This window comes from Calidifontibacillus erzurumensis, assembly GCF_013303125.1.
Classification (GTDB): Bacteria; Bacillota; Bacilli; order Bacillales; family Bacillaceae_J; genus Calidifontibacillus; species Calidifontibacillus erzurumensis.
The window spans coordinates 1-96,801 of record NZ_JABTTE010000014.1 but is presented as its reverse complement, the minus strand read 5'-3'; the positions used below and the strand labels follow the sequence as shown (position 1 = coordinate 96,801).

At 36.0% G+C, this 96,801-nt stretch carries 109 protein-coding genes, 1 pseudogene and 1 riboswitch; of the genes and pseudogenes, 90 read left to right on the top strand and 20 right to left on the bottom strand.

Features of this window, described 5'->3' with window-relative positions; genetic code table 11:
* Positions 1-252 precede the first annotated feature (252 nt).
* The 8 genes from sleB (at position 253) to fni (ending at position 7,041) form a co-directional block, all read left to right on the top strand.
* Entirely contained in the window at positions 253-1,029 is a 777-nt protein-coding gene (gene sleB, locus HR057_RS11190; RefSeq protein ID WP_230474435.1) for a spore cortex-lytic enzyme, read from the top strand.
* A 17-nt stretch (positions 1,030-1,046) separates the two neighbouring features.
* Positions 1,047-2,396 (top strand): germination protein YpeB, encoded by a 1,350-nt coding sequence (gene ypeB, locus HR057_RS11185; protein ID WP_173731520.1) that lies wholly within the window; start codon positions 1,047-1,049, stop codon positions 2,394-2,396.
* A 108-nt stretch (positions 2,397-2,504) separates the two neighbouring features.
* Positions 2,505-3,167, top strand: a complete 663-nt coding sequence (locus tag HR057_RS11180; protein WP_173731519.1) for a flagellar brake protein — start codon at positions 2,505-2,507, stop codon at positions 3,165-3,167.
* 57 nt (positions 3,168-3,224) lie between these two features.
* Entirely contained in the window at positions 3,225-3,401 is a 177-nt protein-coding gene (locus tag HR057_RS11175) for a YpfB family protein (RefSeq protein WP_173731518.1), read from the top strand.
* 59 nt (positions 3,402-3,460) lie between these two features.
* Positions 3,461-4,129, top strand: coding sequence for a (d)CMP kinase (gene cmk / locus HR057_RS11170; RefSeq protein ID WP_173731517.1), 669 nt, complete (start codon positions 3,461-3,463; stop codon positions 4,127-4,129).
* A 4-nt stretch (positions 4,130-4,133) separates the two neighbouring features.
* A complete protein-coding gene (locus tag HR057_RS11165; RefSeq protein ID WP_173731516.1) occupies positions 4,134-4,718 on the top strand; it encodes a lysophospholipid acyltransferase family protein in 585 nt (194 codons plus the stop codon).
* Between the two features lie 124 nt (positions 4,719-4,842).
* Positions 4,843-5,976 carry a 30S ribosomal protein S1 gene (gene rpsA, locus HR057_RS11160; RefSeq protein WP_173731515.1) on the top strand — a complete coding sequence of 378 codons (1,134 nt, stop codon included), beginning with the start codon at positions 4,843-4,845 and terminating at the stop codon, positions 5,974-5,976.
* An 18-nt stretch (positions 5,977-5,994) separates the two neighbouring features.
* On the top strand, positions 5,995-7,041 hold the full coding sequence (fni, locus tag HR057_RS11155) for a type 2 isopentenyl-diphosphate Delta-isomerase (protein WP_173731514.1): 1,047 nt from the start codon (positions 5,995-5,997) through the stop codon (positions 7,039-7,041).
* A gap of 210 nt (positions 7,042-7,251) precedes the next feature.
* Here the strand turns inward: fni and HR057_RS11150 are convergent, their stop codons facing one another.
* Positions 7,252-7,383 (bottom strand): YpzI family protein, encoded by a 132-nt coding sequence (locus HR057_RS11150; protein WP_173731513.1) that lies wholly within the window; start codon positions 7,381-7,383, stop codon positions 7,252-7,254.
* A gap of 133 nt (positions 7,384-7,516) precedes the next feature.
* On the opposite strand from HR057_RS11150, the gene HR057_RS11145 reads away from it, so the two are divergent.
* The 37 genes from HR057_RS11145 to HR057_RS10965 all read left to right on the top strand — a co-directional run bounded on the left by HR057_RS11145 (position 7,517) and on the right by HR057_RS10965 (position 39,231).
* On the top strand, positions 7,517-8,119 hold the full coding sequence (locus HR057_RS11145; RefSeq protein WP_173731512.1) for a YphA family membrane protein: 603 nt from the start codon (positions 7,517-7,519) through the stop codon (positions 8,117-8,119).
* Positions 8,116-9,012, top strand: coding sequence for a YIEGIA family protein (locus tag HR057_RS11140; RefSeq protein WP_173731511.1), 897 nt, complete (start codon positions 8,116-8,118; stop codon positions 9,010-9,012). Before HR057_RS11145 ends, HR057_RS11140 begins: the two co-directional genes overlap by 4 nt.
* On the top strand, positions 9,009-9,194 hold the full coding sequence (locus HR057_RS11135) for a capping complex subunit for YIEGIA (protein ID WP_173731510.1): 186 nt from the start codon (positions 9,009-9,011) through the stop codon (positions 9,192-9,194). The genes HR057_RS11140 and HR057_RS11135 overlap by 4 nt, the downstream gene beginning before the upstream one ends.
* Before the next feature lie 146 nt (positions 9,195-9,340).
* Complete coding sequence (gene der / locus HR057_RS11130) at positions 9,341-10,651, top strand: ribosome biogenesis GTPase Der (protein WP_173731509.1); 1,311 nt, start codon at positions 9,341-9,343, stop codon at positions 10,649-10,651.
* A 39-nt stretch (positions 10,652-10,690) separates the two neighbouring features.
* Positions 10,691-11,731, top strand: coding sequence for an NAD(P)H-dependent glycerol-3-phosphate dehydrogenase (locus HR057_RS11125; protein WP_173731508.1), 1,041 nt, complete (start codon positions 10,691-10,693; stop codon positions 11,729-11,731).
* Between the two features lie 63 nt (positions 11,732-11,794).
* Entirely contained in the window at positions 11,795-12,070 is a 276-nt protein-coding gene (locus HR057_RS11120; RefSeq protein ID WP_329955875.1) for a stage VI sporulation protein F, read from the top strand.
* A 226-nt stretch (positions 12,071-12,296) separates the two neighbouring features.
* Entirely contained in the window at positions 12,297-12,497 is a 201-nt protein-coding gene (locus HR057_RS11115) for a DUF2768 domain-containing protein (protein WP_173731506.1), read from the top strand.
* A gap of 17 nt (positions 12,498-12,514) precedes the next feature.
* Positions 12,515-13,237, top strand: coding sequence for a hypothetical protein (locus tag HR057_RS11110; protein ID WP_173731529.1), 723 nt, complete (start codon positions 12,515-12,517; stop codon positions 13,235-13,237).
* A gap of 183 nt (positions 13,238-13,420) precedes the next feature.
* Positions 13,421-14,899 carry a stage IV sporulation protein A gene (spoIVA, locus tag HR057_RS11105; protein WP_173731505.1) on the top strand — a complete coding sequence of 493 codons (1,479 nt, stop codon included), beginning with the start codon at positions 13,421-13,423 and terminating at the stop codon, positions 14,897-14,899.
* Positions 14,900-15,295: 396 nt separating this feature from the next.
* Positions 15,296-15,568, top strand: coding sequence for an HU family DNA-binding protein (locus tag HR057_RS11100; RefSeq protein WP_173731504.1), 273 nt, complete (start codon positions 15,296-15,298; stop codon positions 15,566-15,568).
* Positions 15,569-15,730: 162 nt separating this feature from the next.
* Complete coding sequence (folE, locus tag HR057_RS11095; RefSeq protein ID WP_173731503.1) at positions 15,731-16,294, top strand: GTP cyclohydrolase I FolE; 564 nt, start codon at positions 15,731-15,733, stop codon at positions 16,292-16,294.
* An 87-nt stretch (positions 16,295-16,381) separates the two neighbouring features.
* A complete protein-coding gene (mtrB, locus tag HR057_RS11090; protein WP_173731502.1) occupies positions 16,382-16,612 on the top strand; it encodes a trp RNA-binding attenuation protein MtrB in 231 nt (76 codons plus the stop codon).
* Between the two features lie 59 nt (positions 16,613-16,671).
* Complete coding sequence (locus HR057_RS11085) at positions 16,672-17,487, top strand: heptaprenyl diphosphate synthase component 1 (RefSeq protein WP_173731501.1); 816 nt, start codon at positions 16,672-16,674, stop codon at positions 17,485-17,487.
* 3 nt (positions 17,488-17,490) lie between these two features.
* Positions 17,491-18,216 carry a demethylmenaquinone methyltransferase gene (locus tag HR057_RS11080; protein WP_173731500.1) on the top strand — a complete coding sequence of 242 codons (726 nt, stop codon included), beginning with the start codon at positions 17,491-17,493 and terminating at the stop codon, positions 18,214-18,216.
* A 10-nt stretch (positions 18,217-18,226) separates the two neighbouring features.
* Entirely contained in the window at positions 18,227-19,192 is a 966-nt protein-coding gene (hepT, locus tag HR057_RS11075) for a heptaprenyl diphosphate synthase component II (protein ID WP_173731499.1), read from the top strand.
* A gap of 83 nt (positions 19,193-19,275) precedes the next feature.
* Complete coding sequence (gene ndk, locus HR057_RS11070) at positions 19,276-19,722, top strand: nucleoside-diphosphate kinase (RefSeq protein WP_173731498.1); 447 nt, start codon at positions 19,276-19,278, stop codon at positions 19,720-19,722.
* Positions 19,723-19,833: 111 nt separating this feature from the next.
* Positions 19,834-20,607, top strand: coding sequence for a CheR family methyltransferase (locus HR057_RS11065; RefSeq protein WP_173731497.1), 774 nt, complete (start codon positions 19,834-19,836; stop codon positions 20,605-20,607).
* Between the two features lie 84 nt (positions 20,608-20,691).
* On the top strand, positions 20,692-21,864 hold the full coding sequence (gene aroC / locus HR057_RS11060) for a chorismate synthase (RefSeq protein WP_173731496.1): 1,173 nt from the start codon (positions 20,692-20,694) through the stop codon (positions 21,862-21,864).
* Positions 21,864-22,955, top strand: coding sequence for a 3-dehydroquinate synthase (aroB, locus tag HR057_RS11055; RefSeq protein ID WP_173731495.1), 1,092 nt, complete (start codon positions 21,864-21,866; stop codon positions 22,953-22,955). Before aroC ends, aroB begins: the two co-directional genes overlap by 1 nt.
* Positions 22,952-23,320: a chorismate mutase gene (aroH, locus tag HR057_RS11050; RefSeq protein ID WP_173731494.1), complete on the top strand. Its 369-nt coding sequence runs from the start codon at positions 22,952-22,954 to the stop codon at positions 23,318-23,320. The genes aroB and aroH overlap by 4 nt, the downstream gene beginning before the upstream one ends.
* A gap of 291 nt (positions 23,321-23,611) precedes the next feature.
* On the top strand, positions 23,612-25,132 hold the full coding sequence (trpE, locus tag HR057_RS11045; RefSeq protein WP_173731493.1) for an anthranilate synthase component I: 1,521 nt from the start codon (positions 23,612-23,614) through the stop codon (positions 25,130-25,132).
* Positions 25,125-26,162: an anthranilate phosphoribosyltransferase gene (trpD, locus tag HR057_RS11040; protein ID WP_173731492.1), complete on the top strand. Its 1,038-nt coding sequence runs from the start codon at positions 25,125-25,127 to the stop codon at positions 26,160-26,162. The genes trpE and trpD overlap by 8 nt, the downstream gene beginning before the upstream one ends.
* A complete protein-coding gene (trpC, locus tag HR057_RS11035; protein ID WP_173731491.1) occupies positions 26,155-26,913 on the top strand; it encodes an indole-3-glycerol phosphate synthase TrpC in 759 nt (252 codons plus the stop codon). The genes trpD and trpC overlap by 8 nt, the downstream gene beginning before the upstream one ends.
* Positions 26,910-27,608 (top strand): phosphoribosylanthranilate isomerase, encoded by a 699-nt coding sequence (locus tag HR057_RS11030; RefSeq protein ID WP_173731490.1) that lies wholly within the window; start codon positions 26,910-26,912, stop codon positions 27,606-27,608. The genes trpC and HR057_RS11030 overlap by 4 nt, the downstream gene beginning before the upstream one ends.
* A gap of 44 nt (positions 27,609-27,652) precedes the next feature.
* Positions 27,653-28,741, top strand: a complete 1,089-nt coding sequence (gene hisC / locus HR057_RS11025) for a histidinol-phosphate transaminase (protein ID WP_173731528.1) — start codon at positions 27,653-27,655, stop codon at positions 28,739-28,741.
* 12 nt (positions 28,742-28,753) lie between these two features.
* Complete coding sequence (locus tag HR057_RS11020; protein WP_173731489.1) at positions 28,754-29,854, top strand: prephenate dehydrogenase; 1,101 nt, start codon at positions 28,754-28,756, stop codon at positions 29,852-29,854.
* A 12-nt stretch (positions 29,855-29,866) separates the two neighbouring features.
* On the top strand, positions 29,867-31,156 hold the full coding sequence (gene aroA, locus HR057_RS11015) for a 3-phosphoshikimate 1-carboxyvinyltransferase (RefSeq protein WP_173731488.1): 1,290 nt from the start codon (positions 29,867-29,869) through the stop codon (positions 31,154-31,156).
* 84 nt (positions 31,157-31,240) lie between these two features.
* Entirely contained in the window at positions 31,241-32,173 is a 933-nt protein-coding gene (locus HR057_RS11010; RefSeq protein WP_173731487.1) for a hypothetical protein, read from the top strand.
* Between the two features lie 45 nt (positions 32,174-32,218).
* Positions 32,219-33,481 (top strand): tetratricopeptide repeat protein, encoded by a 1,263-nt coding sequence (locus HR057_RS11005; protein ID WP_173731486.1) that lies wholly within the window; start codon positions 32,219-32,221, stop codon positions 33,479-33,481.
* Between the two features lie 156 nt (positions 33,482-33,637).
* Positions 33,638-34,198 (top strand): ReoY family proteolytic degradation factor, encoded by a 561-nt coding sequence (locus tag HR057_RS11000; RefSeq protein WP_173731485.1) that lies wholly within the window; start codon positions 33,638-33,640, stop codon positions 34,196-34,198.
* 144 nt (positions 34,199-34,342) lie between these two features.
* Complete coding sequence (locus tag HR057_RS10995) at positions 34,343-34,807, top strand: YpiF family protein (protein ID WP_173731484.1); 465 nt, start codon at positions 34,343-34,345, stop codon at positions 34,805-34,807.
* 140 nt (positions 34,808-34,947) lie between these two features.
* On the top strand, positions 34,948-35,442 hold the full coding sequence (locus HR057_RS10990; RefSeq protein ID WP_173731483.1) for a QcrA and Rieske domain-containing protein: 495 nt from the start codon (positions 34,948-34,950) through the stop codon (positions 35,440-35,442).
* A 14-nt stretch (positions 35,443-35,456) separates the two neighbouring features.
* A complete protein-coding gene (gene qcrB / locus HR057_RS10985) occupies positions 35,457-36,131 on the top strand; it encodes a menaquinol-cytochrome c reductase cytochrome b subunit (RefSeq protein WP_173731482.1) in 675 nt (224 codons plus the stop codon).
* Between the two features lie 30 nt (positions 36,132-36,161).
* Positions 36,162-36,935, top strand: a complete 774-nt coding sequence (locus tag HR057_RS10980) for a menaquinol-cytochrome c reductase cytochrome b/c subunit (protein WP_173731481.1) — start codon at positions 36,162-36,164, stop codon at positions 36,933-36,935.
* Positions 36,936-37,039: 104 nt separating this feature from the next.
* The gene (lhaT, locus tag HR057_RS10975) at positions 37,040-37,633 is read left to right on the top strand and encodes a lipoprotein heptaprenylglyceryl N-acetyltransferase LhaT (RefSeq protein WP_173731480.1); all 594 of its coding nucleotides are present in this window, start codon (positions 37,040-37,042) and stop codon (positions 37,631-37,633) included.
* A 58-nt stretch (positions 37,634-37,691) separates the two neighbouring features.
* Positions 37,692-38,471, top strand: a complete 780-nt coding sequence (locus HR057_RS10970) for a sporulation protein YpjB (RefSeq protein WP_173731479.1) — start codon at positions 37,692-37,694, stop codon at positions 38,469-38,471.
* A gap of 82 nt (positions 38,472-38,553) precedes the next feature.
* Complete coding sequence (locus HR057_RS10965) at positions 38,554-39,231, top strand: zinc metallopeptidase (protein ID WP_173731478.1); 678 nt, start codon at positions 38,554-38,556, stop codon at positions 39,229-39,231.
* A gap of 47 nt (positions 39,232-39,278) precedes the next feature.
* Here the strand turns inward: HR057_RS10965 and HR057_RS10960 are convergent, their stop codons facing one another.
* Entirely contained in the window at positions 39,279-40,157 is an 879-nt protein-coding gene (locus HR057_RS10960) for a YitT family protein (protein WP_173731477.1), read from the bottom strand.
* 168 nt (positions 40,158-40,325) lie between these two features.
* On the opposite strand from HR057_RS10960, the gene HR057_RS10955 reads away from it, so the two are divergent.
* The 16 genes from HR057_RS10955 to HR057_RS10880 all read left to right on the top strand — a co-directional run bounded on the left by HR057_RS10955 (position 40,326) and on the right by HR057_RS10880 (position 52,956).
* Complete coding sequence (locus HR057_RS10955; protein WP_374723754.1) at positions 40,326-40,646, top strand: nucleotide pyrophosphohydrolase; 321 nt, start codon at positions 40,326-40,328, stop codon at positions 40,644-40,646.
* Between the two features lie 2 nt (positions 40,647-40,648).
* The gene (gene dapB, locus HR057_RS10950; RefSeq protein ID WP_173731475.1) at positions 40,649-41,449 is read left to right on the top strand and encodes a 4-hydroxy-tetrahydrodipicolinate reductase; all 801 of its coding nucleotides are present in this window, start codon (positions 40,649-40,651) and stop codon (positions 41,447-41,449) included.
* A 14-nt stretch (positions 41,450-41,463) separates the two neighbouring features.
* The gene (gene mgsA, locus HR057_RS10945) at positions 41,464-41,865 is read left to right on the top strand and encodes a methylglyoxal synthase (RefSeq protein ID WP_173731474.1); all 402 of its coding nucleotides are present in this window, start codon (positions 41,464-41,466) and stop codon (positions 41,863-41,865) included.
* 13 nt (positions 41,866-41,878) lie between these two features.
* Complete coding sequence (gene bshA / locus HR057_RS10940) at positions 41,879-43,018, top strand: N-acetyl-alpha-D-glucosaminyl L-malate synthase BshA (protein WP_173731473.1); 1,140 nt, start codon at positions 41,879-41,881, stop codon at positions 43,016-43,018.
* 10 nt (positions 43,019-43,028) lie between these two features.
* Complete coding sequence (locus HR057_RS10935; protein ID WP_173731472.1) at positions 43,029-44,243, top strand: CCA tRNA nucleotidyltransferase; 1,215 nt, start codon at positions 43,029-43,031, stop codon at positions 44,241-44,243.
* Positions 44,213-45,196: a biotin--[acetyl-CoA-carboxylase] ligase gene (locus HR057_RS10930; protein WP_173731471.1), complete on the top strand. Its 984-nt coding sequence runs from the start codon at positions 44,213-44,215 to the stop codon at positions 45,194-45,196. The genes HR057_RS10935 and HR057_RS10930 overlap by 31 nt, the downstream gene beginning before the upstream one ends.
* Positions 45,197-45,461: 265 nt before the next feature.
* Positions 45,462-46,295, top strand: coding sequence for a 3-methyl-2-oxobutanoate hydroxymethyltransferase (gene panB / locus HR057_RS10925; protein WP_173731470.1), 834 nt, complete (start codon positions 45,462-45,464; stop codon positions 46,293-46,295).
* 1 nt (position 46,296) lies between these two features.
* On the top strand, positions 46,297-47,142 hold the full coding sequence (gene panC / locus HR057_RS10920) for a pantoate--beta-alanine ligase (protein WP_173731469.1): 846 nt from the start codon (positions 46,297-46,299) through the stop codon (positions 47,140-47,142).
* Positions 47,143-47,154: 12 nt separating this feature from the next.
* Complete coding sequence (gene panD / locus HR057_RS10915; RefSeq protein ID WP_173731468.1) at positions 47,155-47,544, top strand: aspartate 1-decarboxylase; 390 nt, start codon at positions 47,155-47,157, stop codon at positions 47,542-47,544.
* A gap of 284 nt (positions 47,545-47,828) precedes the next feature.
* Positions 47,829-47,999 (top strand): YpmA family protein, encoded by a 171-nt coding sequence (locus HR057_RS10910; RefSeq protein ID WP_173731467.1) that lies wholly within the window; start codon positions 47,829-47,831, stop codon positions 47,997-47,999.
* A gap of 9 nt (positions 48,000-48,008) precedes the next feature.
* Positions 48,009-48,545: a cell wall elongation regulator TseB-like domain-containing protein gene (locus tag HR057_RS10905; protein ID WP_173731466.1), complete on the top strand. Its 537-nt coding sequence runs from the start codon at positions 48,009-48,011 to the stop codon at positions 48,543-48,545.
* A 1-nt stretch (position 48,546) separates the two neighbouring features.
* The gene (locus tag HR057_RS10900) at positions 48,547-49,731 is read left to right on the top strand and encodes a pyridoxal phosphate-dependent aminotransferase (protein ID WP_173731465.1); all 1,185 of its coding nucleotides are present in this window, start codon (positions 48,547-48,549) and stop codon (positions 49,729-49,731) included.
* 40 nt (positions 49,732-49,771) lie between these two features.
* Positions 49,772-51,064: an asparagine--tRNA ligase gene (gene asnS, locus HR057_RS10895; protein WP_173731464.1), complete on the top strand. Its 1,293-nt coding sequence runs from the start codon at positions 49,772-49,774 to the stop codon at positions 51,062-51,064.
* Positions 51,065-51,190: 126 nt separating this feature from the next.
* Entirely contained in the window at positions 51,191-51,892 is a 702-nt protein-coding gene (locus HR057_RS10890) for a DnaD domain-containing protein (RefSeq protein ID WP_173731463.1), read from the top strand.
* Positions 51,893-51,931: 39 nt separating this feature from the next.
* Positions 51,932-52,582: an endonuclease III gene (gene nth, locus HR057_RS10885; RefSeq protein ID WP_173731462.1), complete on the top strand. Its 651-nt coding sequence runs from the start codon at positions 51,932-51,934 to the stop codon at positions 52,580-52,582.
* On the top strand, positions 52,561-52,956 hold the full coding sequence (locus HR057_RS10880; protein ID WP_173731461.1) for a YpoC family protein: 396 nt from the start codon (positions 52,561-52,563) through the stop codon (positions 52,954-52,956). Before nth ends, HR057_RS10880 begins: the two co-directional genes overlap by 22 nt.
* Positions 52,957-52,985: 29 nt before the next feature.
* Here the strand turns inward: HR057_RS10880 and HR057_RS10875 are convergent, their stop codons facing one another.
* Both HR057_RS10875 and recU read right to left on the bottom strand, forming a co-directional pair.
* Positions 52,986-55,529 (bottom strand): transglycosylase domain-containing protein, encoded by a 2,544-nt coding sequence (locus tag HR057_RS10875; protein ID WP_173731460.1) that lies wholly within the window; start codon positions 55,527-55,529, stop codon positions 52,986-52,988.
* Positions 55,530-55,591: 62 nt separating this feature from the next.
* Positions 55,592-56,194 carry a Holliday junction resolvase RecU gene (gene recU, locus HR057_RS10870; protein ID WP_196237920.1) on the bottom strand — a complete coding sequence of 201 codons (603 nt, stop codon included), beginning with the start codon at positions 56,192-56,194 and terminating at the stop codon, positions 55,592-55,594.
* A gap of 516 nt (positions 56,195-56,710) precedes the next feature.
* Here recU and HR057_RS10865 point away from each other — a divergent pair.
* Positions 56,711-57,013: a chromosome segregation protein gene (locus HR057_RS10865; protein ID WP_173731459.1), complete on the top strand. Its 303-nt coding sequence runs from the start codon at positions 56,711-56,713 to the stop codon at positions 57,011-57,013.
* 210 nt (positions 57,014-57,223) lie between these two features.
* Here the strand turns inward: HR057_RS10865 and HR057_RS10860 are convergent, their stop codons facing one another.
* From HR057_RS10860 to HR057_RS10845, 4 genes are all read right to left on the bottom strand, one after another.
* Positions 57,224-57,388 carry a hypothetical protein gene (locus HR057_RS10860; RefSeq protein WP_173731458.1) on the bottom strand — a complete coding sequence of 55 codons (165 nt, stop codon included), beginning with the start codon at positions 57,386-57,388 and terminating at the stop codon, positions 57,224-57,226.
* A gap of 18 nt (positions 57,389-57,406) precedes the next feature.
* Entirely contained in the window at positions 57,407-57,550 is a 144-nt protein-coding gene (locus HR057_RS10855) for a hypothetical protein (RefSeq protein WP_230474430.1), read from the bottom strand.
* Positions 57,551-57,613: 63 nt separating this feature from the next.
* Positions 57,614-58,000 (bottom strand): hypothetical protein, encoded by a 387-nt coding sequence (locus HR057_RS10850; protein ID WP_173731457.1) that lies wholly within the window; start codon positions 57,998-58,000, stop codon positions 57,614-57,616.
* 105 nt (positions 58,001-58,105) lie between these two features.
* Positions 58,106-58,507, bottom strand: coding sequence for a DUF1360 domain-containing protein (locus HR057_RS10845; protein WP_173731456.1), 402 nt, complete (start codon positions 58,505-58,507; stop codon positions 58,106-58,108).
* Between the two features lie 118 nt (positions 58,508-58,625).
* Between HR057_RS10845 and HR057_RS10840 the strand changes: the two genes are divergently transcribed.
* From HR057_RS10840 to HR057_RS10830, 3 genes are all read left to right on the top strand, one after another.
* Complete coding sequence (locus tag HR057_RS10840) at positions 58,626-58,790, top strand: imidazoleglycerol-phosphate dehydratase (protein ID WP_173731455.1); 165 nt, start codon at positions 58,626-58,628, stop codon at positions 58,788-58,790.
* A 594-nt stretch (positions 58,791-59,384) separates the two neighbouring features.
* Positions 59,385-60,686, top strand: coding sequence for a uracil/xanthine transporter (locus HR057_RS10835; RefSeq protein WP_173731454.1), 1,302 nt, complete (start codon positions 59,385-59,387; stop codon positions 60,684-60,686).
* A gap of 86 nt (positions 60,687-60,772) precedes the next feature.
* On the top strand, positions 60,773-60,934 hold the full coding sequence (locus HR057_RS10830; protein ID WP_173731453.1) for a hypothetical protein: 162 nt from the start codon (positions 60,773-60,775) through the stop codon (positions 60,932-60,934).
* Between the two features lie 107 nt (positions 60,935-61,041).
* Here the strand turns inward: HR057_RS10830 and HR057_RS10825 are convergent, their stop codons facing one another.
* The gene (locus tag HR057_RS10825; protein WP_173731452.1) at positions 61,042-61,206 is read right to left on the bottom strand and encodes a hypothetical protein; all 165 of its coding nucleotides are present in this window, start codon (positions 61,204-61,206) and stop codon (positions 61,042-61,044) included.
* Positions 61,207-61,369: 163 nt separating this feature from the next.
* Between HR057_RS10825 and HR057_RS10820 the strand changes: the two genes are divergently transcribed.
* Together HR057_RS10820 and HR057_RS10815 are read left to right on the top strand one after the other, a co-directional pair.
* Entirely contained in the window at positions 61,370-62,536 is a 1,167-nt protein-coding gene (locus tag HR057_RS10820) for an AbrB family transcriptional regulator (RefSeq protein ID WP_173731451.1), read from the top strand.
* 283 nt (positions 62,537-62,819) lie between these two features.
* The gene (locus tag HR057_RS10815; protein WP_173731450.1) at positions 62,820-64,235 is read left to right on the top strand and encodes a hypothetical protein; all 1,416 of its coding nucleotides are present in this window, start codon (positions 62,820-62,822) and stop codon (positions 64,233-64,235) included.
* 90 nt (positions 64,236-64,325) lie between these two features.
* Here the strand turns inward: HR057_RS10815 and HR057_RS10810 are convergent, their stop codons facing one another.
* The gene (locus HR057_RS10810; RefSeq protein WP_173731449.1) at positions 64,326-64,526 is read right to left on the bottom strand and encodes a hypothetical protein; all 201 of its coding nucleotides are present in this window, start codon (positions 64,524-64,526) and stop codon (positions 64,326-64,328) included.
* 66 nt (positions 64,527-64,592) lie between these two features.
* A complete protein-coding gene (locus tag HR057_RS10805) occupies positions 64,593-64,844 on the bottom strand; it encodes a DNA alkylation repair protein (RefSeq protein WP_173731448.1) in 252 nt (83 codons plus the stop codon).
* A 192-nt stretch (positions 64,845-65,036) separates the two neighbouring features.
* Positions 65,037-65,146: riboswitch (SAM riboswitch) on the top strand.
* Between the two features lie 182 nt (positions 65,147-65,328).
* Between HR057_RS10805 and HR057_RS10800 the strand changes: the two genes are divergently transcribed.
* The 13 genes from HR057_RS10800 (at position 65,329) to HR057_RS10740 (ending at position 77,265) form a co-directional block, all read left to right on the top strand.
* Positions 65,329-66,036 (top strand): phosphoadenylyl-sulfate reductase, encoded by a 708-nt coding sequence (locus tag HR057_RS10800; RefSeq protein ID WP_173731526.1) that lies wholly within the window; start codon positions 65,329-65,331, stop codon positions 66,034-66,036.
* An 18-nt stretch (positions 66,037-66,054) separates the two neighbouring features.
* The gene (locus tag HR057_RS10795) at positions 66,055-67,134 is read left to right on the top strand and encodes an inorganic phosphate transporter (RefSeq protein ID WP_196237919.1); all 1,080 of its coding nucleotides are present in this window, start codon (positions 66,055-66,057) and stop codon (positions 67,132-67,134) included.
* 60 nt (positions 67,135-67,194) lie between these two features.
* Complete coding sequence (gene sat, locus HR057_RS10790; RefSeq protein ID WP_173731447.1) at positions 67,195-68,343, top strand: sulfate adenylyltransferase; 1,149 nt, start codon at positions 67,195-67,197, stop codon at positions 68,341-68,343.
* 80 nt (positions 68,344-68,423) lie between these two features.
* Positions 68,424-69,023, top strand: coding sequence for an adenylyl-sulfate kinase (gene cysC / locus HR057_RS10785; RefSeq protein WP_173731446.1), 600 nt, complete (start codon positions 68,424-68,426; stop codon positions 69,021-69,023).
* Positions 69,024-69,034: 11 nt separating this feature from the next.
* A complete protein-coding gene (locus HR057_RS10780) occupies positions 69,035-70,657 on the top strand; it encodes a nitrite/sulfite reductase (RefSeq protein WP_173731445.1) in 1,623 nt (540 codons plus the stop codon).
* 25 nt (positions 70,658-70,682) lie between these two features.
* Entirely contained in the window at positions 70,683-70,889 is a 207-nt protein-coding gene (locus HR057_RS10775; protein ID WP_173731444.1) for a DUF3906 family protein, read from the top strand.
* 25 nt (positions 70,890-70,914) lie between these two features.
* Complete coding sequence (cobA, locus tag HR057_RS10770) at positions 70,915-71,691, top strand: uroporphyrinogen-III C-methyltransferase (RefSeq protein WP_173731443.1); 777 nt, start codon at positions 70,915-70,917, stop codon at positions 71,689-71,691.
* Between the two features lie 87 nt (positions 71,692-71,778).
* Positions 71,779-71,937 carry a YezD family protein gene (locus HR057_RS10765; RefSeq protein ID WP_173731524.1) on the top strand — a complete coding sequence of 53 codons (159 nt, stop codon included), beginning with the start codon at positions 71,779-71,781 and terminating at the stop codon, positions 71,935-71,937.
* Between the two features lie 53 nt (positions 71,938-71,990).
* Positions 71,991-72,740, top strand: coding sequence for a sirohydrochlorin chelatase (locus HR057_RS10760; RefSeq protein ID WP_173731442.1), 750 nt, complete (start codon positions 71,991-71,993; stop codon positions 72,738-72,740).
* Between the two features lie 291 nt (positions 72,741-73,031).
* A complete protein-coding gene (gene ccmA / locus HR057_RS10755) occupies positions 73,032-73,745 on the top strand; it encodes a heme ABC exporter ATP-binding protein CcmA (protein WP_173731441.1) in 714 nt (237 codons plus the stop codon).
* Positions 73,729-74,412: a heme exporter protein CcmB gene (locus HR057_RS10750; RefSeq protein ID WP_173731440.1), complete on the top strand. Its 684-nt coding sequence runs from the start codon at positions 73,729-73,731 to the stop codon at positions 74,410-74,412. Before ccmA ends, HR057_RS10750 begins: the two co-directional genes overlap by 17 nt.
* A 144-nt stretch (positions 74,413-74,556) precedes the next feature.
* On the top strand, positions 74,557-75,066 hold the full coding sequence (locus HR057_RS10745; RefSeq protein ID WP_173731523.1) for a TlpA family protein disulfide reductase: 510 nt from the start codon (positions 74,557-74,559) through the stop codon (positions 75,064-75,066).
* 444 nt (positions 75,067-75,510) lie between these two features.
* On the top strand, positions 75,511-77,265 hold the full coding sequence (locus HR057_RS10740) for a cytochrome D1 domain-containing protein (protein WP_173731439.1): 1,755 nt from the start codon (positions 75,511-75,513) through the stop codon (positions 77,263-77,265).
* A gap of 160 nt (positions 77,266-77,425) precedes the next feature.
* On the opposite strand, the gene motB is transcribed toward HR057_RS10740, so the two are convergent.
* Together motB and motA are read right to left on the bottom strand one after the other, a co-directional pair.
* Positions 77,426-78,202 carry a flagellar motor protein MotB gene (gene motB, locus HR057_RS10735; protein WP_173731438.1) on the bottom strand — a complete coding sequence of 259 codons (777 nt, stop codon included), beginning with the start codon at positions 78,200-78,202 and terminating at the stop codon, positions 77,426-77,428.
* Entirely contained in the window at positions 78,192-78,986 is a 795-nt protein-coding gene (gene motA, locus HR057_RS10730) for a flagellar motor stator protein MotA (RefSeq protein WP_173731437.1), read from the bottom strand. Before motA ends, motB begins: the two co-directional genes overlap by 11 nt.
* A gap of 169 nt (positions 78,987-79,155) precedes the next feature.
* On the opposite strand from motA, the gene HR057_RS10725 reads away from it, so the two are divergent.
* Positions 79,156-79,359: a 2-hydroxymuconate tautomerase family protein gene (locus HR057_RS10725; protein WP_173731436.1), complete on the top strand. Its 204-nt coding sequence runs from the start codon at positions 79,156-79,158 to the stop codon at positions 79,357-79,359.
* Positions 79,360-79,421: 62 nt separating this feature from the next.
* Here HR057_RS10725 and fdhF read toward each other — a convergent pair whose 3' ends face one another.
* Both fdhF and HR057_RS17380 read right to left on the bottom strand, forming a co-directional pair.
* A complete protein-coding gene (gene fdhF / locus HR057_RS17385) occupies positions 79,422-81,299 on the bottom strand; it encodes a formate dehydrogenase subunit alpha (protein WP_374723753.1) in 1,878 nt (625 codons plus the stop codon).
* 24 nt (positions 81,300-81,323) lie between these two features.
* Positions 81,324-81,482, bottom strand: a pseudogene (locus HR057_RS17380) (hypothetical protein); the annotation flags it as partial.
* A 373-nt stretch (positions 81,483-81,855) separates the two neighbouring features.
* Between HR057_RS17380 and HR057_RS10715 the strand changes: the two are divergent.
* The 3 genes from HR057_RS10715 (at position 81,856) to HR057_RS10705 (ending at position 85,053) form a co-directional block, all read left to right on the top strand.
* Entirely contained in the window at positions 81,856-84,225 is a 2,370-nt protein-coding gene (locus HR057_RS10715) for a nitric-oxide reductase large subunit (RefSeq protein ID WP_173731434.1), read from the top strand.
* Positions 84,226-84,257: 32 nt separating this feature from the next.
* Positions 84,258-84,488 (top strand): DUF2249 domain-containing protein, encoded by a 231-nt coding sequence (locus tag HR057_RS10710; protein ID WP_173731433.1) that lies wholly within the window; start codon positions 84,258-84,260, stop codon positions 84,486-84,488.
* Positions 84,489-84,570: 82 nt separating this feature from the next.
* On the top strand, positions 84,571-85,053 hold the full coding sequence (locus HR057_RS10705; RefSeq protein WP_173731432.1) for a hypothetical protein: 483 nt from the start codon (positions 84,571-84,573) through the stop codon (positions 85,051-85,053).
* A 48-nt stretch (positions 85,054-85,101) separates the two neighbouring features.
* Here the strand turns inward: HR057_RS10705 and HR057_RS10700 are convergent, their stop codons facing one another.
* Positions 85,102-85,383, bottom strand: a complete 282-nt coding sequence (locus HR057_RS10700) for a hypothetical protein (RefSeq protein ID WP_173731431.1) — start codon at positions 85,381-85,383, stop codon at positions 85,102-85,104.
* A complete protein-coding gene (locus tag HR057_RS10695; RefSeq protein WP_196237918.1) occupies positions 85,368-85,637 on the bottom strand; it encodes a CGCGG family putative rSAM-modified RiPP protein in 270 nt (89 codons plus the stop codon). The genes HR057_RS10700 and HR057_RS10695 overlap by 16 nt, the downstream gene beginning before the upstream one ends.
* Positions 85,638-85,840: 203 nt before the next feature.
* Between HR057_RS10695 and HR057_RS10690 the strand changes: the two genes are divergently transcribed.
* From HR057_RS10690 to narI, 4 genes are read left to right on the top strand one after another with little or no spacing between them, the layout of a single operon-like run.
* Positions 85,841-89,524, top strand: a complete 3,684-nt coding sequence (locus HR057_RS10690) for a nitrate reductase subunit alpha (protein ID WP_173731430.1) — start codon at positions 85,841-85,843, stop codon at positions 89,522-89,524.
* Positions 89,514-91,064, top strand: a complete 1,551-nt coding sequence (gene narH, locus HR057_RS10685; protein ID WP_173731429.1) for a nitrate reductase subunit beta — start codon at positions 89,514-89,516, stop codon at positions 91,062-91,064. The genes HR057_RS10690 and narH overlap by 11 nt, the downstream gene beginning before the upstream one ends.
* Positions 91,036-91,593, top strand: a complete 558-nt coding sequence (narJ, locus tag HR057_RS10680; RefSeq protein WP_173731428.1) for a nitrate reductase molybdenum cofactor assembly chaperone — start codon at positions 91,036-91,038, stop codon at positions 91,591-91,593. Before narH ends, narJ begins: the two co-directional genes overlap by 29 nt.
* Before the next feature lie 31 nt (positions 91,594-91,624).
* Positions 91,625-92,344 carry a respiratory nitrate reductase subunit gamma gene (gene narI, locus HR057_RS10675; protein WP_173731427.1) on the top strand — a complete coding sequence of 240 codons (720 nt, stop codon included), beginning with the start codon at positions 91,625-91,627 and terminating at the stop codon, positions 92,342-92,344.
* A 68-nt stretch (positions 92,345-92,412) separates the two neighbouring features.
* Here narI and HR057_RS10670 read toward each other — a convergent pair whose 3' ends face one another.
* The 3 genes from HR057_RS10670 to HR057_RS10660 form a co-directional block, all read right to left on the bottom strand.
* Positions 92,413-92,826: a hemerythrin domain-containing protein gene (locus tag HR057_RS10670; protein ID WP_173731426.1), complete on the bottom strand. Its 414-nt coding sequence runs from the start codon at positions 92,824-92,826 to the stop codon at positions 92,413-92,415.
* A 76-nt stretch (positions 92,827-92,902) separates the two neighbouring features.
* Complete coding sequence (locus tag HR057_RS10665) at positions 92,903-94,078, bottom strand: MFS transporter (protein WP_173731425.1); 1,176 nt, start codon at positions 94,076-94,078, stop codon at positions 92,903-92,905.
* Positions 94,079-94,269: 191 nt separating this feature from the next.
* On the bottom strand, positions 94,270-94,770 hold the full coding sequence (locus HR057_RS10660; RefSeq protein WP_173731424.1) for a hypothetical protein: 501 nt from the start codon (positions 94,768-94,770) through the stop codon (positions 94,270-94,272).
* A 283-nt stretch (positions 94,771-95,053) separates the two neighbouring features.
* Between HR057_RS10660 and HR057_RS10655 the strand changes: the two genes are divergently transcribed.
* Positions 95,054-95,761, top strand: a complete 708-nt coding sequence (locus HR057_RS10655; protein ID WP_173731423.1) for a response regulator transcription factor — start codon at positions 95,054-95,056, stop codon at positions 95,759-95,761.
* Entirely contained in the window at positions 95,758-96,759 is a 1,002-nt protein-coding gene (locus HR057_RS10650; RefSeq protein ID WP_173731422.1) for a sensor histidine kinase, read from the top strand. Before HR057_RS10655 ends, HR057_RS10650 begins: the two co-directional genes overlap by 4 nt.
* Positions 96,760-96,801 lie beyond the last annotated feature (42 nt).

Sequence of the window (96,801 nt, the reverse complement as noted above, 5' to 3'; positions counted from 1 at the left end):
AATTATTGTTTTATTAAATTCTGAACACCCTTTTTCTATGTTTTCATATACATAAATGGCGACTTTCGTTTAAAAATTCATTCATACCCTATTAACAAAAACACTCCATTTTTTTTATGGACTTCCAAACCCCCTATATGGAATGCATAAAATAACATTTTCTACAGAAAATACGTATAGTAAACATTCCGTTAAGGAGGTTTGTAAAAAATGCGCGCAAAACGATTCCTTCCTTTTTTACTTATATTCATTATGGTTATCGGAATGGCTTCTTCTTCTGTAGAAAAAAATAAAGCATTTGCTTTTTCTCCACAGGTCATTCAAATCGGTGCTGTTGGCGATGATGTCATTGAACTGCAATCTCGCCTTCAATATTTAGGATTTTATAATGGTAAAATTGATGGTGTATTTGGATGGGGTACGTATTGGGCTTTAAGAAATTTCCAATATGAATTTGGCTTACCTGTTGATGGACTAGCAGGACCTGCAACAAAGCAAAAATTAGTGAAAGCCAGTCAGTATGATGAACAATTTGTAAAAAGTAATATTGCAAAAGGCAATAAGTTTACACATTACGGTGGTGTAAAAAAAGAACAGCAAGTTAAAGAAAAGCAAACTGCCCAAAAACAAGCCAGTCCTTCAAAACCTACAGCGGTTAATGTGCCAAACGGTTTTTCACAAAACGATATTCAGTTAATGGCTAATGCTGTTTATGGAGAAGCAAGAGGAGAACCATATGTTGGACAAGTTGCAGTAGCAGCAGTTATTTTAAATCGTATTGATAGTCCTGCATTCCCAAATACAGTTTCAGGAGTTATTTTTGAACCTGGTGCTTTTACTGCTGTGAGTGATGGTCAAATTTGGCTCACACCAAATGAAACTGCGAAAAAAGCAGTGCTTGATGCTATAAATGGATGGGATCCAACTGGAAATGCGCTTTATTACTTTAATCCGGAAACAGCTACATCAAAATGGATATGGTCAAGACCGCAAATTAAAAAAATTGGCAAACATATTTTCTGTTTGTAAAAGCGAGGTGATTATTTTTGCTCCGTACTTTACTCATTGTTTTTCTAGTTGTACTTGCAATTGGTACTGGCGTTTGGGGCTATCAGGAACATCAAGAGAAAAACGCTATTTTAATACATGCGGAAAATAACTATCAGCGTGCTTTCCATGATTTAACCTATCAAATTGATCTTCTCCAAGATAAAATTGGAACAACGCTAGCTATGACATCCAAATCCCAGCTTTCACCAGCATTGGCAGATGTTTGGCGGATTACTTCCGAAGCCCGTATGGATGTTGGTCAATTGCCGTTAGCTTTAATGCCATTTAACAAAACTGAAGAATTTTTATCTAATATTGGCGATTTTTCATATAAGACTGCCGTCCGTGATTTGGAAAAAGACCCATTAACAGAAAGCGAGTATAAGACATTACAGCAATTATATGAACATGCAACGGAAATTCAACAAGAATTGAGAAAAGTACAGCATCAAGTCCTATCTAATAATCTTCGTTGGATGGATGTAGAAATTGCATTAGCTTCCGGAAAGGAAAAGGTTGATAATACGATTATCGATGGATTTAAAACAGTAGAAAAAAATGTAGAAGAGTATTCAGAAAGCAATTTCGGACCTGAATTTACTCAAATGAATGCAAAAAAGGATAAAAGTTTTCAATATTTAAAAGGAAAAGAAATTACGGAAGAAGAAGCGATTCAAATTGCCCGAAGGTTTATAAAAATCGATGAACGAGCAAACATTCAAGTTTCCGAAAACGGCGATGGAGCTGAATATAGTTTTTATAGTGTTGTCATAGATTCACCGAAGCAAAAATCTGAAATTTATATGGATATTACGAAAAAAGGTGGATATCCAATATGGGTATTAAATGATCGTGATATAAAAACGCAAAAGATTAGCTTAAATGAAGCAGCAGAAAAAGCTAAAAAATATTTAGAAGCTAACCATTTTAAAGATTTGCAGTTATTTGAAAGTGCACAGTATGATTCCATTGGCGTATTTACATTTGTTGCAATGCAAGATGATATAAGGGTATATCCAGATTCAATCCGAATGAAAGTTGCTTTGGATAATGGGGAAATTATCGGATTTTCTGCAAATGATTATTTGCTTGCCCACCATAAACGAACAATTCCTAAAACAAAGCTAACGATAGAAGAGGCTTTGAAGAAAGTGAATCCTGCGGTTAAAGTGATGGAACATCGCCTCGCTATTATTAATGACGATCTAGGAGAAGAAGCGCTTTGCTATGAAATTATGGGAACAATTAATAATGACACATATCGCATTTATATTAACGCGATTGATGGTTCTGAAGAAAAAGTAGAAAAACTAAAAAATGCCGAACCAATCTATGAACAAGTTTAAACAGGAAAGGTAGGAAAAGTCTATTAATAATTCAAGGCTTTTCCTTTCTTTTGTTTCGTGAGATAATTATTGAATGAGGACGCCAATCCAAGACGGGGGAGAATTGAATTGCTTTCAATCGGGGATACGCTTTTTATTAAATTAAAAAATTCCGAAGATCAAGATCGGTATAAAAGTAAAATCGTAGACATAAAAAATCAACTCATATTCATTGATTATCCTATTAGTGAGAAAACGGGTAAACATGCCTTTTTTTTAGATGGAACAGCATTTGAAGCATCTTTTCTTTCGAAAAAGGATAATATTATTTATTCTTTTGAATCAGTAATAGTCGGACGAAAAAAAGAAAATATTCCAATGATGATCATCAATTATCCTGGAAAAGAAAAGCTATTTCGCATACAAAGAAGGGAATTCGTTCGCATCGAAACTTCGGTTGATGTTGCGGTTCATCCTTTGAATAATAATGAATTTAAACCATTTGTGACAGTTACTTCAGATATAAGCGGAGGTGGAGCAGCCTTTATCCTTCCACCTAAACATCAATTTAAGGTAAATATGGAGATACTCTGTTATTTTGTACTACCTTTATCCAATGGTGAATACTTTTATATAAATACAAAAAGCAAGATCATCCGCCTAATTTATGGAGAAATGGGGAACAGAGATAAAGCTTCTATTCAATATATTGATTTGCCTGAATCGAAAATTCAACAAATTATCAAGTTTTGTTTTGATCGGCAATTAAGTGATCGAAAAAAAGGTTATTAAATGCATAGTTCATTCATTATGTGAAATACTAACCAAAAAAATGGTTGGTGTTGTTTAATGAAGAAGGTCGAAAAATACATAATAAAATTTTTAATCCTGCATTTCATATTTTTAATTATTGGTCAATGTTTAATTTCTAATAAACAATTAGCGCCTTTTGTAAGCAAAATGATATATTATGAAGGCGTTATGAGAGATGAACATACAGAAATAATTGAAACAATGAATAGATAGTATGCAGGAATTTACCTGCTTTTTTTGTTGAAATAATTTGAACATTTGAGGTGAATGTAATGCGGAAAATAAATGTTGCTATAGACGGACCGGCTGCAGCTGGTAAGAGTACCGTTGCGCGCAAGATTGCTGAGAAATGCTCTTTTACATATATTGATACTGGTGCCATGTATCGTGCACTTACATATAAAGCTTTGCAAAAAAAAATAAATTTGGAAGATGAACAAAAGCTAACCAGTTTATTGATGGACACAAACATTCATTTAGAGCCTGCAAATCTAGGAGGAAAGGTTTTTGTTGATGGCGTTGATGTCACAAAAGACATTCGGAATAATGAAGTAACGAATGCGGTACCAACGGTTGCCAAACATCCTGGTGTCCGTCAATTAATGGTTCAAATGCAGCAAGAGCTTGCTAAAGAAGGCGGTGTCGTTATGGATGGCCGTGACATTGGTACGCATGTGTTGCCAAATGCTGAAGTAAAAATATTTATGATTGCATCAGTGGAAGAAAGGGCAAATAGAAGATTTCAAGAAAATATTCAAAAAGGAATTCAGTCAGATTTAGAGAAATTAAAAGAAGAGATTTCCCTACGTGATAAATTGGATTCGGAACGGGAAACCGCGCCGCTCTTAAAAGCGGACGATGCTATTGAAATTGATACAACTTCTTTAACGATTGATGAAGTTGTTGCAAAAATTATCGAAATCATTAAAGAAAGGAGTTGATGCTATGTGGCTGTACAAGTTCGGGAAAGCAATCTGTACGGCCTACTATAAATTCCTTTACAAAGTAGAGGTTATGGGTGCCAATCATTTCCCGAAGGAAGGCAGTGTACTGCTCGTAAGTAATCATATTTCCAATAATGATCCCCCTTTGCTTGGAATAACATGTCCCCGGGAAATCAGCTTTATGGCAAAGGAAGAACTTTTTAAAGTACCCGTTTTGAAATCAATCCTCTATAGGATCCGAGCTTTTCCAGTTAAAAGAGGGATGAGCGACCGCACCGCTTTAAAAACAGGACTTGCGTTGTTAAAGGAAGGTCAAGTCTTGGGACTATTTCCTGAAGGAACAAGAAGTAGGACAGGTGAATTAGGCACAGGCCTAGCCGGTGCTGGTTTTTTCGCCTTAAGGTCGAATGCGCAAGTTGTTCCTTGTGCAATTATTGGAAGCTATAAGCCTTTTAGCAAAATTAAAGTTATTTATGGAGAACCAATTGATTTTGAGTCAATGAGATTGGGAAAAATATCAGCACAAGAAGCGACAGATATTATGATGGAGAAAATCCGAGAATTAATTGAAAAGAATAGTAAATAAAATGCAATCTACTTGACAAAATTTATGGTTTGTAAGAAGTTATAAAAAAGATTGTTTTTACTTTTTCGAAAAAGCAAAAAATATAGGAAGCAGACTGTCGTTTGTGGATTGAGGAGGATTAATGATGACTGAAGAAATGAAACAAAATTTAGAAGTAAAATCATTTGAAGTTGGTGATGTTGTTACAGGCAAAGTTACCAAGGTCGAAGACAAACATGTATTAGTTGACATTGGTTTTAAAGTAGAAGGAATTGTACCTATTAGTGAACTATCCAGTTTACATATTGATAAAGCTGGTGATGTCGTTCAAGTAGATGATGAACTGACATTAAAAGTAATCAAAGTTGAAGAAGATGAAATTGTTCTTTCCAAACGGGCTGTTGATGCTGAAAAAGCATGGGAAGAGTTAGAGAAAAAATTTGAAATCGGCGAAGTATTTGAAGCTGAAGTAAAGGATGTTGTTAAAGGCGGTTTAGTTGTCGATATCGGTGTACGCGGTTTCATTCCTGCATCATTAGTCGAGCGCCATTTTGTTGAAGATTTTTCTGACTATAAAGGTCGAACATTACCTTTAAAAGTAGTGGAGCTTGACCGTGAAAAAAATCGTGTTATTTTATCACACCGTGCCGTGCTTGATGATGAAATTGCTAAGAAAAAACAGCAAACATTGAATTCGTTGGAAGTAGGTCAAGTATTAGAAGGAACAGTTCAGCGCATTGCTGATTTTGGGGTTTTTGTTGATATTGGCGGAATAGATGGATTAGTACATATTTCTCAATTATCTCATCAGCATGTAGAGAAGCCTTCTGATGTCGTTGAAGAAGGACAAAAAGTAAAAGTGAAAGTCATTGGATTAGACAAAGAAAATGAAAGAATTTCGTTGTCTATTAAAGAAACATTGCCTGGTCCATGGGATTTGATTGACTTTAAGCCAGGTGATATTGTGGAAGGAACGGTGAAACGGTTAGTTAATTTCGGTGCATTTGTAGAAGTTGCACCTAAAGTGGAAGGTCTTGTTCACATTTCTCAAATTTCAAATCGCCATATTGCTACCCCTCATGAAGTATTAAAAGAAGGGGAAAAAGTTAAAGCGAAAATTTTGGACATTAATAAAGAAAATCAACGAATCTCACTCAGCATTAAAGAATTGCTAGATGAAGATCCAAAAGAAAATTTAAAAGCTTACCAACAAACAGAAGAGCCATTCAGATTTTCTTTAGGAGATGTCATCGGGGATAAGCTAAAAAAATTAAAATAATAAAGAAGCGTGAAAAATGTGAGCAGAACTGGCCGTAAATTAGACCATATTCACCATGCATTAACTTTAAATTCAAAACGCAGCACTGGCTTGGATGACATTCAATTTGTTCACAATAGTATTCCTGATCTTTCAGTTCGTGATATATCATTAAACACGAAAATAGGCGAACTTACATTAAGTTCGCCTATTTTTATCAATGCTATGACTGGTGGTGGGGGTTCGAAGACGGTTGAAATTAATCGGTGTCTTGCTAGAGTTGCAAAGGAATGCCAACTTGCAATGGCGCTTGGATCGCAAATGGCGGCAATAAAGGACAAAAATGAAATTCAATCGTATCGTGTTGTCCGGGAAGAAAATCCAAACGGAATCATACTAGCCAATCTTGGAAGTGAAGCTACGCTTGATGAAGCGAAACAGGCCATTGAAATGGTTGATGCGAATGCACTGCAAATACACTTAAATGTTATCCAAGAATTGACAATGCCCGAAGGTGATCGTCATTTTACTGGTACACTAAATAGAATTGAAATGATTGTGAAAAATTTACAAGTGCCCGTTATCATAAAAGAAGTCGGTTTCGGAATGAGTTGCGAAACTGCTCGCCAACTGAAAAATATCGGTATTTCCATATTTGATGTCGGTGGCTTTGGTGGGACTAATTTTGCGGAAATTGAAAATCTTCGTAGAGGCAAACCGCTTACATTCTTTAATGAATGGGGGATCCCAACGGCTGCTTCAATCGTAGAAGTATGTTCCGTCAACCCTGAGGCCGTCATTGCATCCGGAGGCCTAAAAGAATCGATTGATATTGCGAAATCAATCGCACTTGGTGCATCAGCTTGTGGACTTGCAGGTCAATTGTTAAAAGTGCTAATGATAAAAGGTGTAGAAGGAGTAATTCAAGAAGTCAAAACAATAGAAAGCGAACTAAAGATTATAATGGCTGCATTAGGAACAAAAACAATTGAAGAATTGAAACAAGTCCCTCTTGTAATCAGCGGTTCAACCTATCATTGGCTTGAGCAAAGAGGTATAGAAACAAAAAAATATAGTCAAAGGTGAATGAGCCAATTATAAAAAGGATCATCTCATAAAAGAGATGATCCTTATTTTTTGGAGAATGATATGACTTTCCTCCATAGTTCAATAATGGGTCCAATCAAAAATCAATTTTGTACCTTGTAAGACTACGATTCATGCTTATTTTTATGGTAACTCCTTGAATCATTATCTTCATCAGGGTTTTGTTTGAAAGATTCGGATCATAATGGTTTATTTATTTCTAGCTCTAGATTCCTCTGGACTCTCTAAACGAGTTGCACCTTTATTTTCAAGGCCTTGATCACGATCAGATTCCACTTTCGTTGATTGCTTCAGTTTCTTTTCTTGACGATCGCGTCCCATTTTTAGTTCCCCCCTTTCTGTAATTTTATTTTTTAATATTTTCTTTTATTGAAGTTTTATACTCTTCTTTTTAAGAAATAGGAAAGAATGAAATTGTATCCAATAAGTCATAATGGTTAGTGGTGGTGATATGATGGAAGGTATTTACTTTTATTGGTTTTTATGGATTGGTTGGGTTTATTCTACTTTCATAATGGCAAAATCCAACCTCCGAACAGCTATTAGTTTTGTAATTTTGCTCTTAATTATTACAGGAAATTATACTTTACAACTTGCTGATTATTCAGTTCGAGTAAATTTTTTATTGCTCTTTTTTATATCTCTAATATTAATGTCAAAATCAAAAGGTTTTGTGTTGTTGTATCACTTCCTTTGTTCATTTATTATCTCAATTGGCTTTGTCGTTTTTCATTTATTTGAATTATTTGATCCAGTATGGCTAATTATTGATCAAAAATGGATGTTAGGCATTATTCTATTATATTTGGTATTAATGCTAGTGAAAGGTCTATATTATCGTATATCAATTGGAATAATCTCTATTTGTAATGGAGAAATATTATATTCGTTCATAATGAACAAATTTTCATTTCCTGTTGAAGTAGGAGATTTTTCTTTTTTAGATCAATGGGCCATCTTTATGGTGTTAATTGTTTTATGGTCGCTGGTTGAAAAAACTGCTTTGTACTTTGAAGGAAACTTTCAAAAAGGAAATGCAGGGAGGGTTCATAAATGAATGAATATACATATCCTATTTTATTTGGTGTGGTCATCGGTACATTAACTAGACTTTATATGCTTCGAACCGATTATCGCCAATATCCTACTTATTTGCATGGGAAAATAATACATATTGCATTAGGATTCATTGCAGCAGCGCTTGGAACAGTGGCAATTCCCTCCATTATGGAAAGGGAGTTTACTGCGATTACATTTTTGACGTTAGCTGCTTCACAATTTCGAGAAGTACGCAATATGGAACGCAATACATTAACAGAACTTGACCAATATGAATTAGTACCAAGAGGAAAAACATATATAGAAGGCATTGCCATTGCTTTTGAAGGACGCAATTACCTTGTAATATTCACCTCTTTTACAACCACGCTTGCCTATTTAACAATTGATTGGTGGGCTGGTCTTATTACAGGGATCATTTGTTTATTAATTTCAAAAAAATTCATGTCGGGGGCAAAACTGAAGGACATCGTTGACATTGAATATCATGAATTGCACTTTGAAGGCCCTGGCCTTTACATTGATAACATTTATATCATGAACATAGGACTTCCTGCCCGTCGAGAGGAAATTTTAAAATATGGAATGGGTTTTATATTAAAACCGAAAAATTTTAACGTTCGGTCTACTATCGCAAATCTTGGCCAACGCCAAGCGATATTGCACGACATTTCAGTTGCGCTCGGAGTTTTCCGTGATTCGGGCACTCCGGCTTTAGTTCCGCTAGCAAAAAGAGATTTGGATGATGGACGAGTCGGCATCTTTGTTTTGCCTCAAGAGAAAGATATAGAAAAAGCGATTGAAGTCATCGGCCAAGTTCCCGTATTAGAAAATGCAATTAGAATGCCAACGGAATCAAAAGCGAATAAGAAAGGACGGAGGCTAATATGACAATTGAAAAATATATTTTGGCGATTGTCACAACAAATCCCAAAAAAGCTCTTGGTTCAACAGCAATTTTTGTATGTGACAATAAAGAAGAAATGGAACATAAAGCAGCTAATCTTGAAGCAATACTCGATGGAATTGCCCATGAGCTCAGTGATGATCTTTATATAATTGTTAAACATTAAAGGAATGAAAAAGTTGTCGTAAATACTTATATTTGGTACTATTATTGAGTTAATATAGTTCGCTTGCCTCCCCTTCTTTTTAGAAGGGTTTTTATACTTCAACGGAAAAAATGAAGAATTAAATAAATAAAGAAGGGAAGATATGTATGGCAAAACCGGTAGTTGCTATCATCGGTCGACCGAATGTCGGAAAGTCGACAATTTTTAACCGAATTGTTGGGGATCGAATTTCGATTGTTGAAGATATTCCCGGTGTTACAAGAGACCGTATTTATAGTTCAGCTGAATGGCTAAATCAATCGTTTAATATCATTGATACTGGTGGGATTGAGGTCGGTGACGAGCCGCTTTTGCAACAGATGCGCCAGCAAGCCGAAATTGCGATTGAAGAAGCGGATGTAATCATTTTCATGGTTAATGGCAGGGAAGGCATTACGGCTGCGGATGAAGAAGTTGCCAAGCTTTTGTACCGTTCTCAAAAACCGGTCATCCTTGCGGTTAATAAAATTGATAACCCAGAAATGAAGGAACAAATTTATGAGTTTTATTCTTTAGGGTTTGGTGAACCTTTTCCGATCTCAGGTTCCCATGGTTTAGGATTAGGCGACTTGTTGGACGAGGTTGTCAAACATTTTCCTAAAAAATCAGATGAAGAGTATGATGAATCAGTTATTCAATTTTGTTTAATCGGACGGCCGAATGTCGGAAAATCTTCTTTAGTTAATGCCATTTTAGGGGAAGAACGAGTCATCGTCAGTGATATTGAAGGAACAACTAGAGATGCAATTGATACGAGATTTACCCGTGATGGTCAAGACTATGTAATCATAGATACAGCTGGCATGAGAAAAAGAGGAAAAGTATATGAAAATCTTGAAAAATATAGTGTGCTTCGTGCGTTAAAAGCAATTGAACGTTCGGATGTTGTCCTAGTTGTTTTAGATGGAGAGAGAGGCATTATCGAACAGGATAAAAAAATTGCGGGATATGCTCATGAAGCAGGACGTGCGGTTGTCATTGTTGTTAATAAATGGGATGCGGTTGAAAAAGATGAGAAAACGATGAAAGAATTTGAACAAAAAATTCGTGACCAATTCCAGTTTTTAGATTACGCACCGATTGTATTTTTATCAGCGAAAACGAAAAAGCGGATCCATACGTTGCTTCCAATGATTAATCTTGCTTCTGAAAGCCATCATATGCGCGTACAAACAAATGTATTAAATGATGTCATCATGGATGCTGTGGCGATGAATCCAACTCCAACCGACCGTGGAACTCGATTAAAAATTTATTATGCAACACAAGTTTCTATTAAACCGCCAACGTTTGTTATTTTCGTCAATGATCCTGAATTAATGCATTTTTCCTATGCTCGCTTTTTGGAAAATAAGATTCGTGAAGCTTTTGAGTTTACAGGTACCCCAATAAAAATCATTGCAAGGGCACGAAATTGAGCATAGTTTTTTTAGACTAAATTTAAGGAGTTGATTATTATGGGGCGATGTACAGTTCTCGGTGCAGGGAGCTGGGGTACAGCATTGGCGATCGTTCTAGCAGATAATGGGCATGAGGTAAGGTTATGGGGACATCGAGCTGACCAAATTGAAGAAATCAATGAAAAACATACAAATGACAAATATTTACCAGGTATTCAGTTGCCTGATGCAATTTGCGGTTATTATCAATTGGATAAAGCGATTGAAGGTATGGATATTATCATTTTAGCTGTACCAACAGGGGCGATCAGAGAAGTCCTTCAAAAAATGGTTCCTTTCCTTACGAAAAGAGTACTTATTTGTCATGTAAGTAAAGGGATTGAGCCAAATACGTTAAAGCGTATTTCAGAAATGATTATTGAAGAAATACCTGAACAATTCCTTGAGGATGTTGTTGTTCTCTCCGGACCTTCTCATGCTGAAGAGGTTAGCAAAAGGCTGCCAACAACGGTTACCGCTTCTTCTACAAATATTTTGGCAGCCGAAAAGATTCAAGAACTATTCAATAATCAAAATTATTTTCGGGTATATACAAATCCGGATGTAATTGGTGTTGAACTTGGTGGAGCATTAAAAAATATAATAGCCCTTGGTGCCGGAATATCAGATGGGCTCGGTTATGGTGATAATGCAAAAGCTGCTTTAATTACAAGAGGATTAGCGGAAATTGCAAGGCTTGGAACGAAAATGGGAGCAAATCCGTTAACTTTTGCAGGTTTAACAGGGATCGGCGATCTAGTTGTCACATGTACAAGCGTCCATAGCCGCAATTGGCGTGCTGGTAATTTATTAGGGAAAGGTCATAAACTGGATGAAGTTTTAAAGAATATGGGGATGGTAGTTGAAGGTGTTAGAACTACTAAAGCAGCCTATCAGCTTGCCAAAAGAGAAAATATAGAAATGCCGATTACGAATGCTATTTACAACATACTTTTTAATAATTTTCCTCCTAAACATGCTGTCGAAGGATTAATGGGACGCAATAAAAGACAGGAATTAGAAGATCTATACTTAATTTCCAAACAGTCCAATGGATAAACACCTAATGCATCCTCATTGCATAAAGTATAATGAGTGTTTTTGACAAGGAGGATGCATGTAGTGGATGAATTTATTGATAAAGATTTTTTTGATCTACTAGAGGATAAAATTAAGATTAAATCAGAAGACCTATTTGGGTTAGCTGATGAAGTTAAAGATGCTGATTTCAGCGATGAAAATACAATACATTATCTTATTCGCCAACTGTCGTCACTTGCGAATGTGCCTGTATCAAATGAGTTAGAAAATGCAATTATTGATTCAGTCATTCAACAAGTGAAACAATTGCTGGATGACTCAGTTGAAAAGGAAATAATGGAAAATGATGAAGGATAGGCGCTTGATGGATGCGCTAATCAATCGTTTGCATAATATAAAGTGTATCACAATTAGTTGAGCTAGTGCTTAAAGGAATTATTTAGTCAACTTTGCTAAAGCATTTGCCCCTGTGCTTTAGCATTTTTTTTGATTATATTAGAGATTCGTTTCCTTTCTTTTACTTTCTAGGCGCAAATGGACAATATATGATATAATATGTCCGATTTGAAAAGGAGAGATAGAAATGACCCCAGGTATGTTGAAAATGTATATTGCCTTTGTAGGAATCGCAGCAATGTTTTTATCTGTTTTATTTATTTATCTTAGCCGTTATAAATTAAAAGGATTATTGAAAACATTGACAGCAATTTTTGCCTATATTTTTATGATTTTAGCTGGCTTGATCATCTTTTTTGTTGTTTTCAGCGGACCGGTGCCTGAATAAGGAGGTTGTTGACGTTGGTGAAAAGATTATTTTTAATAATAACAGTCGCAGCAATTGTTTTGTCATTGACCGGCTGCTTATATCCTGAAGAAAGGCGGGCTGAAAACCGCATTCCTTATAAGGATCAGATCAATATGGTGCAAAATGCAATTGACCAATACATACAAAATGAGGGAGGCTTACTTCCTATCAAAACGAAAGAAAGCAGCACGCCGATTTTTCAAAAATATCCTGTTGATTTTAATAAATTAATACCTCGCTATCTTCCTGAGCCACCTGGAAGTGCTTATGAAAGCGGTGGTATTTTTCAATATGTATTGACTTATGTAGAAACCGACCCGACTGTTAAATTAATAGATTTAACATTGGTGGAAACAATCCGAGATATAAATATGCGCATCCATTTTTATAGAGAACGGCACGGTTACCCTCCATATAAGGAACCAGTCGATCAAGAAAGTGGCTATTTTACACTTGATTATCAAAAACTAGGATACGAACAAGTTCCTTTTGTGAAAAGCCCGTATTCTGGTAAAAACTTATCATTGTTCATCGATACAAATGGAGAGATATTTGTAGATTATAGACCTGATTTATATGAAGCCCTTAACACGTTTAAACATGATTATAAACACGGAGATGATATCCGCTATTTGCTTGTCGACAATTATGATTTTGTTCCGGTTTTTTCTGTACCGTATACAGTTAAAAATAATGATCCAATTTTTTTAACAGAGTAACATATTTTTTGTCATGAACCCTGCTCTTATATAATAACTTTTTATAGAGCAGGGTTTTTTCTATGATCAAGTTCTTTCAAGGGAAGTAATAAAAATTTGGTCATAAATAATTGGGACAACATCATACATTAATATTGACAATCTTAGTATGGTACCCAGAACGAAAGAGCGGGAGGGGTTTGAATGGAAAAAGTAGATATTTTTAAAGATATTGCAGAACGAACTGGCGGTGATATCTACTTAGGTGTCGTAGGTGCAGTTCGAACCGGAAAATCTACCTTTATAAAAAAGTTTATGGAATTAGTAGTGTTACCAAACATAAAAAATGAAGCGGATAAAGTACGTGCCCAAGATGAACTGCCACAAAGTGCAGCTGGACGTACGATCATGACTACAGAACCAAAATTTGTTCCGAATCAAGCGGTCGCTGTAACAGTAGATGAAGGATTGGAAGTAAATATCCGATTAGTTGATTGTGTAGGTTATACAGTTCCGGGTGCAAAAGGTTATGAGGATGAAAACGGACCAAGAATGATTAATACACCTTGGTATGAGGAGCCAATTCCATTCCACGAAGCGGCAGAGATTGGTACTAGAAAAGTCATTCAAGAGCACTCAACCCTTGGTGTAGTCATTACTACAGATGGATCTATAGGAGAAATACCTCGCTCAGATTATGTGGAAGCAGAAGAACGGGTTATTGCAGAACTAAAAGAAGTTGGCAAACCATTTATAATGATTGTAAACACCGTTCACCCACATCATCCAGAAACGGAACAATTAAGGCAAGAATTAAATGAAAAATACGATATTCCTGTTCTTGCTATGAGTGTAGAAAGCATGAAGGAACAGGATGTCATCAATGTTCTTCGCGAAGCATTGTATGAATTCCCTGTATTAGAAGTAAATGTAAATTTGCCTAGCTGGGTGATGGTTTTAAAAGAAGATCACTGGCTTCGTCAAAGTTATCAAGATGCTGTAAAAGATACTGTTAAAGATATTAAACGCCTGAGAGATGTTGATCGTGTTGTCAGCCAATTCAGGGAATATGATTTTATCGAACATGCTAGTTTGGCAGGAATTGAAATGGGGCAAGGGATTGCTGAAATTGACTTATATGCTCCAGATGACCTTTATGACCAAATTTTAAAAGAAGTTGTTGGTGTTGAGATCAGAGGAAAAGACCATCTGCTTCAATTGATGCAAGAATTTGCTCATGCGAAGGCTGAATATGACCAAGTTGCAGATGCATTAAAGATGGTTAAACAAACAGGATATGGTATTGCTGCTCCATCACTTCAAGATATGAGTCTTGATGAACCTGAAATCATCCGCCAAGGTTCAAGATTCGGTGTTCGTCTAAAAGCGGTGGCACCATCGATTCATATGGTGAAAGTCGATGTTGAATCCGAATTTGCTCCAATTATCGGAACAGAAAAGCAAAGTGAAGAATTAGTTAGATATTTAATGCAAGATTTCGAAGATGATCCTCTTTCCATTTGGAATTCCGATATTTTTGGCCGTTCATTAAGTTCAATTGTAAGGGAAGGAATTCAGGCTAAATTATCATTAATGCCGGAAAATGCCCGATATAAATTGAAGGAAACACTTGAAAGAATCATAAATGAAGGTTCTGGCGGATTAATAGCAATTATTTTATAAAATATAAGTTGAACAAAAAAGCCAATAGCAGTGGAAGCTATGGCTTTTTTTATTGTCTCTATTTATTCCACTACTTGCTAACTGATAGTTATTTATGATATTATTTTTTCACTATAAATAACCGACCAATTATGGAAAATATAACATAAATTGCTGAAAACATCATGAAATATATTGAATTATCTTCAAATGTCGGTTAATATTAGCATGTCAATAAATAGCTGATTTATAAGTATAGAATTTGGAAATACTGTTAAAAAAGGTAATAGCAGCTATTTATGACTATCAAAGACTATTTTATAGTTGTAATAGTTTTGTACAAATCGAAATTTGTAACTCAGGTAATCTATTTTAACAATTGGCATTACCTAATGATTTTGGGAGGAGGTGAATGGCATGAACAAAACAGATTTAATTAATGCTGTTGCTGAAGGAACTGAATTATCTAAAAAAGATGCAACTAAAGCTGTTGATGCTGTTTTCGAAGCTATTACAAACGCTTTGCAAAAAGGTGATAAAGTACAATTAATCGGTTTTGGGAACTTTGAAGTTCGTGAGCGTGCAGCTCGTAAAGGACGCAATCCGCAAACTGGCGATGAAATTGAAATTCCAGCTAGCAGAGTTCCAGCTTTCAAACCAGGAAAAGCCCTTAAGGATGCTGTGAAATAATATATACATAAATATAAATGGGCTATAAATGGGCCGCACATTCGTGCGGCCCTTCTTTTTGGCATAAGAGAAAAAGTATAACGTCCTTAAATGATTGGATACAATAACTTTAATCACTATTTTTTTCAAAAATTGCTGGAATCGTTTTAGGGGGAAATAAGCGTGAATATCAACTATGAACAAATTGAACAAGCAGTTCGTCTCATTCTTGAAGCAGTTGGTGAAGACCCAAATCGTGAAGGTTTACGTGATACACCAAAGCGGGTTGCTAAAATGTATGGGGAAATTTTTTCTGGAATGGGTAAAGACCCAAAAGAATATTTTGACACCATTTTCAGCGAGGACCATGAGGAGTTAGTGCTTGTAAAAGATATTCCTTTTTATTCTATGTGTGAGCATCATTTAGTTCCGTTTTTTGGAAAAGCACATATTGCCTATATTCCTAGAGGTGGTAAAGTAGTCGGTTTAAGCAAATTGGCAAGATCGATCGAAGCAGTTGCATCCCGCCCACAATTACAAGAAAGAATAACGAAAACAATTGCTAATGCAATCGTTGAAAAACTAGAACCGTATGGTGTAATGGTCGTAATTGAAGCGGAACATATGTGCATGACAATGCGTGGTGTTAAAAAACCTGGATCTAAAACAGTAACATCAGCGGTAAGGGGAATTTTTGAAAAAGATGCAGCAGCTAGGGCAGAAGTCCTTTCATTAATAAAAGAATAGAGAGATTGTCTAATTTTGCATTGACAATTTAACGCTTCGAATGAGATATTATTATGAGATATGGAATGGATTTTAGGGGGATTTGCAATGAATGGTCAATCTTCTACAAACAGCGATTTTATTGTTATTAAAGCATTAAGTGATGGGGTTACGGTAATTGGTCTTACAAGAGGAACCGATACAAAATTTCATCATTCCGAGAAATTGGATAAAGGAGAAATAATGATTGCTCAATTTACAGAGCATACTTCAGCAATAAAAATCCGCGGCAAAGCATTTATTCAAACTGCCCATGGAGAAATTGAAACGGAAGTATAACGAGAAAAGAATGGTGATAAACCTAATCTTTTCATAAAGAATGGACAAGGGTGATGAGCGTGAACGACATCTATGAGGAAATTGAACATATAAAAAGGGACATAGAAGTGCGGGTCAAACATCCTTATTTAATGGAATTTATAGATGTCCCCATCATAGACGAACAAAAATTGTTTCTCTTATACAGTATATTAAAAGAAACAGAGCTTCCTGCAGAGAAAATCAAGTCGATAATGGTTGCAACGATGCTCGTCCAAATCGCATTGGATACTCATGAACTTGTTGGCCTTAGGCGGATAGACGATCATCATCCTTTTATGAAAAAACGCCAGCTGACAGTACTGGCCGGAGATTATTATAGCGGACTATATTATTATTTATTATCTCAAGTTGAAGACTTACAAATGATCAGAGTATTGTCAACAGCGATCAAAGAAATTAATGAACATAAAATTTCTATTTATCAAAACGATCTAAATGATCTTGATGATTTTATTGATCGTGTTGCGATGGTTGATTCGCTTCTCATTCAAAAAATCGCAACTTATTTTGGCAATATTGATTTAAAAAATTTAGCAAAAGAATATTTATTGGCAAATAGGCTAAACAATGAAAAAATAAATTTTTCTGTGAGCGGTCTATCGGTTGTTATAGATAAAATTCGATTGCTGCAAGAAAAAAACGAACGGCTATATGCCGGAGTGGATCGGAATCAAGCGCTAGCTTTAATCGAAAAACAAATGATGAAATCTGTTCATTATTTAGAAACATTCCTCAAACATCATAAAAGAACATACTGTTTTCTTAGTGAAAAGATTAGGGATTTTATCAATCGATTAGATTTAGTAATTGAAAAAGCCGTGAAAGAAGGGTGAATTGTGGATTATTCAAAGGAAGAACGTGTCCATAAAGTATTTGAAAAAATATCTGAGAAATATGATGTCATGAATTCAATCATTAGTTTTCAGCGTCATAAAGCATGGCGGAAAGATACAATGAAAAGGATGAACGTTCAACCTGGTTCTACGGCTCTTGATGTTTGTTGCGGGACAGGTGACTGGACCGTCGCGTTGGCCCAAGCAGTCGGACCTAATGGGAAAGTTGTCGGTCTTGACTTCAGCAGGAATATGTTGAAAATCGGCGAGCAAAAGGTTGCAAATTTGCGACTTCAAAATGTAGAGCTTATCCACGGAAATGCAATGGAATTACCGTTTGGAGACGATAGCTTTGATTACGTTACAATCGGTTTTGGGTTGCGCAATGTTCCTGATTATATGCAAGTTTTAAGGGAAATGTACCGTGTAGTAAAGCCGGGTGGAAAGGTCGTTTGCCTTGAAACTTCTCAACCAACGATGATTGGTTTCAGGCAAATCTATTATTTTTATTTCCAATTTATAATGCCTATATTGGGCAAACTATTTGCCAAAAGCTATAAAGAATATTCATGGCTGCAGGAGTCTGCCAAAGATTTTCCAGGTCGAGAAGAATTGGCAGAAATGTTCCGACAAGTTGGGTTTGAAAACATACAAGTAAAAGCCTATACTGGGGGAGTTTGTGCCATGCATTTAGGCTATAAGCCTGTTTCGAAATACGCAGTTGATTAAGGTGAAATGAATGAAATTAAAAAAGCTCTACACTTTCATAAATTCAGAATTAGATTTAATCGAGAAAGCGTTGAAAGAAGCAATGCAGGCTGATAATCCAGTGCTAAAAGAAGCTTCTATGCACCTTTTGCAGGCTGGCGGGAAACGGATTCGACCAGTCTTTGTTTTGTTGTCTGCCAAATTTGGAAATTATAATATTGATGAAATAAAAGATGTTGCAGTTGCGCTCGAACTCATCCATACAGCTTCTCTCGTTCATGACGATGTAATTGATAATGCGGAATTACGCCGTGGAGCGCCTACAATAAAGTCAAAATGGGATAATCGTATTGCGATGTATACCGGAGACTATATATTTGCTAGAGCAGTGGAATTGATGACAAATATTAATAAGATTGAAGCTCATCAAGTACTGTCCAAAACGATGGTAGACTTATGTATTGGTGAAATTGAGCAAATTAAAGATAAATTTAATTGGAATCAAAATTTAAGAACTTACCTTCGCAGAATAAAAAGAAAAACTGCGATATTGATTGCAGTAAGTTGTCAGCTTGGGGCAATTGTTTCAGAGGCGCCGCAGGTCGTACAAAGACAATTATACCGATTTGGCTATTATGTCGGGATGGCATTCCAAATTACCGACGATATTCTTGATTTCACTGGAACAGAAAAAGAACTAGGCAAACCAGCAGGAAGTGACTTGCTCCAAGGAAATATAACTTTGCCTGTTTTGTATGCATTGCGTAATGAACGTCTCCGAAAAGAAATCATTGATTCATTTGATATAAAAAATAATAAAGAAAATATGCAACATATCATAACATTAGTAAGACAATCTGGTGGAATTGAATATTCAAAGAGGATCAGTGATCGTTATTTGCAAAAAGCATTTAACATTTTAAAAGAGTTGCCTAATTGCCAGGAGAAAACGGCATTATTAAATATTGCGAAATATATTGGGAAACGTAAATTTTAGAAACATTGCCATCATTAGTATATTTTGATAAAATGTGAAATGATTTTTGTGAACATTATACATAAAGACTGGAGAGATGAAAGATGGAAAGAACCTTTATTATGGTTAAGCCTGATGGGGTACAACGCAATTTAGTTGGGGAAATCGTATCCCGTTTTGAAAAGAAAGGATTTAAGCTTGTAGGTGCAAAGTTGATGACAGTTTCTAAAGAACTGGCTGAACAACATTATGCAGAACATAAAGAGCGTCCTTTCTTTGGTGAACTTGTAGACTTCATTACTTCAAGCCCTGTATTTGCGATGGTTTGGGAAGGGGAAAATGTAATTGCAACTGCCCGCCAAATGATGGGAAAAACAAATCCTGCCGAAGCACTTCCAGGAACAATTCGTGGAGATTTCGGTTTAACTGTTGGCAAAAATGTTGTTCACGGTTCAGATTCACCAGAAAGTGCTGAGCGTGAAATCAACCTTTGGTTTAAAGAAAATGAAATTAGCGAATATAGCAAACAAGTGGATGAATGGGTATATTAATACAACTAGCCGAAGGGCTAGTTGTTTTTTTGCTCTTCGATTCTAGTAGAACTTAAAGAACCGTTTTGTTATGATAAAAAACAAGGGCGGTCTAATGAAAGAGGAGAAAAAATGAACAACGACTATCAAGATTTCATAAAAAAAGTTTATAAAAAAACAGGGATTGATTTATCCTGTTATAAAGAAGCACAAATGAAACGGAGACTAACGTCCCTATATGAAAAAAAAGGGTTTAAAAATTTCCAGCAATTTTTTGATGCGATGGAGATGGATCAAACTGTTTTGAATGAATTTTTAGATCGAATGACCATCAACGTTTCTGAATTTTATCGCAATGGGAAACGATGGGAAGTTTTAAAAAACAAAATCATTCCGCAGCTGTTGGCAAAAAGCAAGCGATTAAAAGTTTGGAGTGCCGCTTGTTCAACTGGGGAAGAACCATATACAATCGCAATGGTGCTCTCACATTTTATGCCACTTTCTCAAATCAAAATTCTGGCCACCGATATAGACGAAAATGTTATTAAACGTGCTAAAATTGGTATTTATCCAGAACGTTCTTTGGCGGAGGTACCGGAGGATATTAAAAGAAAGTTTTTTACAAAAGAAGGTTTATTTTATAAAGTTAATGATGAAGTGAAAAGAACTGTCACTTTTAAAAAGCATAATTTATTGGCTGACCCATTCGAAAGCAATTTTGACCTAATTGTATGTCGCAATGTCCTGATTTATTTTACAGAAGATGCAAAAGAGATTTTATACAAAAAATTTAGTGCTGCATTAAAACCTGGAGGAATTTTATTTGTTGGCAGTACAGAACAGATCTTTAATCCGCATTTATATGGTTTGAAATCAGAAGATACATTTTTCTACCTGAAAATTTAGAAAATAAGATTTCTAAATATACTGACGACAAATAATAGACAGTATGATATATTAATACATAAAAGCTTTAAAGAGGTGAAGAGGATGAGATATTTAACAGCTGGGGAATCACACGGTCCACAATTAACAACAATTTTGGAAGGAATTCCAGCACAATTGCCGTTAACAGCGGAAGATATAAATATAGAACTTGCTAGACGTCAAAAAGGGCATGGCCGGGGAAGACGGATGCAGATTGAAAAAGATCAAGTTAAAATTTTAAGCGGGGTTCGACATGGAAAAACATTAGGTTCACCTATTACACTTGTTGTCGAAAATGATGACTGGACACATTGGACAAAAATTATGGGAATTGAACCGATCCCAACTGAACAAGAAGAAGAAATAAAGAGGAAAATTACACGGCCGAGACCTGGACATGCGGACCTTGTAGGAGCGATCAAATATGGTCATCGTGATATGAGAAATGTGTTAGAACGCTCATCAGCTCGGGAAACAACGGTACGAGTTGCAGCGGGAGCTGTTGCTAAAAAACTATTAGCAGAGTTAGGTATTACCGTTGCTGGTCATGTACTTGAAATCGGTGGTGTAAAAGCTGAAAAAATATCATATTCAAGTCTTGAAGAGTTAAAAGAAAAGACAGAACAATCACCGGTTCGCTGCATAGATGAAGAAGCTGAGAAAAAAATGATGGCTGCCATTGATAAAGCGAAAGAAGAAGGCGACTCGATCGGTGGTATTGTTGAAGTTATTGTTGAAGGTGTGCCGGCAGGCGTTGGCAGTTATACACATTATGACAATAAACTTGATGCAAAAATAGCTGCTAGTATCGTGAGTATTAATGCATTTAAAGGTGTAGAATTCGGTATTGGCTTTGAAGCTGCAAGAAGACCAGGTAGTCTAGTTCATGATGAAATCATATGGTCTAAAGAAAAAGGGTATACGAGAAAAACAAATAATTTAGGTGGTTTTGAAGGTGGAATGACGACAGGCATGCCAATCGTCGTTCGCGGCGTCATGAAGCCGATCCCAACTTTATACAAGCCCCTATTAAGCGTTGATATTGATACGAAGGAACCGTTTGAAGCGAGCATAGAACGTTCAGACAGCTGTGCAGTACCGGCAGCGAGCGTTGTTGCAGAAGCTGTTGTAGCTTGGGAAATTGCTAAAGCAATTGTTGACCAGTTTGGGAAAGATCGAATGGACTTAATCAAAGAAAATATTGAAAAATGGAATGAACGAGCGAGGAATTTTTGATGGAAACATTAACGATAAAAACAGCATCAAAAACTTATCCTTTGTATATTGGTAAGGGCATACGTTTTCAAATTCAGTCTTTCATCCAAGCGCTCGAAAGAGAATTCTCAAGCGTCCTAATTATTACAGATTCTATCGTTGAGCCACTTTATTTGAAAGAAATAGAGTCTTCATTGACTGACTTTAGCAATGTTTATTCGTATGTAGTCCCAGCTGGGGAAGAAGCGAAGTCATTTTCTGTATTTTATGATATCCTTACGTTTGCCCTTGAGAAAGAACTCGATCGGAAAGCATTAGTTATTGCTTTAGGAGGTGGCGTCGTTGGCGATTTGGCAGGTTTTGTTGCTGCAACCTATATGCGGGGGATTGCATTTATTCAAATGCCGACAACACTCCTAGCTCATGATAGCTCTGTAGGTGGTAAAGTGGCCATCAATCATCCACTTGGAAAAAATATGATCGGCGCCTTTTATCAACCTGAAGCCGTCGTTTATGATATTGAGATGCTTTCAACTCTTCCGGAGGAACAGTGGAGGTCCGGTTTTGCCGAAGTAATTAAGCATGCTTTAATTTGGGACAAACCGTTTTATGATTGGTTGCAAGCAGAAATACATACGCTCGCTGATTTGCGAGATGAAAAACTGCAGTTTGCTTTGGCAAAAGGAATAACTGTGAAAGCAGAAGTGGTAGCCGAAGATGAAAAAGAAAGTGGGATTCGGTCATATTTGAATTTTGGGCATACGCTTGCCCATGCTATTGAAGCAGGTCTCGGATATGGGAAAATGAGCCATGGCGATGCAGTTGCGATCGGTATGTTATTTGCTATTCGGGTGAGCGAAGAATATTACGGCATTGATTTAGAACTTCAAAAGTTTAGAAAATGGTTTAGGCAATTTCATTATCCAGAAATCCCAAAACATCTTGATGCAGCCTCATTGCTTCAATTGATGAAAAAAGATAAAAAAGCTCAATCAGGAACGATTCGGATGGTTTTAATGAAGCAAATTGGCGAAGTAGAAACGGTAAAAGTAGAAGATGAATTAATCTTATCAATTTTAGAAAAAGAACTTGAGGAGGTGCAACAAAGATGATTCGTGGGATAAGGGGGGCGATTACCGTAACAAAAAATGATGCGGATGAAATGATTGCCAAAACGAAAATACTTCTCGATGAAATGATTAAAAAAAATAATATTGAAGCTGAAAACGTTGCTCAAGTGCTTATTTCCGTAACAGATGATCTTGATGCCGTTTTCCCTGCAAAAGCGATGCGCTTGTTGGAAGGATGGACATACGTACCTGTTATGTGTATGCGGGAAGTTCCTGTCGTTAATTCTCTTGAAAAATGCATTCGAGTAATGATGACAGTTGAAACAGAGAAAAAACAGAATGAAATCGAGCATGTTTATCTTGAAGGAGCGAAAGTATTAAGACCGGATTTATTTTCTCAACAATAAGATTAGTTTGAAATTTCTGATTGACAAACACTAAAACCTATAATAAGATTTCTAATAAGTTTAGTTTAGCAAATTTAGCTGAGATTAGTAAGTTTAGGGTAGAATGAGTAGAGCAGAGAAGAGCAGAGTTGATATGTAATTAATTATAAAATATATAAAGAACATCACTACCCTAAGATTATTATGCCTTTTTAGGCATATTTCTTAGGGTTTTTTTTCTTCTCAAAATCTCCTCATTCTCCATCAATAAAAAGGAGCGGATTAGTCCGTCCAAAAAATGGAGGGTGTTTTATGATTCATTATGATTTTTCCTCATTTATTGAAGACTCAAAATTTTATCGGACAATTCCAATTGTTAAGCAATATTTCGTTGATACTATTACACCAATACAAATTTTTCAAAATTTACAACCGGAAGCTAATTTTCTCCTAGAAAGTAAAGACGATGCTTCCCCATGGTCCCGATACTCATTTATAGGTTTATCTCCCTTTTTATTTTTGGAAGAAAAAAACGGCACATTTTTGATCAAAAATGAGTTCAAGGAAACGGTCGCCACAAGAGATCGATTTCAAGATGCATTCCGGCAAGTTTATGAATTGTTAAAAGTAAAAGACCCGGAACTTTCTCTTCCTTTTTGGGGAGGGGCTGTCGGTGTAATGGGTTATGATGCAATTTCTTTATTTGAGAAAGTGCCGGATCATGTCAATGATGATTTAAATTTAAATCGTATATCGTTTATGATTTGTGAAACGATGATTGCTTTTGAACATGAGCGTAAGGAATTGACAATTATACAACTTGCCCGCCTAAACGGGACAGAATCAAACGAAGAATTGCAAGATCTTTTCGAAGAGGTTCATAGAAAAATAGATGTAATGATGACAAAAATTTTTGATGCAAAACTAAAATATGAAGGATTAAATGCTTTTGAACCAACGCCGATTGTCGATTTCAGCGATGTTGTTTCCAATTATGAGAAAGCAGATTTTATAAGAGACGTCAACAAAATTAAAGAGTATATAAAAGCTGGTGATATTTTTCAAGCGGTATTGTCTCAAAGGTTTGAAATCCCGATTACAGTCAGCGGTTTTGATTTATACCGTGTTCTACGAATGGTCAATCCTTCACCTTATTTATTTTATTTAAAGCTGGACAACTATGAGTTAGTAGGGAGCTCACCTGAACGATTAATTCAGATTGAAAATGGTCATCTCGAAATTCATCCTATTGCGGGAACTAGACGGAGAGGAAGAACGAAAGAAGAGGATGAAGCATTGGCCAAAGAGTTGATCGCTGATGAAAAAGAACGTGCTGAACATTACATGCTTGTTGATTTGGCAAGAAATGATATTGGTAGAGTTGCAGCTTATGGTTCTGTAAAAACGCCAGTATTAATGGAACTCGGAAAATTTTCACATGTGATGCATTTAATTTCAAAAGTGACCGGTCAATTGGATGCAGCTGTTGACCCGCTTGACGCACTTATATCCGCTTTTCCGGCAGGGACCGTTTCAGGAGCACCGAAAATACGTGCGATGCAAATTTTACAAGAGTTGGAGCCGACCGCTCGTAATATTTATGCCGGAACAGTTGCTTATCTTGGTTTTGATGGCAATATCGACTCCTGCATTGCAATACGAACCATCCTTGTTAAAGACAAAAAGGCATTTATTCAAGCCGGTGCTGGTATTGTTGCAGACTCTGTTCCCGAACTTGAGTATAAAGAAACGATCAATAAAGCAAGCGCTCTAATCAAAAGTATTAAGCTAGCAGAAAAAATGTTCAAAAGGGAGGAAAAATCTTATGTTTAAAGATATTTTGAATAAATGCATTATGGGCGACAAGTTGACGGAGACGGAAGCCGAAAAGGTGATGAATGAGATCATGTCGGGGAATGCGACCGCAAGCCAAATAGCCAGTCTAATTTCGATTTTGCGTTTCAGGGGAGAAACTGTTGATGAATTGGTCGGTTTTACAAAAGCGATGCGTTCGCATATGGTTCAAGTAGATTATGAAAATGATACAGTTATTGATACGTGCGGTACAGGTGGAGATGGAGCTTCTACGTTTAATATTTCGACAGCAGCTTCGATCGTCTTGGCAGCTGCTGGTGTGAAAGTTGCAAAACATGGCAACAGAGCTTTCACTTCAAAAAGTGGTAGTGCTGATGTTTTAGAAAAGTTGGGAATCAATATTCAAAGTACGCCGGAAGAAGCAAAGCAATCCTTAAATGAAAATAACTTGAGTTTTTTATTTGCTCCTTTTTATCATTCATCTATGCGTTATGCTGCTGTACCAAGAAAAGAAGTCGGGTTCCGGACAATCTTTAATATATTAGGGCCAATATCAAATCCAGCCGGTTGCAAATATCAACTTATAGGCGTTTATGATACAAGATTGGCAGATAAAATGGCTGAAGCTTTAAAACGCTTAGGTTCAAAACGGGTGCTCCTAGTCACCGGAAAGGACGGATTAGATGAATGTACGATTACAACGGAAACGGATGTCGTTGAATTAAATAATGGTAAAATTACAAGAACAGTAATTTCACCGGAACAGTTCGGATTAGAACGGGGTTCAATCGATGATCTCCGCGTTTCATCTGTTGAAGAAAGTGCAAGAGTTTTAGAAAACGTCCTTGCTAATAAAGCGAACCAGGCACAAATGAATATCGTCCTCTTAAATGCTGGCGCAGGATTTTACGCCGCAGGAAAATGCGCCACGATTAAAGAAGGTGTAGGGTTGGCACGCAAAGTCATAGAAAAAGGCGATGCTATCAATCATCTTCAGAAACTTCGAAATTATCATCGATTCATAAAGGAGAACGAGCAATATGCTTAATAAAATTCTTGAAACAAAAAAAGAAGAGGTAGCACAACTTGTGCTGCCTCCAGAGGAATCAGTCCATCATGTTTCATTTTATAATGCTTTAAAAAATAAGAAAAGAGAAGTTGCGCTTATTGCCGAAGTAAAAAAAGCTTCACCATCAAAGGGTATCATAAAAGAAAATTTTCATCCACTAATGATCGCAATAGAATATGAATCCGGAGGAGCAAATGCGATTTCTGTATTAACTGATCAACAATATTTTCTTGGGTCTAGAGATTATATTCCTCTATTAAAAAGAGAAATTTCTTTGCCAATTTTGCGCAAAGATTTTATTATTGACCAATTACAAATTGTTGAAAGCAAACGACTTGGGGCTGATGCTATTCTTTTAATTGCTGAAGCTTTAGAGCCTTCAAAACTTGCTGAACTTTATCATTATGCAGCAGAACTTGGTTTGGACTCTTTAGTTGAAGTTCATTCCCCAGAAGCTCTAGAAGGGATCTTAAACCTTTTTACTCCTAAGATTATCGGTGTAAATAATCGTAATTTAAAAACATTTGAAGTAGATTTAAAACAAACAGAAATAATTGCTCAGATGATTCCAAAGGATAGCTTATTTGTAAGTGAAAGCGGAATTTTTACTTATGATGATATAAAAAGGGTCAGAAAAGCAGGTGCGGATGCTGTTTTAGTTGGAGAATCATTAATGAGAGCGGAATCGCCAGAACAAGGAATTTATCAATTATTTGGTGTGGTAAAATGAGTAGAACAATGATTAAGTTATGTGGAAATCATTCTTTTCAAGATTTAAAATATTCAGTTGCTAGTGGTGTCCCATATATTGGCCTTGTATTTGCTGAAAGCAAACGTAAAGTCGACCCGCTTGAATGTAGCAAATGGCTTGAGCAAATTGAAAAAGGCCGTTCACAAAAGTATGTAGGTGTTTTTGTCAATCCGAGCCTTTTAGAAATTGCTTCTGTGTTGCAATACGTTCCATTGGATATTATCCAATTTCATGGGGATGAAAATCCTGAACAAGTTATCGAGGCTAAAATGGCGACCGGATTAACCGTATGGAAAGCCATCCACCATAACGAAAAAGCTTTAGTTAAAATGAAATCTTTTTATCACATTGCTGACGGGTATGTTATTGATTCAAAAGTAAACGGCGCATGGGGAGGAACTGGGAAACGTTTTGATTGGGATGCGATTCCCGCCTATCAGAAAGAAGCCCAAATCCAAGGAGTACCGTGTTTCATCGCTGGTGGAATTACACCGGATAATGTATCTGAAATATTAAACTATAGACCGGATGGTATCGATATTTCAAGCGGAATTGAAACAATGTGGCGTAAAGATGCCAGAAAAATTCAGAAGTTAATTGAAATTATTGAAAATTTTTGCGACAACAATTATAATTCTATGTTAAAATCAAATAATAATACTTTTTCGCTTTGAAGTGTGAAAAATAGTTATGTAGAAATGGTGGGGGTTTCATGCAAATAAAAGTTAAAGATCAGTTAATCGGCTTAACGCCATATCAGCCTGGAAAGCCAATTGAAGAAGTTCAACGAGAACTTGGCTTAGAAAAAATCGTAAAACTGGCCTCGAATGAAAATCCTTTTGGCTGTTCAGAAAAGGCAAAAGAGGCCATTAAAGAGAGCCTCGATGAGTTAGCGCTTTATCCTGATGGCTATGCCCGAAACATACGGGAAAAACTGGCAAACTTTTTGGGAGTTAAAGAAAATCAGCTTATTTTTGGCAATGGTTCAGACGAATTGATCGACATTCTTTGTACCGCATTACTTTCTCCTAGTAAAAATACGGTAATGGCCCACCCATCTTTTTCACAATATAGCCATAATGCGATTATTCAAGGGGCAGAACTCCGTATGGTAGATAATATCAATGGAGAACATGACTTGGAAGGTATGCTGAATGCAATTGATGATCAAACAGCGATTGTATGGGTATGTTCACCTAACAATCCGACAGGAACTTATATTAATGAAGAAAAACTTATTAATTTTATCAAAAGAGTCCCGGAACATGTATTAATTGTTATTGATGAGGCATATAAAGAATACGTTGTTGCGGAAGATTATCCAGATACAATATCTTTACTGAATGAATATCCAAACCTATTGGTATTACGCACATTTTCAAAAGCATATGGCCTTGCTGCTTTACGAGTAGGATATGGTATAGGACACCCGAATCTTATTCAAGCACTTGACCCAGCGAGAGGTCCATTTAATACATCTCGAATTGCTCAAGCAGCTGTTTGTGCAGCTGTTGATGACCAAGAATTCATTCAGAAATGCGTAAAAGCCAATCGGGAAGGATTGGAGCAGTTTTATCAATTTTGTGAAGAATACGGCTTATCATATTTTCCATCACAAGCGAACTTTATTTTAATAGATTTCAAGCGCTCAGGCCAAGAAGTGTTTGACTATTTATTACATAAAGGTTTTATCGTTCGCTCAGGGACAGCTCTAGGTTACCCAACGGCAGTAAGAATTACAGTTGGAAGCTATGAACAAAATGCAGAACTCATTGAAACATTAAAAGAAATGTTGAGTGTTAACTAGGAGGTCCCTTTCTTGAAGAAAACTGTTTTTGTAATCGGACTAGGATTAATAGGTGGTTCGATTGCTTTAGCGATAAAAAGGAAATATGATATTAATATAATTGGCTTCGATGTTAATGAAGAACGTGTAGGTTTAGCAAAAACTTTGCAAGTAATTGATGAAAGTGCAAATTCGATTGAAGAGGGAGCAGTGAAAGCGAATCTTATCGTAATTTCTGCTCCCGTGCAGCAGACGGAAAAGATTATTGAACAATTGGCAACAGTTGATTTAGATCCATCAGTTATTATTACCGATGTTGGCAGTACAAAAAAGCAAATAATGAAAAAAGCAGAGCTCTTGCTAGAAAAGGGTGTAACCTTTATCGGCGGTCATCCGATGGCTGGTTCTCATAAAAGCGGGGTTAGTGCTGCAAGAGCCCATTTATTTGAAAATGCTTTTTATATTCTTACACCTTCCAAACAAACGTCTCGTGAAAAAATAGATGAACTGAAAGATTGGCTTGAAGGAACGAAAGCAAACTTTTTAATTTTATCACCAGATGAACATGACGAGTTAACCGGTGCCATTAGTCATTTTCCACATATTGTTGCAGCTAGCCTAGTTCATCAGGTTGCAATGATCGCTGAAGAAAATTCGACTGTTTCTAGGCTTGCTGCAGGAGGATTTAGAGATATAACGCGAATCGCTTCAAGCAGCCCAATTATGTGGCGTGATATTCTTCTTCATAATAAAGAAATTTTGCTTAAACTACTGCAAAAATGGCAAGAAGAAATGGAACGAGTTAAAGACATGATTAGAAGGATGGACGGAGAAGCGATTTATCATTATTTTTTAGAAGCTAAACAGTTTCGCGATGGATTGCCTATTAGGCAAAAGGGAGCGATTCCTGCTTTTTATGATCTTTATGTTGATGTTTTAGACCATCCTGGTAGTATTTCTGAAGTGACAAGCATACTCGCTAAAGAAGAAATTAGCATTACAAATATTCGAATTATTGAAATAAGAGAAGATATTATGGGTGTATTAAGACTAAGTTTTCGTAATGAAGATGATCGAAAGAAAGCTCAAGAAGTTCTTGCACAACACAAATATGAAACATTTATTGAAATGTAAGGATGTGTTCTTTTGGCAACGAAGGAATTATTAACGGATGTTCAAAGTCTTCAAGGAACAATTAAAGTTCCAGGGGACAAATCGATCTCTCATCGCGCCGTCATGTTTGGCGCAATTGCACAAGGAAAAACAACGATTGAAGGTTTTTTACCTGGCGAAGATTGTTTAAGTACGATTTCTTGTTTTCGAAAAATGGGTGTAGAAATACATCAAGATGGCAATTATGTCGAAGTTATTTCTGGTGGTATTGATAATTTAATAGAACCGAGGGAGGTTCTTGATGTAGGCAATTCCGGTACGACGATCCGATTATTGCTCGGGATATTGGCTTCAAGACCTTTTCATGCAGTCTTAGTCGGAGATGATTCTATTGCTAAACGTCCGATGGGAAGGGTTACAAAGCCGCTAAGTGAAATGGGTGCCCGAATTGACGGACGCGGAAATGGCATGTTTACCCCGATATCGATTCGCGGAGGGAACACGGTGGGGATCCATTATCATTCACCTGTTGCCAGTGCCCAGGTTAAATCGTCGATTTTATTGGCAGGTTTATTTTCAAAAGGAATAACAACTGTAACAGAGCCAGCATTATCAAGAGACCATACTGAAAGAATGCTTGGCGCATTTGGTGCAAAAGTCCACCGTGATGGTTTGTCCGTTTCAGTCGAAGGGGGTCAGTCGCTAGCAGGTACTCATATTCAAGTACCTGGCGATATTTCATCCGCTGCATTCTTCCTTGTTGCTGGAGCCATCGTACCGAATAGTCGGATCACATTGGAGAATGTAGGGATTAATCCGACGCGTGCTGGTATTCTTACAGTATTAGAAAATATGGGTGCTGAATTAACAGTATCGAATCAACGTGAATTAAATGGCGAACCTGTTGCTGATTTAACAATTTCAACATCCTCATTAAAGGGTACAGAAATTTATGGGGATTTAATTCCAACATTAATAGATGAAATTCCTATAATCGCTCTCTTGGCAACACAGGCAGAAGGAAAAACAGTCATTCGTAATGCTGAGGAGCTAAAAGTGAAGGAAACCAATCGTATAGACACTGTCGTGACTGAACTTCGAAAAATGGGAGCAGAGATTGAACCGACAAATGATGGAATGATCATTTATGGTAAAAAACCTCTCCATGGGGCGACAGTAAATAGCTATGGAGACCATCGCATAGGTATGATGCTTGCCATTGCTGCCCTTTTAAGCAAAACGGAAACAGTTCTTGAACGATCAGAAGCCATTGCTGTATCGTATCCAAACTTTTTTGACCATCTCCAATTATTATGTAAATAATTGAACAAAGTTCTATAATGTCCCTCATTATCATAACTTGTAGAAAAGAAATTTGTACAAGCATGGTAGGGAGGGACATTTCTATTGACCTATATTATCGAAGATGCAAACGTAGTTTCAGATGATGGGATTTGTGTTCGTTCTTTTTTAATTATTGAAAATAAAATTAGCCATTTTGGAAAATCATTAAAAAAATATCAAGGAAAGCGCGTAAATGTTTCTAACTATTTTATGACACCTGGACATGTGATGGCCGATTTTAACATTCTCCAATGTGATAATTTTATAAATTACAAGAAACATTTAGTAAAGCTAATTGACAAAGGATGTACAACTGTTGTTGTCCCTTGTTATATTCGGTATGAATCAGAATTTGAAAAAAAAATCCGTGCTGCAAGGCATGCTATGATTAACAGTACGATCGATTTTATCATTGGTGTACACATGGCTGCAGAAAAACTATCCCCACAAACAATAAGATTATGTAAACGACATAAACTGCCGTATATTATTATCGATATCGAGGATAAAACAAATATTTTCTCTATTCCTTGGGGTTGGATTCGGGAAGCGCAATTTCAGTATCAAGTGCCAATTTATCCAAAATGGAATACAAAGGACAAACAATTATTGAAACAGCAGATGAATGAGTGGGAACAAATGACAGCAAATCATCAAATACCTACTTGTCTTTATTTCCCTTTCGATGACCACCCACGCCCATTACAAAGATTAATACGTAAACAAATAGGTATCTATCCGAAAAAAGGAGAGCTTTTAATTGGAAATGATCTTGACTATAATCTGTACCAATATCCTTTAGATGGAGAGAAAGTTGAAGAATCTTCGAAATTTAATTATGATAATAATGATCCGATTATTACTGTTCATAAAGGAAAATTACTGAAAGAAAATGGAAAAGTGAATTTTTTTCCAGGATATGGCCAAGAATTGAAACTTACAATGCCTGGACTTTTTGCTTCCATTGATCATGTAGGAAATAATCCCCACCTCTAAGCAACTGCTGTGGTGGGGTTCATTTTTGAAAAGGAGTAATAGGCTATGAATGAAAAATTACAAGAAGCTATCGAACTCGTAAATACCGGAGAAGTTGAAAAAGGATTGACAATTGTAAAAAAATTAGTAAAAGATGCGGATGATGAACAAAAACTGCAAATTGCAGAACTCTATTTTAAATGGGGTTTTTTAGATGAAGCAAAAGCTTTATTTAGTAAATTGCTTCGATTATATCCAAATGAGGGTCTGCTTTATATTTATTTGGCTGAAATAGCAATTGACCAAGATCAAGAAGAGGAAGCTATTCAATTATTAGAAAAAATTAAAAAAGATGACCCTGCCTATCTGCAATCACTCGTTCTAATGGCTGATATGTTTCAAATGCAAGGTCTCGATGAGGCGGCTGAACAAAAACTGTTGCAAGCTAAAAAACTAGCTCCCAATGAAGCGATTATCGATCTTGGACTTGGACAGTTTTATGCTTCAATTGGCGAATATAATAAAGCGATTCCTTTTTTTGAAAAATTAATTGAAGTAAATGCGGAACTGGAGAATACGAATGTAAACTTGCTATTAGCTGAAGCTTATGTACATACCGGTCGTTTTGAAGATGCTCTCGAATGTTATGCCGAAGGGCTTAAGGAACAAATTGAGCTTAACTCTTTGTTTAATTTTGGTTTTGTTGCCTATCAACTTGAACGATACGAACTTGCCATTGCAAAATGGAATGAAGTAAAAGTTTTGGATCCAGATTATATTCCAGTTTATCTATATATGGCAAAAGCTTACGAACAGATTGGATCTTTGAAAGAAAGTTACGAAACGGCAGAAGAAGGCTTAAAACATGATCCAGATTATAAAGAATTGCTTGTTTTTGCAGCAAAAATGGCAATGAAGCTTGAGAAACATGAAAAGGTAGAAGATTATTTGAAAAAAGCGATTGCGATCGACCCAGGTTATATCGAAGCGCTCACTTTACTTGGAAGCTATTATCTTTTCCATGAAGAGTATGATGAAGTTGTTTCACTTTACGAACAAGCGATAGAAATGGATGAGTATGATCCTCAATTTGAATGGGATTTGGCTGAAGCAAAAAAACAGTTAGATAGATATAAAGATGCATTAAATCACTATGAAAGTGCATATACTTCTTTTAAAGAAAATATCCAGTTTCTTCGTGACTTCGCATACTTTTTGTTGGAACTAGGAGATCGAAAAAGGGCAAAAGAAATGTTTGTGCGAATTCTCGAGCTGGATCCTTCCAATTCGGACATTGAAGAAGAGCTATTGCGGTTAGAGGAATGGTAGGTTTAACAGGCTTCAAGTTTTTGTTTTAAAGCCCCAATTATATTTAGCATGATTTTGAATATTTCTTAAAAAAAATTAATTAGAAAGGAGGATTTTGTACATTTCTTAAAGAATTTTATTATTAAAGGAGATAAGAGAACGCAGAGGAGGGATATTTTGTCTACCCCTGTATCTGTCAGTGAAAAGAAAGAATTTGTGCGCTGGTTTTTAAACAATTATCAGTTAAAAAGACGGGAATGTGTTTGGATCTTGAATTACTTAATGAGTCATGATCAATTATTGGAAAAGGTGCATTTTGTTGAGCAGGCCGCATTCTGTCCAAGAGGAATCATCATGTCTACACATTGTGTTGATGATGTACCGTTTCGTTTTTATAAAGATAATGTAATGACGACAGATGCTGAGAAATCTTTTCATGACATTCGCTTAAATCGCGATCAAGATATTTATATTCAACTAAACTTTAAATCCTCTTTCTCCTGTGCGAAATATGTAGCTGTATTAGAAGAAAATAAATTTATCCCGAACCATCTTTTAATCAATGAAAAAGACCAGCAATTAGCTCAACAATTTTTAGAAGAATCACTATTATCATTTCAGAAAAATAGGTTATTAAAACAAATTGATGAGGCTTTAGATAATTTAGATTTTGATAAGTTTATGGTATTGTCCGCTCAATTAAATTCATTGCTGGAATGTCAAAAGTCTTCCTCGTGAAAAAGAGGAAGGCTTTTTTGTGTAGGTACAGACTGTTATAGAATATTTTTTGACAATAATATAAATGATAATGTTTTTTAGTAAAAAACGTGTTTAAATAGATAATATAATTACAGCAATTTAAAAATAAAGGAGGGGTGTAGAATGAGGTGGACAAGCCAAGACATCAAAATGTATATGCAAGCTAAAGAATATATAGATACCATTGTCATTCCTTTAATTCCAATTTCATTACAAAATGATGCTTCCGAAATTTGTGAGATGGGTGAATTTACTTCAATATTAGCCTCTGAATTAGAAAGGGAATATAAGGGGAGACTACTTGTATTGCCAGCATTTACATATTTAAGAGAAGAGGAATCATTCAGTTTAATTGAAAGGTTAAATAAATGGAGTCAAAAATTAGACGGTGAAGGAAGCAAACACGTTCTTTTCTTAACATCAGACCCGCAATGGAAATTAAACGAGAAAGATTTGCTAGGTACACTTATTTGGGTTCCATCAATATCCTTTACAGATCTTGATAAAAAATATATCGAACAAGTCGTGAAATCTCAGCTGAAATCGATTCAAACCGTTGTGATAAGCCTGTGGGGAAAAGAAATGTAGCTGTTATTTTCATCCGGGTTTTTCGACAGATTTTATTGACCGAAGGACAAGTTTGCGCTATCATGAGTATGTCCTAGTAATATGTGTGTTTATAAAAGATTTGTCCGGATGGACTACTATAGAATAGAGGGGGGAAGATAATGAGCAAGGATAAAGTAACTAGACGACAATTCCTTAGTTACACACTTACTGGTGTAGGTGGATTCATGGCAGCTGGCATGCTTACGCCTATGATTCGTTTTGCAATCGATCCGGTTTTAAAACCTGCATCTGAAGGTGAATTTGTAGCAGTTGTTGAGGAATCAAAATTAACAACTGAACCACAACGCTTCGATTTTAAAGTTAAGCAAGTGGATGCTTGGTATGAATCTGAAGTTACAATGTCTGCTTGGGTTTATAAAAAAGAGGACGGAAGCATTCAAGCGATGTCACCTGTTTGTAAACACTTAGGCTGTACAGTAACATGGAACGATCCTAAACATGCAAACAAATTCTACTGTCCATGCCATGACGGATTGTACGAGAAGGATGGCACAAACGTACCAGGTACACCACCGCTTGCACCGCTTGATCTTTATGACTACAAAGTCGAAAATGGTACATTATACTTAGGAAAAGCTAGACCACGAGCATAGGAGGGGCGTAATAGATGCTTAATAAAATTTATGATTGGGTAGATGAGCGTTTAGATATTACGCCGCTATGGCGTGATATTGCTGATCATGAAGTGCCTGAACACGTAAACCCAGCCCATCACTTCTCTGCATTTGTATACTGCTTCGGCGGTCTTACATTCTTTATTACTGTAATTCAAGTATTATCTGGTATGTTTTTGACAATGTATTATGTGCCAGATATTAAAAATGCTTGGGAATCAGTATATTATCTGCAAAATGAAGTGGCATTTGGTGTAATTGTGCGTGGCATGCACCACTGGGGAGCGAGTTTAGTTATAGTCATGATGTTTTTACACGTATTGCGTGTATTTTTCCAAGGAGCTTATAAAAAGCCACGTGAATTAAACTGGGTTGTTGGCGTACTTATTTTCTTTATTATGTTAGGTCTTGGATTTACAGGTTACCTATTACCATGGGATATGAAAGCATTATTTGCAACAAAAGTAGGTTTGCAAATTGCTGAAGCTGTTCCTTTATTAGGACCAGCCATTAAAACATTGTTAGCAGGAAGTCCTGAAATTGTAGGTGCACAAACATTAGCACGTTTCTTTGCAATCCATGTATTCTTCCTGCCAGCTGCGTTATTTGGTTTAATGGGTCTACATTTCGTGATGATTCGAAAACAAGGTATTTCGGGTCCACTATAAAATACATAAGAGAGATAAGGAGGGAAGACGATGCATCGCGGAAAAGGGATGAAATTTGTTGGGGATTCTCGTGTATCAGCGGAACGAAAACCCAATATTCCAAAAGATTATTCCGAATATCCAGGAAAAACGGAAGCTTTTTGGCCGAATTTCCTTTTAAAAGAATGGTTAATCGGATCCATCTTTTTGATCGGATATCTTTGCTTAACGGTAGCTCATCCATCGCCATTGGAACGTATAGCTGATCCAACGGACACAAGCTATATTCCATTGCCAGACTGGTATTTCTTATTTTTGTACCAATTGCTGAAATATGAATACGCATCAGGGCCTTATACAGTAATAGGAGCAATGATTATTCCTGGTTTAGCATTTGGTGCGTTATTATTAGCACCATGGTTGGACAAAGGTCCGGAACGCCGTCCATCAAAACGTCCAATTGCAACAGGATTAATGCTTCTTGCTTTAGCAGCAACTATTTTCTTGACTTGGGAATCTGTTGTTAACCACGACTGGGAAGCTGCTGCTAAACAAGGTGAAATTGTGGAAGAAGTTGAGATCAACAAAGAAGATCCAGGTTATAAAGTTCTTGAAGCGAATGGCTGTTTAAGCTGTCACGGTACAGAACTCACAGGCGGTCCTGCTGCACCAGCTTTAACTAAGACTGGGGAAACACTTTCTCCAGAAGAAATTGCTGAAATTGCAGTTAACGGTCGAGGTGCAATGCCTGGAGGATTATTCAAAGGTACTGATGAAGAGTTAAAACAACTTTCAGAATTTATCCATGGTTTAAGCGCACAATAATAAATAGAACTTTAGCTGACTTTCTGGTGAAGGTCAGCTTTTTATTTTAACGAAATTTTCGTAAATAATAAATTTTGAAATTGCAGTTATGTGGAGTTGAGAAAATGAAACTTTTGATTCAATTATTAGGACAACGGTCCGTCTTATGGTGTTTGCTATTGATTAATATAGCTGGAACCATTTACGGCTATTATTGGTATGGATGGCAGATTCGGGAAACACCAGCCCATTTTTTATTATTTGTACCTGACAGTCCTACAGCCAGTCTGTTTTTTGTTTTTGTGTTAATTGCTTTTTTAATGGGGAAAAATTGGCCCCTTTTTGAAGTGCTTGCTATTGTCACTTTATTTAAATATGGTATTTGGGCTGTTGTCATGAATGTGTTAGTGTTAGTTGTTTCAGGAGAACTCCCATGGCAAGGGTATATGCTAATTGCTTCTCATTTTGCGATGGCAGTAGAAGGGCTCTTATATGCACCTTACTATCGATTTAGGTTTTGGCATTTAATGGTTGCGGCAATTTGGACATTGCATAATGATGTAATTGATTATGTATTCGGAATGATGCCGCGCTATAGCATACTTAATGAATTTATGCCACAAATTGGATATTTCACATTTTGGCTAAGCATCTTATCAATTTTCATTGCATATATCTTATGTGTAAAAGACAAGCCATATAAAAGTTCTTTGTTCTAAAGTTCTACTCTTGTCCCTCGGTACATACACTCTAATAAAGCGGATGGAGGGACAAGTGATGAAGAAAAAGAAATGGCTTCCTTTATTACTTCTGGCGTTCTTTTTCATTCCACAAACGTTCATATTTGCAAACGAAGACGTATGGAATCATTTTGATCATATGACCGATAAAGTGTTATTTTTGACGAAGCAAAAAAAGTATGCGGAAGCAAAACAAATGTTAGAACGATTCTCTGATCAGTTTATTAAAATGTATCCAAGAGATGAACTGACTATGAAAGATTTAAGAGTCATTTCGGTCAGTACCGACGAAGCTTTAAAAGCATTAACTGCAACTGCATTAGAGGATGGGGAAAGAATTCGCAAAGTTATTCAATTACGATTTGCGCTTGATGCTTTGCATTCACATCATCAACCGATGTGGATGGGAATGGAAAAGGAAGTGTTAACCACGTTCCAAGCTATGAAAGATGCTGCACTTCAAAAGGACGTTGAAAATTTTAAAATACAGTTTAATCATTTTGCAAAACAATTTGATACAATATACCCAAGTTTAGTTATCGATCTTGAACCTGAACAAATTTCAAGACTTGATTCACATTTTCGTTTTCTAGAAAAGTATGACAATTTCGATCAGCAACAAAAAGAAATTCATTTAACAGCGATGGAAAAGGATATGATGAAACTGTTTGGCAAAACTATAAGCGATGAGACGGATCCATCCCTTATTTGGATGATTATTACAATCGGAACGATTATTGTTGCAGTTTTATTCTACGTAGGATTTAAAAAGTTTCGAGCTGAACAAACAGTTATGATGAGCGGACGAATCCGCTAGAGAATGCATTTTATTTGACGAAAGCGTTCACAACGGAATAAAATAAAACTTAAGAAATTGAAAATATGGAGGAAGGTAAAGGATGTTCTTAGTCTATTTTGCAATCATCATCCTCATCCCGCTTTGGGCACAAATGAAAGTGAAAAGTGCCTATCGCAAATATTCCCAAATTCCTGCATCTTCAGGATTGACAGGTGCTCAAGTTGCAAGAAAAATTTTGGACAATAATGGCTTGTACCATGTGAAGGTTGAAGAAACACATGGTATTTTATCAGACCATTATGATCCTCGTACCAAAACAGTACGTTTATCATCAAACAATTACCATGGAACTTCAGTAGCAGGTGCAGCAGTTGCAGCCCATGAAGTTGGCCATGCTTTGCAAGATGCCCAAGACTATGCATTTTTACGATTCAGACATGCATTAGTACCTGTAGCAAACCTTGGTTCCAATCTTTCTTGGATTTTAATTTTGATCGGTATTTTAGCAGGTATAAGCGGATTTTTATTATTAGGAATTGTCTGTATGGCTGCTGCAGTTCTTTTCCAAATTGTCACATTGCCAGTAGAATTTAATGCGTCCAGCCGTGCGATGGACGAAATTGTTGCAGCAGGCATCATCCGTAATGATGAGGAAAGAGAGACAAGAAAAGTATTAGATGCCGCAGCATTGACATATGTTGCAGCAGCATTAGTAGCTGTAATGGAATTAGTCCGCTTAATTTTAATGTATACTGGGATGGCTAGTGAAGAAGAATAAACTTTTAACAAAGGCTGCTTTTTGATAAGCAGCCTTATTTTTTAATACTACATCTTTTCAATCGGATTTTTGTTTTCATCGAGTGTAAATCCCTCACCAAGAACGTCATGGACATCACTGACGGCGACGAAGGCATGTGGATCTATGGAATTGATGATGCTTTTTAATTTAACAATTTCGTTACGGCCGACAACACAAAATAAGACATTTCTTTCTTTCCCGGTAAAGCTGCCAATACCTTTTAATACTGTTACGCCTCTTTCCATTTCTATTAAAATTTGCTTGGCAATTTGATCGCTTTTTTCAGAAATAATTGTGGCACCTTTGGCTAGATAGGCCCCTTCTTGCATGAAATCAATTACTCTTGCGCCAACAAAAAGGGCAACAAGGGTATACATTCCTTCGCGATAAGATAAATAAAAAATTAATGATGTAATAATAACGCAAGCGTCAAATAAAAACATCGTTTTGCCCATGCTCCAGCCGATATATTTATGTACGAGCCTTGCGATGATATCGACTCCTCCAGTTGTACCACCATAACGGAAAATCGTACCTAAACCAACACCAATAAAAACACCAGCAAATAAGGCGGCAAGTACTAAATCATCATGGAGAGGGATTGAAAAAGGCCGATACCTTTGAAAGATCCATAAAAAAATCGAAACGAAAACTGTGCCCAGGATCGTATAAATCATCGTGTTTTTCCCTAAATATTTCCAACCAATAAAAAATAAAGGGATGTTTAAGATCAAGTTTGTAATAGACGGGTCGAAATCGAACAAAAAATATAATAAAAGCGTAATTCCTGTAAAACCGCCTTCTGCCAAATTATTCTCCATATTAAAATGAACAAGACCGAAAGAAAAAATAGCAGCCCCTAGCATGATAAATAATACGTTCGTTAGTTTAACATTGATCTTCATAAAAAGCCCCCTTCCATAAAAAAGCAACTTCATTATAGTTTAGTTTTATTAAAAAGTGAAGAAATACAAATTTAAGAAAACAAAAGTTTGTCAAAAAGGACAATCTTAGCTAACATAAAACTGTAGCACGTACAAAATTGAGGTGATTTCTTGTTGAGACCAAAAACGATGGAAGAAATGCAAAAAGAAGTCGATAAATATATCAGTCAATTTAAAGAAGGCTATTTTAGTCCTCTTGCGATGCTAGCACGTATGACTGAAGAGCTTGGTGAACTTGCTAGAGAAATTAACCACTTTTATGGTGAAAAGCCAAAAAAGGCTGATGAAAAAGAAAAAACAATTGAAGAAGAACTGGGAGATTTATTATTTGTTTTAATTTGTTTTGCCAATTCTTTAAACATAAGCCTTGAGGAATCATTTCAACTTGTAATGGAGAAGTTTAGAACACGTGATAAAGACCGGTGGACGAAAAAGGAAGAGGAGGAATAATAATGGAAAAGATACGAATTATTTTAGCAGGGCCGCGTGGCAAGATGGGGATGGAAGCTTTAAATTTGATTTATCAAACGGAACATTTTGAGCTACAAGCGGCAATTGATCGAAAAAATGGAGGAAAGTTAATTTCTAGTATTGAAGGTTTACCACCGATTGATGCCCCAATTTATGAAGATGCTGAGCAATGTTTTAAAGAAATAGATGCAGATGTTCTATTAGATTTAACAACACCTGAAGTTGGCCGCATACATACAGAATTGGCGTTAAAGTATAATATCCGCCCTGTCGTCGGTACAACGGGATTTAATGAACAAGAACTTAAGGAATTAGCAAAAGAAGCGGAAGAAAAAGGAATTGGTGTCATTATTGCACCAAACTTTGCAATCGGCGCTGTCTTAATGATGAAATTTGCACAAATGGCAGCAAAATATTTTCCGGATGTTGAAATTATTGAACAGCACCATGATCAAAAGCTGGATGCCCCTTCAGGTACTGCAATTAAAACAGCAGAATTAATTTCTCGTGTGCGTCAAGAAAAACAACAAGGTCATCCGAATGAAAAAGAGACACTCCAAGGAGCAAGAGGTGCAATTTTTAACGGAATGCGTATTCATAGCGTACGTCTTCCTGGTTTAGTTGCTCATCAAGAAGTCTTATTTGGAGGAAATGGACAAATTCTAACGATCCGTCACGATTCTTTGCATCGTTCTTCTTTTATGTCGGGTGTTAAATTGGCAATTGAGAAAGTAATGAATTTAAATGTACTTGTTTATGGACTTGAAAATATTATCGAGTAGAGGCAGGGAGCATCATGAATCTTGCTTTAATAGCACACGACAAGAAAAAAGAAACTCTTATTCAATTCGTTTCAGCATATAAGCTAATTTTTGAAAAACATAACTTATATGCGACATATACAACCGGTAAAAAAATAATGGAAGCAACAGGATTATCAGTTCAATTTGTCAAATCAGGTCCTCTAGGAGGAGATCAGCAAATTGGGGCAATGATTGCGAACAACGAAATTGATTTAGTCATCTTTTTTAGAGATCCTTTAACAGCTCAACCCCATGAACCAGATGTAAGTGCCTTGCTCCGACTTTGCGATGTTTATAATATTCCTCTTGCATCCAATATGGGAACGGCAGAAGTATTAATACATGGATTAGAGCGAGGGGATTTTAATTGGAGAACAGTTCTCGATGAACAATAAGGGGAAATAAAAAATGAAATTAAAAATTGGGATTACGTGTTATCCTACTGTTGGCGGATCAGGGGTTGTTGCAACTGAGCTTGGGATGCTCTTAGCGGAGAAAGGGCATGAAATACATTTTATCGCCTCAAGCGTGCCTTTTCGACTAAATAAATGGTATCCAAATTTATATTTTCATGAAGTTGATGTGAACCAATATTCTGTGTTTAAGTATCCTCCATACGATTTATCTTTGGCTAGCAAAATGGCTGAAGTGGCAAAAAGAGAACAACTTGATTTGTTCCATGTTCATTATGCAATTCCCCACGCAATTAGTGCGTATTTAGCAAAGCAAATGGTTGCAGGCAGCAACTCAAATCTAAAGATTATTACAACATTGCATGGTACGGATATTACTGTATTGGGACATGATCCTTCGCTGCAAGAGTTGATCCGTTTTGGGATTGAACAATCTGATATTGTAACAGCCGTTTCAAAAAGTTTGGTAGAAGAAACATACCGGTTAGTCGAAACAAAGAAAGAGATTGAAACTGTTTATAATTTTGTAGATGATCGGGTTTATTATAGACGAGAACGCCCTTTTTTAAAACAACAGTACGGCATTCTTGATGATGAAAAAGTTATCATTCATATTTCAAATTTCAGACATGTAAAAAGAGTACCAGATGTTGTTGAAGCATTTGCTATTATTGAAAATCATATAAAAGCTAAGCTTCTATTAGTTGGTGATGGTCCAGAGTTTACAGTCGTTTGCAAGAAAGTAAAAGAGCTTGGATTGACAGATCGTGTCCATTTTCTTGGAAAACAAGAAAATATCGAAGAAATTTTATCAATTAGCGATTTAATGCTGCTTCTTTCGGAAAAAGAAAGCTTTGGTTTAACATTATTAGAAGCAATGGCTTGCAAGGTTCCATGTATCGGAACAAATATTGGTGGAATTCCAGAAGTGATTGAGGATGGACAAACCGGGTTTATTTGTGAATTAGGTGATATAAAGGATGTCGCAGAAAAAGCAGTCATTTTATTGTCAAATGATGATTTGTATGAAAAAATGAGTAATCAAGCCTATTTAAGAACGAAAAATTTGTTCAATGCATCAAAAATTGTTGACCAGTATGAACAAATTTATTATCGATCTCTGATGATGAAATGAGGATGAAGCTATGAAAGAGCCGTTTTTACAAGCCAAACCAATTTTAAAAAAATTAATAGAAGCTGGATTTGAAGCATATTTTGTTGGCGGCTCTGTTCGTGATCATTTGCTTAAAAGAAAGTTGGGAGATGTTGATATAGCTACATCGGCATTGCCGGAAGATGTGGAGCGATTATTTCCAAAAACAATTCCTGTTGGGATCAAGCATGGAACGGTTGTTGTCATTCATGATGGTGTGTGCTATGAAGTAACAACCTTTCGAATTGATGGAGAGTATAAAGATTTTAGACGTCCATCGGAAGTTAAATTTGTAACATCCCTAGAACAAGATTTAAGCCGCCGGGATTTTACAATCAATGCGATTGCCATGGATATCAGCGGAAAAATCATTGATCCATTTAATGGGATTAAAGATTTGCAAAAAAAAGTAATTCAAACGGTAGGCATACCTGATGACCGTTTCTTGGAAGATCCTCTTCGTATGATGCGCGCCATACGCTTTGTAAGCCAACTCGATTTTGTTCTAAGTGAAGAAACGAAAAAATCAATTCAAAAACATGCCCATTATTTAAAGAATATTGCTGTGGAGCGAATATTAATAGAGTTTGAAAAATTGCTTGAAGGGAAAGCAGTTGATAAAGCACTTTCACTCATACTGGAACTTCAAATTTACAAATATTTGCCAGGTTTTGCTGACAAAAAAAGTGAGCTCCTTACTTTTGCTAAAAATTGTTTAAAACTTCCATTAACACTTGAAGAACAGTGGGCATTGTTAATTACGATATTAAAAATTGAAAATATCGAATCTTTTTTTAGGGAATGGAAGAGCTCAAACGAAAAAATTAGAACATGTAAACAGATTATTTCAGCTCTAAATAAACTTCAAAAAGGAGCAGCGCTTACTCCCTATTTCATATATACAACTGGCAAAAATATTTTATTATCTAGTATTAAGTTATTATGTATATTAGAAAACAGATCATTTGATGAGCTTGCTGATATAGTAGAAATAATTCATAAAAAGCTGCCAATTTATTCAAGGAAGGAACTTGCACTTACCGGCATTGATGTTATGGATTGGTACCAAAAAAAAGGTGGCCCTTGGCTTGCGCAAATTATCAATGATGTTGAAAAGGCTGTTGTGGAAGGAATCGTCCAAAATACGAAAGCAGATATAAAGGAGTGGCTTCTAAAATGCAATCCTCCATCCGAAAACAATTATTAAAATTATTTTCCGATCATGAAGGGGAATTTTTATCCGGCCAGTTAATTAGTGAAAAGTTAGGTTGCTCAAGAACTGCAGTATGGAAGCATATTGAAGAATTGCGTAAAGATGGATTTGAATTGGAAGCAGTACAGCGTAAAGGTTATAGAATTATTAGCAAACCTGATCGAATTAGTGGCAATGAAATACAGTTGGGACTAAATACAAAATTTTTTGGTAGAGAAATTTATTATGAAGAATCAGTAGATTCAACACAAAAAATTGCCCATAGGCTTGCTTATGAAGGAGCTGTTGAAGGGACAATCGTTGTTAGTGAAGAACAAAGAATGGGTAGAGGGAGACTAGGCCGTGCTTGGTTTTCCCCGATCTATACCGGTATTTGGGTGAGCATCATTTTAAAACCGGAAATAGCTCCTCAACAAGCACCACAGTTAACATTATTAGCAGCCGTAAGTGTTGTCAGAGGTATTCAAAAGGCAACAGGAATCCGCTGTGATATCAAATGGCCTAACGATATTTTAATCAATGGTAAAAAAGTCGTTGGCATCTTGACAGAATTAGTTGCTGAATCAGACCGGATTAATGCCGTTATTGTTGGAATTGGTATGAATGTCAATCAAGAGCGGGAGCATTTTCCTGAAGATTTGCAAGCTATTGCCACTTCTTTAGCAATCGAAGGTGGGCATAAGTGGAACCGGGCTGCGATTTTACAAGCGGTTTTAAAAGAGATGGAAGATTTATATTTCGATTATTTGAAAAATGGATTTCAAGTCGTAAAACTATTATGGGAAAGCTACGCAGTTAGTATCGGCAAACAAATAAAAGCAAGGACATTGACGAATTCGATTACTGGAAAAGCTTTAGGCATCACAGACGAAGGAGTTTTACTGCTGGAGGATGAAAAAGGAACGGTTCATCGTATCTATTCAGCTGATATTGAAATAAATGAATAAAATATAAAAAATTTTATGAAAAGTTATTTCCCTTTTTAGGGATTGTCTGCTATACTAGCAATATTACGATGGGTAGTATTCTTTATGAAACTACACCAAAATGATTTATACTTATTTAAAAAAAGCTGCCTTGATCCGATACGGACTAGGACAGGGGATGAATAAACTGGCAAATTTCAAACCCGTCTTTCCGTATGGAAAGATTTTTTATTTGGGTTGAAATGGCAGTTGTCATTCCCTCTATCAACTATTTAGGAGGGAAAAAATGAAAACTACAACAGATTTTCAGAAAATGAAAGCAAACGGAGAACCAATCGTTATGGTAACCGCTTACGATTACCCATCTGCTAGACTTGCGGAAGAAGCAGATGTAGACATTATATTGGTTGGAGATTCGTTAGGTATGGTTGTTTTAGGATATGATTCAACGATTCCGGTTACTGTTGATGATATGGTTCACCATACGAAAGCAGTACGGCGTGGAGCGAAAAATACATTTATTGTTACTGATATGCCTTTTATGAGTTATCACTGTTCGATTGATGAGACGATGAATAACGCTCGTCGATTAGTGCAAGAAGGTGGGGCCAACGCATTAAAAGTTGAAGGGGCTAAAGAGGTTTGTTATACAATTTCTCGGCTAACTGCTGCAGGAATTCCTGTAGTAGCCCATTTAGGTTTGACGCCACAATCTGTGGGTGTACTTGGCGGTTATAAAGTACAAGGCAAAGATTTAGAAACAGCAAAAAAACTAATTGAAGATGCTCAAGAAGTAGAAAAAGCCGGAGCAATGATGCTAGTATTGGAATGCGTTCCAAAGCAACTTGGTGAAATGATTACGGAGAAACTTTCGATACCAACTATTGGCATCGGTGCAGGAAACAAAACAGACGGTCAAGTTTTAGTATATCATGATATTATTCAAAATGGATTTGGTCATGTACCTAAATTTGTAAAGCGGTATGCAAATGTGAATTCATCGATTCGAAATGCACTTGAAGAATATCGAAATGAAGTGAAAAAACGGGCATTTCCTACCGATGAGCATTCTTTCACGATGAAAGAAGAGGAGCTCTTATCGTTATACGGAGGAAAATAATATGAAAATCATACGTTCAATAAAAGAAATGCAGCAAACAATGAAACAGCTTCGTTCTTCCGGAAAAACAATTGGGTTCGTACCGACGATGGGCTATTTGCACGAAGGTCATTTAAAATTAATGAATGAAGCAAGAAAGAACAATGAAATCGTCGTTGCGAGTATTTTTGTCAATCCGCTACAGTTCGGACCAAACGAAGATTTCGAATCATATCCGCGTGATATTGAGCGGGACGAGGCTTTAGCTAAACAAGCTGGAGTCGATTATATTTTTTATCCGGACGTAAAAGAAATGTATCCAACTGAGCTTTCGACTGAGGTCCATGTTAAAAAACGAGTCGATGTTCTTTGCGGAAAATCTAGACAAGGCCATTTTGACGGCGTTGCGACAGTTCTTTTAAAGCTTTTTAATATTGTAATGCCAGATCGCGCTTATTTTGGATTAAAGGATGCCCAACAAGTGGCAGTTGTCGATGGATTAATAAAAGATTACAATATACCTGTTGAACTCGTTCCCGTAGAGACTGTTCGGGAAGAGGATGGGCTTGCGAAGAGCTCTCGTAATGTATATTTAACCGAGCAGGAACGTAAAGAAGCACCAGAACTATATAAAAGTTTACAAAAAGCTGTTGAAAAAATAACAGCGGGTGAAACAGACCTTGAGAAAATTAAATCCGAAATAATAGATGATATTACAAGAAAAACATCTGGAAAAATTGATTATGTGGAAATTTATTCTTATCCACAGTTGGAACCAATCGCGAAGCCGCATGGCAAAATGATAATTGCCATTGCAGTTAAGTTTGGAAAAGCTCGATTAATCGATAACGTCATTTTTACGGTATAGGGGGAAATGCTATTGTTTAGAACGTTAATGAATGCTAAAATTCATCGGGCAAGGGTGACCGAAGCGAATTTAAATTATGTTGGAAGCATTACCATTGATGAAGATTTAATGGATGCAGTAGGCATTTGTGCAAATGAAAAAGTCGCGATTGTAAATAATAATAACGGGGCTAGATTTGAAACATATGTGATTCCTGGACCTCGCGGCAGCGGAGTAATTTGTTTAAATGGTGCTGCTGCACGTCTTGTTCAACCTGATGATATTGTAATTATTATTTCATATGCACTTGTCCCTGAAGATAAAATAGCTGAACATAAGCCAAAAGTTGCGATTATGAATGAAAAAGATAATACGATTAAACAATTAATTTACGCTGAACCAGCTCAGACAGTACTTTCATGATGTTTTTTGAATCATCAAACGATGGCTTTCGCTTTTTAAAGCGAAAGCCTTTTTGCGGATGTATGATTCGATTTTCTTTCATTCCCTTTTGTCAAAAAAAAAGGGCGGTTGAGCCCCTTGATTATGGTGTCGGATGGAGTAGTATAGTTTTACATATGAGCAATGATTTTGCTTATTATTTGGTATAATGGGTAAAGAGACGATGATTTTGTTTCGTACAACTATTTTGCACTTTATTTTCAATAGCTATGTGTAACAAAATTTTCTTGGAAAGGAGGATTTCAATGGAAAGTAAAATTGAAGTGTTGGCAACGGTGCAAATTCAATATTCACCGGATCTTTATAAAATCGTTGATGTCTTAAATAGAACGTTAAAAGAGCGTGACCTTATGTTTGGATTAGCACTTGATGATCAAGATAAGGAAAAGGCTATTTTTACTATATATAAAACATAGAGGTTTACTATGAAAAAGTGGTTGTATATAATACCGTTATTAATCATTATTATTTTTTGGCAAGCAGTACAAATTTATCAAGATAGCATGAGCGATCAAAAATATTGGCAAAATAAAGCTATTGCTCTTGCGAAAGAATATGTAAAAGACCTTCGTACAATAAATGACGTCGATTATTATCATGGCACGATTGCATATAATATTGTATACGGAACAAATGAAAAAAATGAAGAAATCATCGTATGGGTTCCATATGACACGTCAAATTCCAAATTTATCGTCAAAAAATCGAATGAAGGCTGGTCAAAAGAAAAAGTAAAAAAATATGTAATTGCAAATGAAAATCCATTAAAATTAATAAATATAAGACTTGGTGCTGAAGTAATAAAGGACCATCGCACAAATAAAATTGAAACAACACCCCTTTGGGAAGTCACTTATATAGACCAAGAAAATCGCTATACATATTATTTTTTGAAATTTGTTGATGGATCATTTGTGAAAAAGTACAGTCTGAAAAAGGAACGCTTTGAGGAGGATATTTAACATGAAATTAGCAAATCGGGTTTCATTATTGACGCCATCTACAACGCTTGAAATTACAGCTAAAGCAAAAGCACTAAAAGATGCTGGTTATGATGTAATTGGCTTAGGAGCTGGAGAACCTGACTTTAACACACCGCAGCATATTATTGATGCCGCAGTAAAAGCAATGAATGAAGGTCATACAAAATATACTCCATCCGGTGGTCTACTAGCATTAAAAGAAGCTATTATCGAAAAATTTAAAACAGATCAACAATTAAATTATGAGGCTAATGAGATTATTGTTTGTGTTGGTGCTAAGCATGCTTTATATACTTTATTCCAAGTGATTATTAATCCGGGGGATGAAGTTATTATTCCAACTCCTTATTGGGTAAGTTATCCTGAATTTGTAAAGTTGGCTGAAGGGGTACCTGTTTTCGTAGAAGGTAAAGAGGCTAATAATTTCAAGATAACAGCAGAGCAGTTGAAAGAAGCAATTACACCAAAAACGAAAGCAGTTGTCATTAACTCTCCAAGCAATCCAACAGGGATGATTTATACTGAGGAAGAATTAAGGGCATTGGGTGAAGTGTGCCTCGAACACGACATTTTAATTGTTTCCGATGAAATTTATGAAAAGCTAATATATGGAAATAATAAACATGTGTCAATTGCTCAATTATCACAAGACCTTAAAAAACAAACGATTATTATTAACGGTGTTTCCAAATCTCATTCAATGACTGGATGGCGTATTGGTTATGCTGCTGGTGATAGCGCTATTATTAAAGCAATGACAAATTTGGCAAGCCATAGCACATCCAATCCAACTTCAATTGCTCAATATGCTGCAATTGCTGCTTATAAAGGACCACAAGAACCAGTTGAAACGATGAGGAAGGCTTTTGAGGAACGATTGAATAAAATTTATGAACAGTTGATTGAAATTCCTGGGTTTACATGCGTTAAGCCACAAGGGGCATTCTATTTATTCCCAAATGCTAAAAAAGCAGCTGAAATGACAGGTTATGAAAATGTTGACGAGTGGGTTAAAGCATTATTAGATGAAGAAAAAGTTGCTTTAGTGCCGGGTTCTGGTTTTGGTGCGCCTGAAAACGTTAGATTATCTTATGCAACATCATTAGATTTATTAGAAAGTGCAGTAGAAAGAATAAAACGTTTTATGGAAAAGAAAACAAAATAATCGATGACCGCCTTATCGTTGAAAGCAGGGGGTAGAACCGTTGAGAACAACTATTTCAAAAGTAAAAGATTTTGTAGGTCAAGATGTTACAATTGGAACTTGGCTTGCCAATAAACGTTCAAGCGGTAAAATCGCATTTTTACAGCTGCGTGATGGAACGGGCTTTATTCAAGGTGTTGTAGTCAAAGATGAAGTTAGTGAAGATGTATTTCAAAAAGCAAAAGCTCTTACCCAAGAAACTTCGCTTTGGGTGACAGGAACGGTACGAGAGGATGTACGTTCACCTTTTGGATATGAGTTAACTGTAAAAGATATTGAAATCATCCATGAAGCAATCAATTATCCCATTACTCCAAAAGAGCACGGCGTTGAGTTTTTGATGGATCACCGTCATCTTTGGCTTCGTTCTAAACGGCAGCATGCGATTATGAAAATAAGAGATGAAATCATATGGTCTACGTATGAATTTTTCCATAATAATGGTTTTGTTAAAGTTGATCCGCCGATATTAACGGGCACTTCAGCAGAAGGCGGGAGTGAACTATTTCACACAAAATATTTTGATGAAGATGCATATTTATCTCAGAGCGGACAACTGTATATGGAAGCTGCAGCTATGGCATTAGGAAAAGTTTATTCTTTTGGACCGACATTTCGGGCTGAGAAATCAAAAACAAAAAGGCATTTAATTGAGTTTTGGATGATTGAACCAGAAATGGCTTTCGTCGAACATGAAGAAAGTTTGCAAATACAGGAACAATACGTAAGTTATCTCGTACAATCGGTTTTATCAAGATGTCAACTTGAATTAAAATCGCTCGGCCGGGATGTGTCAAAACTTGAAAATATAAAGCCTCCGTTTCCACGAATTACGTATGATGAGGCCATTGAATTGTTACATAAAAAAGGATTTAACGACATCGAATGGGGAGAAGATTTTGGTGCCCCTCATGAAGTAGCGATTGCTGAAGAGTTTGACAAACCGGTATTTATTACCCACTATCCTGCAAAAATTAAAGCATTTTATATGAAACCAGATCCGAACCGGCCTGAAGTTGTTTTATGTGCCGATTTGATTGCACCCGAAGGTTATGGGGAAATTATTGGTGGATCCCAAAGAATTGATGATTTAGAATTATTGAAAAAACGCTATGAAGAACACAATCTAACCGGTGGTGCTTACGAATGGTATCTCGATTTACGTAAATATGGATCTGTCCCTCATTCGGGCTTTGGACTTGGTTTAGAACGAACGGTAGCTTGGATCACAGGAGCAGAACATGTTCGAGAAACAATTCCGTTTCCAAGACTTTTAAATCGGTTATATCCTTAAAAATGGTGCTGACCATTTACCAATGGTCAGCTTTTATTTATTTAGGGGAACAAAAAGTCACACAATTTAAAAATAACCTATAAAGAAATGCTGCATGGTATAATAAACTTTGAGGTGTTCACCAAAATGGAAAAAGAATATTTTATTGACTTGTTTGCTGTTGGGAGTTTTGCCATTCCAAAATTGCTTTTAGAAAATTATAAAAAGATTGGGTTAAATGAAGAAGAGTTTATGTTTTTGCTTCATATTTATTCAGCCATTGAAAGTGGAAATTTGTTTCCTACACCCGAGCAGCTTGCTGAACGAATGAGCTGCTCGAAAGATCGGTGTATGGAAATTTTAAAATATTTAATTCAACGTGGCTATTTAGAAATTAAAGAGAAAAATGATGATGGAATAGTAGTTGAAATTTTTTCAATACGTCCACTTTGGGAGAAGCTATATTACTTTTTGTATGATCAAAAGAAGAAAAAAGCGTTGCAAGAAAGTGAATTGGCTGAAATAAATATTTATACATTATTTGAACAAGAATTTGGCAGGCCTTTATCTCCTATGGAGTGTGAAACACTAAAACTTTGGCTTGATCATGACCACTATAGTCCATTATTAATAAAAGCAGCATTAAGGGAAGCCGTTATGAGCGGGAAATTGAACTTCCGATATATTGACCGTATTTTGTTTGAATGGCAAAAGAAAGGAATTGAAACGATAGAACAAGCACGCGATCAAGGGCAGAAATTTAGAGCGCACCAACGGATAAAAATGCAAACAAAACCCGCCAAGCAGGAATCCTCTTCAGTACCTCTATATAATTGGCTTGAATCTTAAAAATTGTTATACCTCTAAACAGGGAGGAGGGTAGATTAAATGTTAAATAATAAACAAATTGAACGAGTTTTAGAAACGATTGGTGAAATGTTTCCAGATGCCCATTGCGAATTAAATCATTCCAATCCTTTCGAGCTCGTTATTGCTGTTTCTTTATCAGCTCAATGTACTGATGCACTAGTAAATAAAGTTACGAAAAAATTGTTTGAAAAATATAAGAAGCCGGAAGATTATATAGCTGTTCCTTTAGAAGAACTGCAAAATGATATTCGATCTATAGGTTTGTACAGAAATAAAGCGAAAAATATACGTAAACTGTGTGAGATGCTGCTTGAAAATTATGACGGGAAAGTTCCAAGAGAAAGGGAGGAATTAATGAAGCTTCCTGGGGTTGGCCGAAAGACAGCAAATGTTGTTATGTCAGTTGCTTTTGGCATACCGGCAATTGCTGTAGATACCCACGTGGAAAGAGTATCTAAACGGCTTGGAATTTGCAGGTGGAAAGACAGTGTATTGGAAGTTGAAAAAACACTTATGAAGAAAGTTCCAGAAGAAAAATGGGGACAAACCCATCATCGTCTCATCTTTTTCGGTCGCTATCATTGTAAAGCACAAAAGCCGCAATGTGAGATTTGCCCATTGCTCGATTTATGCAGAGAGGGGAAGAAATGGATGAAAAGGAGCAGTTAATGATGGAAAAACAGCGAATTGAAGAAATCGATCAATTTTTTTCTCTTTGGGAAGAAGAAAAAGAAAAATTGGCTGAATATTTCCGGTTAAGAGATTACCAAACTGCTTTAGAACCGATGCTTAAGCAAATCGAGTCTTTTATGACATGCTTATTTTTAATAAATAACCAAACCATATCAAGTATAAATTCTGCCTTAGAAGAGATAGAAAAGTTACCAATAAAGCCGTTGAACAGTAAAGAAAGGCTTTCTTTCTTACTTGAGCGCCCTAGTCACTATCATTCATTCATTCAATTATCCGAGTTATTTACTGAGCTTCAAAAACTATTTAAAAAAGAAATAGCCATTAGAAAAACCAAAACCCGCTTGGGCTGATTAACAGCCTCAGCGGGTTTTGGTTGTTGTTAGTGGGTAAAGTTTTCTTCATCATCTTCGATATCATCGGCATCGTCATCATCTTGTACATTGCCGTTGTTATTTTGATTTCGATCTCGATCACGATTGTTTCGGTTATTACCATCTTCGTTTCCTGGATTCCTTGGACCTTCAGGCAAAGTTGGCTGCTCCCAATTTTGTGGTGGGTTCTCTGGGTTTATGATTTGACTTATGTCTGTATTCACTTCTACCAATACAGCTTTGCTGACGCTTGCCGGATTTGTATCATCGATCGCGACAATTTCAAATGAGTAAAGTGAATTTGGATATGGATCGTTAATGACAAGCTTCATTTCTTTACCAGACCAATAAGGAATAAAATCACTATTATTTAATGCTGCATTTACCGAGAAAGATACCCGTTCCAACAATTTTTCATTATATTGCCAAGATATTTCAATTCTGTTTCTTACTGGATCATATTGAGCTGCAGCATTATTCACTTCCGGAATTTCATCAAATTGATCCGTTACTTCTTTCGGCTCTGTTCCTTTAACAAAGTATTCGTAAACAATTTGATCTTCTGGTGTTAATACGCTTGGCAATTTCGGTGGGTTTGAGCCGACGACAACCGGTGAACGAACGACACTGTTCGGCTTGACAAAATCACTTTGTTTTTTGCCTCTAGTAATTTCTTGCATAATCACCCTAAATAATTGTTTAGCGATTCCTGACGACTTGCTCGTAATATAATTACCCTCTCCATGCTTGCTATACCCTGTCCATACAGAAATCGTATAATCAGGGGAATATCCAGTAAACCATACATCAGGCATTGCACCTTTAGGAATGTTATATTTTTTTCGCGTTTCCTCATCAAAGTTTGTTGATCCTGTTTTTCCAGCGATATGAACTCCAGGCACATTTGCAGAACGTCCAGTACCGTACTCGACGACCGATTTTAACATGTCAGTGATCATAAATGCTGTATAATCTTTCATGACAACTTCCTGTTCTGGTTTCATATTAATTTCTCGGCCGTCAGGAAAGACAACTTTGCGAATCGTATGCGGTTTCGTATAGATGCCATTATTTCCAAAAGCACTATAGGCTCCTGCCTGGTCAAGCGGTGAAGTACCATTAAATCCTCCGATACTATAAGCTTCAGTAATATAGTCGCCAACTTCGATGCCAAGTTTTTTAGCAAATTGACGAGATCTTTCGGCTCCTACTTCTTGAAATGTTTTTAAAGCAGGTATATTTCTTGAATCTGCTAAAGCATAACGGATAGACATTTGACCTTTATATTTGCCATCATAATTTCTAACAGCTGGTCCATTTGTATAACTATGAGGTTCATCGACAATTTGATGGTACGTAGACCATTTTAAATACTCGATTGCCGGCCCATAATCAAAAATCGGTTTTGCCGTTGAACCAGGCTGCCGTTTAATGTCTGTTGCAAAATAGGATGTACTTTGATTACGGCCACCGCCTATGGCCAGCACTTCTCCTGTTTTCGTATCTAGAACAACAAGACCGGCTTGGAAACGATCATCGGGATAATTGATATATTCATTTGTATCCAATACTTTTTCAACGAATTTTTGTATGTCTGAATCTAATGTTGTATAGATGGAAACACCGCTCGATAAAACATCAATATTCTCAACTTGTTCTAACTCTTCTAAAACTTGATCAACAAAAGCGTCATGTGGATTTGATTTTTCAACTTTTTTAACAATATAATCCGTTACATGTATTTTTTTTGCAGCTTCTGCTTGTTCATGAGTAATTTTTCCGTGCTTTTCCATTAATGATAAAACTGTATTTCGACGTTTTTCTGCAAGTTCAGGATATTTGTACGGATCATAACCTGAAGGCCTCTGCGGCAAACCTGCTAAAAGAGCAGCTTCATGGAGTTCCAAATCTTTTAAACTTTTACCAAAGTACGTTTCAGCTGCTTTAGCAACCCCATAAGAACGGTTCCCATAATTGATTTTATTTAAGTACATAGTCAGTATTTGCTCTTTTGAATATTTTGCATCGAGTTGGATCGCAAGCCAAGCCTCTTGAATCTTCCGTGTGAGAGTTTTTTCCATTGATAAGAATGATAATTTTACGACTTGTTGTGTAATTGTGCTTGCTCCTTGTGATCCAAAACCTTGAGTGATGTTGGCAATTACAGCACCGCCGATACGTCTAATATCGATTCCGAAATGGTCGTAAAAGCGAACATCTTCTGTTGCGAGTACTGCATCTTCAAGGACTTTAGGAATATCTTCATACGTAATAAGCGTTCTTTTTTCGTTACCTAGTTCCGCGATCAAATTTTGGTTGCGGTCATAGATTTTCGTTGATGGTGGATCAAGCAGTGCTGCTGCGTCAAGTTTTGGAGCGTTCATAATAATTGCAGCTACGGAAATTACTCCTGCCAGCATAAAAACAAGTCCAATGATAATCATAATTGCGAAAATCCGTTTAAAGAGATGGACGGATTTTTTTTCGGATTTTGCTCTCTTTTTTTCTTGTGCTGCTCGTCTTTCCTGTCTTGTACGATAGTTTTCAGACATCATAATACCTGCCTTTCAAACTTCCAATAAAATGTTGTTAAAAATAGATTATAAATATGCCATTATTGGTTAAAGTAAAGATGGTCAATGACTTTTAAATAATCAATTCTTGGATGTAAATGAATCGGAACATGATATCCAATTGTTTCAATGATTTTTTTGGGGATCGATTTTCGTCCTCCTTTTATACTTTCATCCCAGTAAGGAAATAAATGCTTTGCTTCTAACAAAAATACTTCATCACTGTTTGTAAAACGTAAAAGGACAAAGCAAATTCCCCCTTGTTTTACGACTGCTTTCATATGTTCAATCTGGTGTTCATGGAAATTTTGCAAAGGAAAAGAAGTTTTATTTTTTGTTTCCTTAGCTTCAAAATCAATATACTTTCCACGGTAGACACCATTATAATCTGTAGTCGATTGCTGCTTAAAATATGCCTCTTTTATAACAGCTGCACTTCTTTTAGGATAATCGACTGAAACGATTTGTACGGGTGTCGGTTTTTTATGAATAACAGCAATACCATTGGTTAAATAATATAAATTGCTTTCATTAATATCTTCTTCCAATGTCATTCCGCGGTTTGAATAGTTTGGGTTTATAGTTTTTTGTGAAAGCTTTGTGGTTGTTTGAACATAAGCTTGTCCATTTGGATATCGTATCATAATTTTCATATCCCCTCAAAAACGTTCCTCTAAAATAATAACTATAGCATACTTCACTAAATTTAGCACATGATTTTACATCCTCATTTATATAATAAATTTTATGTCAACTAAACATTTATTAGAATGGTTCTTTTTAGCTAAAAACAGTTACAGATCTTAAGGCAAAAAAACGCTTGGACTTTTTGGATCCAAGCGAATTTTTTCTATTCAGCAGGTCTGTTTGGTCCTTCAAGTTTTTTATCGCCAAAACCGGTTTTTCTTTCTTCTTGAATAGCTTCGTTCTTCTTCTTTTCTTTTTTTCTTTTGCTCATTTTTAACACACCTCCTTTTCCAATAGTGTTGGCTGAAAAGAGTATTTCATTCAAGAATAAAGAAGGTGGTTTTGTTGTCGAAAGTAGAGTAAAATAAAACATTTACACTACTTTTGCCGAATGAAAACTAGTTTTGTCATCTATGCAGGGACTTAATAAAAAGGAGCGAATATATAAAAAAAATTCGCGGGAGGGGATCATTATGAAAAGCGGTGTTTTGAATGCAACGAATTTTGAAGCTTGGGAACAACGTTTTGAACAGCTTTTATCTAAATTAAATGAGATTGAACTTCAGCTCTCTCAAAAGGCCGATGATATCGTTTCTATCCAAGTCCTCCACCATCGCAATGAATTGGAAGAGTTTGAAAAGAGATTAGATGAGATTGAGAGAAAGATGGACAAAATAGCCCAAATCGACCAGCCAAATAAAACTGAAGCAATTGAAAGTTATAAATTGCAAAACCGTCCACTTATGAACAAAGTTGCTGGTTTTTCCACTTACTAAAAAAAGCGCAATTGATTTTGCGCTTTTTTTGTTAACATGATTTAATTTAAGGTCTAAGTTTAAATCAAGGTTTAGTTTTTACAATAAGGCAACAACAATTCAGATCTATTCTAGTTTTTATAGCTGGGGCGGTGTATGTCTCTGTAATAAATTGTTATTTGATTAAAGGATGATCAAAGTCTTTTTTTTTAAATGCACAAAGGTACTAAGCTAAAATTCAATTCCACCAAATTCTTTCGTTTTTTGAGGGACTGGTTTCTTTTGCACATAATCGAAGATCATATCAGTCAATTCTTCGGAAAACTCCAAATTGTTGTTAATTGTTTTTGCATGGTAATGATTTTTATTTGCCTTTTGATATCTTGGATATGGCATCCTTGCTCACCCCTTGAATTATTGTTGCTCCTTATTATTATTATCTTTTTGTCCTTGTAGAGGTTCGGATGAAAATTCAGGATCATTTGTTGCATATTTTGGTGGTTGGTTTTCATGTCCTTTTCTCTTATGATTGAAAGCTTTCCCTCTACCCATGCCCATCATCAACTCCTTTACATATATTTCAGTATTAATATGTGAAATTGCACTACTGTTTCATTCAGATTAATAATAAATAGGTCTTATTTGTTGAAGTGTAAATTTAATGATTGTACGTGTAATACGTTTCATTTGGTTTATAGAAAAGCGGTAAGCTCGGAATAAATAACTGAACCATTGTTCTCTTTGTAGTAATAATTCATATAATTGATTAGTTCTCATGCTTAAAGAGCCGCTGTAGTAATGGGCGTTTGTTATCGTAAAATGAATCACTGTTTGCAAAATATACGTAATTAAACGATTGTCCATTCCATTTAAAGCAAGCTCGTTTATTACATCAGAATGTTGCCTGCGAAATTCTTCCGTTAATTGGGTAACAAAGTTTTGTTGACGATAAAAGAAATGATAATCTGTTGGATAGAAAAAGTTTGGCATTACTTCATAAGAATGCAAATGAATCCCTCCAAAATACAAAAAGATTTTTATTTGAATTTAAATTATTTTCCATTGGTCAAATTACTTGTTTTTCTAATATTTTATGAGGGACCATTTATTGTGTTATTGGCTATCCATTTTTTCAGTTTGGGCATTTTGTTCTAATGAAGATAAATAATGAATCGTTTTTGTTCCAACCCCTACAAAAGTTTCAATAATCGATTGTGCACCTGCAAGCGATAAGATGAATATGAATCTTTGTGTCAGTTTTGGCTTTAATAAATAGGCCATGCCAATTAATAAAGCACTCCACACCCCTGAACACCAATAACAATTTAGTAAATAGCCGAAATTGTTTTTAGGGACTTTTTTTCTATACGTATGTCCATGGGCATCTTTTTTATATACGACTGTCATAAAAGGATCGCGAATGAATTCGGTAATTTTGTCAAAAACAATTAAATGAGTTAAGCGGTAACTTGCCAAGATTAGCATAATGTAAGTCATCCAAGAAATTTTTTTCATGTTAACTCCTCCATGTATTATTTATTCCTTAATGTTTGCTTCGTTAAAAGAGATTATGTGAATGAAAATGGACATTGATATTTAAACTAAGGAGAGAATAGAAAAAGGGGTGAATGGTTTGACAAATCGAAATCCAAAGTTTGAAAGTAAAAATCAAGGAGCACCTGAACTAGGGACTGCTGACGTCATGCACGGCGTTGATTTAGAAAGCGGTGATGACAATAAAGGAAAAGAATACCGTTCAAAAAAAGGAAGTAAATCAAGGAGACTTCATAACAAGTGATAATTTTCTTTTTAAGAAGGATATAATTATTTTAAGCCAAACGGTGAACTTTTGCCGTTTGGCTTCTATATTGACTTATGAGCAAGCTCTTAAAAATAATAGATAACACCACTTTCTTGTTTTAAAACGGTGTAAAGAACGGATTACAAGAAGAAAAATACTGTAAGAAATTCAATGATCTACTTGGAATAAACGAGAAATTGAAAAAAATAATGTGAAATGAACCTGTATCAAAAGTAATATGCCTTCAAAGAAGCCATTCTTCAAGTGTTTATAATCCATTCCTTCTGGAGAGTTGTTATTCCGCTCATTATATTCTCCATAGCTTTTTCTATCTAAGAGCAATAAATCCCTTTAAAACAGCATCCTTACATTTGAACCCTTGTCTTCTTTTTCTACATTCTTCAGTTTTTTAGTATAGTTGTCATTACCTATTAAGAATAATAAATGAGTTTGATCTTTCCACCATTATTAAATTGGCATCGACATTCTATTTTGAAAAGAACGTTTCATATTTCTTTAATAATATGTTGGATTATTGTAATATAGCTTTATGATGAGGGGATTATCTTTTCCGTTTAATGGGGGTTTTTTATGAAAAATAATGGGGGAAAGATTTCAATAGACTGGAAATTATCATTCGCATCCATTCAATGGTTGTTTTTTATTTTTGCAAATACGGTCGTTGTACCTGTTTCAATTGGTACAGCTTTTCATTTATCACCTGATGTGATTGCTTCAATGCTTAGAAGCTCATTAATTTTTACGGGATTAGCCTGTATGCTGCAAGGCTATTTTGGCCATCGATATCCACTCATGGAAGGCCATTCCGGCGTTATTTGGGGACTTATTCTTCATTTATGTATATCTGCGCAAACATTAGGATTAAGCTATTCGGAAATTGGAGGCGGAATTGCGACTGGATTATTGCTTGCCGGTGTTGTTGCTATTTTATTTGTAAAATTAAATCTCATTCATTTATTGCACCGCATCTTTACACCGATGGTCATGAGTGTTTATTTATTTTTACTGACATTTCAATTAATCCTTATTTTTTTCAAAGGAATGTTTAAAGTCAATGAAGATGGGACGATCGATATACCTGTTGCATTATTATCAATTGGAATTGTTGTAATCGTTAGTTTATTAATTATTAAAGGAAATGAAGTGATCGCAAATTTTTCTATTTTGATTGGTATGGTTGTCGGCTGGGTTATATATGCAATTTTCTTCCAAAGTGAATCTTTCAATGGAGAACCGTCTTTTATTTTAATCTTTCCATTGGGATGGCCTAACTTGAATATTGGAATTGTGACTGTTACCTTTCTGGCAGGCCTCATTAATTTGAGCAATACGATCGCATCTATTCAGGCTGCAGCAAATCTATTTCATGAAAGACCGACGGAAAGGCAATTTAAAAGATCTTATTTATTAACTGGCTTTTATTCCATTGGTGCAGCTTTTCTAGGTCTTGTTTCATATACTCCGTTTGCTTCATCGATCGGCTTTTTGGAAAGTACGCGTATCTTTGACCGCAAACCTTTTATAATTAGTGGAGGATTAATGGTGTTATTGGGCGTTTTCCCATTTCTCGGATCATTTTTATCAACAATGCCAATGACAGTAGGAAATGCTGTTTTATTTGTCGCTTATCTGCAATTATTAGGTACATCTTTAAAAAGCTTAAACGGTTATGTTTTCAACTCTAAAACGATTTACAGATTGGCAGCACCTTTATTAATAGGGGTTAGTATTATGAATATGGACAGCAGTCTATTCAACAGTATCCCGATCATCCTTCGCCCAATTATTAGCAATGGTTTCATTATGGGAGTTATTATTGCAATACTCACTGAAAAAATGATTAAATGGGATAATATAAAAGAAGCAGCTTAATAATTTTTAAATAAAACCATCTCAGAATGAACAAAGTTTATACAGTACAAAATAAGAAAAACTTCGTTGATAGGGGATGGTTTGTGTTGAATGAAAAACTTATTGCGTGGCAAAAAACGTTGGAAAACGAGAGGGCAACTCTCTTGGAACTGCAAATGAGCGGAGATTTTACCGATGAACATGCTGGAAGATTATCAAATATTGAATACATGCTCGATCAAATTGCGATCAACCAATTTTTAGGTTAATTATAAAAGGCACCCACGAACTGCACCCCAATTGTTAGATACAGCCTAACAATTAGAGGTGCAGTTTTTGTTTGATAAAAATACAAGTGATGATAACAGCTTTTTTATTACTGTTTATCAAATTGCTTTCGGGCAGCATGTTCTGAAGCATTCACTTCTTTGCTGAAAGTAGCTTCAGCATATTCATTTCCAAATTCTTCAGCTAATACGTCTATCGGAGCTGCACTTTTCTTTTCGTCAAATTTTTCGCGTTTCTTTTTTTGCTTTGTCATCTTTGATGCCTCCTAGAAAATATTTTTCAATACATAGCCTTGCCTAAAATTGTAGTTTTATTAAAAAATAAGTTTATGGAGAATACATAAAATTACAAAAAATTAAATGGTTATGTTATAACTATCTTTAAATAAATGATTTTGTTTGAAAGAAGGAATGGAAATGAAAAGTAAGGCCGCTAGGTTATTTTCACAAAGTTGGTTTATTTTCTTAAGCGGCTTAGGTGGACTGCTATTTACAATGTTCGGCTTATCAATTGGCTGGATGATTGGTTCGCTAATAGTTGCATGTCTATTAACCTATTTTCAGCCAAAAACGCTTGGTATCAATGAAAAAAGTAAATTAGGAAAAAATTGGTTTCAACTAGCTCAATTTTTATTAGGCATTGAGTTAGGAAAAAATTTAAATTTGTCCGTAATGAACGTACTGTACGATCATTGGCTAATTGTAGCAATCGTTCTTCTTTTTTCAATTATTTTTTCATTCGGTACAGGATTTCTTTTATATCGATTTAGTAAGACCGATTTGTTAACTAGTTTTTTAGCTACTTCCCCCGGTGGAGTTGCATCGATGCCGGTCATCGCAGAGGAAGTAGGTGCAAATATTGGGATTGTCAGCGCTGTTCAAGCGATACGTGTATTTTTCGTCGTTTCGATCATTCCTGTTATTTTATTTTTAATGGTGCCACAAAGCGGTCAACAACCAGTTGCAAGCATTGAGAACGTTGGGAATGACCAATTCGTTCAAGTTGCGGCGAATTTTTCAACTTTTACTATTATTTGGACAGTTTGCGGGTTAGTATTTGCTTTTTTTGGAGTACTAGTTGGAAAAAGAATCAAACTACCAGCACCTTGGCTTCTTGGAACATTATTGGGGGTTCTCCTTTTGGAGACTATCAGTCCAATGTTCTTCAATGAGCATGTAGTTATTTGGTGGCCTCATTTTTTAGTAATTTTTGGTCAAATATTAATAGGGGCAAGCATAGGTGCGAAATTTCGCAAGAGCATGTTTGTCGGTATTAAACAGATCGTAATTGTAGGTACAATCGGTACAATTTTGCTCATCGCAGCTATGTTTTTGTGTGCCTATATTGTGTCAGCAATCACTGGTATTCAATTTATTGCTTCTGTACTGGCTTTTGCTCCCGGTGGAGTTGTTGAGATGGCAACAGTTTCAATGATATTAGATTCGGAATCGACATTCGTAGTAGCTGTACAAACATTACGGATCATTCTTGTCATTTTGTTTGTTCCTTTGTTTATTAAATTTATGAATGAAAAATTGCGCAAGAAGAATGATCTAATGAAATCAAATCGTATAAGTTCCTAATCAACCTCTTGGTTAACCGAGAGGTTTTTTCATTTTGCGAAAAAATGAAAGAAAAATCCTCCAAAATGTAACGTAAAATTGCCTTAAAAAAATTCTAGGGGAAAGGTTTTCTTCAATTGCCACAAATAAAAACATGGAAGAAGGTGTTCATAAGTCGAAATGACATAGTAAAAACGATGCACAAGTTTTTATATAGCGGAAACGGTTTTTATCACACCTTTTTACCCATTTCATATCCTAATACTACAACAATAGGTATTTATAACAATAGGAGGTTCTTACGATGGGTGTTGAGTTAACAGCCCTCCATTGGATATATGTGATTTTCATTTTTCTTATCCTTGGGTTTATGATCATGCGTAGAGATACAACGTTCATTTGTATCGTAGGGATTTTTTTATTAGCTTTTACTGCAACTCAATCTTTAAGTGCGTCTATTAGCAGTATTTTTAATAGTTTTATTTTTACAATTACTGAGCTTCTAAGCACCATATTAGTCATTTCTATCATAGTCTCAATGAGTAAAGCGCTTACGAGAACAGGGATCAATGATGTAATGATCTCACCATTTACGAAATTAATAAAAACTCCTGGTCTTGCCTTTTGGATCATTGGAATTTTAATGATGGTGATTTCTTGGTTTTTCTGGCCATCACCGGCAGTAGCTTTGTTAGGCGCAGTCATGCTGCCTGTTGCGATTAGAGTAGGGCTTCCGGCATTGGGTGTTGCTATGGCAATGAACTTATTTGGACATGGAATCGCACTTTCAGGGGATTTTATTATTCAAGGAGCTCCTAAACTAACGGCAGATGCAGCAGGTATACCGGTTCTTGATGTTGTAGAAGCAAGTGTACCATTAGTTTTCGTAATGGGTATCGTCACGACTGTCACTGCATTTATTTTATTAAAGCGGGATCTTCGTAAAGGCATCTTGAAGATAGAAAATAATACAGAAAAGACACTGGTTGCAGAAAATGCGTCTAATCAGGAAGAGGAATTAATGAAAAGCTTGCTTTCCCCTCGTGTTAAAAAATTTTTAGCTTTCCTTATTCCAGTATTATTTCTACTAGATGTTGCAGCAATGTTTATTCTTGATCTATCTGGCGGGGATGCAACAGCATTAGTTGGTGGCACAGCTATTTTTATTCTCTTAGTCATTAGCCTACTTGCCCATAAAAATAAAGGTTTGGAAAAAACGACCTCCTATTTAATTGAAGGATTTCAATTTGGATTTAAAGTATTTGGACCAGTTATTCCAATTGCTGCCTTTTTCTATCTTGGAGACTCAGGTTTTATAAAAATGATTGGAGATTTCCTTCCAACAAATTCCACTGGTCTTGTAAATGATTTAGGAATCGCCTTGGCGCATACAGTGCCGTTAAATGGCCAAATCGCAGCCGTGACATTAACTACTGTTGGTGCAATTACTGGTTTGGATGGTTCGGGTTTTTCAGGTATTTCATTAGCTGGATCCGTTGCAAATCTATTTGCAGCAGCTACAGGAGCAAGTATTGCAACACTTACAGCTTTAGGTCAAATTGCTGCAATTTGGGTTGGTGGAGGTACACTCGTTCCTTGGGCATTAATTCCGGCTGCTGCCATTTGTGGCGTGGATCCATTTGAGCTTGCAAGGCGCAATTTAGTACCGGTTATCATCGGGCTAGTAGTCACAACAATTGTTGTTATGTTTTTAATATAACTTCTATTAACAAATTTCTAAAAAAAGGCATCCAAAAAGCCTATATAAAATGGCATTTTTGGGTGCCTTCTTTTCGTGTATGATAATTGATTAACGAGGCCCTTTTACATTTTTACTTTTTGCGTCTTTTGGTTCATCCCTGCGCTCTCTACCTTGTTTTTCTCTTTTTTTGGCAATTTGATTGACTTCTTTTACATCTGTTGCAAATTCTGAAGCAATTTCTTGTTTATTATTCCGAACCATTTGCTGCTCGGCATTTTGTTGTTTTTCTGCATTGTGAGCTTTTACCAATTAAATAACCTCCTAAAAAATTGATATTAAAGTTTTCTTTTATGAAGAAAAATAAATCTAATGATTTTAAGAGCGGCGATTATTTTTTGCAAAGCTTTCAAATTGACGCTCATCTTCAATCAATCCGCAGACGCCGCATTGAACTTTGTAAGAAGGACCGCGGTATGGAAGATGGAATGGATCCATAAATTGAATGCTATATTCTTGGATAATTTCTCCTGTTTGAGGATCCATTTTTACAGGTTTCGGTATTTGTTCAATTATTGTAAATCTCGTTCGGTTTGTCCCGCAATTAGGACAGCAGTATGGGCCCGGCATGAATGATCCCCCCTTATTTTTAATTTTAGCGTGTCCCTCGTTGGGAAAATTATGAGGGAATTAAATGGAGAACAAAATGATATTTAAATCTAAGTTAATCGATATGAATTATTTTATTTTTTTATTAAACCTACTTGACATTGAACTTTTCAACATGTATTCTAAACACAATAAATCTAAAAATTTAATAAATTCTTATCAAGAATGGTGGAGGGACTGGCCCGATGAATCCTGGCAACAGACTTTTTTAAGCACTGTGCTAATTCCTGTGAGTTCATTTCAATGAACTCAAAAGATAAGAAGAGATTTTAAGACTTAAATCACCTCTTCTTATCGAAGAGGTTTTTTAATACAAAAACTAGATTGATAGACGCTGACTGGACAACCAGAGGCGGATTTAACCTAACGGAATCGTGGGAGTCATAGGAGTCGTAATAGGTTAAATCCGCTTTTTTATTTTATTAAGGGAGGAATTTTGTTGGAGATGAAAATCCGATTTGATAATTTTGAAAGTGCAGCAAATCTTAGTTTTCCGATTGATAATGAAACAAAAGGAGCATTAGATGTTTTAAAATGGGCATACGAACATTATGGGGATGATCTCATTTATGCTTGTAGTTTTGGAATTGAAGGAATCGTGTTAATTGATTTAATTTCAAAAGTTTATCCAGAAGCGAAAATTGTTTTCTTAGATACAAATGTCCATTTTGATGAAACATATGAATTAATTGACAAAGTAAAAGAGCGTTATCCACAATTGAGGATCGAATTAAAGCAACCTGCTATCAGTTTAGAAGAACAAGCTCTAACATTTGGTGAGAAGCTTTGGGAAACCGACCCAAATAAATGTTGTGAAATTCGGAAAGTATTGCCATTAACCGAAGTGTTATCAGGCTATACTGCATGGCTATCGGGATTGCGAAGAGAGCAATCAGCAACTAGGGCAAATACTGAGTTTATTAATAAAGACAATAAATTTAAATCGGTCAAAATTTGTCCGCTTATTCATTGGACATGGAAAGATATATGGCGATATGCGCATAAAAACGGTTTGCCTTACAATGTATTACATGACCAAGGGTATCCGAGCATTGGCTGTAAAACCTGTACCCAGCCAGCATATAACTTGGATGATTTACGTTCAGGAAGATGGGCTGGAACCGGGAAAATTGAATGTGGCTTACATCAATAATATAAAGAGGTTCTAAAGATGATCATAACTTATTTAGCTATCATAATTGCATTGTTTTTTGCTTTAAATATTGGTGGAAGTGGTGCAGCTGCTGCGATCAGCGTTGCATATGGATCTGGTGCTATAAAGAGTCAGAAGAAAGCTTTAATTCTATGCGGTCTTGCTATTTTTGCAGGGGCTGTTATTGGGGGAAGTGAAGTCGTAAAAACGATTGGCACTGGAATCATTCCACAAGATCTTCTTTCAGTAAAAATTGTGTTGATTATTTTATTTTCTGCTGCGATATCCCTATTTATCGCAAATTTATTAGGAATCCCGTTGTCTACGAGTGAAATTACGGTAGGGGCGGTAGTGGGAGTTGGGATTGCTTACAAAGCCCTTTATATTAACAATATATTGGTCATTATTAGTTTCTGGCTTTTAGTTCCAGGTTCAGCGTTCGTAATTGCAATTGTTGCAGGAAAATTCATACAGATGGTAGAAAGAAAGTTTCCAAAATTAAAAAGACCAGAAACTCAACGTATTATTGCTGTTTTTGTTATTATTATTGGATTTTTTGAAGCTTTTTCTGCAGGGATGAATAATGTTGCTAATGCGATTGGTCCTTTAGTCGGTGGTAATATCATATCAATCGAAAAAGGAATTATACTAGGTGGATTGTTTACTGCTTTAGGAGTCGTCCTATTAGGAAAACATGTTATGGAAACGAATGGAAAAAAGATTACTAGATTCTCATTATTGGAAGGTGGAGCAATATCAGGTACAGGAGCTTTTCTTGTTATTTTATCTTCTATTTGCGGTTTGCCTGTACCTCTTACACAAGTGACTTCTACAGCGATTATGGGAATTGCAGCTGCACAAAAGGGTGCAAGTGTGTTAAAGAAAAATATTATTTCAAAAATTTTGAAAGTGTGGATTGTTTCGCCGATTTTCTCTTTAGTGATTTCATATGGACTTGTTAAAGTTGTTGTCGATATGGATATCTATTCTCTTTTTGTCCTCTTGAGCGTCTGCGCATCAACACTTGGAGTGATCAGCTTGTTAAACACAATCAAGGAAGAAAAAAGAGTTTATCAGGAAAATGGCGGAGGTATTTAATAATTTTTCAATTATACCAACTAATTAGATATGAAATATTTATATAGGAGGAATTTAATAATGACTTTAAGCCAACCACATGGAGGAACTTTAATTAACAAATTTAATCCAAAATACGATTATAGTGGGATTACAAAATCGATTGAGCTTGATTCTATCGCATTAAGCGATTTAGAGTTGATTGGTAACGGTGCTTACAGCCCACTTGAAGGTTTCTTAAATAAAGAAGATTATGAATCTGTTGTGGAAAATATGAAGCTTTCAAGTGGCCATGTTTGGAGTATCCCAATTACATTGCCGGTTTCGAAAAAACAAGCGAAAGAATTTGCAATTGGAGACGTTGTAAAACTAACACAAAATAACGAAGTGTATGGCGTAATTACAATAACTGATATTTATGAACCTAATAAAACAATTGAAGCTCTACATGTTTATCAAACAACAGATCTTGCCCATCCAGGAGTAAAGAAGTTGTTTGAAAGAGGGGAAGTTTATGTAGCTGGTCCAATAACTGTTGTGAAAAAAATAAAAAGAGATAATTTTGAAGAGTTTTACTTAGATCCAGTGGAAACAAGAAAAGTCTTTGAACAAAAAGGTTGGAATACAGTTGTAGGATTTCAAACACGAAATCCAGTTCATCGCGCTCATGAATATATTCAAAAAACTGCCTTAGAAACGGTTGATGGATTATTTTTAAATCCATTAGTAGGGGAAACAAAAGCAGATGATATTCCTGCGGATGTTCGGATGGAAAGCTATCAAGTCTTGCTTAATAACTATTATCCGAAAGATCGAGTATTTTTGGCGGTATTTCCAGCTGCTATGAGATATGCAGGACCTAGAGAAGCTGTTTTCCATGCGATGGTTCGAAAAAATTACGGTTGCACTCACTTCATTGTTGGACGAGATCATGCAGGTGTTGGAAACTATTACGGTACATATGATGCACAACTCATATTCCGTAATTTTACAGCTGAAGAATTAGGCATTACGTTATTGTTCTTTGAACATAGTTTTTATTGCAATAAATGTGAAAACATGGCATCCGATAAGACTTGCCCGCATTCAAAAGAAGACCGCGTTATCTTATCCGGTACAAAAGTAAGAGAAATGCTAAGAAACGGTGAGTTTCCACCAAGTACTTTTAGCCGGAAAGAAGTTGTCGAAGTTTTAATGAAAGGTTTACAAAGAAGCAGTGTTCATTCGTGATTTGAAGGTGCCGGGTCAGGTACCAGGGGGGCTTCTAAATAAAAAAAGCGTTTATCCGTGGAGAATTACAGGAGGAAACTATGGGAAAAAGTACAAACATTGTTTGGCATGAAACCTCGGTAACAAAGGAAGATCGGAGGAAACAGAACAATCATCATAGTTTTGTTATCTGGTTTACTGGTTTATCCGGATCGGGAAAATCAACCATTGCCAATGCATTAGCCAAGAAACTATTTGAAAAAGAAATAAAAAACTACGTACTTGATGGTGATAATATTCGCCATGGGCTAAATCGTGATTTAGGATTTTCTGATAAAGATCGGACTGAAAATATTCGCCGTATAGGAGAAGTTGCAAAATTATTTGTCGATAGCGGTCAAGTTGTTTTGACAGCATTTATTTCTCCATTTCGGACAGATCGCGAATTGGTGCGGAACCTGCTTGAAAAAGACGAATTTATTGAGGTTTATGTTAAATGTCCGCTTGAGGATTGTGAAAAACGTGATCCTAAGGGACTTTATAAAAAGGCAAGAGAAGGTATTATCCCTGAATTTACAGGCATTAGTTCTCCGTATGAAGAACCAATAGACCCTGAAATTACACTTGAAACTAATAAATATTCTATAGATCAATGTGTAGAGCAATTGATAGACTACCTGTCAAGCAAAAATTTAATCTAGGAGGAAATAAAATGGCATATGAAAAAATATGGGCTGACAATCCTAAGTTGAATACGGTAGAAAAATTGAAACTTGAACAGGATGGATTAAAGATTTTCGAGGAAATTCCTTACTATGCAGAACATGGGTTTCAGTCCATACCGAGAGAAAAATGGGACCTTTTTAAATGGGCAGGGTTGTATTTACAAAAGCCGAAAGAAGACGGCTATTTTATGATGCGGGTAGTGATTCCTTCAGGGATTGTCACTTATGAACAAGTTGTAACATTGGCCCAGATTGCTAAAGATTTTGGCCGTGGACTTTATGATATAACAACACGCCAGTGTGTACAATTCCACTGGATTACAATAGAAAATATTCCCGAAATTTTACGTCGCCTTGACGAAGTTGGAATGACAACAGCGGGTGCCTGTGGTGATATTACAAGAAATATCGTCGGTAATCCTCTCGCAGGGATTGACCCAAATGAATTGTTTGATACAAGACCAATCATTAAAGAAGTTTATGAATTTTTCCGTTTCAATGAAGACTATTCCAATTTGCCGCGGAAATATAAAATGTCAATCAGTGCTAGTATCAATAATGCATCAAATTCAGAAATTAACTGTGTTGCCTTTGTACCGGCTATTAAAGAAATCGATGGGGAAAAAGTATACGGTTTTCACGTAAAAGTAGGCGGTGGATTGTCAACCGTTCCGATGCTGGCACAAAAATTAGATATTTTTGTTCCTCAAGAAAGAACTAAAGATGTTGCGGAAGGAATTACTAGAATTTTCCGTGATTATGGGAACCGTGAAAAGCGTCATCGCAACCGTTTGAAATTTTTAGTTGCTGATTGGGGAGTAGAAAAGTTCAAAGAGAAATTGATTGACCTTGTTGGTCCGCTTCCAGAATCGGGGGAAGATGTGCAAGGCGAATGGAATGCCAGCTATTTTTACGGTGTTCATAAGCAAAAACAAGAAGGTTTAAATTATGTTGGAATTAATGTTCCAATCGGTAGGATCAGTCCTGATGATGTTCTTGAATTAGCACGAGTTTCAAAAAAATACGGAAATGGTGAAATTCGTCATTGTAATACGCAAAACATTGTTATTCCTAATATTCCTGACGAAAACTTGGAAGAAATGCTTAAAGAGCCTATTTTTGAAAAATATCCGTACAATCCTAAAAATTTCCTTGGCTATTCTGTATCTTGTACTGGTAACGAATTATGCAACTTGGCATTAGTTGAAACGAAGGGGCTCATGAGAAAAATTGCTGAATATTTAGATGAAACGATCACACTCGATGTACCTGTCCGCATCCATATGGTAGGATGTCCAAACTCCTGTGGACAACGACCGCTGGCCGACATTGGTTTACAAGGAATTTTAATGAAAAATAAAAATAAAGAAATGGTTGAAGCATTTGAAATTTACGTGGGGGGTACACTCAATAACGGTGGCAAATTCAATGAAAAACTAAAAGGTAAAATTGAAGCGGGATTACTTGCTGATGTAGTAAAAGAGTTGCTTTTATATTTCAAAGAAACTAAAAATGCAGGCGAACCATTTTTTGATTATGTTGGGCGTGTAGGCATTGATGTGCTTCAACAAAAATTAGATGAGATCTTAAGTGAAAAAACTGCCGTTTAAATGATGAAGAAAGGTAAAAATTGAAATGTATTTGTACCGTTTTGAAATAACGTTGAACGAAGGAAGTTATTTTGCAGTTGTTTGTGCTCGTGATGATGAAACTGCCTTTCGTCTTGTCGATGTAGAATTGGAAAGACATTTGATTCATTTAGATCATGTTCATGATGTTACTCTATACGAGAAGAAAAAAATTCATAATGGTGCTGGCTTTCTTTTGCCAGCATCATTATAAGCTTATGGAGATTGAGGTGAAAATATTGGGAAAAGTATATTTGGTCGGTGCTGGTCCTGGAGATCCAGATTTGATTACAGTTAAAGGGGTAAAATGTATTCAAGAAGCAGACGTCATTTTGTATGATCGGCTAGTGAATGAACATTTATTAACTTACGCAAAAGAAAACGCAATATTGCAATTTTGCGGGAAATCTCCACAAGCTCATTTTTTACAACAAGAAACGATTAATCATTTTTTAGTGAAATATGCAAAAAAAGGAAAAATTGTCACAAGGCTTAAAGGCGGGGACCCTTTTGTATTCGGACGTGGTGGGGAAGAAGCAGAATTTTTAGTCAAGCACGGTATCCCTTTTGAAATTGTGCCTGGTATTACATCTGGGATTGCTGCTCCAGCATATGCAGGAATTCCGGTCACTCACCGAGGACTTTCATCATCAGTAGCTTTCGTAACTGGTCATCGAAAAAATAATGAAAAAGATGATATCAAATGGGAATCGCTGGCGAAGGGAGTAGACACCCTAGCCATTTATATGGGTGTGAGTGAACTTCCTTATATTCAAAACCAGTTGCTTCAATACGGAAAAAGCCCAGACACCCCTGTAGCCCTTATTCATTGGGGAACGACGAATATTCAACGAACTGTTGTAGGGACATTACAGTCGATCGTCGATATTGTTGCAAAAGAAAAAATCACAAATCCAAGCATGATCATAATTGGTGAAGTAGTTCAAATGAGAGAAAAATTAAATTGGTTTGAAACCCTTCAAATTAATGAAAACACTTCTAGTTTTTCTATTTAATCAGAATATTACGAACAAAATGTTGACAATTCCAATCAATTTGGTATGATTAATTCATCATAGTAAGAGGGAATGATTAAGTTGAAGATGGAAGAATGGAATGAAATTATTAAACATCTTGAAAGAATGCTTTCATCATTGAAATACGGGTCGATAACATTAGTTGTTCAAGATGAAAAGATTGTCCAAATTGAAAAAAACGAAAAGGTACGACTCGTATCCAATAAATCTCAATCCCGTTCATAAACTTTATTTCAAATAGCTCATTCGTAATGGATGAGTTGAAGGAGTCGTTAACAATGAAAGCAATTTTATATATTGCACATGGCACATGGTTAAAAAAAGAATTGGAAGAAATAAAATTATTTTTGCAAAGAATTATCGAAAAGAATAGTGTGCCAATTCAAGAAATTTGTTTTCTCAAATTAGCGGAACCAAATATAGCAGAAGGTTTTCAGCGTTGTGTGGAGAAAGGAGCAACTGAAATTACCGTTGTTCCTTTATTTCTTCTTCCAGCAGGTCATATTAAAATAGACATTCCGAACGCATTAGAAGAGGTAAAGAGGAAGTATCCAACGGTTAAAGTTACAATGAAGGACTCGCTCGGTGTTCAAAAAGAAATACTTGATGCCGTATGCGGTCTAATAAAAAATAAGGGTGGAAAATTTTCACAACACTCATCTGTCTTGATCGTCGGAGTCGGTGGAAGCGACGAAACCATTCAGCCCCTTTATCAAGAAATAGTGAAAGGAATTAAACTCCGCTTAGAAACGAAACAAGTGACAATATGTTATTTAGCAAAAGCTGAGCCTAACTTGGAACAAGGGTTGGAACAAGTTTTAAAAGATGAAGAGAGTAAAATTATCGTTGTTCCTTATTTATTATTCCCAGGATTTTTATACAATCTTGTAAAAAAGCAAGTTAACAAATTGCAAAAGTTAGGCAAAGATATTTTAATTACAGATCCATTAAGCACACATTCTACTATGGAAAATATATTTGTTGAATCAACTAAAATAGACTTGAAAAGTGATGAAATAGCTATTTAAAATGATTACTTTAATATTAAAGATTAGGGCGGCACTAAGTTATTAATCAACTTAGTAGTCGTCCTATTTAATTGGGAAAATGCAAATTAAAATTTATAGATATAAAGACAATTTTTCAATTTGAAAATTACCTTTAAATATAAAAGAAGTGAAATATGTTTATGAGCTATAGTGATATATTCTTAGATATACTATATACTATTGCTCGTAGGTTTTTTCGGTAGGAAAAATTTTAATTTAAGAAATATAAATAACCTTGCTACATTCATCGCCTGAAAGGGGGCTTGCCCGTTGATAGTTATTGAAGGTATAAATAAAACGATTGGTGAAAAAGCAATCCTACGCAATATCAATCTTCAAATAAAACAAGGAGAGACTATTGGATTAATAGGGCCAAATGGTGCTGGAAAGAGTACCGTATTAAATATAATCAGCGGATTGATGAAACCATCTTCAGGAAGAATAAAAATTTTTGGAAAGCAGCTAAAAGAACACCCATTAGAAATAAAAAATAAAATTGGATTTTTGTCCCATGATAGTTTTTTATATGATCATTTTTCCCCACTTGAGAACTTGAAATTTTTTGCAAAATTATACGGTTTTGAAGTAGAGGAAAGAAAAGTAAAAGGTCTCATTAGAGAAGTTGGATTAGCATATTTTATGCACGAACCTGTTCGTTCGTTTTCTAGGGGAATGATCCAAAGGTTGAACATTGCTCGAGCATTGATCCATGACCCGGATATATTACTTTTAGATGAACCGCATACTAGTCTAGACCAGCAGGCTATTCAAATATTAAATCGTTTCATATCAAAAATGAAAAAGCGTGGTGCAACAATTATTATGGTCACACATGATCTCAAAGAAGCCTTTCATCTATGTGACCGTATACTATTTATGAAAGATGGGACGATCATTGATGATTTCCCAGTGTCTGAGCAAAAAGTTAATTTAATTTTTGAAAAATATTTCGCACAGGTGGGCTCCGATGAAAAAAATTTTTAAAACTGCATGGCTCATAACTTGGAAAGATTTGTATTCCGAATGGAAAACAAAACAAATGATTAGTGCGATGCTAATATTTTCAGCGCTTGTGATCGTTGCTTTCAGTTTTGCATTTGACCCAGCCAATCAAACTGTCAAGGCTGTAATTCCTGGTCTGATATGGATCATCACCATTTTTTCCGGCATTCTAGGATTAAATCGGTCGTTTATTGGGGAACAGATGAATGGGTGTTTAAATGGTTTAATAATAGCACCAATCGATCCTTCGAGTATTTATCTTGGTAAGTTAATAGCTAATTTTATTCTAGTCGCTTTCATGCAAATAATTTCAGTACCGCTTTTGTTTATTTTGTTTGATTTTAAATTAGTAGGTAATTTATTGATGTTTATATTTATTTTACTCCTTGGAACGTTAGGATTTTTATGTGTTGGTACTTTTTTGGCAGCTTTATCGGTGAATGCAAAAAGTAGTGAAATGCTGCTGCCAATTATTTTGTTTCCTGTCGCAAGCCCTGTATTAATTGCCGGTGTACAGGCGACAAAAATAGTTCTTATGAATGCTGAAAATATTTCAAGTGTTTATTCGTGGATAAACCTAATAGCAGCTTATGACATTGTATTTTTTGTACTCTGTTTCATTCTTTTTGAATATATTTTAGAAGTTTAAAAATTTAACTATTTTAAATGAAAAAAATGTACATTTGAAGTTGCATAAACTAAATTTTACTTATTATTCTCGGTATTGAATGGACACTGAAGGCTAATATAATGAAACGACATAGATGGTTTTAAGAGGTGCTTGATATTGAAAATGAATAGAGTGGTGAAAATTTTTGTTTTAATCTTAATTGCTGTCATTTTTTTCTTTTTAGCGAAGGGAATGAATGAGGCAAAAACAGTTGAAATCGGGGATCTAGCTTATGATTTTGAATTGGAAGATACAACTGGCAACATCCACAGACTATCAAACTACCAAGGACATTACGTAATTATTAATTTTTTTGCTACATGGTGCGAGCCTTGTATCAATGAAGCTGAAGAATTGGAGAAATTCCAACAAAAATATGGAAAAGAAATTTCACTTCTCATCATTGACAAGGGTGAACCCAAAAATCGCGTATTAACTTTCAAAGAAAAAATGAAATCTACTTCTTTATATTTATTAGATAAAGATAATAAAGTTTCGGAAAAGTATAATGTTGTCGGGCAACCGGAAACGTTTATAATTGATGAAAATGGAATCATTCGCAAAAAAATTGTTGGACCGACAACCGCAGACCACTTGTTTGATACAATTTCAACGTTAAAAGCTGAAAGATAAGATTTTATAAGTTTCACAAAAGTTTTCTCCAAATCTAAAAGTAATAAATTGAAAGCTAGAGCAAAAGTGAAAATCGAGTTTCAAAAGTGAAAGATGGACTGAGTGGGATGTTTTCCTTACTCAGTTTTTTTGTACTTCGTTTGCTTTTTGGTACGGGTAGTTTCTTCTTATTAGGCCGGTATATACTGTGAAAAAATTATTTATTAATAAATTTAGAGTATTGACAATTATTTGAACACTCAAAAAACGTGATGATCTTCACGAGTATTAAAAATATTTGTTTGTTAAATTTTATGTAAGGTAAATAATTTCTTGAAGATTTATACATTTATTATCGTATTTACCTTGTACACTTCGAAAAGGGGGGAATATATAAGATTCCATCGTTTGATTGTATCTTAATTAAAACGCTTACAATAACACTATCATTTGGGAGGAAATTTTGTGTTGAAGTCAGCAAAAAAGATGTTAGTGCTAGCTTTTACTTCAGCGATATTATTAGGTGGTTGTTCTCAAAATGCCGCGCCTCCAAAAGACAAAACTCAAGTACCGCCAGCACCTATGGAAGAAACTGCAATAAGTACAACTGCATCAACTTTTGCCATTGAAAAGCTTTATGTGGATAGCTGTGGGGGATGCCATGGACAGACACGATTAGGTGCACTTGGGCCTAACCTTTTGCCAGATCGGTTATTTACATCAATGAGTGAAGAAGAAATTTTCGACATTATCAAAAATGGACGTGCAGGTACTCCAATGCCTCCGTTTGATACAGTATCAAAAGATAATTCGGAAGATGAAACGATTAAACAATTAATAGAATATTTAAAAACACCTGTTGCCCTTGAAGCACAAACATGGTCATTGGAAGATGCAAAAGCTACTTTAGAAGTCGTTAACGACGAATCAACATTACCAGATACACCTACAGCTTGGGATCCTGGCAAAATCGAAATCGGGGATTTAATGGTTGCAATGGAACGAGAAACTAGAAAATATGCTGTTTTAGATGGGAAAAATCATGAATTGTTAGGACATATCGATGGTTCATACCGGACCCACACGATTCAATTTGGACCAAGCGATACCCCGGAAGGCCGTTTTATGTATGGAATCGGTCGAGATGGTTGGTTATTTAAGGTTGATATGTATTCGTTCAAAACAGTGCGTAAAGTCCGCGTTGGATTGGATTCTCGCGGGGTTGCAGTAACGCGTGATGGAGAATATATAGCTGTCACGAACTATTTGCCTGGTACTGTTGTAATTGTAAATAAAAATTTAGAGCCTTTGAAAGTCATTCCAACGTATGCCGTTGACCCTGATGGGCAAATGGTTGGCATCGATGGAAGTCAAAGCCGCGCAGCTGCAATTCTTGACACCGTTATCGATGGAAAAGATATGTTTGTTGTCGCCCTTAAAGAGGCAGGTCATGTCTGGGTGATTGACACGTCTAAAGAAGGTGCAGAAAAAGGCTTCCCAATCATTCATGACGTTGGCGGTGTAGGGCGTATTTTACATGATGCATTCTTTGATGATTCAGGCCGCTATTTCTTTATTGCTGCGCAAGGTGATAATACAAAACCTAGTTTGCTAGATCCGTCAAAACTAGATGATGGTTTAATGGCAGTTGTCGACGTGAAAGAAGGAAAACTTGTGTCTCAAATGCCTGGAGGGGTAAAACCACATCCAGGACCTGGTGCAGTCGTTCATACAGAAAAACATGGAGTATTATATGCAACACCAGCTATTGGTACAAACCTTGTATCATTCTATAAACAAAAAGGCAAAACCTTTGAACTATATAAACAAGTACCATTAGGAAAACCTGGTGAAAACGGCGGTTCATTATTTATTCGGGCTTATAACGGCATTGAGGGATTAGGTGAAGCTTCCAAATATGTTTGGGTAGATATCGCGTTTGAACCGAACTGGCACAAAATGTTTATCATAAATAAAGAAACGTTAGAAATATATAAAGAAATTGATACTGCAAAAGACGCTGGATTAGACCCTAAAACTGCTCGTTCTGTTCATCCTGAGTTTACTAAAGATGGAAAGTTCGTCTATGTTGCCCTGTGGGAAGGAAATTGTGTACTCGTTTATACTCCGGATGGAAACTTAGTTAAGAAAATTGAAGGAACCGTTACACCGACTGGCATTTTCAGTTATGGATTACGTGATCATGAACCAGGAATTTAATCATATGTTTGATGATTATTATTAAAGAAATAGGCGAGCAAATTTGTCCAGGTTTCTTCAAATGGATTTTTTGAAATATGGGGATAGGCTGAGTAGAGAAAGTTATAGAAAAAGGTGCATGAAAAACTCATGCACCTTTACCTTTGATCACAAAGTTAATTTAGTTGGAAGTTTCTTCATTTTTAATTGCTTTAATTAGTATTTCAACCCGACGGTTGGCAGCTCTTCCCTCAGGGGTTGCGTTTGAAGCGATCGGGCGAAATTCCCCATATCCTTTTGCGCTAAACCATTTGGCATTTAAATTTTCATTTTCCAATAAAATTTTCATGAAGTTGACTGCACGCATAACACTTAAATGCCAGTTTGAATCAAATTGAGCGTTATGAATAGGTACATTGTCTGTATGACCGCTAATAATAATTTCCCTTGGTTCTTCCATCTCTAGCAATTGTGATATTTCTCTTGCGACCTGATAATATTCAGGCTTCACATCAGCGGTTCCGGAATCAAAAAGAATATCATTCCTGAGCGTAAGCATTAAGCCTTCATCAGATAAAGATGTATTTAGTTGAACAGAAAGATTTTTTGATTGAATATATGTATCAATTTTTTCCTTTAACTCAATCATCTGTTGTTGCTCTAACAGTGCCTGTTCGTATAGTTTCTTTTGTTCATTATTTTTGATTTTCACTTTTTTATTTTCGATCCCTTCCACATCATCTTGCGGGAAGGGGCTAGGGTATTGCATGACCCCCGTTCCTCCTTGGAAAGTGCTATTAAAAGAACGGGCCATTTGTGAAAATTTCGATAAATCGATTGAACTCATCGCAAAAAGAACAATAAAAAGGGCAAGTAATAATGTTAATAAGTCTGCATAAGGTATGAGCCAAGTTTCATCCATATGGTCTTCATTTTGCTTCTGCTTTTTATTGCGCATCTTGTTTTTCTCCTTGTGATAAAAATTCAATTCTACGATGAATTGGCAAGTAGGAAGCAAGTTTTTGCTGAATGATTGCAGGGGCTTGTCCTTCTTGAACAGATAGTACACCTTCAACAATTAATTTTTTTATTTTAACTTCTTGTTTTGATTTTCTTCTTAATTTATTGGCAAATGGATGCCAAAGGACATAACCTGAAAAAATCCCCATTAAAGTAGCAACGAAAGCTGCAGCAATTGCATGTCCAAGTGCTTCAATATCTTCCATGTTTCCTAAAGCAGCTATTAATCCTAAAACAGCGCCTAACACCCCGAGTGTAGGTGCATATGTACCTGCTTGTGAGAAAATTGCTGCATTTGCTTGATGCCTTTCTTCCATCGCTTCGATTTCTTCCATCATCACGTCCCGAATAAATTCAGGACTTTGTCCATCTATAGCAAGGTTTAAACCATTCTTTAAAAAATGATCATCGAGTTCAGCAACTCTCGCCTCTAATGACAATAATCCTTCCTTGCGAGCTAAAGCAGCAAATTCCACAAACATTTTAATATATTCTTCTTGGGATGTAAGTTTTTGTTCACGAAAAACAGCTTTCAATAAAGCCGGTAGATTTTTAATTTCATTGGTAGGGAAAGCAATTAATACAGAAGCAATTGTTCCAACAATGATGATTAATATGGCTGCAGGGTTAATCAATATACTAGGATGAATACCTTTTAAAATCATCCCTGCTCCAACTGCAAAAAATCCTAGGATAATACCAATTAGAGAAGTCCGATCCATTTTGTCACCTCATGTCAATCTTTTAGTTGTCTAATTACCAATAACTTAAAAAAGAGAAATATTAATAGATTTGAAGACTAGTTATTTTCTTATGTATAACTATCATGTAATCTATATAATTATAGTGCTATTATATCAAATTTTTCATTATGAAAGGAAGATTGATTCAATGCCATATGTGAACATTAAAATAACAAAAGAAGGGGTAACATCGGAGCAGAAAAAACAATTGATTGAAGGAGTAACAAACCTTCTTAGAGATGTGTTAGGGAAAAATCCGCAAACAACAGTCGTTGTGATTGATGAGGTTGATACGGATAATTGGGGTATCGGGGGTGAACAAGTTACAATTCGCCGACAAAGAGGCCAATAAATGTAAAAACCGATGAAATGCGATTTTTTTGCATTCATCGGTTTATTACATTTAAAATTTCTTTAAATTGCTTTAATGTTTACAGCGCAAGCTTTAAATTCTGCTGTACCAGAAATTGGATCGTATTCATTGATTGTCAACACATTTGTTGGAACATCGCTCCAATGGAAACTCATAAACACTAATCCTGGCATAACTTGATCAGTAATTTTTGCCTTAACTTTTAAAGACCCGCGACGAGAAGACACTTCAACGAGATCTCCATCTTGAATGCCTAAAGATTTCGCATCATCAGGATGGATGTCAACAGTTTCTTCTTGTTGTTTTAATTTTACATTTTCAGGATAATACCTCGTTTGTGTATGAGTGTTGTAAGATTCGTACCGTCTTCCTGTTGTTAAAGTAAAAGGATAATTTTCATCTGGAAGTTCTATCGGTGCAGTATAGTCAACAGGAATAAACGGTGCTTTCCTTGCGTTACTATCACTTTCATCATGTAATTCGGTATGCAAGATGAAAGTGCCAGGATGGTCTTCAGATGGACAAGGATAGTGAAGCGAATATTCCCGATCTAAACGTGCATATGACATTCCACCGTATTTTTCATGTGCCAATGTACGTAATTCATCCCAAATTTGTTCGCTTGATTCATAGGACATTTCGTAACCAAGTAATGAAGAAAGTTCACAAAGAATTTGCCAATCTTCTTTTACATTAGGATGAGGATCCACTGCCTTACGCACTCTTTGTATACGGCGGTCAGTATTCGTATATGTCCCTTCAACTTCACCCCAAGAACGGGCAGGAAGAACAACATCCGCCATTTGTGCTGTCTCGGTTAGAAAAATATCTTGGACAACTAGCAAATCTAAATTACTTAATAGTTGGTGTGTATGGGACATATGCACATCAGCCATTAATGGATTTTCGCCGATCACGTATAAAGCCTTTACATCTCCTCTTTCCATCCGTTCAAATGTCCGAGTTTGAGTATCTCCTACTTCTTTCGGGATAGTTACGTTCCAAGCAGCTTCAAACCGCCGGCGATATTCATCGTTTGTAACTGGCACTGCTCCAGGTAGTTGATTTGGCAGACATCCCATGTCACCAGCACCTTGGACGTTGTTTTGACCGCGTAACGGCATAATGCCATTGCCTCTTTTGCCAATATGACCAGTCAACAAAGCAAGATTAGCGATATCGAAAACATTATTGACCCCACAATGGTGTTCGGTAATTCCTAAAGTATAGGCTATCATCGCATTCGTTGCTGTTGCATAATCTCTAGCAGTTGCAATGATTTCTTCAGGTGTAAGCCCTGTAATTTCAGCAGCAAATTCAGGCGTATAACGTTCAACTTGTTTTTCTAATTTTTCAATATCGAGTGTTACCCGCCTTACAAAAGATTCATCATATAGCTTTTCTTTTAAAATAACATGGATCATCGCGTTCATAAGAGCGATGTCAGTTCCAACATTGATTTGAAGATGGCGATGAGCCACTTTAACCATATCGATTTTTCTTGGATCAACAACAATAATTTTCAATCCGTTTTTAACGGCTTTTTTCATCCGGTTAGAAATAATCGGATGTGCTTCTGTTGTATTTGATCCCATTAACAATAATACGTCCGCATGATCAAAATCATCGATCGTACTTGTCGGAGAACCATCACCAAATACAGTTGCCAGACCGGCAACGCTAGGCGCGTGTCAAGTACGGTTGCAGCCATCGATATTATTGCTGCCAATCACTGCTCTCATAAATTTTTGTGTAATATAATTGGATTCATTAGTTGTTCGTGCACAGGCAAACATTGAAATTGCATTTGGACCAAATTGATTTTTTATTTTAGAAAGTTTATCAGCAATAAATTGCAAAGCTTCTTCCCAAGTTGTTTCAACAAGTTTCCCTGCTTTACGAATTAGAGGGGAAGTCAATCTGTCTTTAGCATGAACGTACTTATAGGCAAAAGCTCCTTTAATACATGTTTGACCTTTGTTTACTGGTGCATCTTTATCACCACGGACTTTAATAATTTGATTGTCTTTTACTTCAACAATTAATCCACAACCTGTTCCACAATAGCCGCAAATTGTTCGTACGTGTTTAATATTTTCCATACTTTCCCTCCTTATAAAAAAGATCTTTTCTTTTATTTTACCAAAACAAAAGTAGTATTGGAAAAAGAAATAATTAAACAAATTTCAACAATTTTGAAAATTCCGATAAACAATGCCGCTTATTGTTTTTTTTTATATTTTTTACTATTTTGTTCATCGCTATTTTTTGTGATATTAATCAGATCATTTATTTAAAGAATATTTTTAAAATTTTATTACCATGAAAATAGTGAAAATAGTGATAAAAAACACCGTTTAGGTGTGTTATAAATCACACATCCCACATTTTAGAAGTGCTATCATTTGAAATGTGAAAGGCGCGCCTTAGAAATGAGTGGAAGATATAAATCTAAAAAATTGGAGTGAGATTTAAATGGGAGTTCAAAAGCTGGATCATCATCCAGGTTCAAGTCCAAAGCCCAAAACGCAAAATGGCTTTTTGAAATCTTTTCTGATTTTAACATTGCTTATTTCTTTTACTGTATTGCTTACTGGAGGTTATTGGATTTTTAAAGATAACGCTCCAAGACCGCTTGAGGTCAAAAACGCAAATGGTGATGTTTTGCTTACAAAAGAATCGATCATGGGCGGTCAGGCAGTATTCCAAAAATATGCTCTTATGGATTATGGTACCGTGTTAGGACATGGTTCATATATGGGACCGGATTATACAGCGGAAGCATTAAAAGTTTATACTGAAGGAATGCAAGATTTTAAAGCACGCGAGCAATATGGCGTGGATTTTGAACAATTAGCAGAAGAAGAGCAAATAATTATTAAAGAACAAGTTATTAAAGAAATGCGGGAAAACCGTTATGATCCTGAAAAAGATACATTGGAATTAACAGATGCACAAGTTTATGGACTTGAGCAAGTAAGAGAATACTACAAAGATGTCTTTACAAATGGGGACGGCTGGGGAATTAAGCCTGGCTTAATTAAAGAAGAACATATGCCTGAGAGTGGACGTGCGTATGTTTCGGAAGGAGATCAAATTACCCAATTAGCAGATTTCTTCTTCTGGACAGCGTGGTTGTCAAGTACTTTACGTCCTGGTGATGAAATTACTTATACAAATAACTGGCCTTATTATGAAGATGCAGGCAACACAATGGGATTATCAGCCGTTTGGTGGTCTGGCGTCAGCGTAACTTTATTAATATTATTTATGGCAATTATTTTGTTCGTATTTTACCGTTATCATTTAGATATGCATCCTGCATATGAAGATGGCAAGTTTCCGAAAATTGATTTGCGCAAGCTTCCATTGACAAGTTCACAAGTGAAAACAGGTAAGTATTTTGCAGTAGTTTCGATTTTATTCTTTGCACAATCAATGTTTGGTGCTTTGTTAGCTCACTACTATATTGAACCAGATAGTTTCTTTGGAATTAAATGGATTTATGATATATTACCTTTCTCTATTTCAAAAGGTTATCACTTGCAATTGGCAGTATTTTGGATTGCAACTGCTTGGCTTGGAATGGGTATTTTCGTTGCACCTTTAGTTGGTGGTCATGAACCGAAAAAACAAGGATTATTAGTTGATGTTTTATTCTGGGCGCTTGTAGTCCTTGTATTTGGCAGCATGATCGGTGAATGGTTAGGTGCTAACGGTAAACTTGGAAACCTTTGGTTCTTATTAGGACACAATGGTTGGGAGTATATCGAACTTGGCCGTATTTGGCAGCTAATCTTGATCGTCGGTATGGGCATTTGGTTATTTATCGTATTTAGAGGTGTTAAAGCTGGATTAAAGCGTGAAACCGATAAAGGCGGTTTAATTCACTTATTGTTCTATTCAGCTATTGCTGTTCCTGCTTTCTATGTATTTGCTTTATTCATCAATCCAGATACTCACTTTACAATGGCAGACTACTGGCGTTGGTGGATTATCCACTTATGGGTAGAAGGTATTTTTGAAGTATTTGCTGTCGTCGTAATCGGTTTCTTACTTGTACAACTAGGTTTAGTTACGAAAAAATCAACTGTTAAAGCTTTGTATTTCCAATTAATTTTGTTAATGGGCAGCGGTGTGATCGGTATTGGACACCATTACTATTACAATGGATCTTCAGAAATTTGGATTGGTTTAGGTGCTGTGTTCTCAGCATTAGAAGTTATTCCTTTAACACTATTAATTTTAGAAGCTTATGAACATTATAAGATGATGAAAGATGGCGGTCACGACTTCCCTTATAAGTCAACATTCTGGTTCTTAATTTCAGTAGGTATTTGGAACTTGGTTGGTGCTGGTGTACTAGGATTCTTAATCAACTTACCAGCTGTAAGCTATTTTGAACACGGTCAATTCTTAACACCAGCTCATGGCCACGGAGCAATGATGGGTGTTTATGGATTCTTTGCAATCGCAGTTCTTTTATTCTCATTAAGAAATATTGTCAAGCCTGAAAAATGGAATGACAAAATTATTAAAATTTCTTGCTGGTTATTAAATATTGGTTTGGCAGGTATGGTAGTAATTACCCTACTTCCTGTAGGTTGGTTGCAATTAAAAGAAGCTTATTTCAAAGGATACTGGGCATCACGTTCTCCGGAATTTTTACAACAAGAGCAAGTTGTGGAGCTATTGACGATCCGTGCTATTCCAGACACTATTTTCCTACTTGGGGTTATTGGTATCGTTTATGTAAGTGTAAAAGCCATTTTCAACTTACGTAAACCAACACACCGTGATGAAGAGGCTTTACCTGTTAAAGATTTAGCAGCAAATGAAGAATAAAAATGTGTAAAAAAATTTAGGAGGAATAAAAAATGAGATTTGCAGCAAAAGTACATGCACCGGATTATCCGCCAAGAGAAAAGCATCCAGTCATTTTCAAAACATTTGATAGTTTAAAATCTGGAGAAGTAATGGAATTAACAAATGATCACGATCCTCGTCCATTACAATATCAATTTATGATGGAAAGACCTGAACAATTTACATGGGAATATTTAGAAGAAGGTCCTGAAGTATGGCGCGTTGCGATAGGTAAAAAATAATCTATATAATATTTACTAGAGGCTGACTTTACATAGGTTTTGTCAGCCTCTTATTTACTTCTTTATCTGTTAGGAGGATTTCATGAAAGGTTGGATTATCAGTAATACAGCCTTTATTTTACTAGTAATTATTTGGAGTTTTTGGCATAGGGACTATGTATCACCGATCATTGTCTTTAGTCAAAGTTTCGCAGTTATTGCTGTTGTATTATTTTTAATCAATATCAATATGTACTTTGTCTTTTTAATCATCCGTAAAAGTAAAGTAAAAGAAGTTAAAAAGACGTTGGCTCTTTTTTCAAGAAAAATGATGAAATTTCATGTTGCCATAGCAATCACTGCAACTGCCTTAATTATTGTTCACGCTATTTTAATGATTTCGTTTCACCCAATTGAATTATTCGCTATAAAAAAAGCAAGCGGGCTACTTGCGATGGTCATTTTGGCTGTACATCTTTTTAGCGGTTGGCTGCGAAGAAAAAAAGCATCAGGGTTTCGTAGGCTTTTCCATTTAAGGATGGCGTTTATTTTTTTATTTTTCTTTTTAGTCCATATATTTGTATAAAAAAGGGACGGCTCCATGTTCTATGTTTGAACATGATGGCCGTCCTTTTTAAGGAAAATAAATGGCAAGAGTATTCTCACGATTTTTCAAAGCAAAATAATTTTTAAAAAAGTCATTGGAAACTTCAAATGTTTTGTATAGAGATAAGTCAATGGATGCCTTAACTTTGTTGTTGCTTATAAATTGGATTTCTTTTTCGGTTACGATAATTTTATCAAAATTTAATCCATCTCTTTGGACTAACTCTTCATCTTCATAATAATTAAGGACAACTTGGCGATTTGAATAAGCGCTTAAAGTTTCACGTATCTTTTCTATTTCAGTTTCCATACCCGCAATACATACCCTCCGCAACCACATTGGTCGATAAATTTTGTTTCAATAGTTTTGCCAAATCTCTCTATGAGAAGCGGTGTTAAATATTCATCTGGGTTTCCAAAATTGCTTGCGGTTACTAAGTTAACATAATATCCTGGGGCTGTTTCTTCAACAGCTTTAATCCCATCTACAATAATTAAATTTTTGTCATATTCATATTCATTGTGCTCCAAATCGACTGACCAATCTTGATGTATTACCTTCATCTTTATTTCACCCCTTGTCATTATTCATTTTACATGACCTCTATTGATCAATAAGTGAGTCTCATCACTTCTTTAAGAAAAAATTACGTATAAATTAATTCATTTGGAAACACTATGAGTGATGTCTATATTTTCCATGTATAACAGGATCCTTGGGTTTAAAGTATTCGAACGAGCAATGCCATGTTGAAAGGGGTAAAGTGATGAGCAAAAAAATTCCTCCGTTACTGAAAAAGCTTACCTTTTTCGGGAAAACAACGGATATTACGAGTCATAGTACAATATCACACGCCGACCGCGAGTCGGAAAAATATTATCGAAGACGATGGCAGCATGATAAAGTTGTCAGAACAACTCATGGGGTAAATTGCACAGGGTCATGCAGTTGGAAAGTACATGTAAAAGACGGAATCATTACATGGGAAACACAGCAAACTGATTATCCAACAACAGGACCTAATATGCCGGAGTATGAACCGAGGGGATGTCCGCGTGGAGCATCATTTTCTTGGTACACGTACAGCCCTTTGCGGGTTCGATATCCTTATGTGCGTAGCGCATTGTTAAAAATATGGAAAGAAGCCCTTCATAAGACTGGTGATCCCGTAGAAGCTTGGGAAGTAATTTCCGAAAACCCTGATATCAACAAAGTTTATAAAAAAGCCCGCGGAAAAGGTGGATTTGTTCGAGCTTCTTGGGAAGAAATTAATACAATGATTGCTTCACAATTAATATATACATTAAAAAACTATGGCCCCGATCGGATTTTTGGTTTTTCCCCTATACCGGCCATGTCTATGGTCAGTCATGCCTCTGGTGCACGGTTTTTGAACTTAATTGGAGCGCCACTTTTAAGTTTTTATGATTGGTATGCTGATTTACCAGCCGCTTCTCCACAAATATGGGGAGAACAGACAGATGTTCCAGAGAGTTCTGACTGGTACAATTCCAGTTACATAATTGCTTGGGGTTCGAATATCCCACAAACGAGAACGCCCGATGCCCATTTTTATGCAGAAGCTCGCTACAACGGAACGAAAGTCGTTGCCATCAGTCCAGATTATGCAATTTTTGTAAAATTTGCTGATCAATGGCTCGCAGTAAATCCAGGCACAGATGCAGCACTTGCCATGGCAATGACGCATGTCATTTTAAAGGAGTTTTATGTTGATCAACAGACTCCGTATTTTGAGAATTATGCAAAACGTTTTACCGATTTGCCTTTTTTAGTGAAGCTTAAAAAGCGTGGGGAAAAATTCGTTGCTGACCGATTTTTGAGGGCAAGCGATCTTGGAATGAATCTAAATCACTCTGAATGGAAAACGATCGTTTTTGATAAAAAAACTAATCAATTTGCAGCTCCTAACGGATCGCTTGGACACCGCTGGTCTGAAGATGGCCAATGGAATTTACATATGCGAGATACCGAAAATGGAATCGATGAGATCGATCCAGCTTTAACATTTCTAGGTGATGAAGACCAATCCGTGATCGTTCAGTTTCCTTACTTTAGTCAAGAAGAACGGCAAATCATTGAACGTGGAGTACCTGTGAAAATCGTTGAACAAAATGGTGAAACGATATACGTTACGACAGTCTTTGACTTGCTGTTAGCACAAACTGGCATCAAGCGTAATCGTTTACCTGGTGATTATCCTCAAGATTATGATGATCCAAAACCGTATACGCCGGCTTGGCAAGAAGGAATCACTGGTGTTAACCGTAAGATAGCTGCCCAAATTGCTCGGGAATTTGCACAAAATGCCGTAGACAGCAAAGGGCGTTCGATGATCATTATGGGTTCAGGTATAAATCACTGGTTTCATTCTGATACGATATACCGTTCGATTATTAATCTCGTTTTATTGACAGGTTGCCAAGGAGTAAATGGAGGAGGATGGGCCCATTATGTTGGACAAGAAAAAGTTCGACCGCTTGAAGGTTGGCAAACGATTGCCATGGCGCGTGATTGGGGAGGTCCACCTAGATTACAAAATGGAACCTCGTTTTTCTACTTTGTAACTGAACAATGGCGTTATGATGACCAAAAAACAGAAAGCTTAATTTCACCATTAGTTGATAAACCATCATATAGCCATATGGCTGACTATAACGTAATGGCTGCTCGGCTAGGATGGTTGCCTTCCTATCCACAATTTAATAGAAATTCTTATAAATTGTATGATGAATCGCAGGCAACGAACAATGAAGAAGCCATTCGTTATATAGTTGAACAAATTAAAAATGGAAAAATAAAGTTTTCCATTGAAGAGCCAAGTAACCCCGTTAACTTTCCGAAGACATTGTTTATTTGGAGAGCTAATTTAATCGGTAGTTCAGCAAAAGGCCATGAATATTTTTTACGTTACCTTCTTGGAACCCATTCTTATATCTTTGGAAGTGAAGTAGAGACTAGGCAACTTCAAGAAGTAGATGGGAAAAGCAATGCACCGGAAGGAAAATTAGATTTACTAATAACTTTAGATTTTCGTATGTCCGGCTCAGCATTATATTCTGACATTGTTTTACCTGCTGCTACGTGGTATGAAAAATTCGATGTCAGTTCAACAGATATGCATCCATTCATTCATCCGTTCAATCCAGCAATCGCTCCTCCTTGGGAGAGCAGACCAGATTGGGATATATTTAAAAAATTAGCAAAAACATTCCAAGAGTTGGCAAAAAAACATTTTCCACAACCGGTGAAAGATATTGTAGCAACACCACTTCTTCATGATACACCTGATGAAATAGCGCAGCCGTTTGGTCAAATTCAAGATTGGAAAAAGACAGGAGCAGCCATTATTCCAGGGAAAAATTTTCCTCGTTTACATGTAGTTGAAAGGGATTTAACAAAAGTATACGAGAAATTTATTTCTTTAGGACCAAAAATACGGGAGATGATCGGTGCAAAGGGACTTATTTGGGATGCGAAGGAGGAATTTGATGAATTAAAAGATATTTTAGGCCAGTCACAAAGTAAAGAATATCCTGATTGTCCGAACCTTTCGTTCGACCGTCATGCAGCTGAAGCGATTTTAACATTGTCAAGTACAACGAATGGATCGCTCGCAATGAAAGCTTGGGAAACAATGGAGAAGAAAACAGGCCAGAAGTTAAGAGACTTGGCTGAAGAGCGGGCTGAGGAACATATGTCTTTTGACGAGATTTCAGCGCAGCCCCGCAAAGTTATTTCATCACCAGTATTTAGTGGAACAGAGACCGGCAATCGTCGCTATAGTCCATTTACAACGAATATTGAGCGGCTGATACCATTCCGTACATTAACCGGTAGACAACATTTTTATTTAGATCACGATTTAATGCATGAATTTGGTGAAGAATTTGCAACATTTAAACCGCCGCTTCGAAAAGCTGCATTTTATACAAAAGATGAAAAGCCGGATACAAAAGGGAAAGAAATTGAACTGCGGTATTTAACTCCGCACTTCAAATGGTCTTTTCACAGCACCTACCAAGATAATTTGCACATGCTTACATTATTCAGGGGTGGACCGCATGTCTGGCTGAATATTGAGGATGCGGAATCTGTTGGAATCCGTGATAACGATTGGTTGGAATTATACAACCGTAACGGTGTTGTTGTTGCCCGTGCTGTTGTAACTCACAGAATCCCAAGAGGAATAGCCTTTATGTACCATGTTCAAGATCGTTTGATCAACGTACCTGGAACAACAATCACAAAAGACCGCGGGGGAACGTTCAACAGCCCAACGAGAATTTATGTTAAGCCGACCCAAATGATTGGCGGCTATGCACAATTAAGCTACGGTTTTAATTATTATGGGCCGACGGGTACGCAAAGAGATGAAAAAGTAATGATCCGAAGAATCGAACGGGACGAGGTGGACTGGCTTGAAGATTAAAGCGCAAATTGGAATGGTCATGAATTTAGATAAATGTATTGGCTGTCATACGTGCAGCGTGACATGTAAAAATACTTGGACGAACCGCCAAGGAGCAGAATATATGTGGTGGAACAACGTGGAAACAAAGCCGGGAATAGGCTACCCTAAAGCGTGGGAAAATCAAGACATTCATAAGGGGGGATGGGAGCTAAAAAACGGAAAACTTGAACTAAAAGCAGGGGGCCGTGTCAGCAAATTATTAAATATTTTTTACAATCCACATTTAACAAAACTTGAAGATTATTATGAGCCGTGGACTTACGAATACGAGCATTTAATAAAAGCTCCTGAAAAAAAGCATCAACCGACCGCTCGTCCTAAATCACAAATTACAGGGGAATATATAGATCTTATATGGGGTCCAAACTGGGAAGATGACTTGGCTGGGGTTTATGAAACCGCTAAGCAAGATATGAATATGAATGGAGTCGACCAAGCGATTATTCAAGAGTATGAAAAAACTTTTTTGATGTACTTGCCTCGAATATGCGAACATTGTATGAATCCGTCTTGTTTAGCATCCTGTCCATCTGGGGCTATATATAAAAGAGATGAAGACGGAATCGTTCTTGTTGATCAAGATGCATGCCGAAGCTGGCGTTTTTGTATGTCCGGCTGCCCATATAAAAAAGTTTATTTTAACTGGAAAACGAACAAAGCTGATAAATGTACATTCTGTTTCCCTAGAATTGAAAATGGACAACCAACTGTATGTTCAGAAACTTGTGTCGGGAGGCTCCGATATATAGGCATCGTTCTTTATGATGCGGATGAAGTGGAGCGGGCTGCTTCTGTAAAAGATCCAAAGGATTTATATGAATCACAGCTGAAATTATTCCTTGATCCACATGATCCGGATGTAATAAGCCAAGCGAAAAAAGATGGAATTCCAGAAGATTGGATTGAAGCGGCCCAAGCTTCTCCTGTGTATAAGCTGGCAGTAAAATATAAAGTTGCATTGCCGCTCCATCCGGAATACCGGACATTGCCGATGGTTTGGTATGTGCCGCCGCTTAGTCCGATAACAAATGCATTTGCCGGACAAATCGACAGTTTAAGTCCAGAAGTCATTTTCCCAACGATAAAACAATTTCGAATTCCTATCCAATATTTAGCAAATATGTTGTCTGCAGGGGATACGAAAGTGATTGAAGCTGTGCTTAAAAAACTTGTCGCTATGCGATCGTTTATGAGAGCTTCTAACTTAGGAAAAGATTTTGATTTATCAATTTTGGAAGAATCTGGATTAACAAAAGAAAGCGCGATTGAATTATATGAACTTTCAGCAATTGCTAAATATGATGATCGTTATGTAATTCCGAAATCACATAGAGAAGAAGCTGGCAATATGTATGCCGGACAAGGCTCTTGTGGTTTTGAATTTATGGAAGGATGTAGCGAATGTAGTCTAGGGACGGAAAATTACGACGAACTATATGCGTTCAGTGAAAATTATTGGAGTGATTTAGGTGGAAAAAGAGTGGATGGAAGAATATAAATATACTTTTAAATTATGCTCTCTTCTTTTCCAATACCCTGAACAAAGTTGGATTAGAGATAAAGAAATAGAAGATTCGATTGCTCTTATAAAAAATCAAGAAATTAGATTTTACATTGATAAATTTTGGGATTATGTAAAACAAACGCCTTCTAGAGAGTTGGCTGAAAACTACGTAAAATGGTTTGATTTTAATGATAGAACAACGCTCTATTTAACCTATAAAAAATTTGGTGATAATAGAGAGCGAGGTTTAGCACTTGTTAAATTGAAAATGGAGTTTGCCAAAGCGAATTTTTATATAAAAAATGATGAACTTCCTGATTATTTGCCGTTAATTTTAGAGTTTGCCAGTGAAGCAAGTGATCCGTTTGTTCAAAAAATTTTTTTAATCCATAAAAAAGCTATCGATGACCTTTTATTTGAATTAATGAAGGACCATAATCCATATGGAAATTTATTAAAAGCATGTGAAATTTCGATGGCAGCTTGGTTGCATGGTTTCACACTAAAGGCTAAAAGGGCTTAGACTCCATAATCTTAAAAATGGAGGTTGAAAGATGACTGAATTTGATTATTTTTTATGGGTAATCATTCCTTATGTATCGCTCACAATTTTTGTTGTTGGTCATATTCACAGATATAATAAAGATCAATTCGGCTGGTCTGCAAAATCTAGTGAGTTTCTACAAAAGGATCATCTATTAAAGTGGGGGAGCATATTATTTCATTATGGGGTCATTTTTGTGTTTTTTGGGCATGTTGCCGGAATTCTTATTCCAAAAGGTTTTTATGATGTAATAGGTGTTACAGAAGAGATGTATCATTTTGGTGCAATTTGGTTTGGCGGTTTGGCTGGTATTGCTATGGTTTTAGGAGGTGCATTATTAACGATTCGCCGGGTAAATAGCATTCGATTGAAAAAAACAAGTTCAAGTATTGATCTTGTTGTCTTATTTATATTAGGTGTTGTTACTGTTATTGGTTTTTCGAATACAGTTGGATACACGGCAACAGGTGGTACATTTGATTATCGGGAAACGATTGGCCCGTGGTTTAGAGGAATTCTTACTTTTCGGCCAAAACCGGAACTAATGGTGGCAGCTCCCCTCGGATTTCAGCTACATATATTAGCCGCTTTTGTGCTATTTGCCATTTGGCCTTTTACGAGATTGGTTCATGTTTGGAGTTTACCGCTTGAATATTTAACGAGAAAGTATATTGTTTACCGGAAAATGAATCCAAAAAAAGCAGTGAAATTGGTTGAAAGGAAAAATTAGTGGAAAAAGGTGAATATCATCCTAAAAACCTCTTTAGACCGAGTCTAAAGAGGTTTTTATTTATCCATTTAATGAAACAAACGAGTTTCTTCTTCTTTATTATGGATTTGATTTAGCACTTGCAGCGTTTTAAAACGATCAATCACTTCTTGATTAACGCCTTCTTTATCAATGATCTCTTCAATTTCATTGACAATGGTTCGAAATAGTTGATGATCACGTTTCAACATGATAATGAGCTCTTCAAGTTCAGGATTTTCATCTAGTTTACTTTGATAAAAACCATCTTCTTCAGAATCAGCATGGGCGATTGTCCTAGTTTTCCAATGTTCAATTAAAGAGCGAGCAGCCAAGGTTGCATAATCGAGCTTCCCTTCTAGAAAAACTTGTTCCAATAGTTCTAATAAATCCTTTGCTTCGGATAAAGCACCATTATGGATCGAGCGGTGGGCGGATAATTTATGTAAAGATGGTCCAGACATTTCAATATTCCTCCTGCTGTTTTACGTTAGGCAATACTATTCATTATGGACAGCTTTCCATACTTCTAATCTTTCATTAAATATGTTTTTTTAAAAGATAAAAACAATAAATAATTAAAAACAGAATAAATACAATGGAAGTCAAACGGTACATCATTGCATAACCGGTCATACCTGCAATTGCACCTAATATCATCGCACCAGTTCCAATACCTAAATCAAATGCTGAGAAAAATGTGGCGTTCGCTGCTCCGCGTCTTTCGATTGGTGACCTTTCAATTAGCAAAGCTTGCAAAGCTGGCTGAATAGAACCGAAAGCAATTCCAAAGAAAACTGCAGCAATTGTAAGACCTATTAAGGAAGTTGAATACGAAAGTATTGCTAAACCAACAACGCCAAAAACAGCTCCAGGCACGAGGACCCATGGATGACCTTTAGAATCATAAATTTTACCTGAAATAGGTCTGATAAGGAGTAAAATTAAAGCATTCATTGAGAAAAACCAACCAACATTAGAAATCCCAACTTCTTTGCCAAACAACGTAATAAAGCCTACGACTCCTCCATAAGCAAATGTCATAAAGAATACAAGAAGTGATGGGAGCAAAGCGCTTTTTTCATATAAAAGCGAAGTGAAGTTCTTCGTCCCCTTTTGTTCGGTTGAAATTTTTTTTACATCGATCAGTTGGCTCAAAGCAAGGGCGATAGCAGTACTTATGAAGGAACTAATAAATAACTGATTGTATCCAAAATGATTAATCATCCAAATACCAGTAACTGGAGCAACAGCCATCGCAAGCGTAGTTGACATCCCGTAATAGCCCATCCCCTCACCGCGGCGTGAGGAAGGAATAATATCAGAAATAACAGTTCCGTATGTTGTTGTAGAAACACCCCAGCCAATTCCGTGTAGGATTCTCAATAATAAAACAAATAAAACTGTTGTTACAAATCCGTACATTGCGATTGCAACAATACAAATAATCAATCCAAGGAGCAAAAATAATTTTCTTCCAAAAATATCTACAGCAGCACCAGAAAAAGGGCGGACGAAAAGTGCAGAAATAGTAAAAATACCAATAACTAAACCAACTGCAGAATCGTCTCCACCTAAATCATTGACATATACCGGTAAAGTCGGCAATAACATTTGAAATCCAAAAAATAAAAATAAATTGGAAAAAAACAATAAAATAAAATTTTTTGTCCACAGTTTTTCTTTTTGCTTTTGTTCGTTAAGTGCGGCCTCCATCTGATCCCTCCCTTACGGCAATTATACACTTAAATAGAAGTTGAATGGAACAAGAAAAGTGTTCGTTCTTTTATTAGAATGTATTTACATTCGTTTTGCCTGCTATAAGAATAGGAATTTACTATTTTTTGTTTGTTACAAAATTTTTTTATTAAATTCATTGAATGCTGGTTTGAAAATAAACTATTGTTTCATAATTGTTCTATTAATTTTGTTATTGCTGTTTTTGCCAATTCGGTCTGTTTAAATCCATCGGTTATTTTCTTACTATCCCAGTTTTCGACGCCATCTATTTGCATTTCTAAACCATTGGCATAATTTAGGAGTTCTTTTTCAAAGCTTGCTTTATAGGTCATCATTTTTTCAGTTTGAAAATGAATCGCACTTAATTCCTCAGCAATTTTTTGAGCTTCTTTTCTTGCAGTATCCATCATTTCAATTGCTTCTTGAAATTCGTCTGTTTTCTCGAATTGTTCTATTAACAAATTTAGCTCTTCTATGAGCTGATTTGCTTTTTCGATTTTTTGCAAAAATAATTCGACTAGTGTTTCGTCCTCGTGGGAAAATAATTGATTGTCTTTTAATTTTTGAATTGAAATTATATCATTCATTTCCCCAATAGGAGATCCAGTCAGTTTGCTGCAGCCGATTAAGATACTTGTAATAAAAAATAAAAGGAAAGCTTTCCGCATTTAAATCCCTTCTTCCATAAAAGAAATTACAATGTATTATATGAAACTTGTCCAAGAAAAATACGAGGGCTGTGAAGTTGTGGAGAATTTTTCCAAAGTTAATCAACATTATACGACGAGCATAACCTATTGAAAAAGGGTTCGCCACTTACCCCTAACTTCTCTAAAAAATGATACTGATTATGGACTATTTTTGCATTGTTTTAATTTAGTATGAGCGAAATATTATAATAGAAGAAGATTTGAAATTGTCAACCAGTTTTAAAGGAAGGATTGTAACAGGATGGAATATAAAATAATGCTGATTGAAGATGATGCCTCACTTGCGCAACTACTTAGCTCGCATCTTGATAAATATGGGTATAAACCTTTATTGATAAACGACTTTGAAAATATCTTGAATATATTTATTGAAACGAATCCGCATCTTATCTTAATTGATATTAATTTGCCAAAGTACGATGGGTTTTATTGGTGTCGAAAGATAAGGCAAATATCTACGATTCCTATCATTTTTATATCTGCCCGTGATAGCGAAATGGATCAAGTAATGGGTATAGAAAGTGGTGCAGATGATTATATTACAAAACCTTTTTATTACGATGTAGTTATTGCGAAAATAAAGAGCCAGTTGAGGCGTTGTTATGGTGAATTTGCTCCTGATGTATTAGAGGAAAGAAAAATAGAACTTGAGGGTCTTACCTTATACCCGGAAAGGCCGGAACTACATTTTAGCGGTAATTCAATTGTGCTGACTAAGAAAGAAGCTGTCCTAGCTGAATTATTAATCCGTATGTCTCCAAGGGCTGTTAGCAGAGATATGATATTAGAAAAACTTTGGGATGATCAAGCTTTTATTGATGAAAATACTTTAAATGTGAATGTGGCACGTCTAAGAAAAAAACTTCAACAGATTGGAATTGGTGATGCACTTGAAACGGTTCGAGGATATGGATACAGATTGAATGTTACTTGGAGGAAAAAGGGATGAAATTTTTCTTACATGACCACATGCTATTTGTGATCCTTTATTTTTTCAATATGATCTTTCTATTTATTTTTTATAGAAAGCTAGGAGGATTTGAGACATTAGAAAATGTATACTACTTTATTTTTTTAAGCAGCTTCCTTTTGGGAGTATTTTTGCTATTTCGATATTTTTCTTACAAAAAGTTGTATGATAAATTAAGCAAGTTGCCTTCTAAACTTGAAGATACATTATCATCTGCGGGAACTGCGCCTATTGCAGTAGGTATTAATAAGCTGCTTCAGACACAATATAATCTTTACCAAGAACAAATCCAAAGGTACAAATGTAAACAGGCGGAACATTTGACTTTTATGAATCAATGGGTTCATCAAATGAAAACGCCGATTTCAGTCATTCACTTAATCCTCCAAGAAAACGAAGGCGAGCCATATGTAGAAAATATCAGGCAAGAGATAGAACGAATTAGTAGAGGATTAAATATAGCCATGAATATGGCAAGGCTCGATCGTTTTGAACATGATTTCTCTGTTGAAACTATTTTTTTATATTCGATTGTCACTGAAGCAATAAATGATCAAAAAAGATATTTTATCCGGAAAAGGGTATATCCGGAAGTGAAAATAGATGTAAATATTACAGTTAAATCCGATCGAAAATGGCTCAAGTTTATAGTCCATCAATTGTTGGTAAATGCTATTAAATACACGGTAGGAGAAAACAAAAAGATTACTGTATCAGCTTATATGACCGAAAATGGCAAAGTTTTAGAAGTAAAAGATCAAGGTGTTGGCATTCCTCAAAAAGATATCCGCCGAGTGTTTGACCCTTTTTTTACTGGTGAAAATGGACGAAAGTTTGGTGAATCTACAGGCATGGGGTTATACCTTGTAAATGAAGTTTGCAAAAAGTTGGGTCATAAAATTGAGATAGAATCAAAAGTAGAAGAGGGGACTTCTATTAAAATTATCTTTCATCAATGCATTATTACAAACGTGTAAGATTCATGTAATAATAATCGATAGCAGTCGGTGCATACGTAC

What these genes read in the sequence shown, in the direction of transcription:
- panC (WP_173731469.1), top strand. Translation starts at nt 46,297, where the DNA reads ATGAAAATCATACGTTCAATAAAAGAAATGCAGCAAACAATGAAACAG.
- HR057_RS10725 (WP_173731436.1), top strand. Translation starts at nt 79,156, where the DNA reads ATGCCATATGTGAACATTAAAATAACAAAAGAAGGGGTAACATCGGAG.
- trpE (WP_173731493.1), top strand. Translation starts at nt 23,612, where the DNA reads ATGATTCATTATGATTTTTCCTCATTTATTGAAGACTCAAAATTTTAT.
- motA (WP_173731437.1), bottom strand. Translation starts at nt 78,986, where the DNA reads ATGGATCGGACTTCTCTAATTGGTATTATCCTAGGATTTTTTGCAGTT.
- HR057_RS10995 (WP_173731484.1), top strand. Translation starts at nt 34,343, where the DNA reads ATGAGGTGGACAAGCCAAGACATCAAAATGTATATGCAAGCTAAAGAA.
- HR057_RS10845 (WP_173731456.1), bottom strand. Translation starts at nt 58,507, where the DNA reads ATGAAAAAAATTTCTTGGATGACTTACATTATGCTAATCTTGGCAAGT.
- HR057_RS10890 (WP_173731463.1), top strand. Translation starts at nt 51,191, where the DNA reads ATGGAAAAAGAATATTTTATTGACTTGTTTGCTGTTGGGAGTTTTGCC.
- HR057_RS10670 (WP_173731426.1), bottom strand. Translation starts at nt 92,826, where the DNA reads ATGTCTGGACCATCTTTACATAAATTATCCGCCCACCGCTCGATCCAT.
- HR057_RS10745 (WP_173731523.1), top strand. Translation starts at nt 74,557, where the DNA reads ATGAATAGAGTGGTGAAAATTTTTGTTTTAATCTTAATTGCTGTCATT.
- HR057_RS11175 (WP_173731518.1), top strand. Translation starts at nt 3,225, where the DNA reads ATGAAGAAGGTCGAAAAATACATAATAAAATTTTTAATCCTGCATTTC.
- mtrB (WP_173731502.1), top strand. Translation starts at nt 16,382, where the DNA reads ATGAATGGTCAATCTTCTACAAACAGCGATTTTATTGTTATTAAAGCA.
- HR057_RS10970 (WP_173731479.1), top strand. Translation starts at nt 37,692, where the DNA reads ATGAAGAAAAAGAAATGGCTTCCTTTATTACTTCTGGCGTTCTTTTTC.
- HR057_RS10960 (WP_173731477.1), bottom strand. Translation starts at nt 40,157, where the DNA reads ATGAAGATCAATGTTAAACTAACGAACGTATTATTTATCATGCTAGGG.
- HR057_RS11100 (WP_173731504.1), top strand. Translation starts at nt 15,296, where the DNA reads ATGAACAAAACAGATTTAATTAATGCTGTTGCTGAAGGAACTGAATTA.
- HR057_RS11115 (WP_173731506.1), top strand. Translation starts at nt 12,297, where the DNA reads ATGACCCCAGGTATGTTGAAAATGTATATTGCCTTTGTAGGAATCGCA.
- HR057_RS10965 (WP_173731478.1), top strand. Translation starts at nt 38,554, where the DNA reads ATGTTCTTAGTCTATTTTGCAATCATCATCCTCATCCCGCTTTGGGCA.
- sat (WP_173731447.1), top strand. Translation starts at nt 67,195, where the DNA reads ATGACTTTAAGCCAACCACATGGAGGAACTTTAATTAACAAATTTAAT.
- HR057_RS10750 (WP_173731440.1), top strand. Translation starts at nt 73,729, where the DNA reads ATGAAAAAAATTTTTAAAACTGCATGGCTCATAACTTGGAAAGATTTG.
- lhaT (WP_173731480.1), top strand. Translation starts at nt 37,040, where the DNA reads ATGAAACTTTTGATTCAATTATTAGGACAACGGTCCGTCTTATGGTGT.
- HR057_RS10905 (WP_173731466.1), top strand. Translation starts at nt 48,009, where the DNA reads ATGAAAAAGTGGTTGTATATAATACCGTTATTAATCATTATTATTTTT.
- trpD (WP_173731492.1), top strand. Translation starts at nt 25,125, where the DNA reads ATGTTTAAAGATATTTTGAATAAATGCATTATGGGCGACAAGTTGACG.
- HR057_RS10930 (WP_173731471.1), top strand. Translation starts at nt 44,213, where the DNA reads ATGCAATCCTCCATCCGAAAACAATTATTAAAATTATTTTCCGATCAT.
- HR057_RS10800 (WP_173731526.1), top strand. Translation starts at nt 65,329, where the DNA reads ATGAAAATCCGATTTGATAATTTTGAAAGTGCAGCAAATCTTAGTTTT.
- HR057_RS10900 (WP_173731465.1), top strand. Translation starts at nt 48,547, where the DNA reads ATGAAATTAGCAAATCGGGTTTCATTATTGACGCCATCTACAACGCTT.
- HR057_RS10695 (WP_196237918.1), bottom strand. Translation starts at nt 85,637, where the DNA reads ATGAAGGTAATACATCAAGATTGGTCAGTCGATTTGGAGCACAATGAA.
- aroC (WP_173731496.1), top strand. Translation starts at nt 20,692, where the DNA reads ATGAGATATTTAACAGCTGGGGAATCACACGGTCCACAATTAACAACA.
- HR057_RS10990 (WP_173731483.1), top strand. Translation starts at nt 34,948, where the DNA reads ATGAGCAAGGATAAAGTAACTAGACGACAATTCCTTAGTTACACACTT.
- HR057_RS10665 (WP_173731425.1), bottom strand. Translation starts at nt 94,078, where the DNA reads ATGGAGGCCGCACTTAACGAACAAAAGCAAAAAGAAAAACTGTGGACA.
- HR057_RS11005 (WP_173731486.1), top strand. Translation starts at nt 32,219, where the DNA reads ATGAATGAAAAATTACAAGAAGCTATCGAACTCGTAAATACCGGAGAA.
- recU (WP_196237920.1), bottom strand. Translation starts at nt 56,194, where the DNA reads ATGATACGATATCCAAATGGACAAGCTTATGTTCAAACAACCACAAAG.
- HR057_RS10865 (WP_173731459.1), top strand. Translation starts at nt 56,711, where the DNA reads ATGAAAAGCGGTGTTTTGAATGCAACGAATTTTGAAGCTTGGGAACAA.
- HR057_RS10760 (WP_173731442.1), top strand. Translation starts at nt 71,991, where the DNA reads ATGAAAGCAATTTTATATATTGCACATGGCACATGGTTAAAAAAAGAA.
- HR057_RS10715 (WP_173731434.1), top strand. Translation starts at nt 81,856, where the DNA reads ATGGGAGTTCAAAAGCTGGATCATCATCCAGGTTCAAGTCCAAAGCCC.
- HR057_RS10655 (WP_173731423.1), top strand. Translation starts at nt 95,054, where the DNA reads ATGGAATATAAAATAATGCTGATTGAAGATGATGCCTCACTTGCGCAA.
- rpsA (WP_173731515.1), top strand. Translation starts at nt 4,843, where the DNA reads ATGACTGAAGAAATGAAACAAAATTTAGAAGTAAAATCATTTGAAGTT.
- cmk (WP_173731517.1), top strand. Translation starts at nt 3,461, where the DNA reads ATGCGGAAAATAAATGTTGCTATAGACGGACCGGCTGCAGCTGGTAAG.
- aroH (WP_173731494.1), top strand. Translation starts at nt 22,952, where the DNA reads ATGATTCGTGGGATAAGGGGGGCGATTACCGTAACAAAAAATGATGCG.
- HR057_RS10660 (WP_173731424.1), bottom strand. Translation starts at nt 94,770, where the DNA reads ATGCGGAAAGCTTTCCTTTTATTTTTTATTACAAGTATCTTAATCGGC.
- ndk (WP_173731498.1), top strand. Translation starts at nt 19,276, where the DNA reads ATGGAAAGAACCTTTATTATGGTTAAGCCTGATGGGGTACAACGCAAT.
- dapB (WP_173731475.1), top strand. Translation starts at nt 40,649, where the DNA reads ATGGAAAAGATACGAATTATTTTAGCAGGGCCGCGTGGCAAGATGGGG.
- motB (WP_173731438.1), bottom strand. Translation starts at nt 78,202, where the DNA reads ATGCGCAATAAAAAGCAGAAGCAAAATGAAGACCATATGGATGAAACT.
- HR057_RS11135 (WP_173731510.1), top strand. Translation starts at nt 9,009, where the DNA reads ATGACAATTGAAAAATATATTTTGGCGATTGTCACAACAAATCCCAAA.
- bshA (WP_173731473.1), top strand. Translation starts at nt 41,879, where the DNA reads ATGAAATTAAAAATTGGGATTACGTGTTATCCTACTGTTGGCGGATCA.
- HR057_RS11140 (WP_173731511.1), top strand. Translation starts at nt 8,116, where the DNA reads ATGAATGAATATACATATCCTATTTTATTTGGTGTGGTCATCGGTACA.
- narI (WP_173731427.1), top strand. Translation starts at nt 91,625, where the DNA reads ATGACTGAATTTGATTATTTTTTATGGGTAATCATTCCTTATGTATCG.
- HR057_RS10780 (WP_173731445.1), top strand. Translation starts at nt 69,035, where the DNA reads ATGGCATATGAAAAAATATGGGCTGACAATCCTAAGTTGAATACGGTA.
- sleB (WP_230474435.1), top strand. Translation starts at nt 253, where the DNA reads ATGGTTATCGGAATGGCTTCTTCTTCTGTAGAAAAAAATAAAGCATTT.
- HR057_RS10860 (WP_173731458.1), bottom strand. Translation starts at nt 57,388, where the DNA reads ATGCCATATCCAAGATATCAAAAGGCAAATAAAAATCATTACCATGCA.
- HR057_RS11065 (WP_173731497.1), top strand. Translation starts at nt 19,834, where the DNA reads ATGAACAACGACTATCAAGATTTCATAAAAAAAGTTTATAAAAAAACA.
- spoIVA (WP_173731505.1), top strand. Translation starts at nt 13,421, where the DNA reads ATGGAAAAAGTAGATATTTTTAAAGATATTGCAGAACGAACTGGCGGT.
- HR057_RS10795 (WP_196237919.1), top strand. Translation starts at nt 66,055, where the DNA reads ATGATCATAACTTATTTAGCTATCATAATTGCATTGTTTTTTGCTTTA.
- HR057_RS10650 (WP_173731422.1), top strand. Translation starts at nt 95,758, where the DNA reads ATGAAATTTTTCTTACATGACCACATGCTATTTGTGATCCTTTATTTT.
- HR057_RS10825 (WP_173731452.1), bottom strand. Translation starts at nt 61,206, where the DNA reads ATGACAAAGCAAAAAAAGAAACGCGAAAAATTTGACGAAAAGAAAAGT.
- HR057_RS10820 (WP_173731451.1), top strand. Translation starts at nt 61,370, where the DNA reads ATGAAAAGTAAGGCCGCTAGGTTATTTTCACAAAGTTGGTTTATTTTC.
- HR057_RS10855 (WP_230474430.1), bottom strand. Translation starts at nt 57,550, where the DNA reads ATGGGCATGGGTAGAGGGAAAGCTTTCAATCATAAGAGAAAAGGACAT.
- HR057_RS11125 (WP_173731508.1), top strand. Translation starts at nt 10,691, where the DNA reads ATGGGGCGATGTACAGTTCTCGGTGCAGGGAGCTGGGGTACAGCATTG.
- HR057_RS10980 (WP_173731481.1), top strand. Translation starts at nt 36,162, where the DNA reads ATGCATCGCGGAAAAGGGATGAAATTTGTTGGGGATTCTCGTGTATCA.
- HR057_RS10710 (WP_173731433.1), top strand. Translation starts at nt 84,258, where the DNA reads ATGAGATTTGCAGCAAAAGTACATGCACCGGATTATCCGCCAAGAGAA.
- aroB (WP_173731495.1), top strand. Translation starts at nt 21,864, where the DNA reads ATGGAAACATTAACGATAAAAACAGCATCAAAAACTTATCCTTTGTAT.
- HR057_RS11030 (WP_173731490.1), top strand. Translation starts at nt 26,910, where the DNA reads ATGAGTAGAACAATGATTAAGTTATGTGGAAATCATTCTTTTCAAGAT.
- cysC (WP_173731446.1), top strand. Translation starts at nt 68,424, where the DNA reads ATGGGAAAAAGTACAAACATTGTTTGGCATGAAACCTCGGTAACAAAG.
- HR057_RS10700 (WP_173731431.1), bottom strand. Translation starts at nt 85,383, where the DNA reads ATGGAAACTGAAATAGAAAAGATACGTGAAACTTTAAGCGCTTATTCA.
- HR057_RS10955 (WP_374723754.1), top strand. Translation starts at nt 40,326, where the DNA reads ATGGAAGAAATGCAAAAAGAAGTCGATAAATATATCAGTCAATTTAAA.
- HR057_RS10875 (WP_173731460.1), bottom strand. Translation starts at nt 55,529, where the DNA reads ATGTCTGAAAACTATCGTACAAGACAGGAAAGACGAGCAGCACAAGAA.
- nth (WP_173731462.1), top strand. Translation starts at nt 51,932, where the DNA reads ATGTTAAATAATAAACAAATTGAACGAGTTTTAGAAACGATTGGTGAA.
- HR057_RS10705 (WP_173731432.1), top strand. Translation starts at nt 84,571, where the DNA reads ATGAAAGGTTGGATTATCAGTAATACAGCCTTTATTTTACTAGTAATT.
- HR057_RS10880 (WP_173731461.1), top strand. Translation starts at nt 52,561, where the DNA reads ATGGATGAAAAGGAGCAGTTAATGATGGAAAAACAGCGAATTGAAGAA.
- mgsA (WP_173731474.1), top strand. Translation starts at nt 41,464, where the DNA reads ATGAATCTTGCTTTAATAGCACACGACAAGAAAAAAGAAACTCTTATT.
- HR057_RS10765 (WP_173731524.1), top strand. Translation starts at nt 71,779, where the DNA reads ATGGAAGAATGGAATGAAATTATTAAACATCTTGAAAGAATGCTTTCA.
- HR057_RS10835 (WP_173731454.1), top strand. Translation starts at nt 59,385, where the DNA reads ATGAAAAATAATGGGGGAAAGATTTCAATAGACTGGAAATTATCATTC.
- HR057_RS11150 (WP_173731513.1), bottom strand. Translation starts at nt 7,383, where the DNA reads ATGGGACGCGATCGTCAAGAAAAGAAACTGAAGCAATCAACGAAAGTG.
- HR057_RS10910 (WP_173731467.1), top strand. Translation starts at nt 47,829, where the DNA reads ATGGAAAGTAAAATTGAAGTGTTGGCAACGGTGCAAATTCAATATTCA.
- HR057_RS10775 (WP_173731444.1), top strand. Translation starts at nt 70,683, where the DNA reads ATGTATTTGTACCGTTTTGAAATAACGTTGAACGAAGGAAGTTATTTT.
- HR057_RS10805 (WP_173731448.1), bottom strand. Translation starts at nt 64,844, where the DNA reads ATGCCGGGCCCATACTGCTGTCCTAATTGCGGGACAAACCGAACGAGA.
- HR057_RS10935 (WP_173731472.1), top strand. Translation starts at nt 43,029, where the DNA reads ATGAAAGAGCCGTTTTTACAAGCCAAACCAATTTTAAAAAAATTAATA.
- hepT (WP_173731499.1), top strand. Translation starts at nt 18,227, where the DNA reads ATGAAATTAAAAAAGCTCTACACTTTCATAAATTCAGAATTAGATTTA.
- HR057_RS11165 (WP_173731516.1), top strand. Translation starts at nt 4,134, where the DNA reads ATGTGGCTGTACAAGTTCGGGAAAGCAATCTGTACGGCCTACTATAAA.
- HR057_RS11145 (WP_173731512.1), top strand. Translation starts at nt 7,517, where the DNA reads ATGGAAGGTATTTACTTTTATTGGTTTTTATGGATTGGTTGGGTTTAT.
- trpC (WP_173731491.1), top strand. Translation starts at nt 26,155, where the DNA reads ATGCTTAATAAAATTCTTGAAACAAAAAAAGAAGAGGTAGCACAACTT.
- HR057_RS10815 (WP_173731450.1), top strand. Translation starts at nt 62,820, where the DNA reads ATGGGTGTTGAGTTAACAGCCCTCCATTGGATATATGTGATTTTCATT.
- qcrB (WP_173731482.1), top strand. Translation starts at nt 35,457, where the DNA reads ATGCTTAATAAAATTTATGATTGGGTAGATGAGCGTTTAGATATTACG.
- panB (WP_173731470.1), top strand. Translation starts at nt 45,462, where the DNA reads ATGAAAACTACAACAGATTTTCAGAAAATGAAAGCAAACGGAGAACCA.
- der (WP_173731509.1), top strand. Translation starts at nt 9,341, where the DNA reads ATGGCAAAACCGGTAGTTGCTATCATCGGTCGACCGAATGTCGGAAAG.
- HR057_RS10690 (WP_173731430.1), top strand. Translation starts at nt 85,841, where the DNA reads ATGAGCAAAAAAATTCCTCCGTTACTGAAAAAGCTTACCTTTTTCGGG.